103 protein-coding genes (1 of these 103 cut by a window edge) are annotated in these 112388 nt (G+C 67.3%); 50 read left to right on the top strand and 53 right to left on the bottom strand.

Annotated features, from left to right (window positions below; translation table 11 throughout):
• Positions 1–174, top strand: partial view of a peptide chain release factor H gene (gene prfH / locus VQ065_RS31275; protein WP_003096923.1) — the end only. The gene continues 441 nt to the left of window position 1, outside the view; 174 of the gene's 615 nt are visible here — the last part of the coding sequence; the start codon falls outside the window, past its left edge; the stop codon is at positions 172–174.
• Positions 175–179: 5 nt separating this feature from the next.
• Here the strand turns inward: prfH and VQ065_RS31270 are convergent, their stop codons facing one another.
• From VQ065_RS31270 to VQ065_RS31255, 4 genes are all read right to left on the bottom strand, one after another.
• Positions 180–944: a TerC family protein gene (locus VQ065_RS31270; RefSeq protein WP_003096920.1), complete on the bottom strand. Its 765-nt coding sequence runs from the start codon at positions 942–944 to the stop codon at positions 180–182.
• A gap of 20 nt (positions 945–964) precedes the next feature.
• Positions 965–2269, bottom strand: a complete 1305-nt coding sequence (locus tag VQ065_RS31265) for a CitMHS family transporter (RefSeq protein ID WP_003096918.1) — start codon at positions 2267–2269, stop codon at positions 965–967.
• Positions 2270–2548: 279 nt separating this feature from the next.
• Positions 2549–2911 carry a DUF2388 domain-containing protein gene (locus tag VQ065_RS31260; RefSeq protein WP_003096916.1) on the bottom strand — a complete coding sequence of 121 codons (363 nt, stop codon included), beginning with the start codon at positions 2909–2911 and terminating at the stop codon, positions 2549–2551.
• Positions 2908–3852, bottom strand: coding sequence for an AEC family transporter (locus VQ065_RS31255; RefSeq protein ID WP_003096914.1), 945 nt, complete (start codon positions 3850–3852; stop codon positions 2908–2910). Before VQ065_RS31255 ends, VQ065_RS31260 begins: the two co-directional genes overlap by 4 nt.
• A gap of 67 nt (positions 3853–3919) precedes the next feature.
• Here VQ065_RS31255 and VQ065_RS31250 point away from each other — a divergent pair, with 67 nt between their 5' ends.
• Positions 3920–4339 carry a GFA family protein gene (locus VQ065_RS31250; RefSeq protein ID WP_003096913.1) on the top strand — a complete coding sequence of 140 codons (420 nt, stop codon included), beginning with the start codon at positions 3920–3922 and terminating at the stop codon, positions 4337–4339.
• Positions 4340–4446: 107 nt separating this feature from the next.
• Here the strand turns inward: VQ065_RS31250 and VQ065_RS31245 are convergent, their stop codons facing one another.
• The 10 genes from VQ065_RS31245 to VQ065_RS31200 all read right to left on the bottom strand — a co-directional run bounded on the left by VQ065_RS31245 (position 4447) and on the right by VQ065_RS31200 (position 13724).
• Positions 4447–6405 carry a DUF7844 domain-containing protein gene (locus tag VQ065_RS31245; protein WP_003096912.1) on the bottom strand — a complete coding sequence of 653 codons (1959 nt, stop codon included), beginning with the start codon at positions 6403–6405 and terminating at the stop codon, positions 4447–4449.
• Positions 6402–6722 carry a DUF2388 domain-containing protein gene (locus tag VQ065_RS31240; RefSeq protein WP_003114112.1) on the bottom strand — a complete coding sequence of 107 codons (321 nt, stop codon included), beginning with the start codon at positions 6720–6722 and terminating at the stop codon, positions 6402–6404. The genes VQ065_RS31245 and VQ065_RS31240 overlap by 4 nt, the downstream gene beginning before the upstream one ends.
• A 43-nt stretch (positions 6723–6765) precedes the next feature.
• Positions 6766–7059, bottom strand: a complete 294-nt coding sequence (locus VQ065_RS31235) for a DUF2388 domain-containing protein (protein ID WP_003096909.1) — start codon at positions 7057–7059, stop codon at positions 6766–6768.
• 124 nt (positions 7060–7183) lie between these two features.
• Positions 7184–7501 carry a DUF2388 domain-containing protein gene (locus VQ065_RS31230; protein WP_003096907.1) on the bottom strand — a complete coding sequence of 106 codons (318 nt, stop codon included), beginning with the start codon at positions 7499–7501 and terminating at the stop codon, positions 7184–7186.
• Between the two features lie 95 nt (positions 7502–7596).
• Positions 7597–7809, bottom strand: a complete 213-nt coding sequence (locus tag VQ065_RS31225; RefSeq protein ID WP_003096905.1) for a DUF1127 domain-containing protein — start codon at positions 7807–7809, stop codon at positions 7597–7599.
• A 162-nt stretch (positions 7810–7971) separates the two neighbouring features.
• Positions 7972–8808: a class I SAM-dependent methyltransferase gene (locus tag VQ065_RS31220; RefSeq protein WP_003096902.1), complete on the bottom strand. Its 837-nt coding sequence runs from the start codon at positions 8806–8808 to the stop codon at positions 7972–7974.
• Positions 8802–9944, bottom strand: a complete 1143-nt coding sequence (locus VQ065_RS31215) for an acyltransferase family protein (protein ID WP_003096901.1) — start codon at positions 9942–9944, stop codon at positions 8802–8804. The genes VQ065_RS31220 and VQ065_RS31215 overlap by 7 nt, the downstream gene beginning before the upstream one ends.
• Entirely contained in the window at positions 9941–10804 is an 864-nt protein-coding gene (locus tag VQ065_RS31210; RefSeq protein ID WP_003114110.1) for a class I SAM-dependent methyltransferase, read from the bottom strand. The genes VQ065_RS31215 and VQ065_RS31210 overlap by 4 nt, the downstream gene beginning before the upstream one ends.
• Entirely contained in the window at positions 10801–12102 is a 1302-nt protein-coding gene (locus tag VQ065_RS31205; protein ID WP_023098915.1) for a glycosyltransferase, read from the bottom strand. The genes VQ065_RS31210 and VQ065_RS31205 overlap by 4 nt, the downstream gene beginning before the upstream one ends.
• Entirely contained in the window at positions 12096–13724 is a 1629-nt protein-coding gene (locus VQ065_RS31200; protein WP_014604133.1) for a glycosyltransferase, read from the bottom strand. Before VQ065_RS31200 ends, VQ065_RS31205 begins: the two co-directional genes overlap by 7 nt.
• 11 nt (positions 13725–13735) lie before the next feature.
• Between VQ065_RS31200 and VQ065_RS31195 the strand changes: the two genes are divergently transcribed.
• The 9 genes from VQ065_RS31195 (at position 13736) to wbpZ (ending at position 23155) form a co-directional block, all read left to right on the top strand.
• Positions 13736–13972, top strand: a complete 237-nt coding sequence (locus VQ065_RS31195; RefSeq protein ID WP_003096896.1) for a hypothetical protein — start codon at positions 13736–13738, stop codon at positions 13970–13972.
• A gap of 159 nt (positions 13973–14131) precedes the next feature.
• Positions 14132–15046, top strand: coding sequence for a GDP-6-deoxy-D-mannose reductase (gene rmd, locus VQ065_RS31190; RefSeq protein WP_003096892.1), 915 nt, complete (start codon positions 14132–14134; stop codon positions 15044–15046).
• Positions 15043–16014, top strand: a complete 972-nt coding sequence (gmd, locus tag VQ065_RS31185; protein ID WP_003096890.1) for a GDP-mannose 4,6-dehydratase — start codon at positions 15043–15045, stop codon at positions 16012–16014. The genes rmd and gmd overlap by 4 nt, the downstream gene beginning before the upstream one ends.
• A 3-nt stretch (positions 16015–16017) precedes the next feature.
• A complete protein-coding gene (locus tag VQ065_RS31180; RefSeq protein ID WP_003096889.1) occupies positions 16018–17457 on the top strand; it encodes a mannose-1-phosphate guanylyltransferase/mannose-6-phosphate isomerase in 1440 nt (479 codons plus the stop codon).
• Positions 17457–18254: an ABC transporter permease gene (locus VQ065_RS31175; protein ID WP_003096887.1), complete on the top strand. Its 798-nt coding sequence runs from the start codon at positions 17457–17459 to the stop codon at positions 18252–18254. Before VQ065_RS31180 ends, VQ065_RS31175 begins: the two co-directional genes overlap by 1 nt.
• The gene (locus VQ065_RS31170) at positions 18254–19519 is read left to right on the top strand and encodes an ABC transporter ATP-binding protein (RefSeq protein WP_003096884.1); all 1266 of its coding nucleotides are present in this window, start codon (positions 18254–18256) and stop codon (positions 19517–19519) included. Before VQ065_RS31175 ends, VQ065_RS31170 begins: the two co-directional genes overlap by 1 nt.
• Positions 19516–20898: a glycosyltransferase family 4 protein gene (locus VQ065_RS31165; protein WP_003096882.1), complete on the top strand. Its 1383-nt coding sequence runs from the start codon at positions 19516–19518 to the stop codon at positions 20896–20898. Before VQ065_RS31170 ends, VQ065_RS31165 begins: the two co-directional genes overlap by 4 nt.
• Positions 20882–22009: a glycosyltransferase family 4 protein gene (locus tag VQ065_RS31160; protein ID WP_003096880.1), complete on the top strand. Its 1128-nt coding sequence runs from the start codon at positions 20882–20884 to the stop codon at positions 22007–22009. The genes VQ065_RS31165 and VQ065_RS31160 overlap by 17 nt, the downstream gene beginning before the upstream one ends.
• The gene (gene wbpZ, locus VQ065_RS31155) at positions 22010–23155 is read left to right on the top strand and encodes a D-rhamnosyltransferase WbpZ (RefSeq protein ID WP_003096879.1); all 1146 of its coding nucleotides are present in this window, start codon (positions 22010–22012) and stop codon (positions 23153–23155) included.
• A gap of 55 nt (positions 23156–23210) precedes the next feature.
• Here the strand turns inward: wbpZ and VQ065_RS31150 are convergent, their stop codons facing one another.
• From VQ065_RS31150 to uvrD, 4 genes are all read right to left on the bottom strand, one after another.
• Positions 23211–23414: a DUF1127 domain-containing protein gene (locus VQ065_RS31150; protein WP_003096877.1), complete on the bottom strand. Its 204-nt coding sequence runs from the start codon at positions 23412–23414 to the stop codon at positions 23211–23213.
• Between the two features lie 377 nt (positions 23415–23791).
• Positions 23792–25285 carry an acetyl-CoA hydrolase/transferase family protein gene (locus VQ065_RS31145; RefSeq protein ID WP_003096875.1) on the bottom strand — a complete coding sequence of 498 codons (1494 nt, stop codon included), beginning with the start codon at positions 25283–25285 and terminating at the stop codon, positions 23792–23794.
• A 97-nt stretch (positions 25286–25382) separates the two neighbouring features.
• Positions 25383–25811: an EamA family transporter gene (locus VQ065_RS31140; protein WP_003096873.1), complete on the bottom strand. Its 429-nt coding sequence runs from the start codon at positions 25809–25811 to the stop codon at positions 25383–25385.
• Between the two features lie 37 nt (positions 25812–25848).
• Positions 25849–28035: a DNA helicase II gene (gene uvrD / locus VQ065_RS31135; RefSeq protein ID WP_003096872.1), complete on the bottom strand. Its 2187-nt coding sequence runs from the start codon at positions 28033–28035 to the stop codon at positions 25849–25851.
• Between the two features lie 176 nt (positions 28036–28211).
• Here uvrD and VQ065_RS31130 point away from each other — a divergent pair, with 176 nt between their 5' ends.
• From VQ065_RS31130 to VQ065_RS31120, 3 genes are read left to right on the top strand one after another with little or no spacing between them, the layout of a single operon-like run.
• Positions 28212–31067 carry a putative bifunctional diguanylate cyclase/phosphodiesterase gene (locus VQ065_RS31130; protein WP_003096868.1) on the top strand — a complete coding sequence of 952 codons (2856 nt, stop codon included), beginning with the start codon at positions 28212–28214 and terminating at the stop codon, positions 31065–31067.
• 58 nt (positions 31068–31125) lie between these two features.
• Entirely contained in the window at positions 31126–33327 is a 2202-nt protein-coding gene (locus VQ065_RS31125) for a hypothetical protein (protein WP_003162695.1), read from the top strand.
• Positions 33324–34049, top strand: coding sequence for a DUF3142 domain-containing protein (locus tag VQ065_RS31120; protein ID WP_003096864.1), 726 nt, complete (start codon positions 33324–33326; stop codon positions 34047–34049). Before VQ065_RS31125 ends, VQ065_RS31120 begins: the two co-directional genes overlap by 4 nt.
• Here the strand turns inward: VQ065_RS31120 and trhP are convergent.
• Both trhP and zwf read right to left on the bottom strand, forming a co-directional pair.
• Entirely contained in the window at positions 34043–35437 is a 1395-nt protein-coding gene (gene trhP / locus VQ065_RS31115; protein WP_003096862.1) for a prephenate-dependent tRNA uridine(34) hydroxylase TrhP, read from the bottom strand. The genes VQ065_RS31120 and trhP overlap by 7 nt on opposite strands.
• 80 nt (positions 35438–35517) lie before the next feature.
• Positions 35518–36984 (bottom strand): glucose-6-phosphate dehydrogenase, encoded by a 1467-nt coding sequence (gene zwf, locus VQ065_RS31110; protein WP_003096859.1) that lies wholly within the window; start codon positions 36982–36984, stop codon positions 35518–35520.
• A gap of 85 nt (positions 36985–37069) precedes the next feature.
• Here zwf and hexR point away from each other — a divergent pair, with 85 nt between their 5' ends.
• A complete protein-coding gene (gene hexR / locus VQ065_RS31105; RefSeq protein ID WP_003096857.1) occupies positions 37070–37951 on the top strand; it encodes a transcriptional regulator HexR in 882 nt (293 codons plus the stop codon).
• Between the two features lie 106 nt (positions 37952–38057).
• Positions 38058–38273: a PA3496 family putative envelope integrity protein gene (locus VQ065_RS31100; protein WP_003096854.1), complete on the top strand. Its 216-nt coding sequence runs from the start codon at positions 38058–38060 to the stop codon at positions 38271–38273.
• Here the strand turns inward: VQ065_RS31100 and pycR are convergent.
• A complete protein-coding gene (pycR, locus tag VQ065_RS31095; RefSeq protein WP_031632771.1) occupies positions 38227–39162 on the bottom strand; it encodes a LysR family transcriptional regulator PycR in 936 nt (311 codons plus the stop codon). The two genes, VQ065_RS31100 and pycR, sit on opposite strands and share 47 nt — an antisense overlap.
• 213 nt (positions 39163–39375) lie before the next feature.
• On the opposite strand from pycR, the gene VQ065_RS31090 reads away from it, so the two are divergent.
• The 3 genes from VQ065_RS31090 to mtr all read left to right on the top strand — a co-directional run bounded on the left by VQ065_RS31090 (position 39376) and on the right by mtr (position 44064).
• Positions 39376–40791: an acetyl-CoA carboxylase biotin carboxylase subunit gene (locus tag VQ065_RS31090; protein WP_003096848.1), complete on the top strand. Its 1416-nt coding sequence runs from the start codon at positions 39376–39378 to the stop codon at positions 40789–40791.
• A gap of 15 nt (positions 40792–40806) precedes the next feature.
• Positions 40807–42630: a sodium-extruding oxaloacetate decarboxylase subunit alpha gene (oadA, locus tag VQ065_RS31085; protein ID WP_003096843.1), complete on the top strand. Its 1824-nt coding sequence runs from the start codon at positions 40807–40809 to the stop codon at positions 42628–42630.
• A gap of 180 nt (positions 42631–42810) precedes the next feature.
• Positions 42811–44064: a tryptophan permease gene (gene mtr, locus VQ065_RS31080; protein WP_003096841.1), complete on the top strand. Its 1254-nt coding sequence runs from the start codon at positions 42811–42813 to the stop codon at positions 44062–44064.
• 24 nt (positions 44065–44088) lie between these two features.
• Here the strand turns inward: mtr and VQ065_RS31075 are convergent, their stop codons facing one another.
• Together VQ065_RS31075 and VQ065_RS31070 are read right to left on the bottom strand one after the other, a co-directional pair.
• The gene (locus VQ065_RS31075; protein WP_003096837.1) at positions 44089–44763 is read right to left on the bottom strand and encodes a GNAT family N-acetyltransferase; all 675 of its coding nucleotides are present in this window, start codon (positions 44761–44763) and stop codon (positions 44089–44091) included.
• Between the two features lie 8 nt (positions 44764–44771).
• On the bottom strand, positions 44772–45221 hold the full coding sequence (locus VQ065_RS31070) for a GNAT family N-acetyltransferase (protein WP_003096834.1): 450 nt from the start codon (positions 45219–45221) through the stop codon (positions 44772–44774).
• A 127-nt stretch (positions 45222–45348) separates the two neighbouring features.
• Between VQ065_RS31070 and pdxR the strand changes: the two genes are divergently transcribed.
• Positions 45349–46824: a MocR-like pyridoxine biosynthesis transcription factor PdxR gene (gene pdxR / locus VQ065_RS31065; RefSeq protein WP_003121353.1), complete on the top strand. Its 1476-nt coding sequence runs from the start codon at positions 45349–45351 to the stop codon at positions 46822–46824.
• 36 nt (positions 46825–46860) lie between these two features.
• Positions 46861–48075 carry a YeeE/YedE family protein gene (locus VQ065_RS31060; RefSeq protein WP_003096826.1) on the top strand — a complete coding sequence of 405 codons (1215 nt, stop codon included), beginning with the start codon at positions 46861–46863 and terminating at the stop codon, positions 48073–48075.
• Between the two features lie 363 nt (positions 48076–48438).
• On the opposite strand, the gene aspA is transcribed toward VQ065_RS31060, so the two are convergent.
• Positions 48439–49863, bottom strand: a complete 1425-nt coding sequence (aspA, locus tag VQ065_RS31055) for an aspartate ammonia-lyase (RefSeq protein ID WP_003096822.1) — start codon at positions 49861–49863, stop codon at positions 48439–48441.
• A 175-nt stretch (positions 49864–50038) separates the two neighbouring features.
• Here aspA and VQ065_RS31050 point away from each other — a divergent pair, with 175 nt between their 5' ends.
• Positions 50039–50947 (top strand): LysR substrate-binding domain-containing protein, encoded by a 909-nt coding sequence (locus VQ065_RS31050; protein ID WP_003096819.1) that lies wholly within the window; start codon positions 50039–50041, stop codon positions 50945–50947.
• A gap of 36 nt (positions 50948–50983) precedes the next feature.
• Here VQ065_RS31050 and adhP read toward each other — a convergent pair whose 3' ends face one another.
• On the bottom strand, positions 50984–52012 hold the full coding sequence (gene adhP / locus VQ065_RS31045) for an alcohol dehydrogenase AdhP (RefSeq protein ID WP_003096816.1): 1029 nt from the start codon (positions 52010–52012) through the stop codon (positions 50984–50986).
• Between the two features lie 347 nt (positions 52013–52359).
• Here adhP and purE point away from each other — a divergent pair, with 347 nt between their 5' ends.
• The 4 genes from purE to VQ065_RS31025 all read left to right on the top strand — a co-directional run bounded on the left by purE (position 52360) and on the right by VQ065_RS31025 (position 54933).
• Entirely contained in the window at positions 52360–52851 is a 492-nt protein-coding gene (purE, locus tag VQ065_RS31040; protein WP_003106314.1) for a 5-(carboxyamino)imidazole ribonucleotide mutase, read from the top strand.
• Between the two features lie 30 nt (positions 52852–52881).
• Positions 52882–53964 carry a 5-(carboxyamino)imidazole ribonucleotide synthase gene (locus VQ065_RS31035; RefSeq protein WP_003096798.1) on the top strand — a complete coding sequence of 361 codons (1083 nt, stop codon included), beginning with the start codon at positions 52882–52884 and terminating at the stop codon, positions 53962–53964.
• Positions 53965–54078: 114 nt separating this feature from the next.
• A complete protein-coding gene (locus tag VQ065_RS31030; RefSeq protein WP_003096795.1) occupies positions 54079–54324 on the top strand; it encodes a GlsB/YeaQ/YmgE family stress response membrane protein in 246 nt (81 codons plus the stop codon).
• A gap of 60 nt (positions 54325–54384) precedes the next feature.
• Positions 54385–54933 carry a DUF3299 domain-containing protein gene (locus tag VQ065_RS31025; RefSeq protein WP_003096792.1) on the top strand — a complete coding sequence of 183 codons (549 nt, stop codon included), beginning with the start codon at positions 54385–54387 and terminating at the stop codon, positions 54931–54933.
• A gap of 65 nt (positions 54934–54998) precedes the next feature.
• Here VQ065_RS31025 and VQ065_RS31020 read toward each other — a convergent pair whose 3' ends face one another.
• From VQ065_RS31020 to glyA, 8 genes are all read right to left on the bottom strand, one after another.
• Complete coding sequence (locus tag VQ065_RS31020) at positions 54999–55955, bottom strand: D-hexose-6-phosphate mutarotase (protein ID WP_073660162.1); 957 nt, start codon at positions 55953–55955, stop codon at positions 54999–55001.
• 83 nt (positions 55956–56038) lie between these two features.
• Positions 56039–57238: a formaldehyde dehydrogenase, glutathione-independent gene (gene fdhA / locus VQ065_RS31015; RefSeq protein WP_003096788.1), complete on the bottom strand. Its 1200-nt coding sequence runs from the start codon at positions 57236–57238 to the stop codon at positions 56039–56041.
• A 206-nt stretch (positions 57239–57444) separates the two neighbouring features.
• Positions 57445–58302 (bottom strand): formyltetrahydrofolate deformylase, encoded by an 858-nt coding sequence (locus VQ065_RS31010; RefSeq protein ID WP_003096786.1) that lies wholly within the window; start codon positions 58300–58302, stop codon positions 57445–57447.
• Between the two features lie 49 nt (positions 58303–58351).
• Positions 58352–58987, bottom strand: a complete 636-nt coding sequence (gene soxG, locus VQ065_RS31005; RefSeq protein ID WP_003096784.1) for a sarcosine oxidase subunit gamma — start codon at positions 58985–58987, stop codon at positions 58352–58354.
• Between the two features lie 93 nt (positions 58988–59080).
• Entirely contained in the window at positions 59081–62098 is a 3018-nt protein-coding gene (locus VQ065_RS31000) for a sarcosine oxidase subunit alpha (protein ID WP_003162069.1), read from the bottom strand.
• Entirely contained in the window at positions 62095–62415 is a 321-nt protein-coding gene (locus VQ065_RS30995; protein ID WP_003096781.1) for a sarcosine oxidase subunit delta, read from the bottom strand. The genes VQ065_RS31000 and VQ065_RS30995 overlap by 4 nt, the downstream gene beginning before the upstream one ends.
• A 93-nt stretch (positions 62416–62508) precedes the next feature.
• Complete coding sequence (locus tag VQ065_RS30990; RefSeq protein ID WP_003096779.1) at positions 62509–63759, bottom strand: sarcosine oxidase subunit beta; 1251 nt, start codon at positions 63757–63759, stop codon at positions 62509–62511.
• 85 nt (positions 63760–63844) lie between these two features.
• Complete coding sequence (glyA, locus tag VQ065_RS30985; RefSeq protein ID WP_003117183.1) at positions 63845–65098, bottom strand: serine hydroxymethyltransferase; 1254 nt, start codon at positions 65096–65098, stop codon at positions 63845–63847.
• Between the two features lie 215 nt (positions 65099–65313).
• On the opposite strand from glyA, the gene VQ065_RS30980 reads away from it, so the two are divergent.
• From VQ065_RS30980 to VQ065_RS30970, 3 genes are all read left to right on the top strand, one after another.
• A complete protein-coding gene (locus VQ065_RS30980) occupies positions 65314–65955 on the top strand; it encodes a hypothetical protein (RefSeq protein WP_003096775.1) in 642 nt (213 codons plus the stop codon).
• 83 nt (positions 65956–66038) lie between these two features.
• On the top strand, positions 66039–67079 hold the full coding sequence (locus VQ065_RS30975; RefSeq protein WP_003096773.1) for a threonine aldolase family protein: 1041 nt from the start codon (positions 66039–66041) through the stop codon (positions 67077–67079).
• A gap of 1414 nt (positions 67080–68493) precedes the next feature.
• Positions 68494–70923: a hypothetical protein gene (locus VQ065_RS30970; RefSeq protein ID WP_003096771.1), complete on the top strand. Its 2430-nt coding sequence runs from the start codon at positions 68494–68496 to the stop codon at positions 70921–70923.
• Here the strand turns inward: VQ065_RS30970 and gbcB are convergent.
• On the bottom strand, positions 70917–72017 hold the full coding sequence (gbcB, locus tag VQ065_RS30965) for a glycine-betaine demethylase subunit GbcB (protein ID WP_003096769.1): 1101 nt from the start codon (positions 72015–72017) through the stop codon (positions 70917–70919). The genes VQ065_RS30970 and gbcB overlap by 7 nt on opposite strands.
• 424 nt (positions 72018–72441) lie before the next feature.
• On the opposite strand from gbcB, the gene gbcA reads away from it, so the two are divergent.
• The 3 genes from gbcA (at position 72442) to VQ065_RS30950 (ending at position 74747) form a co-directional block, all read left to right on the top strand.
• Positions 72442–73731, top strand: a complete 1290-nt coding sequence (gene gbcA / locus VQ065_RS30960) for a glycine-betaine demethylase subunit GbcA (RefSeq protein ID WP_003096766.1) — start codon at positions 72442–72444, stop codon at positions 73729–73731.
• A 274-nt stretch (positions 73732–74005) separates the two neighbouring features.
• Positions 74006–74566 carry an HdeD family acid-resistance protein gene (locus VQ065_RS30955; RefSeq protein ID WP_003096765.1) on the top strand — a complete coding sequence of 187 codons (561 nt, stop codon included), beginning with the start codon at positions 74006–74008 and terminating at the stop codon, positions 74564–74566.
• A 4-nt stretch (positions 74567–74570) separates the two neighbouring features.
• Positions 74571–74747 (top strand): hypothetical protein, encoded by a 177-nt coding sequence (locus VQ065_RS30950; RefSeq protein WP_003096763.1) that lies wholly within the window; start codon positions 74571–74573, stop codon positions 74745–74747.
• Here the strand turns inward: VQ065_RS30950 and VQ065_RS30945 are convergent.
• From VQ065_RS30945 to VQ065_RS30885, 13 genes are all read right to left on the bottom strand, one after another.
• Complete coding sequence (locus VQ065_RS30945; RefSeq protein ID WP_003096761.1) at positions 74744–75034, bottom strand: cell division protein ZapA; 291 nt, start codon at positions 75032–75034, stop codon at positions 74744–74746. The genes VQ065_RS30950 and VQ065_RS30945 overlap by 4 nt on opposite strands.
• Positions 75031–75264 (bottom strand): hypothetical protein, encoded by a 234-nt coding sequence (locus VQ065_RS30940; protein ID WP_003105710.1) that lies wholly within the window; start codon positions 75262–75264, stop codon positions 75031–75033. Before VQ065_RS30940 ends, VQ065_RS30945 begins: the two co-directional genes overlap by 4 nt.
• Positions 75265–75359: 95 nt before the next feature.
• Positions 75360–75593 (bottom strand): hypothetical protein, encoded by a 234-nt coding sequence (locus VQ065_RS30935; protein WP_003096756.1) that lies wholly within the window; start codon positions 75591–75593, stop codon positions 75360–75362.
• A 23-nt stretch (positions 75594–75616) separates the two neighbouring features.
• On the bottom strand, positions 75617–76021 hold the full coding sequence (locus VQ065_RS30930) for a hypothetical protein (protein WP_003117179.1): 405 nt from the start codon (positions 76019–76021) through the stop codon (positions 75617–75619).
• Between the two features lie 31 nt (positions 76022–76052).
• The gene (locus tag VQ065_RS30925; RefSeq protein ID WP_003096753.1) at positions 76053–76259 is read right to left on the bottom strand and encodes a helix-turn-helix domain-containing protein; all 207 of its coding nucleotides are present in this window, start codon (positions 76257–76259) and stop codon (positions 76053–76055) included.
• A 7-nt stretch (positions 76260–76266) separates the two neighbouring features.
• Positions 76267–76836: a hypothetical protein gene (locus tag VQ065_RS30920; RefSeq protein WP_003096751.1), complete on the bottom strand. Its 570-nt coding sequence runs from the start codon at positions 76834–76836 to the stop codon at positions 76267–76269.
• 124 nt (positions 76837–76960) lie between these two features.
• Complete coding sequence (gene etfB, locus VQ065_RS30915) at positions 76961–77734, bottom strand: electron transfer flavoprotein subunit beta (protein ID WP_014604129.1); 774 nt, start codon at positions 77732–77734, stop codon at positions 76961–76963.
• A gap of 35 nt (positions 77735–77769) precedes the next feature.
• On the bottom strand, positions 77770–79002 hold the full coding sequence (gene etfA / locus VQ065_RS30910; RefSeq protein ID WP_014604128.1) for an electron transfer flavoprotein subunit alpha: 1233 nt from the start codon (positions 79000–79002) through the stop codon (positions 77770–77772).
• 118 nt (positions 79003–79120) lie between these two features.
• Positions 79121–81082, bottom strand: a complete 1962-nt coding sequence (gene dgcB, locus VQ065_RS30905; RefSeq protein ID WP_003096746.1) for a dimethylglycine demethylation protein DgcB — start codon at positions 81080–81082, stop codon at positions 79121–79123.
• 103 nt (positions 81083–81185) lie between these two features.
• A complete protein-coding gene (dgcA, locus tag VQ065_RS30900) occupies positions 81186–83246 on the bottom strand; it encodes a dimethylglycine demethylation protein DgcA (protein WP_003096745.1) in 2061 nt (686 codons plus the stop codon).
• 15 nt (positions 83247–83261) lie between these two features.
• Positions 83262–83792: a DUF5943 domain-containing protein gene (locus VQ065_RS30895; protein WP_003096743.1), complete on the bottom strand. Its 531-nt coding sequence runs from the start codon at positions 83790–83792 to the stop codon at positions 83262–83264.
• A gap of 126 nt (positions 83793–83918) precedes the next feature.
• The gene (locus VQ065_RS30890; RefSeq protein ID WP_003106042.1) at positions 83919–84896 is read right to left on the bottom strand and encodes a dipeptidase; all 978 of its coding nucleotides are present in this window, start codon (positions 84894–84896) and stop codon (positions 83919–83921) included.
• A gap of 221 nt (positions 84897–85117) precedes the next feature.
• A complete protein-coding gene (locus VQ065_RS30885) occupies positions 85118–85588 on the bottom strand; it encodes a nuclear transport factor 2 family protein (protein WP_003096740.1) in 471 nt (156 codons plus the stop codon).
• Positions 85589–85741: 153 nt separating this feature from the next.
• On the opposite strand from VQ065_RS30885, the gene cls reads away from it, so the two are divergent.
• From cls to argE, 5 genes are all read left to right on the top strand, one after another.
• Complete coding sequence (gene cls, locus VQ065_RS30880; RefSeq protein WP_073660167.1) at positions 85742–87214, top strand: cardiolipin synthase; 1473 nt, start codon at positions 85742–85744, stop codon at positions 87212–87214.
• A gap of 293 nt (positions 87215–87507) precedes the next feature.
• Positions 87508–88860, top strand: coding sequence for a flavin-containing monooxygenase (locus VQ065_RS30875; protein ID WP_003096737.1), 1353 nt, complete (start codon positions 87508–87510; stop codon positions 88858–88860).
• On the top strand, positions 88860–89282 hold the full coding sequence (locus VQ065_RS30870) for a RidA family protein (RefSeq protein WP_003096732.1): 423 nt from the start codon (positions 88860–88862) through the stop codon (positions 89280–89282). Before VQ065_RS30875 ends, VQ065_RS30870 begins: the two co-directional genes overlap by 1 nt.
• Positions 89283–89295: 13 nt before the next feature.
• Positions 89296–89970: a DUF1028 domain-containing protein gene (locus tag VQ065_RS30865; protein ID WP_003096726.1), complete on the top strand. Its 675-nt coding sequence runs from the start codon at positions 89296–89298 to the stop codon at positions 89968–89970.
• A gap of 56 nt (positions 89971–90026) precedes the next feature.
• A complete protein-coding gene (gene argE, locus VQ065_RS30860; RefSeq protein ID WP_003096724.1) occupies positions 90027–91181 on the top strand; it encodes an acetylornithine deacetylase in 1155 nt (384 codons plus the stop codon).
• On the opposite strand, the gene cdhR is transcribed toward argE, so the two are convergent.
• Positions 91111–92121 carry an HTH-type transcriptional regulator CdhR gene (gene cdhR / locus VQ065_RS30855; protein ID WP_003096721.1) on the bottom strand — a complete coding sequence of 337 codons (1011 nt, stop codon included), beginning with the start codon at positions 92119–92121 and terminating at the stop codon, positions 91111–91113. The two genes, argE and cdhR, sit on opposite strands and share 71 nt — an antisense overlap.
• Positions 92122–92331: 210 nt before the next feature.
• On the opposite strand from cdhR, the gene VQ065_RS30850 reads away from it, so the two are divergent.
• From VQ065_RS30850 to VQ065_RS30830, 5 genes are all read left to right on the top strand, one after another.
• Positions 92332–93270, top strand: a complete 939-nt coding sequence (locus tag VQ065_RS30850) for a choline ABC transporter substrate-binding protein (RefSeq protein ID WP_003096718.1) — start codon at positions 92332–92334, stop codon at positions 93268–93270.
• A 72-nt stretch (positions 93271–93342) separates the two neighbouring features.
• On the top strand, positions 93343–94227 hold the full coding sequence (locus VQ065_RS30845; protein ID WP_003096716.1) for a 3-keto-5-aminohexanoate cleavage protein: 885 nt from the start codon (positions 93343–93345) through the stop codon (positions 94225–94227).
• A 50-nt stretch (positions 94228–94277) separates the two neighbouring features.
• The gene (locus VQ065_RS30840; protein ID WP_003096713.1) at positions 94278–95243 is read left to right on the top strand and encodes an L-carnitine dehydrogenase; all 966 of its coding nucleotides are present in this window, start codon (positions 94278–94280) and stop codon (positions 95241–95243) included.
• Positions 95244–95293: 50 nt separating this feature from the next.
• Positions 95294–95773: a thioesterase family protein gene (locus tag VQ065_RS30835; RefSeq protein WP_003096710.1), complete on the top strand. Its 480-nt coding sequence runs from the start codon at positions 95294–95296 to the stop codon at positions 95771–95773.
• A 5-nt stretch (positions 95774–95778) separates the two neighbouring features.
• A complete protein-coding gene (locus VQ065_RS30830; protein WP_003096707.1) occupies positions 95779–96744 on the top strand; it encodes an acylcarnitine hydrolase in 966 nt (321 codons plus the stop codon).
• Here VQ065_RS30830 and VQ065_RS30825 read toward each other — a convergent pair.
• A complete protein-coding gene (locus VQ065_RS30825) occupies positions 96718–97785 on the bottom strand; it encodes a YeiH family protein (protein ID WP_003096705.1) in 1068 nt (355 codons plus the stop codon). The genes VQ065_RS30830 and VQ065_RS30825 overlap by 27 nt on opposite strands.
• 107 nt (positions 97786–97892) lie before the next feature.
• Between VQ065_RS30825 and VQ065_RS30820 the strand changes: the two genes are divergently transcribed.
• Both VQ065_RS30820 and VQ065_RS30815 read left to right on the top strand, forming a co-directional pair.
• Positions 97893–98786 carry a LysR family transcriptional regulator gene (locus tag VQ065_RS30820; RefSeq protein WP_003096704.1) on the top strand — a complete coding sequence of 298 codons (894 nt, stop codon included), beginning with the start codon at positions 97893–97895 and terminating at the stop codon, positions 98784–98786.
• 268 nt (positions 98787–99054) lie between these two features.
• The gene (locus VQ065_RS30815) at positions 99055–99303 is read left to right on the top strand and encodes a hypothetical protein (protein WP_003096701.1); all 249 of its coding nucleotides are present in this window, start codon (positions 99055–99057) and stop codon (positions 99301–99303) included.
• A 45-nt stretch (positions 99304–99348) separates the two neighbouring features.
• Here VQ065_RS30815 and VQ065_RS30810 read toward each other — a convergent pair whose 3' ends face one another.
• Positions 99349–100452: a GlxA family transcriptional regulator gene (locus VQ065_RS30810; RefSeq protein WP_003096699.1), complete on the bottom strand. Its 1104-nt coding sequence runs from the start codon at positions 100450–100452 to the stop codon at positions 99349–99351.
• Between the two features lie 419 nt (positions 100453–100871).
• Positions 100872–102248 carry an L-serine ammonia-lyase gene (locus VQ065_RS30805; RefSeq protein WP_003096698.1) on the bottom strand — a complete coding sequence of 459 codons (1377 nt, stop codon included), beginning with the start codon at positions 102246–102248 and terminating at the stop codon, positions 100872–100874.
• 463 nt (positions 102249–102711) lie between these two features.
• On the opposite strand from VQ065_RS30805, the gene VQ065_RS30800 reads away from it, so the two are divergent.
• Genes VQ065_RS30800 through choV form a run of 3 tightly spaced genes read left to right on the top strand, consistent with a single transcriptional unit; the run spans position 102712 to position 105713 of the window.
• Positions 102712–103650, top strand: a complete 939-nt coding sequence (locus VQ065_RS30800; protein ID WP_003096694.1) for a choline ABC transporter substrate-binding protein — start codon at positions 102712–102714, stop codon at positions 103648–103650.
• Between the two features lie 41 nt (positions 103651–103691).
• The gene (gene choW, locus VQ065_RS30795; RefSeq protein WP_003096692.1) at positions 103692–104531 is read left to right on the top strand and encodes a choline ABC transporter permease subunit; all 840 of its coding nucleotides are present in this window, start codon (positions 103692–103694) and stop codon (positions 104529–104531) included.
• 3 nt (positions 104532–104534) lie between these two features.
• Complete coding sequence (choV, locus tag VQ065_RS30790; RefSeq protein ID WP_003096690.1) at positions 104535–105713, top strand: choline ABC transporter ATP-binding protein; 1179 nt, start codon at positions 104535–104537, stop codon at positions 105711–105713.
• A 218-nt stretch (positions 105714–105931) separates the two neighbouring features.
• On the opposite strand, the gene VQ065_RS30785 is transcribed toward choV, so the two are convergent.
• The gene (locus VQ065_RS30785; RefSeq protein ID WP_025271450.1) at positions 105932–107482 is read right to left on the bottom strand and encodes a BCCT family transporter; all 1551 of its coding nucleotides are present in this window, start codon (positions 107480–107482) and stop codon (positions 105932–105934) included.
• Positions 107483–107814: 332 nt separating this feature from the next.
• Here VQ065_RS30785 and betI point away from each other — a divergent pair, with 332 nt between their 5' ends.
• From betI to betA, 3 genes are all read left to right on the top strand, one after another.
• Positions 107815–108408, top strand: coding sequence for a transcriptional regulator BetI (gene betI, locus VQ065_RS30780; RefSeq protein WP_003096684.1), 594 nt, complete (start codon positions 107815–107817; stop codon positions 108406–108408).
• A 60-nt stretch (positions 108409–108468) separates the two neighbouring features.
• Complete coding sequence (gene betB, locus VQ065_RS30775) at positions 108469–109941, top strand: betaine-aldehyde dehydrogenase (protein ID WP_003096681.1); 1473 nt, start codon at positions 108469–108471, stop codon at positions 109939–109941.
• A gap of 135 nt (positions 109942–110076) precedes the next feature.
• Positions 110077–111762, top strand: a complete 1686-nt coding sequence (gene betA, locus VQ065_RS30770; protein ID WP_003096679.1) for a choline dehydrogenase — start codon at positions 110077–110079, stop codon at positions 111760–111762.
• A gap of 45 nt (positions 111763–111807) precedes the next feature.
• On the opposite strand, the gene VQ065_RS30765 is transcribed toward betA, so the two are convergent.
• The gene (locus tag VQ065_RS30765) at positions 111808–112212 is read right to left on the bottom strand and encodes an acyl-CoA thioesterase (RefSeq protein WP_003096677.1); all 405 of its coding nucleotides are present in this window, start codon (positions 112210–112212) and stop codon (positions 111808–111810) included.
• Positions 112213–112388 lie beyond the last annotated feature (176 nt).

The following is a 112388-nucleotide window of genomic DNA, read 5'->3' as shown; positions in this document are numbered from 1 at the left end:
CGTAGCCAGCACGCCAACAAACGCCTGGCGATCCTGCTGATCGCCCGGCGCCTCGCGGACCAGGCGAGCAGCGCGGCCGACGCGCTGCGCGCGGAGCGCCGCCGGGCCCACGGTCGGATCAGTCGCGGCGCGGCTCGCCGGGTATTCCGCGGCGAGCGTTTCGAGCCGGCCTGAGCGGCTCAGTCGCCGAGCACTTCCTTGCGCAGCTTCACTGGCTCTTCGCCCCGCTTGCGCGCGGCGGCGCCGCGCATGCGGATGTTCAGCGCCTCCACGGCCAGGGAGAAGGCCATGGCGAAGTAGACGTAGCCCTTCGGCACATGGACTTCGAAGGCTTCGGCGATCAGCACCGTGCCGACCACGATGAGGAACGACAGGGCGAGCATCTTCAGCGACGGGTGCTTGTCGATGAAGTCGCTGATGGCGCCGGCGCAGAGCATCATCACCAGTACCGCGACGATGATCGCCGCGACCATCACCGGCACGTGGGAGACCATGCCGACGGCGGTGATCACCGAGTCCAGGGAAAAGACGATGTCGATGATCGCGATCTGGATGATGGTGCCGATGAAGCCGCCCGCCGACCCCTTCGGTTCATCGCCGCTTTCTTCCTCGCCTTCCAGGCCCTGGTAGATCTCCGAGCTGCTTTTCCAGAGCAGGAACAGGCCGCCGAAGAACAGGATCAGGTCGCGTCCGGAGATGCCCTGGCCGAACAGGTGGAAGAGGTCGGCGGTCAGGCGCATGACCCAGGTGATCGACAGCAACAGCAGGATCCGCGTCACCATCGCCAGGGCCAGGCCGAAGAAGCGGGTGCGTGGCTGCAGGTGCTTCGGCATGCGCCCGACCAGGATCGAGATCATGATGATGTTGTCGATGCCGAGGACGATCTCCAGGGCGGTCAGGGTGAAGAACGCAATCCAGATTTCCGGGCTGGTCAGCCATTCCATGAAGCGGTCACTCGTCTCGGTCAGTTACTGAACAGGGGGAACAGGCCCAGCAGCAGGGCCATGGCGAGGATTGCCAGGCACACCAGCACGGCCCATTTCAGGGTGAAGCGCTGGTGGTCGCCGAAGTCGATCTTGGCCAGCCCCACCAGCAGGTAGGTGGAGGGCACCAGCGGGCTGAGCAGGTGCACCGGCTGGCCGACGATCGAGGCGCGGGCCATTTCCACCGGGGTGATGCCGTATTCGGCGGCGGCCTGGGTGAGGATCGGCAGGACGCCGTAGTAGAAGGCGTCGTTGGACATGAAGAAGGTGAACGGCATGCTCACCAGCGCGGTGATGGTCGCCAGGTATGGGCCCAGCGCCGGCGGGATCACCGCCAGCAGGCTCTTGGACATGGCGTCGACCATCCCGGTGCCGGAGAGGATGCCGGTGAACACCCCGGCGGCGAAGATCAGCGAGACCACTGCGAGAATGTTCTCGGCGTGTGCGCCGATGCGCTTCTTCTGCTCCTGGATGCACGGGTAGTTGACGATCATGGCGATGCCGAAGGCGATCATGAACAGCACCGGCATCGGCAGCAGGCCGGCGATCAGGGTCGCCATCAGGACCACGGTGAGAATAGCGTTGAACCACAGCAGCTTGGGCCGGCGCGCCTCCGGATACTGCGACACGCTGATCTCCGCCAGGTCCTCATGGTCGGTGGGCAGGTGCAGCTCGCCGAGGCGGGCGCGCTCGCGCTTGCCGTAGATCCAGGCGATGGCGAAGATCGCCAGCAGCCCGGCGATCATCGCCGGGATCATCGGCACGAAGATATCCGCCGGGTCGACGTGCAGGGCACTCGCCGCGCGGGCGGTGGGGCCACCCCAGGGGGTCATGTTGAGCACGCCGCTGGAGAGCATGATCAGGCAGGCCATCACCAGCGGGCTCATGCCCAGGCGGCTGTACAACGGCAGTACGGCGGCCACGCAGATCATGTAGGTGGTCGAGCCGTCGCCGTCGAGGGAGACGATCATCGCCAGCGCCGCGGTGCCCAGCGAGACCTTCAGCGGGTCGCCCTTGACCAGCCGGAGGATCTTGCGCACCGCCGGGTCGAACAGCCCGGAGTCGATCATGATGGCGAAGTAGAGGATCGCGAACATCAGCATCACGCCGGTCGGCGCCAGGGTGCGGATGCCGTCGAGCATCATCGGGCCGAGGCCGGCGGCGAAACCGCCGATCAGGGCGAAGGCGATCGGGACCAGGATCAGCGCGATCAGCGCGGACAGGCGCTTGGTCATGATCAGGAACATGAAGGTCGCCACCATGGCGAAGGCGAGCAGGGTCAGCATGGGTTCACTCCGGGGAAGACGGCGGACGGGCGTGCGGCGTGCGGTCAGCAGGCGGCGGGCGGGTGGCGTCGCGCGGACGGAGTGCGGCTGTAGGCGTGTGCGGAACGGGGCATGGCAATCACCATTGTTGTTTTTGTACGGGTAAGCGGGCGTCTCGTGGGCGCGCCGTCGTGTCCGGTCTTCTGCCGGTGGTGGGCGGATGCTACGGCGGGAAGCTTTCAGGCAGCTTTCGCTGGATAACGGCGGGAAACGTGCGGGTAATTTCGGATATATGGTCGATCAGGGCTGCCGCGCGAGGAGCGCCGCGGCCAGTTGCAGGTCGCTGTACCCGGCGTATTCCGGGGCCTGGCGCAGGACCTGCAAGGCTGCCTGGAGGTACGCGCCACGGATCGCACCTTCGCTAGCGACGAAGCTGGCGGCGTCGTCCCGCGCCTGGACGAGCTTTTCGCCCTCGTCAGCGCTGGACTCCTGTGCGCTGACGGTGCTGCCGATGAACGGGCCGACGGTGGTGACGGCCGCCCAGAAGAAGGTGGCGGCGCCGGGTTCGTCGTCGAATTCGGGAAACACCTTGATGAAACCGAAGGCCGGTTGGCAGAGCAGGCAGAGCGCCGTGAGGGCGGCGGCGACGCGTCCTGTCGTCATGGGCTTCCTTGCAGCACGAGGAGTACGCCGACCAGAGTGGCGCCGGAAAGCAGCGTTTGCAAGGTGATGATGCCCGCCATCAGGTGGCCGTCGCCGCCCAGTTGGCGGGTCAGCACATAGGCGGTGGGCGCCGTCGGCAGGGCGAAGAACAGCACCAGCACGGCGCTTTCCATGCTCGGCAGGCCCAGCCCGCGAGCGATGGCGAAGGCCAGCAGGGGCATCGCCAGCAGCCGCGCCGCGCAGTTCCAGCCAAGGGCCGCGACTTCGCCGCCGAGTTCCTGGGGTTTCAGCGCCGCGCCGACGCATAGCAGGCCCAGCGGCAGGCTGGCCACCGCCAGCAGGTTGAGCAGGCGATCGCTGCCGCCGGGCAGGCCGACGCCGGCCAGGTTGACCAGTGCGCCGGCGAGGCAGGCGAGGATCAGCGGGTTCTTCAGGATCGGCAGCAGCAGCGCGCGCAGGCTGATGCCGCGCTCGGCGGTCAGCGCCCAGACCGACATCACGTTCACCGTCGGCACCATCAGCGCCAGCATCAGCGCGGCCAGGGTCAGGCCCGGCTTGCCGTACAGGCTGCCGACCGCGGCCAGGCCGAGATAGGTGTTGAAGCGCAATACGCCCTGGGCGATGGCGCCGAAGCGCCCGGCGTCCCAGCCGCGCCAGCGCTTGCAGAGCAGCAGGGCGAGCCAGGCGACGCCGAGCCCGAGCAGTACGGCCAGGGCCTGGCGGGCCAGGCCGGGGTCGTCCAGCGGCGCGGTCGCCAGGTTGCTGAACAGCAGCGCGGGAAACAGGATGAAGTAGTTCAGGCGTTCTGCGGCAGGCCAGAAGGCTTCGCCGGGAAAGTCCCAGCGGCGCAGGGCGTAACCGCCGACGATGAGGGCGAACAGCGGCCAGAGGGAGTAGAGCAGAGCGGTCACGGGCACCCCCGGATAGTGGAATCCGCTCATCTTGCGAGGTGGCTGCGGCACAGGGCAAGTCCGGCTTATGCTGGCACTCCCGCGAGGAGGATTCGCCATGCCCGAGACCCATACCGGCGGTTGCCATTGCGGCTATCTGCGCTACGCCGTCGCCGCGCCGCTGGACGATGTCGCTCACTGCCACTGCTCGATCTGCCGGCGCACCACAGGCGGCATCGTCACCACCTGGGCCACGGTGCCGCGCGCGGCGTTCCGCTGGCTGGCGGGCGAACCGGCGGAATATGCCTCGTCGGCCAACTGCACGCGCTACTTCTGCCCGCGTTGCGGGGCCAACCTGGCGTTGTTCACCCGGCTCAGCGCCGATACCCTGGACTTCACCGTGGCCAGCCTCGACCATCCCGAGCGCGCCCCCGCCAACCGGCACATCTGGGTCGGCAGCCGCCTGCCATGGCTACACCTCGACCCGCAGTTGCCCGAAGAGGACGAGGAGTTCATCGCCGGAGCGGACGACCCGTGAGCGAAGACCGGAGGTGGCACCTGTAGGGCGAATAACGCAGAGCGTTATCCGCCGTCTGCGAGGCGCTGAAAGAGCGCTCGGGACCATGCGTCCTGCAGGCGCCTCCCTCAGGGCAGCATCAGCCCGCCGGCCGCCTTGTGCAGCTCGCGCAGGTGCGCGCCGACCTCCTTGATGTTGGCCTCGTTGGCTTCCAGCTCGGCGCGGCGCTCGGGATCGAGCAGGGCGCGGACCTCGCGGTCGAGGTCGTCGCTGAGCCGGCGCAGGCGCGCCTGGCGTTCGCGGGTCTGCTCTTCCAGGTGCTTCCACTCGGCGGCCTGCGGCAGGCCGTAGCCGCCCTCCAGGAGTTCCGCCGGACGACTGAGGAAGCCGCTGTCGTCGAGGATCTGCTGGAAGGTCTTGCCGGCCACTTCCAGGCGCTGGTCGCCGGCCGGCTTGTCCAGATGGCCGAGGTACAGGCGCTTCAACTCGTCCTGGGCGAGCAGCAGCTGGCGCCGCAGCGAGGCCTGCTCGAGCAGCAGCAGCGCCGCGCTGGCGCGCAGGTCGGCCTTGGCGAACCAGGGCTGGCGCTCCCTGGCCGGCAGCGCCAGCCAGTCCTCGACCTTGTCCTGGGGAATGTGCAGGCGCTGCTTGAGCACGTCGAACATCGCCTGGTAGCGGTCGCGGAAGGAGTCGAAGCGGTAGCCCAGGCGCAGGGCTTCCTTGGGGTCGTCGAGCACACTGGGATCGGCCAGCTTGCGGTTCTCCAGCATCTCGAGCACGCCGTAGGGGGTGATGCTGTCCAGGCTTTGCAGCGGTCGCCGGGGGATGCCGCTGCGCAGCAGCTTGAGGGTTTCCACCGCGCAATTGTTGGAGATGAAGTAGTACTGGCCGTCGTAGCTCCAGTGACTCTGCGCGGCGCGCTCGACCAGGCTGGCGACCTCCTCGCGGTCCAGCTTCAGCGGCACCGAGGCGAGGCTGCGCAGCTCGACCTTGGTGTATTCCTCGATCACCTGCGACAGCGGCAGGACGAATAGGCGCGACGGATAGGCGCCGGTCAGGCCGTCCCAGCTGGACAATTGCAGGTCGCCGACGAAGGCGCGGTAGGACAGCACCAGATGCTGGTCGAGGTCCAGCCGGCAGTCCGGCCCACGCGGCCGGCCGGGGGCGCAGATCACCAGGCGGAGCATGGTGTGGCCCCAGCGGCTGACCAGGTTGTCGTTGGCCTCGGCCAGCAGGTAGTCGACCTCGTAGACCCGCTCGGGGTCGAGCTGGCCCAGCGGCTGCTGGCCGAAGTCGCGGCCGGCGTTGAGGTAGGCGAAGCTCTGCGCACAGGCGCTGTGTTCCGGCGCCCAGCCGAAGCGTTGCTGGTAGTAGCGGTAGAGCGCCGGGCGGCGGCAGGCGTAGCTGGGATCGAGGAGGAAGTACTCCATGTTCACCGCGACGAACTCGCGCGGATTGCTCAGCTCGTAGACGTCCGGGCTGCGCAGTACGAAGCCATTGTGCGCCTCGCGCCGCCCGCGCTGGCCGGCGCGCTGCGGCCAGCCGGCGAGATCGAGCAGGCGCGGGTCGTCGGAGAGCGTGAAGCGGCGACCGCTCTGCCCGCGGCAATCGGTGGGCTGGGCGATCCGGCCGAGGGTTTCTTCCTGGCGCGTGCAGCGGCGGATCTCGCGTTTTTCCTCCGCCGACCACAGGCGCGCGCGATCGTAGACGTGGGTCAGCTCGTGCAGCAGGGTCGCCAGCAGCTCGCGCCGCTCGGTGCCGTGCACGCGCCCGGTCTGGCGGCTGGCGGCGCTGCCGTCGGTGAGATCGGCCAGGTACTTGCGGTTCAGCGCGATGCGCTGCGGGCCACGGGCCTGGCCCATGCCGTTGGCGGGCAGGTCGTCGCGCCACTCGACCTCGATCTCGCGGTCCAGGCGTTCGCGGAAGGCCGGCGGCAACTTGTCCGCGGCTTCGTCCAAGAGTTGCTGGCTGGCCTCGCGCTGCGCAGGGGCCAGCCCAGGCGCGTCGAGTTTCAGGCGCAGGGCCGCCGTCGCGTTGCCGGCTCCGCAGAGGGCCAGCGCCAGCAGCCAGGCGCAGGCCTTCCTCACAGGGCGAGAATGGCTTCGGCAAGTACCTGGTCGGAGGCTTCACGGGCTTCCGGCAGACGGCTGCGCAGGGTCCGCATCGCGGCTTCCAGCTGGGCGCCGCGAATGGCGCCGTCGCTGGCGACGAAACTGGCGGCGTCGTCGCGCGCCTCGGTGACCACTTTCATGTCGCGCACGGAAGTGGTGGTGTCGGAAGTGAAGTCGATGCTGCGGTCGAGGGCGCGGACGATGATATTGCTGGTCGCGACCACCGAGCGTGCTTCCGCGGCCGTGGCGCAGAGCGCCAGCAGCAGGGCGGCGAACAGGGGGCTATGACGCATGGAGCTACGGCGCATGGAGGTTCTCCGGAACGGTGGTGATCGCCTATTGGGCAAGAATTGCTTCGGCCAGTTCCTGATCGCTGGCCGCCAGCTCGGGGTGCGCGACACGCAACCAGCGCAGCGCCGCTTCCAGGCGCGCACCACGGATGCTGCCATCGCTGGCGACGAAGCTGGCCGCATCGCCCCGGGCATCGCGTAACAATTTGTTCTCGAACGGCGTGCTGGTCAGCTTGCTGGTGACGTAAAGGGACTTCGCGGTAAACGCCGTCGTGGTATCGAAGGCGTGCGCAGCGGGCGCCAGCAGGCAACAGAAGAGCAACGAGAACCGGTAACGCATGGGGTTGGGCGGAATAGGACTGGAACAGCCGCCAAGGCTAACGGAATGTGCGGCGCGGAGCCAGTGTGGCCGGTCGGCCAGGTCATCGCCGCAGCCGGGTGGCTGCGGCGGCGGGGCGGGCGACTCAGATGGTCAGGATCGCCTGGGCCAGTTGCATGTCGTTGGCGGCCAGGCTCGGCAGCTTGCCACGGATGTGGCGCAGTGCGGCTTCCAGGTGCGAACCGCGGATGTCGCCCTGGCTGGCGACGAAGCTGGCGGCGTCGTCGCGCGCTTCGAGGACGATCTTGTCGTCGCGGAAGGAATTGGTGATGTCCGAAGTGGCATTGGAGGTCATGCCGGTGGCGCGGACCAGGGTATCCGTGGTGACCACGAAGCTGCTGGCGAACGCGCTGGAGGCGCAGGCGAGCAGGGCAGCGGCACCGATCAGGCGCAGACGTTTCATGTGAGTTGCTCCGAACGAAGTCAGCGTAGACGGCCGCATCCGCGCGGCCGTGTCAACGCTGAGACTAACCAACTGTGCGCCACGTCACCAGCGGCTCAGCGCCAGAAAGGTTTCGAAATCTCTACGTAGCGTTCGCTCGGGCTGATTGCCAGGTCGGCGAGGTCGTGTTCGGACATTTGCGCAAGATGCTTGCGCGATCGAGCGTTTTGTCGCCAGGAATTCAATTTTTCCAACAGGGCGGCGAGATGTGGATGGGCGGCCGGGAGACCGCTGGAACTCCCGGCGTGCGGGTGCGGGGATGTCCTCATCGTGCGTTCCTTCCCATCCCGGGGATGGGGGCGGGGTGTGGAACCTCATGATGCGCCGGGACCGCTGGCTTGCTCAGGGGCAACCACGCGGGAGTTGGACGGAACAGTTCGGTGGCCCCGGCAACTGTTCCGCCCGGCTGTAGCGGAACTGTTCCGGTGGTTCTACGCCTGGGCGGGCTTGCGCGCGATGATCACCTGGCTCTTGGCGACCACGGCGTCCAGGGCCTGCTTGATGGCCGGGCCGCGCGGCGAGTCGAGCAGCGCCTGCCAGGTTCTGGCCCAGTGTTCGAGGAGGGGATGGTCGGGATTGCCGAAATCGACCTTGGCCTCCCAGAACAGCAGCATCCACAGCGACCAGTAGAAGCCGTAGCGGCTGTGGCTGAGGATTTCCAGCCCGGCTTCGCGCACCAGTGCGGCGAACTGCTCCTCGCCGAGCACGCGGATGTGGTTGGGTTTGCGGAAGTATTCGTCGGCGGCGAAGTCTTTCTGCAGGTCTTCCGACGTGGGATGCGGCACGCTGAGCAGATAGAGTGCGCCGGGCTGGCCGACCCGCACCAGCTCGGCGAGGAACTGCCGCGGATCGTCGACGTGCTCGATGACCTCGGTGGAGACCACCCGGGTGGCCGTGGCGTCAGCCAGGGGCAACGGGTCGCAGTCGCTGACCAGGCATTCCAGTTCGCGGGCCGGGGTATCGGCCAGGCGCTCGCGGGTCCTGGCGATCTTTTCCGCGTCGATGTCGGCGATGATGATGCGAGCGCCGCGCATGGCGCAGAAATGAACGTTGCCGCCGTCGCCGCACCCCACGTCGAGCACGGTGTCCTCGGCGGAAATCGGAAAGCCGCTGAACAGCTCGTCGGTCTCCTGGTTGAACCAGCCGCTGAGCACCGCGTCGCGCAACCCGAGCATGTACGGGTCGACCGGCGCGGGTGCGGGTGGCGCGGCGACGGGCTCGGTGGCGGGGCTGGGCGGCGAGACGATCTTCTTGAGGAAGTTCAGCATGAGGTGGCTCCGGAAGTGGTGGCGACGCGGCGGGCGGCGCTCAGGCGCTTGACCAGGCGGGAGCCCAGGTCGCGGCAGGGGCTCTCGACGAAGCGGTAGTTGAGCTCGCTGAGTACGACGATCAGGACCAGGCTGATGGCGAGCAGCGACAGGGGCCGCTCGCCGGCGTCCCAGCCCAGGCGGAAGCAGAGTTCGCGACTGAGATAGAACGCCGGGATGTGGATCAGGTAGATCGCATAGGAGCGCGCGCCGACCCAGACCAGCAAGCGCTTCAGCGGCCCGTTGGAGAGCAGGTAGTCGCGGTCGTAGGAGGCTATCCACACCAGCAGTCCGCACAATAGCGCGATGGCGCCGATCCGCACGGTGACCAGGCTGTACGCTTCGCTGGCCAGCACGCCCAGGGCCGCGGCCACGGCGGCCAGCAGCAACGGCCCGCTCCAGGCGCGGCCCAGCAGGGTGGGGTTCCAGCGGGCATAGCCAGGCTGCAGGGAGGCGAGGGCGAGCAGTACGCCGATGGCCAGGGCGTCGGTGCGCAATACCATCAGCAGCGGCGTGCGCAGGCTGAAGAACTGGACCAGCACCAGCGCCAGGAGGGCCCAGCCCAGGTAGCGACGCAGGCAGAGGATCAGCAGCGGCAGCAGGAGGTAGAACTGTTCCTCCAGGGAAAGGCTCCAGTAGACGAAGCTGGCACCGTATTCGTAGCGGTAGAAACTGTCGGCGAAGCGGAAGTTGGCGATCTGGAGGAAACCGGCGAGGCTCGCCGCGAGGTTGGCCGACAGGCTGCCGAAGGCTCCGGAGCGGTTCAGCAGCAGGCAACAGGCCAGGATCAGCGCCAGCCACAGCCAGGCCGAGGGCAGCAGGCGGAAGGCGCGGCGGATCCAGAAGTACCGCGCCTGTTCCCAGAATGCCTGGCGTGTGGGCGCCTCGCGCAGTTGCGGGATGAGGGTGCGGGCGATGACGAAGCCGGAGATGGCGAAGAACAGGTCCACGCCCCACCAGAACTGGACGCGCTGGTTGATGCCGTCCAGCAGTGCCGGGGAGCCGCTGAACAGGTTGCCGTGCAGATGGTGGAATACCACGCCGAGCGCGGCCAGCCCGCGCAACAGTTCGATGTCGAGGATGCGTTTGCCGCTCATGTCCGCGACGATCCGGGGTCGAGCGGCTTGCGCGCGATGATCACCTGGCTCTTGGGCATGAAATGGTCGAGCAGGTGCTTGATCTCCAGACCGTCGGGACGGGCCAGGAGGTTTTCCCAGAGCCGTGCCCAGTCTTCCATCAGCGCCGGGTAGGGCGGCTGGATACGGTCGCGGACGGCGCCGCCGAGCTCACGGCCGGCGGCCCGTTCGCTGGCCCAGAAGAAGATCATGCCCATCACCCAGAAGAAGCCGCTGGCCTGGCGGTGCTCGATGACCAGCCCGGCGTCCTGCACCAGGCGCGCGAAGTCGTCGCGGGAGAAGATGTGGATGTGGTTGGGCGCCCGGAAGTAGTCGGCCGGGGCGATGCCCTGCTGCAGGTGTTCGCCGACCGGGTCCGGCACGCTCAGCAGGTACTGCGCGCCAGGGCGCCCGAGACGCACGAGTTCGGCCATCACCCGCGCTGGGTTGGCCACGTGTTCGAGCACTTCCATGCACACCAGCTTGTCGGCGCAGGCGTCGCGCAGCGGCAGCGGGTCGCTGTCGCTGACCAGGCCGGTGAAGGGCCGCCGGGCCACTGCCTCGACCTGCTGCGCCAGGCTCCGCACCTTGTCTTCCTCGCTGTCGGTGAAGATCACCGAAGCGCCCTGGCGGGCGGCGAAGAGGGTGGCGACGCCTTCGCCGCAGCCGAGATCGAGCAGGGTGTCCTGGGCGCCGATGGCGAAGCCGGCGAGCAGTTCGCCGGTTTCGCTGCGGAACCAGCCATCCAGCACCGCATCGCGCAGACCGCACATGCGTGGCGACACCGGTTCGCTCGCCGCAGCGGGACGGGAACGCCAGCGTTGGAGCAGGGCGCGGATCATGCCGGGATGCTTTGCAAGGCGGCGGGGTCGCCTTGTGCCGCTTCGTCGAGGAAGCGACGCAGGCGCTCCACGGCCAGCTTGCGGCTGCAGAAGCGTTCGAGGCTGGCGCTGGCATGCGCGGACATGCGTGCGTAGCGCTCCGGCTCCTGGCGAGCGACCTCGAAACTGGCCCGGTAGGCCCGGCACAGCGACTCCCAGTCGGTGATGTAGCGCAGCGTGCGGTAGGCCGCACGCGGGTCGTGGGGCCAGGCGGTGGCTTCTTCCGAGGAGTCGACGATGAAGGCGTTGTCAGCGTCGATGTAGTCGATCATCGCGGTATTGCGCGGAGCCACGGCCGGCTTGCCGCTGGACATGAATTCCATCAGCGGCAGGCATTGGCCTTCGCCGTAGGAGGTGTTCACCACGTAGCTGGTGGCCTCGACCAGCCGCTCGTAGTCCGGGTCGGCGAGGTAGCCGTGGATCAGCACGATGCGGCAGCGGTAGGACTGGTTCTTGTACAGATGGTGAAGCATGTCGGCCAGCGCTTCGCCGACGTTGTGATGGGTCAGTTTCAGCACCAGGGTGGCGTCGGGCTCGTCGCGGAAGGTGGCGCAGAACGCGCTGATCATGTCCTGCCAGTTCTTGCGCCCGTCGTAGGGGTTGAACACCGAGGTGTAGATGACCCCGTCGAGGCTCAGCTCGACCTGTTTCGCCGCGCGGTCCGGCAGGGCCAGGACCTCCGCCGAGGGCTTGGGGTCGGCATGGACGGCCAGGTCCAGCTGGCGGCTGTCCATCAGCAGGCCGTCCAGGCGCAGGCGCACATCCCGGGCTTCGGGACGGCCCGCCTGCTGCGAGGCGCGGTTGGCGAAGCGATCCCAGACCGGCGCCGGCACGCTCAGTACCGGGTAGTCGCGACCCATGGCGGCGCGCACCACGTCGACCGTGAAGCTGGAGTGGGTGATGGCCCGTCCGCTGTGGCGCAGCACGTGTCGCCAGTCGTGGCGCGGTTCGCCGTGCCAGGTTTCGCTGGGCAGGGTGCTGAACTCCCAGGCGAACACCGGGATGGTTGGGCAGGCATGGTGGATCGGCGTGCGATGGGGCGGCGAGAAGGAGAGGAAGACGCAGGGTTCGCCGCGCTTGCGGCAGTCGTGGTAGAGGCGGTCCACCAGTTCGTCGGGATCGCTGACTTCGACCACCTGGCCGATCTCTTCCAGCAGCGGACGGAATTCCTTGAGGACGAAGTAATAGCTGTACTCCGGGCGCCCGAGGTTCTGCCGGATGGTGGTCTTGTTGGTCTCGGAGTGGATGATGATCAGCATGGAACGTTGCCTGTGGCGGTGGCCGCCAGTTCGACGCCGGGCGCAGGGGTTGCCTTGCGAGCGGAAAGGAAGGGTTCCAGGCGCTGGCGGACCACGTCGCCGGCGCAGTAGCCGCGCATGCGTTGGTTGGCCGCGGCGGACAGCTGCCGATAGCGCTCCGGCTGTTCCCGGGCCACCCGGTAGCTCTCCAGGTAGGCCTCCTTCAGGGACTCCCAGCTCGGCCGGTAGCGCCGGGTGCTGTACAACCGGCGCGAATCCTGCGGCCAGGCCGCGGGCTCCTGGCTGGAGCGGACCACGAAGCCCACCTGGGCGTCCATGTAGTCGGCCATCGCCGAATGGTCCGGAGCGATCGCCGGGGTGCCGCAGGACATGAATTCCATCAGCGGCAGGCACAGGCCCTCGCAGCGCGAGGTGTTCACGTAGTAGCTGGCGGCTCCGTACAGACGGGCGTACTCCGCGGCGTCGAGATAGCCGTGCAGGGCGATGACCCGGCAGGCGAACGGCGACAGTTGGGAAAGCAGGGTGAGCAGTTCGACGTGGTAGGTCGTCAGGTCGCTCTGGGTCATCTTCAGCACCAGCGTGGCATCGCTGGTGTCGCGGAATGCCCAGCAGAAGGCGGTGATCAGGTGATGCCAGTTCTTGCGCCCGTCCAGCGGATTGAACACCGAGACGTAGACCACCCCGTCCACGACGACCTGCTGGTGCTGGTCGACGTCCGGCAGCAGCGCCGGCGGATGCTCGGGCTCGGCGGGCGGCATCGGCTCGGTGGCCTGGGGCAATGGCTCCGGCAGCGTTTCCAGCGCCGTTGGCGGGGGCGGCAGCGGCCGGCGCAGGTGACGGAACAGCCAGCGGCGTACCGGTATGGGTACCAGGTCGCTGACGGCTTCCCGGTACCACAGCAGCAGGTAGTGCTTGCTGATGACCAGTCGGCGCCTCCAGTCGAGAGGAACCGGCTCTGGCTCTGGTTCTGGCTCAGGGACCGGTTCGGGCTCGGGCTCGGCGGGCGTCTCGGGGAGGACCTCGAAGATCTCATCCTCGGTCTCTTCCCTGATCGGTGCGATGAGGCCGTCGGCGGAAAGGCCCAGCAGGCGGCTGTCGATGACGCAGCCCTTGAGTTGCAGGGTCTCGCCGGACTTGACCGGATTCCGTTCGCCTTGCTGGCGGATCGCGGCGAACTCCTCCCAGATCGGCGTCGGCAGCGCCAGCACCGGAAAATCTTCGCCCAGCACCCGGCGAACCGCGCGGGCAGTCTGCTCGGAGAGGGTGATGGCTGCGCCATGGCCGGCCAGGACCTGGCTCCAGTCCTGCGCCGGATCGCCGTCCCACGCCACGTCGGGAATCGACTCGAACTCCCAGGCGACCACGCACAGCATCGGGCATTGCAGGTCCCGCGCCGCCTTGTGCGGCGGGGTGAAGGAGAGGAACAGGCAGTCTTCGCCCTGTTCATGCAGTTGCCGATAGAGCGGGTCGACTTCGTCCGTGCTCTGTACCAGGTGGACCTGTCCCAGCGATTCGAGGATTGGCCGGTAGGCTTTGAGGACGAAGTAGTAGCTGTATTCGGGGCGACCGAGGTTGTGGCCGATCGAGCGCTCGTTGATATCCGAGTAAAGGATGAAATTCATGGCATCTCGTGATGAAACTGCCCGTTCGACAGCTTGGTGGTGATGAGCGAGGCCAGGCGCTGCTTCGTTGTCCGGAAGCCTTCCCGGCGGACTGGTCGACCCATCGTGTTCTTGTTCTGTTATCGCAGCCGCGACCTGTTCGATCAACAGAACAGGAGGCAGTCAAGCACGAAATCGAGAGGCATTCTAAACATACCTTTCGCAAAAACGTGAAGGCTGACGGAGAAAACGTCATGCCGTTCGAGTGAGAACCTACCGGTCACGAATAAGCGGTTGAAATTGGCGCATTCTTGGCACAGATTGGAGCGCGATAATCAGAACAACACGCTATCCGGCATGACATCTGGAACGTCGTATTCCTAGGAAGAGCGTCGCCGAGCGTAGCATCAGATAAAAGGCCCGCTTCCTTGACTCAGCGTCTGTTCGTCACCGGGCTCTCCGGTTTCGTAGGCAAGCATCTTCAAGCTTATCTGGCAGCGGCCCACACGCCGTGGGCGCTCCTTCCCGTACCGCATCGTTACGACCTGCTGGAGCCGGATTCGCTGGGCGACCTCTGGCCGGAGCTGCCGGATGCGGTCATCCACCTGGCCGGGCAGACCTATGTGCCGGAGGCCTTCCGCGATCCTGCGCGGACCCTGCAGATCAACCTCCTTGGCACCCTGAACCTGCTCCAGGCGCTTAAGGCGCGGGGCTTCTCCGGTACCTTCCTGTACATCAGCTCCGGCGACGTCTACGGCCAGGTGGCCGAGGCGGCGTTGCCGATCCACGAGGAACTCATCCCCCACCCGCGCAATCCCTATGCGGTCAGCAAGCTGGCGGCCGAGTCGCTGTGCCTGCAGTGGGGTATCACCGAAGGCTGGCGGGTGCTGGTGGCGCGGCCGTTCAACCATATCGGGCCGGGGCAGAAGGACAGCTTCGTGATCGCCAGCGCCGCGCGGCAGATCGCCCGGATGAAGCAGGGCTTGCAGGCCAATCGGCTGGAAGTGGGGGACATCGACGTCAGCCGTGATTTCCTCGATGTCCAGGACGTGCTGTCAGCCTATCTGCGCCTGCTCTCCCACGGCGAGGCGGGCGCCGTCTATAACGTCTGTTCCGGGCAGGAGCAGAAGATTCGCGAGCTGATCGAACTGCTGGCGGACATCGCCCAGGTCGAACTGGAAATCGTTCAGGACCCTGCCCGGATGCGCCGGGCGGAACAGCGTCGGGTTCGCGGCAGCCATGCGCGACTGCACGACGCCACGGGCTGGAAGCCTGAAATAACCATAAAACAGTCCCTGCGGGCGATCCTGTCCGACTGGGAGTCACGGGTACGAGAAGAATGACAAGAAGTGCACTGGTAACTGGGATCACCGGTCAGGATGGAGCGTACCTGGCCAAGCTGCTGCTGGAGAAGGGCTACCGGGTCCACGGCCTGGTGGCGCGGCGCAGCAGCGACACGCGCTGGCGCCTGCGCGAACTGGGGATCGAAGGCGATATCCAGTACGAGGACGGCGACATGGCCGATGCCTGTTCGGTGCAGCGCGCGGTGATCAAGGCGCAGCCGCAGGAGGTCTACAACCTGGCGGCACAGAGCTTCGTCGGGGCTTCCTGGAACCAGCCGGTGACCACCGGCGTCGTCGACGGCCTGGGCGTGACCCACCTGCTCGAGGCGATCCGCCAGTTCAGCCCGGAAACGCGCTTCTACCAGGCTTCCACCAGCGAGATGTTCGGCCTGATCCAGGCCGAGCGCCAGGACGAGAACACGCCGTTCTACCCGCGCAGCCCCTACGGCGTGGCCAAGCTCTATGGCCACTGGATCACCGTCAACTATCGCGAGAGCTTCGGCCTGCATGCCTCCAGCGGCATCCTGTTCAACCACGAGTCGCCGCTGCGCGGCATCGAGTTCGTCACGCGCAAGGTTACCGACGCGGTGGCCCGCATCAAGCTCGGCAAGCAGCAGGAATTGCGCCTGGGCAACGTCGACGCCAAGCGCGACTGGGGCTTTGCCGGGGACTACGTCGAAGCCATGTGGCTGATGTTGCAGCAGGACAAGGCCGACGACTACGTGGTGGCCACCGGTGTCACTACCACCGTGCGCGACATGTGCCAGATCGCTTTCGAGCATGTGGGTCTGGACTACCGCGACTTCCTCAAGATCGACCCGGCGTTCTTCCGGCCCGCCGAGGTCGACGTGCTGCTGGGTAATCCGGCCAAGGCCCAGCGTGTGCTCGGCTGGAAGCCCAGGACCAGCCTGGACGAGCTGATCCGGATGATGGTCGAGGCGGACCTGCGACGCGTTTCCCGGGAGTAAGCCATGCTGATTCCCGTGGTGCTTTCCGGCGGCGCCGGTACCCGCCTTTGGCCGGTGTCGCGTGAAGGACAGCCGAAGCCGTTCATGCGCCTGCCCGATGGCCAGACCCTGCTGGGCAAGACCTACCGACGTGCCGCCGGGCTCCTGGCCGGGCATGGCGAAATCGTCACGGTGACCAACCGCGAGCATTACTTCCAGAGCAAGGACCAGTTCCAGGCGGCCCGCCTGGGGCGGCACCGGGGACATTTCATCCTCGAACCGACCGGGCGCAACACCGCTCCGGCGATTGCCGTCGCCGCCCTGGCGCTGCAAGCCGAACATGGCGACGCGGCGGTACTGGTGGTGATGCCGGCGGATCACCTGATCCGCAACGAGGAGGCCTTCCGCGAGGCGGTGGGGCATGCCGCGCGTCTAGCCGTCGCCGGGCACCTGGTTACCTTCGGCGTGGTGCCGGACGCAGCGGAAACCGGTTTCGGCTATATCGAGCTGGGCGACCGGCTGGACGAGCAGGGGGCGGCCAAGGTGCGCCGCTTCGTCGAGAAACCCGATGAGGAAACCGCCCGTCGCTACGTGGAAAGTGGCGGTTTCCTGTGGAACTCCGGGATGTTCTGTTTCACGGCCTCGACCCTGGTCGACGAGCTGGCGCAGCATGCCCCGGCCCTGCTGGAGCAGGCCAGGGCCTGCCTGGCCGCCAGTGCGGCGGTGAAGATGGCCGATGGCATCCAGCATGAGCTGGCGGGCGAAGCCTTCGCCGCGCTGCCGGACATTTCCATCGACTATGCGCTGATGGAGCGCTCCGCGCGGGTCGCCGTGGTGCCGGCGGCCTTCGACTGGAGCGATATCGGTTCCTGGGGCGCGATGAGCGCGCTGCTCGACGCGGACGCAGAGGGCAATCGCGGCAGCGGCGACACCCTGTTCGTCGACACCCGTAACACCTTCGTGCAGAGCGACGGGCGCCTGGTCGCCACGGTCGGGGTCGACGACCTGGTCGTGGTGGATACTTCCGATGCGCTGCTGATCGCCCGCGCCGACCGGGTCCAGGAGGTGCGCAGGGTGGTGCAGCGGCTGAAGGACGAGCGGCACGAGGCCTATCGGCTGCATCGGACCGTCAACCGTCCCTGGGGCAGCTATACCGTCCTCGAGGAGGGGCCGCGCTTCAAGATCAAGCGAATCGTGGTCAGGCCGGGAGAGCGCTTGTCGCTGCAGATGCACCATCACCGCAGCGAGCACTGGATCGTGGTGCAAGGCATGGCCAGGGTCACCAATGGCGATGGCGCGCGGCTGGTCAACAGCAACGAGTCGACCTACATTCCCGCGGGCCACCGGCATCGCCTGGAAAACCCGGGGGTCATCGACCTGGTGATGATCGAGGTGCAGAGCGGCGAATACCTGGGAGAGGACGACATCGTCCGCTTCGAGGACCAGTACGGCAGGGTGGTCTGATGCTTCTTGGCTTGTCTCGTTCCTTGTGGGGCTATCGTGGCTTCGTTCTCGGCAGCGTCAAGCGCGAGTTCCAGTCGCGCTACCGCGGGTCGCTGTTCGGCGCGTTGTGGACGGTGCTCAATCCGCTGTCGATGATCGTCGTCTACACGGTGATCTTCTCCCAGGTGATGCGCGCGCGCCTGCCGGGGGTCGACGACGGCCTGGCCTACAGCGTCTATCTCTGCGCCGGCCTGCTGACCTGGGGCCTGTTCGCGGAAATCACCTCGCGCAGCCAGAGCATGTTCATCGAGAACGCCAACCTGCTGAAGAAGATCAGCTTTCCGCGCATCTGCCTGCCGGTCATCGTACTGCTCAACGCCGGGGTCAATTTCGCCATCATCCTCGCCTTGTTCCTCGGCTTTCTCGCCCTCAGCGGGCGCCTGCCGGGCGCGGCATTGCTCGCGCTGGTGCCGCTGCTGGCGATCCAGGTGCTGTTCGCGGCGGGACTGGGGATGATCCTCGGGGTGCTCAACGTGTTCTTCCGCGACGTCGGCCAGTTGTTCGGCATCTGCCTGCAGTTCTGGTTCTGGCTGACGCCGATCGTCTATCCGATCGGCATCCTGCCCGAGGGTATCCGCTCGCTGATCGAACTCAACCCGATGACCGCGCTGATGCGCAGCTACCAGCAGCTGTTCCTCCACGGGCAATGGCCGGACTGGCCTTCATTGCTGCCGATCACCCTGCTGGCGCTGCTGCTGTGCGCGCTCGGCCTGCGTCTGTTCCGCCAGCGGGTCGGCGAAATGGTGGATGAACTCTGATGGGACAGATACGCGTATCCGGCCTCGGCAAGGCCTACAAGCAGTATCCCAATCGCTGGAGCCGGTTGTTCGAATGGCTGGTGCCTTTCAGCCCTCCGCGCCACCACCTGCACTGGATCCTGCGCGAGGTCGAGTTCACCATCGAGCCGGGCGAAGCGGTCGGCATCGTCGGGGTCAACGGCGCCGGCAAGAGCACCCTGCTGAAGATGATCGCCGGCACCACCCAGCCGACCTGCGGCGAGATCCGCGTGGCCGGCCGGGTCGCCGCGCTGCTCGAGCTGGGCATGGGCTTCCACCCGGACTTCACCGGCCGGCAGAACGTCTTCATGGCCGGGCAACTGCTGGGCATGCAGGTCGAGGAAATCCAGGCGCTGATGCCGGATATCGAGGCCTTCGCCGAAATCGGCGAGGCCATCGAGCAACCGGTGCGCACCTACTCCAGCGGCATGCAGATGCGCCTGGCGTTCAGCGTGGCGACTGCCCGGCGGCCGGACATCCTGATCGTCGACGAGGCCCTGTCGGTCGGCGATGCCTATTTCCAGCACAAGAGCTTCGAGCGCATCCGCAGTTTCCGCAAGGCCGGCACCACCCTGCTGATCGTTTCCCACGACCGCTCGGCGATCCAGTCCATCTGCGACTCCGCGATCCTCCTGGAGCAGGGACGGATGGCCATGCGCGGGCGGCCGGAAGAAGTGATGGACTACTACAACGCCCTGCTCGCCGAGCGCGAGGGGCAGACCGTGCGCCAGGAAATGCTCGCCGACGGCCAGGTGCGGACGATTTCCGGCACCGGCGAGGCAGCGATCCTCGACGTACGGATGGTCGACCAGCGGCAGCGCGCGCTGGAGGTGGTCGAGGTAGGCCAGGCGGTGACGCTGGAAGTCGAGGTCGAGGTTCGCCAGGACATCGAGCGGCTGATCCTCGGCTTCATGATCAAGGACCGCCTCGGCCAGCCGATGTACGGGATCAATACCCACCGCCTGGACAAGGCGCTCACCGACCTGAAGGCCGGCGAGCGCATCACCTACCGCTTCGCCTTCGACATGCGCCTGGGCAAGGGGCACTACTCGGTGGCGCTGAGCCTGTCGCGGCTGGACTCGCACCTGGACCGCAACTTCGAATGGCGCGACTACGGCCTGGTCTTCCATGTCATCAACAACCGCCAGGAAGACTTCGTCGGTTGCTCCTGGCTGGGCGCCGAAACCCATATCAGCCGCTCCGGCGAGGCGGCTCTGGACCCCACTTCCGCGGAGAGCACTCCATGACGCGTCTGTTGGTCGAATGCACCTATGTGTTCGAGCATCCCAAGGTCAATTCCGGTATTCAGCGGGTGGTGCGCAACGTCATCCGCGAGTTGCCGGAAGCCGACGAGACGGTGGAGTGCATCCCGGTGGCAATGCTCGACGGCACCCTGTATCAGGTCCACAGCCTGGCGCCGCTGGACCCGCGGCCGCATTCGCCGCTGGTACGCCTGCGCATCCTGGTGGAGCGAGCCGCCAACTACTTCTGGCTGGGCCAGCGCACCCTGGAAAAGCGCCGCCCGTTCCGTTCCTCGCCGTGGGCCCGGCGCCTTCTCTATGTAGCCTGCCGCCTGTTCGCCTTCGCCTTCCTCAGCATTCCGCTGCGCCTGCTCGACCGCATCCTCGGCAAGCAGCAGCCTGCACCCGTGCGCGCGACCCCGCTCGAACATCGGGCCGGCGACCAACTGGTCTTGCTGGACTCCTCCTGGCACGCCGATTTCTTCCCGCTGGCGGAACGCCTCAAGAGCGAGGGCGTGGGCATCGTCTCGGTGATCTACGACCTGATTCCCCTGACCCATCCGCAATTCTGCGATGCCGGACTGGTCAAGGTGTTCAACCACTGGTTCGACTGGATCGCGGCCACCGCCGACGGCTACGTCGCGATTTCCGAGACCATCCGCGACGAAGTGCGCGCGGAGATGCTGCGGCGCATCGGCCCGGAGAAGGTCGCGCAACGCTGGTTCGATTATTTCCACCTGGGTTCGGAGCTGGACCTGGTGGAGGACGGCGCCTCCGTCGAGCCCGATCTGCTGCGCATGTTCAAGGCCAAGGCGCCGGTATTCCTGATGGTCAGCACCATCGAGCCGCGGAAGAACCACGGTTACCTGCTGGATGCCTTCGAGCGTGCCTGGGCCCAGGGTTCGCAGGCGCGGTTGTGCATCGCCGGACGCATCGGCTGGAAGTGCGAGGCGCTGGTGGAACGGGTGCGGCAGCATCCGGAGCTGAACAAGCGCCTGTTCATGTTCAACGACCTCTCCGACAAGAGCCTGGAGTACGCATACTCCCATGCCGCATCGCTGGTCTTCCCGTCCTATGTGGAAGGTTTCGGCCTGCCGCTGGTGGAGGCCATGCAGCGCGGCCTGCCGGCGATGGGCAGCGACATCCCGGTGTTCCGCGAGATCGGCGGCGAATTCATGGCCTACTTCGACCTCGCCGATCCGCAGACCCTGGCGAACCTGGTCACCCGCTTCGAAGCCACGGGCGAGTTCCCGGCCGAGCGACCGGTCGGCGAATGGCGCTGGATCGGCTGGCACGAGGCGAGTCGGCAACTGATCGCGCGGATCCTGCTCGCCCTCGGCAAGGCCCCGGCGCATGGCGAGGCAGTACATGCGGATTGCGGTTAACGCGCGGATTCTCCAGGCGCCGCGGACCGGCATCGGGCATTACCTGGTCGAGTTGCTGGGCGCGTTGCAGGCGCACGCGGACTTCGAGTTTTCCCTGTTCCATGGCTGGGGCTGGAGCGGCGACCTGCCGGCGGCGGCGCTGCCCGGCTATTCGCGTCTGTCGCCCTGGCTGCGCAACCTGCCCGGAGCCTACCGGGCACGACGCTGGCTGGAGCAGCGGCGTTTCGATAGCGGTCGGCCGCCGGTCGATCTCTACCATGAGCCCAGTCTCTGGCCGCTGGACTTCGACGGGCCGATGCTGATGACCCTGCACGACCTGACCCACCTGCATTATCCGGCGACGCAACCCGCCGCCCGCTTGCGCGAAATAGAACGCCGGCTGGCGCGCGGGATGGAAAAGGCGCGGTTGATCCTGACCGACTCGCAGGCGATCGCCGACGAGGCGCAGGCGTATTTCGGCCTGCCGCGCGAGCGCTTCGTGGTGGCGCCCCTCGGCCATGCCGCGCGGTTCCGTCCGCGGGACCGGGAGTCCCTGCGCGAGCCCTTGCGCGCGCATGGCCTGGTGCCGCGCGGGTATTTCCTCTGCGTAGGAACCCTCGAACCGCGCAAGAACCTGTCGCTGGCCCTGCGCGCCCATGGGCAACTGCCGGCGGCGGTCCGCCAGCGTTTTCCGCTGATGATCGTCGGCATGCCGGGATGGGAAAGTCGCTCGCTCGACGACGAACTGCGCCAGGCGCTGGCTTCGGGAACGGTGCGGCTGCTCGGCTACCTGCCGGACGAGCGGGTCGCCGAGTTGATGTCGGGCGCTCGGGCGCTGGTCTTCTCCTCGATCTACGAAGGCTTCGGCCTGCCTGTGCTGGAAGCCATGGCCAGCGGCACGCCGGTATTGCTCACGCGACTCTCCGCAATGCCGGAGGTGGCCGGCGAGGCGGGCAGCTATATTGACCCGGATGATGCCAATGGGCTATCTGACATGCTGGTCCGCATGACCGAGGATACCGTCTACTGGGAGTGCTGCCGGGAAGCCGGCCTGCGACGGGCGGAGCAGTTTTCCTGGAAGCGTTGCGCGAATCTCACCGCTGCAGCCTATCGTCGTGCCGTGGAGGGCTGAATGCGGGTACTGCACTTCTACAAGACCTACCTGAGCGAAACGGTAGGCGGGATCGAACAGGTGATCTTCCAGCTTTGCGAGAGCAGCGGGCCGTGGGGGATCGACAACCACGTCCTGACCCTGAGCAGCGACCCGCATCCGCCTGTCGTGCCCTTCGGCGGACATGTGGTGCATCGCGCCAGGCTCGACCTGCAGCTCGCCTCCACCGGTTTTTCCCTGAGCGTGTTCAAGCAGTTCCGCGAGCTGGCGGCAGAGGCGGACGTGGTCAACTACCACTTCCCCTGGCCGTTCATGGACCTGGTGCATTTCCTCACCGGTATGAACAAGCCGAGCGTGGTCACCTACCATTCGGACATCATCCGCCAGCGCGTCCTGTTGAAACTGTACCGGCCGCTGATGAGTCGTTTCCTCCACAGCGTGGATCGCATCGTCGCAGCCTCGCCCAACTACTTCAGTACCAGCGACGTGCTCCGCCAGTACCGGGAAAAGACCCGGGTGATCACCTACGGCCTGGACAAGGACGGCTACCCGAAGCCTGCGGCACAGCGTCTGGAGCACTGGCGAGAGAAACTCGGGCCGCGGTTCTTCCTGTTCGTCGGGGTGATGCGCTACTACAAGGGCCTGCATATCCTGCTGGATGCGTTGCAGGGCACCGATTACCCGGTGGTGATCGTCGGTGCCGGGCCGTTGCAGGCCGAGCTGTATGCCCAGGCCGCGGCGCTGGGGTTGCGCAACGTGCACTTCCTCGGGCGGGTGGACGACGAGGACAAGGTCGCCCTGCTGCAACTCAGCTACGCCATGGTCTTTCCGTCGCACCTGCGTTCCGAGGCGTTCGGCATCTCCCTGCTGGAGGGCGCGATGTACGGCAAGCCGATGATCTCCAGCGAGATCGGCACCGGCACCAGCTACATCAATATCCATGGCGAGACCGGCCTGGTCGTGCCGCCCAGCCAGCCGGCCGCGTTTTGCCAAGCGATGCGCTGGCTCTGGGAGCATCCGCAGCAGGCGGAGGAAATGGGCAGGAACGCGGAGGCCCGCTATCGGCAACTGTTCACCGCCGAAGAGATGGGGCGTCGCTGGAGCGAGCTGTACCGTGAACTGCTGGAGGAAAAGGCTTCTTCCAGATACGTGAAGGCCGCTCGGTAAGGAGCGGCCTACGGTACAGTTCAGGCTGGGCCGAACCGGGGCGTTACAGTATCGCTTAGCGCCAGAACGGCTTGTTCAGCTCGGCGTAGCGCTGGGCTTCGCTGATGCCGGCGTCGGCGAGCAGGCGGGAGTCCAGGCGGGCCAGCTGGCGACGGCTCTGGATGCGGCGCTGCCACAGTTTCATGGTGCCCAGCAGGCTGCTGCTGCGGCGGTTGGAGCGAGCGATGTCGAAAGTGTTGGAACCGAGGGTACGTTCCATGATGTGTCGATCCTTCCCACTTGTGGTGGGTAGTCAGGTTGCTAGTGATTAACTGAGCAATATGATCTGACTAACAGGTCAACAAGAATAGGAACAGTTGCGGAGAATTGCGTTGGATCACCGGGGTGTGTTTCCGAACTGTATGGGTTGTTTCGGTGCGTAACTGTACCGCTCTGCACCGTCATGGTGCGTTACCGAAAGAAACAACGAAGTGTTACAGCAGGAAAAGCGGAAGGGCCGAGTCGGCGTGTTGCGATGGCGGCAAGAGAAAAGGCCGCCGAAATATGTTTTTACGTGGTTTTTTCTGCCCTGTCCAGACGCCCGGAAGAATTAATCGTCCGGGCGCTGGAAATAGTTGCGGATGAAACGGTTCAGCCTCAGCCGGCCAGCATGTGTCCGCGTTCTTCCAGGTTCAGGTGCCAGGCCAGCGCCTCGCGCAACAGATGCGGCGTGTGGCCGCCTTTCGCGCAAGCCGCCTCGAAGTAGTCCAGCAGCGGTGCCTGGTAGGACGGGTGGACACAGTTCTCGATGATCACCCGGGCCCGTTCGCGAGGCGCCAGGCCGCGCAGGTCGGCGAGGCCCTGCTCGGTGACGAGGATGTCGACGTCGTGCTCGGTGTGGTCGACGTGGCTGACCATCGGCACCACGCTGGAAATGTTGCCGCCCTTGGCGATCGACTTGGTGACGAAGATCGCCAGGTGCGCGTTGCGGGCGAAGTCGCCGGAGCCGCCGATGCCGTTCATCATCTTGGTGCCGCCGACGTGGGTCGAGTTGACGTTGCCGTAGATGTCGAACTCCAGCGCCGTATTGATGCCGATGATGCCCAGGCGACGGACCACCTCGGGGTGGTTGGAGATTTCCTGCGGGCGCAGCACCAGCTTGTCCTTGTAGCGCTCCAGGTTACCGAACACGTCGGCGTTGCGCCGCGGCGACAGGGTGATCGAGCTGCCCGAGGCGAAGCGCAGCTTGCCGGCGTCGATCAGGTCGAAGGTCGAGTCCTGCAGCACTTCGGAGTACATGGTCAGGTTCTCGAACGGCGACTCGATCAGGCCGCACATCACCGCGTTGGCGATGCTGCCGATACCGGCCTGCAGCGGGCCGAGGCTGTTGCTCATGCGCCCGGCGTCGACCTCGCGCTTGAAGAAATCGATCAGGTGGTTGGCGATGGCCTGGGTCTCGCCGTCCGGCGGCAGCACGGTGGATGGCGAGTCCGGCTGGTCGTTGATGACGATGGCGACGATCTTCTCCGGCGGGATCGGGATCGCCGTGCTGCCGATGCGGTCGTCGACGCGGGTCAGCGGGATCGGCGTGCGGGTCGGCCGGTAGGTCGGGATATAGATGTCGTGCAGGCCTTCCAGGTTGGTGCTGTGGGCCAGGTTGATCTCGACGATGACCTGCTTGGCGAAGATCGCGAAGCTCGCCGAGTTGCCCACCGAGGTGGTCGGCACGATGTGGCCCTGCTCGGTGATCGCGGCGGCTTCGATGACGGCGATGTCCGGCAGCTTCAGCTGGTGGTTGCGCAACTGCTCGACGGTTTCCGAGAGGTGCTGGTCGATGAACATCACTTCGCCGGCGTTGATCGCCTTGCGCAGGGTGCTGTCGACCTGGAACGGCATGCGCCGGGCGAGCACGCCGGCCTCGGTGAGCTGCTTGTCGAGGTCGTTGCCGAGGCTGGCGCCGGTCATCAGGCTGATACGCAGCGGACGTTCCTTGGCGCGCATGGCCAGCGCCTGGGGTACGGCCTTGGCCTCGCCGGCGCGGGTGAAACCGCTCATGCCGACGGTCATGCCGTCCTGGATCAGGTCGGCGGCTTCGGCCGCACTCATCACCTTGTCGAGCAGGGAGGGCAGGCGCACGCGATCACGGTACATGGAACGAACCTCAGACGACGAATTATTAGAGGCCGCCAGTCTAGGGTTTCCGCGATTTTTCGCCTTTATACCAAGGTCGAAGCGCCATTCAGCGGGCTTATGGGCGGATTGCCAGGACCACCACGCCCGCTGTCACCAGGGCTACGCCGAGCCATTGGCGCAGGTCCAGGCGTTCGCCGAGGAAGGCCACGCCGAGCAGTGCCACCAGCACCACGCTGAACTTGTCCAGCGGCGCCACTAGCGACGCCGGGCCGAGCTTGAGGGCGCGGAAATAGCAGATCCAGGAGGCACCGGTGGCCAGCCCGGAGAGCACCAGGAACAGCCAGCTGCGCGGCGGGATGCTGCCCGGGGCCTGGAACTTGCCCAGGACCGCGAGGATGCCGCCGAGGGTGACGAGGATCACCAGGGTGCGGATGAAGGTGGCGAAGTCCGAATCGACCCGGTCGAGGCCGATCTTGGCGAAGATCGCGGTCAGCGCGGCGAACAGCGCCGAAAGCAGTGCCCAGAAGGCCCAGGATGCCAGCATGTCGTCCTCCTCCGGGCCTTCTCCACCGGCTGCGCCGCTACAGGGCTTCCAGCTTGGCGTAGCCGAGCATCAGCCACTTGCTGCCTTCGCTCTCGAAGTTCACCTGCACCCGGGCCTGGGCGCCGGCGCCTTCGAAGTTGAGGATAGTCCCTTCGCCGAACAGCGCGTGGCGCACCCGCTGGCCGAGGGAGAAGGGCGTCTCCGGCACCCCGGCGCCGCTGAAGAGGTTGCCGCCGGCACTGCGCGAGGTGCCGCCGTAGGGGCGGCTGACGGTATTGGACAGGCGCACTTCCTGGATCAGCGCCGGCGGGATCTCGCGGATGAAGCGCGAAACCTTGTTGTAGGTCTCGCTACCGTAGAGCCGGCGGGTCTCCGCGTAGGTCAGGACCAGTCGCTGCATGGCGCGGGTGACGCCGACGTAGGCCAGGCGGCGTTCCTCTTCCAGGCGGCCGGATTCCTCCAGGCTCATCTTGTGCGGGAACAGCCCTTCCTCCATGCCGACCAGGAACACCAGCGGGAACTCCAGGCCCTTGGCGCTGTGCAGGGTCATCAGCTGGACACTGTCCTCGTGGGCGTCGGCCTGGGTTTCCCCGGCCTCCAGGGAGGCGTGGCTGAGGAAGGCCTGCAGCGGGGTGAGGTCTTCCTCTTCCTCGCTGTTCTCGAAGGCGCGGGCGGCGCTGACCAGTTCCTCGAGGTTCTCCACCCGGGCCTGGCCTTTCTCGCCTTTTTCTTCCTTGTGGTAGCTGATCAGTCCGGACTGCTCGATCACCGTCTGGGTCATCAGGTGCAGCGGCATGTCCATGACCTTCGCCGAAAGATTCTCGATCAGCTCGACGAAGCCGGTCAGGGCGCTGGCGGCGCGGCCGGGCAGGACCTTGTTGGCGATCATCAGGCGGATCGCCTCCCACATCGACACATCGTTGCCGCGGGCGAATTCGCGGATGCTCTCCACGGTCTTCTCGCCGATGCCGCGTGCCGGCACGTTGACCACCCGTTCCAGCGCCGCGTCGTTGCCGCGGCCGTCGAGCAGGCGCAGGTAGGCCATGGCGTTCTTGATCTCGGCACGCTCGAAGAAGCGCTGGCCGCCGTAGATGCGGTAGGGAATCTTCTCCCGCAGCAGGGCTTCCTCCAGCACCCGCGACTGGGCGTTGGAGCGGTAGAGGATGGCGATCTCGCTGCGCGCCAGGCCGCCCTTGAGCGCGCTCTCGATCGACTCGACCACGTAGCGCGCCTCGTCGTGCTCGTTGAACGCGGCGTACAGGCTCAGCGACTCGCCGTCCTCGCCGTCGGTCCACAACTCCTTGCCCAGGCGTCCCTGATTGTTGGCGATCAGGGCGTTGGCGGCCTTGAGGATCGACGCGGTGGAACGGTAGTTCTGCTCCAGGCGGATCACCTCGGCGTCGGCGAAGTCGTCGCTGAACTGCTGGATGTTCTCGATCCGTGCGCCACGCCAGCCGTAGATCGACTGGTCGTCGTCGCCGACCACCATCAGGCTGTCGCCGCCCTTGGCGAGAATCCGTAGCCAGGCGTACTGCACGGCGTTGGTGTCCTGGAACTCGTCCACCAGGATATGGCGGAAGCGCCGCTGGTAGTGCTCGAGCACGCCGGGATGGTCGCGCCAGAGGTCCAGGGCGCGCAGCAGCAGCTCGGAGAAGTCGATCACCCCGGCGCGGGCGCAGGCCGCCTCGTAGGCTTCGTAGATCTTCAGCATGGTGGCGAGGAACAGGTCGCCGCCGGGCTGGATGTGTTGCGGCCGCAGGCCCTCGTCCTTCTGCCCGTTGATGAACCACTGGGCCTGGCGCGCCGGCCAGCGCTGCTCGTCGAGGCCGAGTTCGCGGATCACCCGCTTGACCAGGCGTTGCTGGTCGTCGCTGTCGAGGATCTGGAAGTTCTCGCTCAGCCCGGCCTCGCGCCAGTGCGCGCGCAGCAGGCGATGGGCGAGGCCGTGGAAGGTGCCGACCCACATGCCCGCCGGATTGATCCCGAGCAACTGCTCGATGCGGTGGCGCATCTCCGCCGCCGCCTTGTTGGTGAAGGTCACCGACAGGATGCTGTAGGGCGAGGCGTGCTCGACCTGGATCAGCCAGGCGATCCGGTGCACCAGCACGCGGGTCTTGCCCGAGCCGGCGCCGGCGAGGACCAGTTGGCGGCCCAGCGGCGCGGCCACGGCCTGGCGCTGCGGGTCGTTGAGGGAGTTCAGCAGGAGGGAGAGGTCGTCGTTCATCGCGGCATTCTACCGGGGCGGGGAAAAGCCGGGCAAACCGGGCCGCCATGCGGCGCAGGCCGGCGCAGCGTCGGGCCTGGCTGCGGAAAAATGCTCTATCCCGGCCTTGGGCAGCCTGCCCCTGCTCGGTTATGCTCCGGCCACTTCAAGGCAAACCACTACAAGAACAAGCGCCTATGACCGTCCATGTCGAGCCCTTGGCGCTGCCGGGCGGCAGCACCGATGTACTGCGGCTCTACGCCCGCGAAATCGCCATCGAGCGTACCCGGCTCCTTTATCTCGGCTCGCGCACGCCGACCCTGCTCATGCTGCTCGGCGGCGTGACCAGCGCCTGCCTGGTGTGGGGCAAGGTCAGCAGCTGGCTGCTCGGCGGCTGGCTGGTCTGGCTGGTGTTGCTCGCCGTCCTGCGCCTGCTGCAGGTCGCCGCCTTCCAGCAGGCCGACAGCCGTCGCCAGGCCAGCCGCCACTGGCGGCGGACCTTCCTGTGCGGCGCCGGCGCCTCGGGCCTGACCCTGGCGTTCGCGGTGATCATGCTGGTCCCGGCCGATGCCTTCCTCCAGCAGGTGCTGGTGTTCGGCCTGGTGGCGGCGGCGATCCTCTCCGCCAGCGTCGCCTATGCGGTGAGCCTGCCGGCCTTCCTCACCTTCGCCTTGCCGGGCCTGCTGCCATCCATCGTTTTCCTGCTGTTGCAGCCGCATAGCCTGTTGCAGGGCTGGGGCGTGCTCGGCCTGATCCTGCTGGTGGCGCTGCTGGTGGTCGCCGGGCAGATTCACCGGCTGGTGCAGGGCGCGCTGCTGCGACGCTTCCAGACCCAGGCGCTGAACCTGCACCTGGAACGCGTCAACGCCGAGGCCGAAGCGCTCAATCGCAAGCTCGCCCAGGAGGTCGGCCAGCGGCGCCTGGTCGAACGCGAGCTGCGCGCCGCCCGCGACGCCTTGCAGCGCCGGGTGGAGGCGCGCACCGAGGAGCTTGGCGCGACCAGCCAGGCGCTCAGCCAGAGCGAGGCGCGCCTGGCCATGGCCCTGGAGGCCAGCGAACTGGGGTTGTGGGACTGGGACCTGGAGAGCGGCCGGGTCCAGCATTCCTATCTCGAGGCGGTCTTCAGCGACGCCGGGGACGGTCCCGAGGACTATCGCAGGCTGATCGAAAGCATCCACCCCGGCGACCTGCCGCGCATCCGTCGCGCCCTCGCCGAACATCTCAAGGGGCGCAGCGAGCTGTACCGGGTGGAGTACCGCGTGCGCGACCGGGAGGGCGGCTGGCGCTGGCTGGAGGATCGTGGCCGGGCCATGGCTCGCGACCCGCGGGGACGGGTGACGCGGATGCTCGGCACGCGCAGCGACATCAGCGCGCGCAAGCGCCTGGAAGAGCAGCAGCAACTGGCCGCGACAGTGTTCGAGGCGGCCAGCGAGAGCATCGTGATCCTCGATCCGGCCTACAACCTGCTGGCGGTCAACCAGGCCTTCAGTCGCATCACCGGCTATCGCCGCGAGGACGTGGTCGGGCGCAACGCCAGCCTGCTGGTGAATACCCCCGAGGCCCAGCGCCACTACCGGCAGATCCGCGCCGAGCTGCGCCAGCACGGGCAGTGGCAGGGCGAACTGGTGGATACGCGGAAGAATGGCGATCCCTATCCCCAATGGCTGCAGCTCAACCTGCTGCGCGACGGCAATGGCGAGGCGACCCACATCGTCGGTTTCTTCACCGATCTCAGTGCCCGCCGCGACGTCGAGGAGCGCCTGCGTCACCTGCTGCACTACGACGAACTGACCGGCCTGGCCAACCGCCGGTTGTTCCGCGAGCGGCTGCACGAGGCGGCCCAGCGGGCGCGCCAGGAGGAGGGCGGGCTGGCCCTGCTGCTGATCGACCTGGACCGCTTCAAGCTGCTCAACGACAGCCTCGGCCACGAGGTCGCCGACCAGTTGCTCAGGGAGATGGCCCAGCGCCTGCGGCGCACCGCGCCGGAAGCCAACACCCTGGCGCGTCTGGCCGGCGACGAGTTCGCCATTCTCCTCGATGGCGGCACCGGCACCGCGGCCCTGTCGCGCCTGGCCGAACGCCTGCTGGTCCAGTTGCGCCAGCCGGTGAGCGTGCTCGGCCACGAGTTGATCCTCGGCGCCTCGCTGGGGATCAGCCTGTTTTCCGAGCAGGCACGGGAAATCTCCGTGCTGATGAGCCAGGCGAACCTGGCGATGCAACATGCCAAGCAACTCGGCGGCAATACCTTCCAGTTCTTCCGCGACAACCTGCAGGACAGCACCCTCGAACGCCTGCGCCTGGAAACCCGGTTGCGCAAGGCGGTCGAGGAGGGCCAGCTGGACGTGCATTACCAGCCCAAGCTGTGCCTGGCCAGCGCCCGCCCGGACTCGGTCGAGGCGCTGGTGCGCTGGCACCATCCGGAGGAGGGCATGATCCCGCCGTCGACCTTCATCGGCCTCGCCGAGGAGTGCGGGTTGATCGGCGAGATCGGTGAATTCGTCCTGCGCCGGGCCTGCCTGCAGGCCGCCGAGTGGAGCCAGCGGGGCCTGAACCTGCGGGTCTCGGTGAACCTCTCGGTCCACCAGTTGCGCCAGGGCGACCTGCTCGACGTAGTGCGCTCGGCGCTTGCCGACAGCGGCCTGCCGGCGGCGCAACTGGAGCTGGAGTTGACCGAAAGCCAGTGGCTGGACGCCCTCGATAGTGTCCTGGCGACCTTCCGCCAGTTGCGCGAGATGGGGGTGAAGCTATCGGTCGACGACTTCGGCACCGGCTATTCCTCGCTCAGCTACCTGAAGCGCCTGCCGCTGGACTACCTGAAGATCGACCAGTCGTTCGTCCGCGACCTGACCCAGAACAGCGAGGATGCGGCGATCATCCGGGCGATCATCGCCATGGCCCACAGCCTCGACCTGAAGGTGGTCGCCGAAGGCGTGGAAACCATCGAACAGCGGGACTTCCTGGTGGCCCAGCGTTGCGACGAGCTGCAGGGCTACCTGATCGGCCGGCCGTTGCCGGCCCATGCCCTGGAGGAAGGTTTGCGCCAGGCTCGTTGAACGCGATCCGGCGGAGTATGCTGTAGCACTTTCGACTCCCACGAATTAAGGACGATTCATGCGCTCGAAGCCGCTTCTTCCCGCCCTCCTGCTGGTGGGCGCCGGTCTCTCCCCGCTGGCCCAGGCCAGCAGCGACGACTCCTGCTATCCCGATTGGTCGCTGGTCGGCGGCGGTGTCTGCGATACCCTGCCGTTCCTCGCCCCGGGCAACGACACCCGCGCCAACCTGCGCCTGCTGCTGGCCGACGCCGGCCACTGGCGGCTGGTGGAGGCGCCGCCGTCGGAGGAAGAGAAGCTCGAAGGCTACGGCCTGGTACCGTTCGGCCTGTTCCGCCTGCTGCCCGGCGACGGCAGCCAGCCGCCCGCGCTGCCGGCGGCGAGCGAGGCCGAGACACCGCCGCCTGCGCCAGCGCCCTCGCCGCTCGCCGAACTGGCCCGGCAGATGGGCGCCGAAGCGCTACCGGAAAAGATCGCCGGCGCCGAATTCTTCGAGGGCGAGGGCAGCCGCTGCCGCAGCAACGACCAGGACAGCGCGCTGGCGTTTCTTCGCCAGGTGCGTGACGCCGGGCTGGGCGAGGCGGAGACCAAGGCCCTGGCCAACAGCCGCCTGGACCTGCTCGGTGCCTGCGGCTGGGAACAAGAGGAACTGGGCGGTGTGCTCGCGCAAGGCGTCGAGTCGGCCGCAGGCAAGGCCTTCGCCACGTACCTGGAGGCTGCGGCCAACTTCTACAGCGGTCGCTTCGACGAAGCCGAACAGGGCTTCAAGGCGTTGCAGGACGTGTCGCAGCCCTGGCTGAAGGAAACCGCCCTGTACCTGCAGGCGCGCACCCTGCTCAACGCCGCCCAGCAGAACGCCTTCGACGACATGGGCTTCCCCGAGCTGCAGAATGTCGACAAGGCTCGCCTGGAACAGACCCGCAGCGCCCTCGAGGCCTACCTGCAGGCGTATCCGAAGGGGCTCTACGCCGCCTCGGCCAAGGGCTTGCAACGGCGCGTGCACTGGCTGGCCGGCGACCAGAAGCTGCTGGCCCAGGACTATGCCGCGCAATTCGCCGAAGCCGAGCAAGGGCAGCGCAACATGGCCCTGGAAGACCTGGTCCAGGAGGTCGACAACAAGCTCCTGACCGGTATCCAGCTCGGCGACATCCAGACTCCGCTGCTGCTGGCGGTGGCCGACCTGGTGCAGATGCGCGCCCACGATCCGTCGACCCCGCGCAGCTTCACCTGGGAAACGCTGCAGGCCCAACAGGCCAGCTTCGCCGCGCATCCCGAACTGTTCGCCTACCTGCAGGCGGCCTATCGCTTCTATGTCGACCAGGACCCGGCGAAGACCCTCGAAGCGCTGCCGCAAAAGGTCGGCAGCCTCGACTACGTCGGCTTCAGCCAGCAGACCCTGCGCGGGCTGGCGCTGGAGCAGCAGAAGGACTGGAAAGCCGCCGAGGCGCTCTGGCTGGAACTGTTGCCGCAGGCCGCGCAGCCGTACCAGAAGGGCCAGTTGCAGCTGGCCCTGGCGCTCAACTACGAGCGCAGCGGCCAGTTGGAAAAGGTCTTCGCCGAAGGTTCGCCGGTCCAGGAGCCGCTGCTGCGCAGCATCCTCCTGCGCAACGTCGCCGACGCCGCGCTGTTGCGCCGCCAGGCCAAGCAGGGCGCGACGGCGGAAGAGCGCGATACCGCGCTGTTCACTCTCCTTTACAAGGACCTGCGCCGCAGCCGCTTCGCCGACTTCGGCAAGGACTTCGCGCTGCTCGGCGAAACCCCCTCGCAGACCAAGCTGGGCACCAGCCTCGGCTATGTCTACGGCGCCGGTAACAGCCTGGAGCTGTTCCGCTGGAAGGGCGACAAGGCCGAGTCCGGCTACGTTTGCCCGGCCATCGCCGAGTCGGCCGCGGCGCTGGCCGCCGATGACAAGGACCCGAAGGGCCTGAACTGCCTGGGCGAATTCATCCTGCGCAACGGTCTCGACGGCATGCCGCTGGACAGCCAGCCCGAGGCCAACGAGCTGGGCGGCACCCCGAGCGGCTTCAAGGGCGAGGTGTACTCCCGGCTGGATGGCTATCGCCTGGTCATGGACAACCCCAAGGCTCCGCGCGAAGACAAGGCCTACGCGCTGTTCCGCGCGATCAACTGCTTCGCCCCGGCCGGCTACAACACCTGCGGCCAGCAGGACATCCCGCAGGCCGAGCGCAAGCAATGGTTCCGTACGCTCAAGTCGACCTACGCCGACAGCTCCTGGGCCAAGGAACTGAAGTACTACTGGTGAGGCGCTGGCGAGCCTGGCTGGCGGGCCTGTTGCTGGGCCTGCCGCTGTTGCCGTCCGTCGAGGCCGCGGTGCGCGCCGAGGACTACGGCGCCTTCTGGCTGTGGAGCGGCGTCGCGCCGCAGCCGGTGCTGGCGCGGGCCGAGACGCTGTACATCCTGCAGGGACAGATCAGCCAGTCGCGCCGGCGCCCCGGCGAGGGCGTGCGGCTGATCGCCCAGGGCATCTCGGTGCCACGCCTGGCGCGGGGCGAGGTCTGGGTGGTGTACCGCGCCCATACCCTGCGCTGGACGCCGCAGATCTACCAGGCCGTGCTGAACCAGGTGCAGCGCTGGAAGCGTGCCGGCAACCCGGTGGTCGGCATCCAGATCGACTTCGATGCGCGTACCCGCTACCTCGACGAGTACGTCGATTTCCTCCGCGACCTGCGCCGGCGCCTGCCCCGCGAATACCGCTTGAGCATCACCGGGTTGCTCGACTGGGGCAGCAACGCCGAGCCGGCGGCGATCAACCGGCTCAAGGGCGTGGTCGACGAAGTGGTGGTGCAGACCTACCAGGGGCGTCACAGCATTCCCAACCACGCCGCCTACCTCCCGCGGGTCAGCCGCCTGCAGCTGCCGTACCGGATCGGCCTGGTCCAGGGCGGCGACTGGCAAGCCCCCGACTACCTGGAAAAGAGCCCCTGGTTCAGGGGCTACGTGGTGTTCCTGCTCAACCCTCAGTGAGCGCAGCCGCAAGCGCCCTTGCCGGCACACCCGCCGCTGCGTTCGGCCTGCGGCTGGCGGGTATCCTGGCCGGGCTGGAGATCGCGCATCAGTAGCGCGTAGCGCAGGTCCAGGCCTTCCGGCAGCGCCAGGTAGACCACGTGGCCATTGCCCGGCGCCACCTCGATGGCCTCGCCGGCGGCGTTGCGCAGGTCCTCCACGCGCAGGCTCAGGTTGCCTCGCGGAGTCATCAGTTCGACGCTGTCGCCGCGTTGGAAGCGGTTCTTCACCTCCACCTCGGCCAGTCCGTCGCGGCGTTCGCCGGTGAGTTCGCCGACGAACTGCTGGCGCTCGGACAACGAATGGCCGTGCTGGTAGTTCTGGTACTCGTCGTGCACGTGGCGGCGCAGGAAGCCCTCGGTGTAGCCGCGGTGGGCGAGGGACTCCAGGGTGTCCATCAGGCCGCGGTCGAACGGCTTGCCGGCCGCCGCGTCGTCGATCGCCTGGCGGTAGACCTGGGCGGTGCGCGCCACGTAGTAGTGGGATTTGGTGCGGCCCTCGATCTTCAGCGAGTGCACGCCGATCCGCGCCAGCCGCTCGACGTGCTGCACGGCGCGGAGGTCCTTGGAATTCATGATGTAGGTGCCGTGTTCGTCCTCGAAGGCGGCCATCGGTTCGCCGGGACGGTTGCCTTCCTCGAGGAGGAACACCTGCTCGGTCGGCGCGCCGCGTCCCAGGGTCGGCTCCCGCGCCACCACGTTGCCCAGCTCGTCCTCGCGGCCCTCCACCGCCTTGTATTCCCAGCGGCAGGCATTGGTGCAGGTGCCCTGGTTGGGGTCGCGGCGGTTGATGTAGCCGGACAGCAGGCAGCGCCCGGAATAGGCCATGCACAAGGCGCCGTGGACGAACACTTCCAGCTCCATGTCCGGCACCTGCTGGCGGATTTCCTCGATCTCCTCCAGCGACAGCTCGCGGGAAAGGATCACCCGGGTCAGGCCCTGCTGCCGCCAGAATTGCACCGCGGCCCAGTTCACCGCGTTGGCCTGCACCGACAGGTGGATGGGCATCTGCGGGAAATGCTGGCGAACCAGCATGATCAGGCCGGGATCGGACATGATCAGCGCATCCGGACCCATGGCGACCACCGGCTCCAGGTCGCGCAGGAAGGTTTTCAGCTTGGCGTTGTGCGGGGCGATGTTGACCACCACGTAGAAGCGCTTGCCAAGTGCGTGGGCCTCGGCGATGCCTTCGGCCAGTTGGGCGTGGTCGAAATCGTTGTTGCGCACCCGCAGGCTGTAGCGCGGCTGCCCGGCGTAGACGGCATCGGCGCCGTAGGCGAAGGCATAGCGCATGCTTTTCAGGGTGCCGGCGGGGCACAGCAGTTCGGGGCGGAGGGTGGTGGCGGTCATGGTTCGGGCTCGCAACGACGTGGGCGCGCGACTCTAGCCGAGCGCGCGCCGGGCGATCCTGAGCCGGATCAATGTCCGCGTCATTCCAGCCAGCGTCGACCCTGCAGTTCCAGCAGCAGTTGCGCCTGTTCCGGGCCGTTGCTGCCGGCCGGGTAGGGCCGCGGGCTCTGGTAGTGCTCGCGCCAGCCGGCGAGGATCGGGTCGACCCAGCCCCAGGCGGCCTCTACCTCGTCGCGGCGCATGAACAGCGTCGAGTCGCCCTCGATCACGTCCAGCAGCAGGCGCTCGTAGGCGTCCCAGCGCCGCTTGTTGCGGCTGAGGGCCTCGGCCAGGTTGAGGTCCAGCTCCACCGGTTCCAGTTGCATGCCCTTGCCCGGGGTCTTGGCCATCAGTTGCACGCTGATCCGCTCCTCCGGCTGCAACCTTATCCACAGGCGGTTGGCCGGCCCGCCGCCGCCGTCGATCAGGCTGTGCGGCACCGGCTTGAACTGGATGACGATTTCCGAGCACTTGCGCGCCATGCGCTTGCCGGTGCGCAGGTAGAACGGCACCCCGGCCCAGCGCCAGTTCTCGACCTCGGCCTGGAGCGCGACGAAGGTCTCGGTATCGCTGTCGTTGTCGACGTTCTTCTCGAAGTAGTACGCCGGCACCTCCTGGCCGCCGATCCTGCCGGCGGCGTACTGGCCGCGTACCGTCTTGTCCTGCACGTCGAGCCCGGAGATCGGCTTCAGCGCCTGCAGCACCTTGAGCTTCTCGTTGCGCACAGCCTCGGCGTCGAAACGCACCGGCGCCTCCATCGCCACCAGGCAGAGCAACTGGAGCAGATGGTTCTGCACCATGTCGCGCATCGCCCCGGCGTGGTCGTAGTAGCCGCCGCGGTTCTCCACGCCAAGGGTCTCGTTGACGCTGATCTGCACATGGTCGATGTGCGCCGCGCGCCAGACCGGCTCGAACAACGCATTGGCGAAGCGCAGGGCCATCAGGTTCTGCACGGTTTCCTTGCCCAGGTAGTGGTCGATGCGGAACACCCGCGACTCGTCGAACACCCGGCCGATGGACTGGTTGATCGCCCTCGCCGAGTCCAGCGAATGGCCCAGCGGTTTTTCCAGCACGATGCGCGCTTGCGGCCCGGCGAGGCCGGCGATGGAGAGGTTCTGCGCGATCGGCGCGAACAGGCTCGGCGAGGTCGCCAGGTAGTGCACCAGCACCCGGCCCTCGCTGCTCTTCAGGTGCCGCGCGAGACGGCCGAAGTCGGCGCTCTGCGAGGCGTCCATGGCCAGGTAGTCGAGGCGCGCGGCGAAGCCTTTCCATTGTTCGGCGGCGAACTCGCTGCGCGCCACCACCGCGCGGACGTTGCGCTCGGCGAGGGCGAGGAAGGCGGCGTTGTCCAGCGCGCTGCGGGCGAGGGCGAAGATCCGTGTATCGGCCGGCAGGCGGTCCTCCCGGTGCAGGCGATAGAGCGCCGGCAGCAGCTTGTGCAGGGCCAGGTCGCCGGTACCGCCGAAGACCAGGATGTCGCAGGACGTTGGAGTGGCTGGTGTACTCAAGGCAAGCTCCCGACGGCGTTGGCTGGGCGTGGCTGACTGTTTGTAGTATAACTACAAGGTTACTACAGAGAATCGAGCCCAGCCTGTGAACCTGCTGCAGCACATAGCCCAGTCCCGCCAACAGCTCCGCAAGTCGGAACTCAAGGTCGCCGATCACGTTCTCAACGATCCGGCGTCGGTCATGCACAGCTCCATGGCCGAACTGGCCCATGGGGTCGGGGTCAGCGAGCCGACCATCGTGCGCTTCTGCCGCGCCATCGGCTGCAGCGGCTTCCAGGACCTCAAGCTGAAGCTGGCGCAGAGCCTGGCGGCCGGCGCCAGCTTCGGCCAGTTCTCGATCCATGAGAGCGACTCGGTGGCCGACTTCAGCCTGAAGATCTTCGACACCACGCTGCACAGCCTGATGGAAGTCCGCGAGCACCTGGACACCCACGCCCTGGAGCGCGCCATCGCCGCCATCGCCCACGCCCAGCGCGTGGAGTTCTACGGCTTCGGCGCTTCCGGCGCGGTGGCCTCGGATGCCCAGCACAAGTTCTTCCGCCTGCTGCTGTCGGCGGCGGCCTACTCCGACCCGCACATGCAGGCGATGTCGGCGGTGACCCTCAAGCCCAGCGACGTGGCCATCTGCATTTCCCAGTCGGGTCGCTCGAAGGACCTGCTGATCACCGCCAACCTGGTGCGCGAGGCCGGCGCCACGCTGATCACCCTGTGCCCGAGCCAGACCCCGCTGGCCGACCTGGCCACGGTCAACCTGGCGATCGACGTGCACGAGGACACCGACATCTACACCCCGCTGACCTCGCGCATCGCCCACCTGGTGGTGATCGACGTGCTGGCGATGGGCGTGGCCATGGCCCGCGGCCCGGACCTGGTCAACCACCTCAAGAGCGTCAAGCGCAGCCTGCGCAGCCTGCGCCTGTCGCCGAAGGTGATGAAGAACCAGGAAGAGCGCGGCGAGCCGTCCTGAGGCGCCGCCGGGAAGGCATAACGCAGTCTTCACCGGCTTGCCGCCAAACCGTCACATTGCTGCGCGATGCTCGCGACTCCAGCCAGTCGGCCATGGGAGACGCGAGATGCCCCGTCATAGCGATGCCAATGCCCAGCACGTGGATTCGAAAACCCGCCGCAAGCTCGAAGACCAGCGGCGCATGCAATTCCGCCGGGCGATCGAGGACCACTGCGAAGAACTGCGCCTGCGCCAGGAACTGGCCGACTACCCCGAGCTGGTAGCCGCCGCCTACCTCAGCTCGAACCGCCAGGGCCGGCGAAGCGCCCAGCGAGATGGCTGATCAGCGCCCGCTCCTCGCGGACGAAGGCGACGAACGCCTGGGCCACCGGGCTCAGGCGCTTGCCCTTGGCGTGCACCAGGCACCAGCTGCGATAGAGCGGCAATTCCTCCACCGGTAGTTCGCGCAGCAGGCCGTTGGCCAGTTCCTGGTGCGCCGCATGGCGCGGCAGCAGGGCCAGGCCGAGGCCGGCGATCACCCCTTCGCGCAGGGACTCCAGCGAGGCGATCTCCTGGATCTGCGAGAAGTGCGCGCGGCGTTGCTGGAAGAACTCCTCGCAAGCCTTGCGGGTGCCGGAGCCCGGTTCGCGGACCAGTAGCGGGAAGGGCTCCAGGTCCTTCAGGGCCAGCTTCGCGGCGTTGCACAGCGGATGGTCCGGCGGCGCCACGGCGATGATCGGGTTGTTCAGGAAGGGCAGGAACTCCAGGGCCATGTCCTGCGGTACCAGGGACATGATCACCAGGTCGTCGCGGTTGTCGGCCAGGCGCTTGATCACCTGGGTGCGGTTGACCACCGTCAGGCTCAGGCTGACTTCCGGATGCAGGTTCTGGAACGCCTTGAACAGGTGCGGGGTGATGTACTTGGCGCTGGACTCCACCGCCAGGCGCAACTGGCCCTGCAGCGAGCCCTTCAGGTCCGAGAGCTGCATGTCCAGGCTTTCCAGGCGCTGGAACAGGTCGGTGCTGGTCTTCAGCAGGGCTTCGGCGGCATCGGTCAGGTAGAGCTTCTTGCCGACGTACTCGAACAGCGGCTGGCCGACCAGCTCTTCCAGTTGGCGGATCTGCAGGCTGACCGCCGGCTGGGTCAGGGCCATTTCCTCCGCCGCCCGGCTGTAGGAGCGGCTCTCGCATACGGCACGAAAAACCTGAAGCTGCCGTAATGTCATACGCATCAACGACTTACGCATTCCAGTCACACTCTGACCGAGATCGGTCGGGCGACTATAAAGCTTTTCTAATGGCTATCCCAATAATTATTGATTTTTGTTAATCACCCTCACGGGGGTAGGGTAAAAGCGCGACCGGGAGCTGCCTGCCGGTCATGCAGCGACCGGAATATCCGGATCGACCGTACCAGGTTCCCAACCCCGAAGAGGGAGACCTCCGTGATCAAGAAGATCCTGATCGCCAACCGCGGCGAGATTGCCGTCCGCATCGTGCGCGCCTGCGCCGAGATGGGCATCCGCTCGGTGGCCGTCTACTCCGAGGCCGATCGCCACGCGCTGCACGTCAAGCGCGCCGACGAAGCCCACAGCATCGGCGCGGACCCGCTGGCCGGCTACCTCAACCCGCGCGCCCTGGTGAACCTGGCGGTGGAAAGTGGCTGCGACGCCCTGCACCCCGGCTATGGCTTCCTCTCGGAAAATGCCGAGCTGGCGGAAATCTGCGCCGAGCGCGGTATCAAGTTCATCGGCCCGTCGGCGCAAGTGATCCGCCGCATGGGCGACAAGACCGAAGCCCGCCGCAGCATGATCGCCGCCGGCGTGCCCTGCACCCCCGGCACCGAAGGCAACGTCGCCGATCTCGCTGAGGCCCTGCGCGAAGCCGAGCGGATCGGCTACCCGGTGATGCTCAAGGCCACCTCCGGCGGCGGCGGTCGCGGCATCCGTCGCTGCAACAGCCGCGAGGAGCTGGAACAGGCGTTCCCGCGGGTGATCTCCGAGGCGACCAAGGCCTTCGGCAGCGCCGAGGTATTCCTCGAGAAGTGCATCGTCAATCCCAAGCACATCGAGGCGCAGATCCTCGCCGATTCCTTCGGCAACACCGTGCACCTGTTCGAGCGCGACTGCTCGATCCAGCGCCGCAACCAGAAGCTCATCGAGATCGCCCCGAGCCCGCAGCTCACCCCCGAGCAGCGCGCCTATATCGGCGACCTGGCGGTGCGCGCGGCCAAGGCGGTGGGCTACGAGAACGCCGGCACCGTGGAGTTCCTGCTCGCCGACGGCGAGGTGTACTTCATGGAGATGAACACCCGGGTCCAGGTGGAGCACACCATCACCGAGGAGATCACCGGCATCGACGTGGTCCGCGAGCAGATCCGCATCGCTTCCGGGCTGGAGCTGTCGGTCAAGCAGGACGACATCGTCCATCGCGGCTACGCCCTGCAGTTCCGCATCAACGCCGAGGACCCGAAGAACAACTTCCTGCCCTCGTTCGGCAAGATCACCCGCTACTACGCCCCCGGCGGCCCCGGCGTGCGTACCGACACGGCGATCTACACCGGCTACACCATCCCGCCGTACTACGACTCGATGTGCCTGAAGCTGATCGTCTGGGCGCTGACCTGGGAAGAGGCCCTCGATCGCGGCCTGCGCGCCCTCGATGACATGCGCGTGCAAGGGGTCAAGACCACCGCGCCGTACTACCAGGAAATCCTCCGCAACCCGGAATTCCGCAGCGGCCAGTTCAACACCAGCTTCGTCGAAAGCCACCCGGAACTGACCCAGTACTCGATCAAGCGCAACCCGTCGCACCTGGCCATCGCCATCGCCACCGCCATCGCGGCCCACGCCGGCCTGTAAGGGAAGGAGCAGAACATGAGCAACACCATCCAAGCGAAGAAGACCGGCGTCACCGATACCATCCTGCGCGATGCCCACCAGTCGCTGCTGGCGACCCGCATGCGCACCGAGGACATGCTGCCGATCTGCGACAAGCTCGACCGCGTCGGCTACTGGTCGCTGGAAGTCTGGGGCGGCGCCACCTTCGACGCCTGCGTGCGCTTCCTCAAGGAAGACCCGTGGGAACGCCTGCGCAAGCTCAAGGCGGCGCTGCCCAACACCCGCCTGCAGATGCTCCTGCGCGGGCAGAACCTGCTCGGCTACCGCCACTACAGCGACGATGTGGTGCGCGCCTTCGTCGCCAAGGCGGCGGTCAACGGCATCGACGTGTTCCGCATCTTCGACGCGATGAACGACGTGCGTAACCTGCGCGTCTCCATCGAGGCGGTGAAGGCCGCCGGCAAGCACGCCCAGGGCACCATCTGCTACACCACCAGCCCGGTGCACACCATCGAGGCCTTCGTCGCCCAGGGCAAGGCGATGGCCGACATGGGCGTCGACTCCATCGCCATCAAGGACATGGCCGGCCTGCTCACCCCCTATGCCACCGGCGACCTGGTCAAGGCCCTGAAGGACGCCCTGCCGCTGGACGTGGTGGTGCATTCCCATGACACCGCCGGTGTCGCCAGCATGTGCCAGCTCAAGGCCGTGGAAAACGGCGCCGACCGTATCGACACGGCGATCTCCAGCATGGCCTGGGGCACCAGCCACCCGGGCACCGAGTCGATGGTCGCGGCGCTGCGCGGTACCCCCTACGACACCGGCCTGGACCTGGAGCTGATCCAGGAGATCGGCATGTACTTCCACGCGGTGCGCAAGAAGTACCACCAGTTCGAGAGCGAATTCACCGGCGTGGATACCCGCGTGCAGGTCAACCAGGTGCCGGGCGGGATGATTTCCAACCTGGCCAACCAGCTCAAGGAGCAGGGCGCGCTGAACCGTATGGGCGAGGTGCTCGAGGAAATCCCGCGGGTCCGCGCCGACCTCGGTTTCCCGCCGCTGGTGACGCCGACTTCGCAGATCGTCGGCACCCAGGCGTTCTTCAACGTGCTCGCCGGCGAGCGCTACAAGACCATCACCAACGAAGTGAAGCTGTACCTGCAGGGCCGTTATGGCAAGGCCCCCGGCGAGGTCAACGAGCAACTGCGGCGCCAGGCCATCGGCAGCGAGGAAGTCATCGACGTGCGCCCGGCCGACCTGATCAAGCCGGAGCTGAACAAGCTGCGCAGCGAGATCGGCAACCTGGCCAGGTCCGAGGAAGACGTACTCACCTACGCGATGTTCCCGGACATCGGGCGCAAGTTCCTCGAAGAGCGTGAGGCCGGCACCCTGAAGCCCGAGGAACTGCTGCCGATTCCCACCGGCAAGGGCGTCGCCGCCGCCGGCGCGGAAGGCACCCCGACCGAGTTCGTCATCGACGTGCACGGCGAGACCTACCGCGTCGACATCACCGGGGTCGGCGTGAAGAGCGACAACAAGCGGCACTTCTACCTGTCCATCGACGGCATGCCGGAAGAAGTGGTGTTCGAGCCGCTCAACGAATATGTCGCCGGCTCCGCCAGCGGCCGCAAGCATGCCAGCGAGCCGGGCCACGTCAGCACCACCATGCCGGGCAACATCGTCGACGTGCTGGTGAAGGAAGGCGATAGCGTCAAGGCCGGCCAGGCGGTGTTGATCACCGAGGCGATGAAGATGGAAACCGAGGTCCAGGCCGGCATCGCCGGTACGGTCAAGGCGATCCACGTGGCCAAGGGCGACCGGGTCAACCCGGGCGAGATCCTGATCGAGATTGCGGGCTGACCGCGACAGACGGTTAAAGTCCCTGGGGGAGCATGATGCTCCCCTTTTTTTATCGGCATCGGTTGCCGCGTCGGCCGGCTGTTTGCCCTGCCAGGGTGCGCCCGGCGCGCGCGCCGCCTAGAATGCCGCCTCTGCCCAACGGCGCGTCGCGCCGCAGGCGCTGACTATCGGGAAGTCCAGGTGTCGTCCTCTCCAGCTCAAACGCCCAGCCGCCGGCCCTCGCTGCTCGGCGGTTCGATGATCATCGCCGGCACCGCCGTCGGCGCCGGAATGTTCTCCCTGCCCATCGCCATGTCCGGCATCTGGTTCGGCTGGTCGGTGGCGGTGTTCCTGCTCACCTGGTTCTGCATGCTGCTGTCGGGGATGATGATCCTCGAGGCCAACCTCAACTACCCGGTGGGCTCGAGCTTCTCGACCATCACCCGCGACCTGCTCGGCCAGGGCTGGAATGTGGTCAACGGGCTGAGCATCGCCTTCGTCCTCTATATCCTCACCTATGCCTATATCTCCGGCGGCGGCTCGATCATCGGCTACACCCTGTCCAGCGGCCTCGGCGTGACCCTGCCGGAAAAGCTCGCTGGGCTGCTGTTCGCCCTGGCGGTGGCGCTGGTGGTGTGGTGGAGTACCCGCGCGGTGGACCGCATCACCACGCTGATGCTCGGCGGCATGATCATTACCTTCGGCCTCTCCATCAGCGGCCTGCTCGGGCGCATCCAGCCGGCGATCCTGTTCAACAGCGGCGAGCCGGACGCGGTCTACTGGCCCTACCTGCTGGCGACCCTGCCGTTCTGCCTGACTTCCTTCGGTTACCACGGCAACGTGCCGAGCCTGATGAAGTACTACGGCAAGGACCCGCAGCGGATCAGCCGTTCGCTGTGGATCGGCACCCTGATCGCCCTGGCCATCTACCTGCTGTGGCAGGCCAGCACCCTGGGCACCATCCCGCGCGAGCAGTTCAAGGGCATCATCGCCGGCGGCAGCAACGTCGGCACCCTGGTGGAATACCTGCACCGGATCACCGCGTCGGATTCGCTGAACGCGTTGCTCACCACCTTCTCCAACCTGGCGGTGGCCAGCTCCTTCCTCGGCGTGACCCTCGGCCTGTTCGACTACCTGGCCGACCTGTGCAGGTTCGACGACAGCCACTTCGGGCGCTTCAAGACCGCGTTGCTGACCTTCGTCCCACCGACCATCGGCGGGCTGCTGTTCCCCAACGGCTTCATCTACGCCATCGGTTTCGCCGGGCTGGCCGCGGCGTTCTGGGCGGTGATCGTTCCGGCGCTGATGGCGCGGGCCTCGCGCAAGCGCTTCGGCAGCCCGCTGTTCCGCGCCTGGGGCGGCACGCCGGCGATCGTGCTGGTGCTGCTGTTCGGCGTGGCCAACGCGGTCGCGCACATCCTGGCCAGCCTGCACTGGCTGCCGGAGTACCGTTGAGCGACCGGCAGTCCCTGCCAGGGGCTAGTCGCGCAGCGCCTCCAGCGTCTGCCGCTGGCGGCCTTCGGCGTCGAAGTTGGAAGGATCGAGCCAGCGCTCGAACGCCGCCTGTCGCGCCGGCCATTCGCTGTCGAGCAGGGAGAACCAGGCGGTGTCGCGGTTGCGCTGCTTGACCACCATGTGCTGGCGGAAGGTGCCTTCGTAGGTGAAGCCCAGGCGCTCGGCGGCGCGCATCGAACGGGCGTTGCCGGCATTGCACTTCCACTCCAGGCGGCGGTAGCCGAGGCGGCCGAGGGCGAGTTCGGCGAGCAGGTAGACCGCCTCGGTAGACCCCGGTGTGCGCTGCATAGGCGCGCCGAAGGCGATATGGCCGATTTCGATGACGCCATCCTTCGGCGTGATCCGCAGGTAGCTGAGCAGGCCGACGGCGCGCTGCGTGCGCCGCTCGCGCACGGCGAAGAACAGCGGGTCGCGGCTGGCCGCCTGGCCGGCCAGCCAGGCGTCGAACGCCGGGCGCTCGGCGAACGGGCCGTAGGCCAGGTATTCCCACAGCAACGGGTCGGCGCCAGGCCCTTGCAGGGCGTCCCACAGGTCGTCGCCGTGGCGTTGCGGATCGAGCGGTTCGAGCTTGACGAAGCGGCCGTCGAGCGGGGCGTGGGGTGGAGTGGCGACGGGGCGCCAGTTCAAGGGTTCGCGCATGGTGGGCCTCAGAGAATCCTGCGGTACTGAAGGAAACCGGACTTGTCGGCGATGCGCTCGTACAGCTTCATCGCGTCGCTGTTGCTCTCGTGGGTCAGCCAGTGCACCCGCGAACAGCCAGCGGCGCCGGCCTCGGCGTAGACATGCTCGATCAGCCGGCGCCCTATGCCTTCGCCGCGCAGGCCCTCGGCGACGAACAGGTCCTGCAGGTAGCAGTAGTCGCCAACGGTCCAGCAGGAGCGGTGGTAGATCCAGTGCACCAGGCCTACGGCGCGCTCGTCGAGCCAGGCGAGGGCGGCGTTCATCGGTTCGTCGGCGTCGAGGAAGCGCTGCCAGGTGGCGTCGCTGGTAGCGGCGGCGATCTCGGTCTTGTAGAAGCGCTGGTAGCCCTCCCACAGCGGCAGCCAGGCGGCGTGGTCGCCGGCGCCGACGGGACGAATCTGCAGGGACGTGCTCATGGCTCGGTTCCATGTCCGGGTAAAGGTGCCTCCAGACTAGGCCGGGAAATGGTCCGCTAGAAGATCCATTGCTGGTCAATTCCACAGGTCCAATCCACACTGGCGCTTTCTTCCCTCCGAGACCGCCATGGCCACCGTACTGCCCTTCGACGCCGCCGGCATCCACCTCGACCCCGCCCAGGGCCTGGCCCGCCAGCTCTACGCCGCGCTGCGCGAACGGATCCTCGACGGCCGCCTCGGCAGCCGCACGCGGATGCCCGCCAGCCGCGAACTGGCCCAGGCCCTGAAGGTCTCGCGCAACACCGTGGTGCGGGCCTATGAACAGTTGCACGCCGAGGGCTATATCGACGGGCGCACAGGCGACGGCACCTACGTTGCCGAGTTGCAGGAAATCCCAGGCAGGGCCCCCGCCGTCGCCCCGAGCGCTCCCGCGCCGCGCGGCCCGGCGGCCCTGGCGCCGCCACCGGAAGGCGCGCCGCGAGCGTTCCGCGTCGGCGTGCCGGCCTTCGACCTGTTCCCCTTCGACACCTGGGCGCGGCTACAGGCGCGCTTCTGGCGCAACCCACCGGCGGACTGCCTGGGCTACGGCGACCCGGCCGGCGAGGCGCGCCTGCGCGAGCTGATCGCCGCCTACCTGCGCAGCGCGCGCGGCCTGCGCTGCGAGGCGGAACAGGTGATCGTCACCCATGGCGCGCAGCAGGCCATCCGCCTGTGCGCCCAGGTGTTGCTCGAGAACGGCGATCCGGTGGCTGTGGAAAACCCTGGCTACCGCGCGGCGCGCCTGGCCTTCGCCGCGACCGGCGCGGTACCGCACGGGATCGACCTCGACGCCGAGGGGCTGCGCAGCGACCGGCTCGCGGGCATTGCCGGCTGCCGCCTGGCCTATGTCACGCCGTCACACCAGTACCCCACCGGCGTCACCCTGTCGCTGGCGCGGCGCCTGGAGCTGCTGGAGTGGGCCGAGCGCGCCGACGGTTGGATCGTCGAGGACGACTACGACGGCGAGTATCGCTACAGCGGTACGCCGCTGGCGCCGCTGGCCGCGCTGGACCGACAAGGCCGGGTGCTCTACGTCGGGACCTTCTGCAAGATCGCCTTCCCGGCGTTGCGCCTGGGCTACCTGGTGGTCCCGCCGGCGCTGGTCGAGCGCTTCCGCCAGCGGCGGGCCATCGAGGTACGCCATTCGGAGGTGGGCACCCAGCGGGTCATGGCCGACTTCATCGCCGAGGGGCATTTCCAGCGCCACGTCCGCCGCATGCGCCGCGCCGCCCGCGCCCGCCGCGACGCCTTGCTGCGGGGCTGGCCAGAGGCGCCGGGTTGCCAGCCGTTGCCGGCGGTGGAGGCGGGGCTGCACCTGTGCGTGCGGGTCGACAGCCTGGCGCGGGAGCGGGCCCTGATCGCCGCGGCGGCAGCCGCCGGGGTGGAAGTCAGCGCCTTGAGCGACTACTGGATGGACGACTCCAGCGTTGCGCCAGACGACCGCGCGGGCCTGGTGCTGGGCTTCGCGGCAGTACCCGAGGTGCGTATCGACGAGGCGCTGCGGGCGTTGCGCAAGGCCTGGCGGCGGGAGGCCCTGGTTGGACCCGTCGTCGCGACTGACTAGAATGCCCCCGGATCACCCTCGCGCCCAGGAGTAGCCATGAGTGTCGCCCTTTCCGCCGCGCCCGAGCGCAAGCTCGCCGCCCCCCTGATCGCCTTCGCCCTGCTGGTGCTCGGCGGGCTGTTCCTGTTCAACGCGGTCAGCGCGCGCCAGGCCATCCTCTTCATCGTCGGCGGCGCCCTGGGCCTGACCCTCTACCACGCCGCCTTCGGCTTCACCTCCGCCTGGCGGGTATTCATCCGCGAACGGCGCGGCGCCGGGCTGCGCGCGCAGATGGTGATGCTGGCCGTGGCGGTGCTGCTGTTCTTCCCGGCGCTGGCGGCGGGCAGCCTGTTCGGCCAGCCGGTGAGCGGTTTCGTCTCGCCGGTTGGCACTTCGGTGATCGTCGGCGCCTTCATTTTCGGCATCGGCATGCAACTGGGCGGCGGCTGCGCCTCCGGCACCCTGTTCACCGTCGGCGGCGGCAACGCGCGGATGCTGGTGACCCTGCTGTTCTTCATCCTCGGCTCGCTGATCGCCACCCAGCATGTCGGCTGGTGGTTCGCCCTGCCGTCGCTGCCGCCGATCTCGCTGGTCGCCGAACTGGGCCTGGCACCGGCGCTGGTGTTGAGCCTGGCGGTGTTCATCGGCATCGCCGGGGTCACGGTACGCATGGAGAAGGCCCGCCACGGCACCCTGGAAACCCCGCCGAGCGCCGAATGGCGGGGTTGGCGGCGCTTCCTCCGCGGCCCCTGGCCGCTGGTCTGGGGCGCGTTGGCGCTGGCGCTGCTCAACTTCCTCACCCTGTACCTCGCCGGACGCCCCTGGGGCATCACGTCGGCCTTCGCCCTGTGGGGCGCGAAGATCGCCCAGGGCGTGGGCCTGGACGTCGGCGCCTGGGCCTTCTGGCAGACGCCGGCGAACGCCAAGGCGCTGGCCGCGCCGCTGTGGGAAGACATCACCAGCGTGATGGACATCGGCATCGTCCTCGGCGCGCTGCTCGCCGCCGGCCTGGCCGGACGCTTCGCGCCGAACCTGGACATCCCGCGCCGTTCGCTGGCGGCGGCGGTGATCGGCGGGCTGCTGCTCGGCTACGGCGCGCGCCTGGCCTATGGCTGCAACATCGGCGCGTATTTCAGCGGGATCGCGTCCGGCAGCCTGCATGGCTGGTTGTGGTTGGTGGCGGCGTTTGCCGGCAACAGCGTCGGGGTACGGGTATTGAGGCCCTATTTCTTCCCGGAGGAGCGGCGGGAGCAAGGGTTGACGGGGTGTTGAGAGGGGATATGCCTTCGTAGGACGTATGACGCGGACGTTATCCACAGGTGAGCGCAGCCACACAACACCTCGGCAACGGGGAAGATCTGCGGGCCGTCTTGAGCGGTGAAAAAAAGAAGGGACACCGCAGGTCGCCGTGTCCCTCAGAGTGTAGAGAGGGAAAGTTGGTATCCCTCTCGACCGGTGAGCGTGGCGCCGCGGCTGGGCCGGGGCGCCGGGTATAAAAGAAGGGATGAAGGGTATCCATCCCTAAAGGTCGAGGGGGTAGTACTCCCCCTCTACCGGTGAGCCTTCTTCGATCGGCTGCGCTGCGGCCCGGCTGCGTCGATAGCCGGACCTGGGCGCGCTCGATCTCGTATCGGATCAGGCGCGCAGTGGAATCAGGCGCGGCGCGATCATGTTTTCCGGCAGCAGGATGTCGGCCAGGGTGGCTTCGTCCAGCAGCTTTTCCTCGCGTACCAGTTCCAGTACGCCGCGGCCGCTCTCCAGGGCGGTCTTGGCGATCCGCGTGGAGTTCTCGTAGCCGATGTACGGGTTCAGCGCGGTGACCAGGCCGATGCTGTGCTCGACCAGTTCGTGGCAGCGCTCGACGTTGGCGGTGATGCCGGTGATGCAGTGTTCGCGGAGCATGTCCATGGCGCGTTGCAGCAGGCGGATCGAGTCGAAGATCTTGTAGGCGATCAGCGGCTCCATCACGTTCAGTTGCAACTGGCCGCCTTCGGCCGCCAGGGTCAGGGCGAGGTCGTTGCCGATCACTTCGAAGGCGACCTGGTTGACCGCTTCCGGGATCACCGGGTTGACCTTGCCCGGCATGATCGAACTGCCCGGCTGGCGCGGCGGCAGGTTGATCTCGTTGATGCCGGTGCGCGGGCCGCTGGAGAGCAGGCGCAGGTCGTTGCAGATCTTCGACAGCTTGACCGCGGTGCGCTTGAGCATGCCGGAGAACAGCACGAAGGCGCCCATGTCGGAGGTGGCTTCGATCAGGTCGGCGGCCGGCTTCAGCGGCTGCCCGCTGATGGCGGCCAGGCGCTCGACGGCGAGCTTCTGGTAGCCGGGGTCGGCGTTGATGCCGGTGCCGATGGCGGTGCCACCGAGGTTCACTTCGGTGAGCAGCTCCGGCGCCAGGCGACGCAGGCGGTCGAGGTCTTCGCCGAGGGTGGTGGCGAAAGCGTGGAATTCCTGGCCGAGGGTCATCGGCACGGCGTCCTGCAACTGGGTGCGGCCCATCTTCAGTACGCCGGCGAATTCGACGCCCTTGGCGGCGAAGGCCTGGATCAGGCTGTCGAGGCTGGCCAGCAGGGTGTCGTGGCCGAGCAGCAGGCCCAGGCGGATGGCGGTCGGGTAGGCGTCGTTGGTCGACTGCGCCATGTTCACATCGTTGTTCGGGTGCAGGTACTTGTACTCACCCTTGGTGTGGCCCATGGCTTCCAGCGCGATGTTCGCGATCACTTCGTTCGCGTTCATGTTGGTGGAGGTGCCGGCGCCGCCCTGGATCATGTCCACCACGAACTGCTCGTGGAAATCGCCGCGGATCAGGCGGGCGCAGGCCTCGCTGATGGCGGCGTGCTTGTCTTCCGGGAGATGGCCGAGCTGACGGTTGGCGTCGGCGGCGGCCTGCTTGACCATGGCCAGGGCAACGACCAGCTTCGGGTAGTGCGACAGCGGCACCCCGGAGAGGCGGAAGTTGTTCACGGCGCGCAGGGTCTGGATGCCGTAGTAGGCGTCAGCGGGCACTTCGAGGGTGCCGAGCAGGTCTTTCTCGATACGGGAAGATGCAACGGGGGACATGACGGGATTTGTCTCAGAGGGACACGGCCAGTGCCGCGATGCCCACTAGACTAAGGATGTGACGATTTCGTGGCCAATGCTGTTAAACGCTGCCTCATGCACAAACGGCATAATGTTGGATGTGACGCTGGTATGATGGCGGACGTGTCATCGCATTACCGGAGCCTTTCCCGTCGTGAACCTCGAACTGAAGTGGCTGGAGGATTTCATCGCCCTGGCCGGCACCCGCAGCTTTTCCCAGGCGGCGGAGAAACGCTTCGTCACCCAGCCGGCCTTCAGCCGGCGCATTCGCAGCCTGGAGGACGCCCTCGGCCTGACCCTGGTGAATCGCCAGCGCACGCCGGTGGAACTGACCGAGGCCGGGCAGCTGTTCCTGGTCACCGCGCGCAGCGTGGTCGAGCAGCTCGGCCAAGTGGTGCGCCACCTGCACCACCTGGAAGGCGGGCAGGGCGAGGTGCTGCAGTTCGCCGCCGCCCACTCGCTGGCGCTGGGCTTCTTCCCGCAGTGGATCGCGCGGCTGCGCAACGAGGGGCTGAACATCGCCAGCCGGCTGATCGCCACCAACGTCGGCGAGGCGGTGCATTCCCTGCGCGAGGGTAGCTGCGACCTGATGCTGGCGTTCTACGACCCTGACGCCGCGTTGCAGATGGACCCGGAGATCTTCCCCTCGCTGCACCTGGGGCGCACCGAGATGCTGCCGGTTTGCGCGGTGAACGCCGAGGGCCAGCCGCTGTTCGACCTGGAGAACGGCCAGAGCGTGCCGCTGCTCGCCTACAGCGCCAGCGCCTTCCTCGGCCGCGGGGTCAACCTGCTGCTGCGCCAGCGCAACCTGCGCTACACCACGGTCTACGAGACGGCGATGGCCGACAGCCTGAAGAGCATGGCGCTGCAAGGCATGGGCGTGGCCTGGGTGCCACGGCTGAGCGTGGTCAACGAACTGGAGCGCGGTGAGCTGGCGATCTGTGGCGGGCCGCAATGGTTCGTCCCGCAGGAAATCCGCCTGTACCGCTGCGCGCTGGTACGCAAGGCGGCGATCCGCCTGCTCTGGCGCAAGCTGGAAGGCGGGCTGGGCAGCGTCGAGTAGACAGGCAAGGGCGGCGCCGGGACGCCGCCCCGCAGGTCACATCTCAAGGACGATGCGCCCCTCGATCTGCCCGGCGCGCATCTGGTCGAGGATCTGGTTGATGTCGTCCAGCTTGCCCGGATGGATGGTCGCCTTGACCAGGCCTTCGCCGGCAAAGTCGAGGGCTTCCTGAAGGTCCGCGCGGGTGCCGACGATTGAGCCGGCGATGTGCAGGCCCTTGAGCACCACGTCGAAGATCGGCGTCGGGAAGTCACCCGGCGGCAGGCCGACCAGGGCGATGGTGCCGCCGCGGCGCGCCATGCCGATGGCCTGGCCGAAGGCGCTATTGGATACCGCGGTGACCAGCACCCCGTGGGCGCCGCCGATGTCGCGCTGGAGCACCTCCACCGGGTCTTCCTGCCGGGCGTTGACCGTCAGGCTGGCACCGAGCTTGCGCGCCAGTTCCAGCTTGGCGTCGTCGATGTCGATGGCGGCGACGTGCAGGCCCATGGCCCTGGCGTACTGCACGGCGACGTGGCCGAGGCCGCCGATGCCGGAGATCGCCACCCACTGGCCGGGGCGCGCGTTAGTCTGCTTGAGCCCCTTGTAGACGGTGACGCCGGCGCAGAGGATCGGCGCGATTTCAGCGAATTCGACGTTTTTCGGCAGAATTCCGACGTAGTTCGGGTCGGCCAATACGTATTCGGCATAGCCGCCGTTCACCGAGTAGCCGGTGTTCTGCTGGCTCTCGCAGAGGGTCTCCCAGCCGGTCAGGCAGTGCTCGCAGCAGCCGCAGGCGGTGTACAGCCAGGGGATGCCGACCCGGTCGCCTTCCTTCACTCGGGTCACTCCGCTGCCCACCGCGGCGACGTAGCCGACGCCTTCGTGACCGGGAATGAACGGCAACGGCGGCTTCACCGGCCAGTCGCCCTCGGCGGCATGCAGGTCGGTGTGGCAGACGCCGGAGGCTTCGATCTTCACCAGTACCTGCCCGGGGCCGGGCAGCGGAACCTTGACTTCCTCGATCCGCAGCGGCGCGCCGTAGGCGTGCACGACCGCGGCTTTCATGGTCTGTGGCAGGGTCATGGTCATCTCCTTGGACGGGGCTGAGCGCCTGTCGCGGCGCCTTTGACGGGCACCGCGACAGGCTGCGGAACCGGCGCGGCCGCCGCTCCCTCGGAGCGCGCCGCGACAACCAGTCTGGCCGCTCGTGGTAGGCGCGCATTGAGTTGCGGCAAGTTTCCCGCCATGGCGCGAAAAAACGGGACGGACGGTAGCCCCCGGCGCGCGCCCGGCCTGCCTTTGCGGTATACTGCGCCGCCTTCGAACCGGCACTGCCCGCCGGCTCGGCCCAGTACAAGCCACGCCCCTCGACGAAGCGTGGCTTGTTGGTTTCTGACGCGCCGGACGGCGCATTTGAGAGAGGCACGACGATGAGCGCACTGGTTGGCGTGATCATGGGTTCCAAATCGGACTGGAGCACCCTCAGTCACACCGCGGACATGCTGGACAAGCTGGGCATCCCCTACGAAGTGAAGGTGGTTTCCGCCCACCGCACCCCGGACCTGCTCTTCCAGTACGCCGAGGAAGCCGAAGGCCGCGGCCTCGAAGTGATCATCGCCGGCGCTGGCGGCGCCGCCCACCTGCCGGGCATGTGCGCGGCCAAGACCCACCTGCCGGTACTCGGCGTGCCGGTACAGTCGTCGATGCTGTCGGGTGTCGACTCGCTGCTCTCCATCGTGCAGATGCCCGCCGGCGTACCGGTCGCCACCCTGGCCATCGGCAAGGCCGGCGCGGTCAACGCGGCGCTGCTCTCGGCGAGCATCCTCGGCGCCAAGCACCCGCAGTACCACGAGGCGCTGAAGCAGTTCCGCGCCAACCAGACCGAAACCGTGCTGGACAATCCCGACCCGCGCGATGCGTGAGACAGGCTCTGAGAAGGTAAGGCTCGAACCATGAAAATCGGTGTCATCGGTGGCGGCCAGCTGGGCCGCATGCTGGCCCTGGCGGGAACCCCGCTGGGCATGAACTTCGCTTTCCTCGACCCGGCGCCGGACGCCTGCGCGGCCTCCCTGGGCGAGCACATCCGCGCCGACTACGGCGACCAGGAGCACCTGCGGCAACTGGCCGACGAGGTCGACCTGGTGACCTTCGAGTTCGAGAGCGTGCCGGCGGAAACCGTGGCCTTCCTCTCCCAGTTCGTGCCGGTCTACCCGAACGCCGAGTCGCTGCGCATCGCCCGCGACCGCTGGTTCGAGAAGTCGATGTTCAAGGACCTCGGCATTCCCACTCCTGACTTCGCCGACGTCCAGTCCCAGGCCGACCTCGATGCCGCCGCAGCCGCCATCGGCCTGCCGGCGGTGCTCAAGACCCGCACCCTGGGCTACGACGGCAAGGGCCAGAAGGTCCTGCGCCAGCCGGCCGACGTGCAGGGCGCGTTCGCCGAACTGGGCAGCGTGCCGTGCATCCTCGAGGGCTTCGTGCCGTTCACCGGGGAAGTCTCGCTGGTGGCGGTGCGCGCTCGCGATGGCGAGACGCGTTTCTACCCGCTGGTGCACAACACCCACGACAGCGGCATCCTCAAGCTCTCCGTGGCCAGCAGCGGGCATCCGTTGCAGGCGCTGGCCGAGGACTACGTGGGCCGCGTGCTGGCCCGGCTAGACTACGTCGGCGTGCTGGCCTTCGAGTTCTTCGAGGTGGACGGCGGCCTGAAGGCCAACGAGATCGCCCCGCGCGTGCACAACTCCGGGCACTGGACCATCGAAGGCGCCGAGTGCAGCCAGTTCGAGAACCACTTGCGCGCCGTCGCCGGCCTGCCGCTGGGCTCGACCGCCAAGGTCGGCGAGAGCGCGATGCTCAATTTCATCGGCGCGGTCCCCCCGGTGGCTCAGGTGGTCGCCGTCGCCGACTGCCACCTGCATCACTACGGCAAGGCCTTCAAGAACGGCCGCAAGGTCGGCCACGCCACCCTGCGTTGTGCCGACCGGGCGACGCTGCAGGCGCGCATCGCCGAGGTCGAGGCGCTGATCGAGGCGTGAGCGATTGCCGCCCGCCCATCCTTGGGTTGGCGGGCGGCACTGAACCCAAGGCTTTTCTACACTGTCCCATGGCAGGCGCAATACATGCGCATACACCCGTAAGGAGGGACTGTCATGGGATTAATCGGAACCATCATCGTCGGACTGATCGTTGGTCTCGTTGCACGCTTTCTGAAGCCAGGTGACGACAGCATGGGCTGGATCATGACCATCCTGCTCGGCATCGGCGGTTCGCTGCTGGCCACCTACGGCGGCCAGGCGATCGGCTTCTACCAGGCTGGCCAGGCGGCCGGTTTCATCGGCGCGGTGGTCGGCGCCGTCGTACTGCTGGTCATTTACGGCCTGATCAAGAAGAATTGATGGCTCTGGCCGGCCCCCGCGGGGCCGGCGTTTCCTCACTTCGCCGGTATTCCCGCCATCATGCGCCGCTTCCCGTTCGCCCGCCTGTTGCTGCTCGCCCTGTTGTCCTCACCCCTGGTCCACGCCGAACTGCCCGAGACCGACTGGCTGGAACTGATGCCGCCGGCCGACCGCAAGGCGCTGGAAGAAATGCCCGACATCGTCCACGACACCCCGGAGGCCGCCGGCACCTTCACCAGCAAGGGGGGCCTGAAGCAGTCGGACCGGAAGATGCCGGCGGTGATGTATTCGGCCAAGACCGTCGCCAGCCTGGATGGCAAGGCGGTCCGCCTCGGCGGCTACCCGGTGCCGCTGGAGAACGACGCCAAGGGCCGCGTCACCGAATTCTTCCTGGTGCCCTATCCGGGCGCCTGCATCCACGTGCCGCCGCCGCCGCCGAACCAGATCGTCCTGGTGCGTTATCCACAGGGGCTGAAGCTGACCGATATCTACACCCCGCTGTGGGTCAGCGGCACGCTGAAGATCGAGCAGGTGAGCAATGACCTGGCCGATGCCGCCTACGCCATCGACAAGGCGCGGGTGAAGGTGGTGGAGGAAGCGGACCTGTAGGGCAGGCACCTGCGCAACGGTCCATGGCGGACGATGCGAGCCGCGCCGTCCGCTCGCCGACCCGCTCAGGGTCGTTTCAGCGGCTCGCTCCAGATCTGCACGCCAAAGCTTTCGCTGCGCCCGGGGGCGACCACCATGAGGTCGTCCCAGACCCGCCCGGTCTCGATGCAGAGCATCTGCTGCCAGGCGTCGTCGGCGAACTGCGAGAGACGCCGGGACTTGTCCACCCAGGGGTTCCAGACCACCGCCGAGCGCGAGTCGAGGGCGTGCAGGTGGATGCTGCGTTCCCAGCGCGGGTCCTTGATCAGCAGGTCGCGTTCGAGACCGAGGTAGATGCGATCCAGTTCGCCCTTGACCCGTACCGCGCCGTGCTGAGTGCGTTCTTCCCAGTTCTCCAGGGTCTCGATGTAGCGCGCGCCTTCCAGGCCCTCGATGGCGATCTCGCGGCTGTCGCTGACCGCGAAGTAGGTGTGCAGTGCCTGGCTGAGCACCAGCGGCTTGCTGCCGAGGTTCTCGCTGGTGAGTCGCAGGGTCAGGCGCTCGCCGAAGCGGAACAGCATGCGCAGCGCCGCCGGGTGCGGCCAGCCGGGGAGGCCATCGGGGGCGTCGAGGCGGAAGCTGACGCAGAGGTCGCCGTCCTCCTCGGCGATGTCGTCGATTTCCCAGTCGACCGCCCGGACCAGCCCGTGGGCGGGCGCCTTCAGGCCATCTTCCACCTGGCCGCGGACTTCCTGCGGGTTGCGCTCCAGCGGACCGAACCACGGCCAGCACACCGGCACCCCGCCGCGTACCGACTGCCCGCGCCGGTAGCCGGCCTCGTCGCTGAGCCAGACCAGCGGCGGCTGTTCGTGGGGCTGGTAGCTGAGCAGTTGCGCGCCCTGCTGGGCGATCAGCGCCTCGCCATGGGTGGTGTGGATGCGCCAGCAGGCCAGGTCGTCGACCTGTACCTGTTCGACGCGGTTGATCGGGCTATCGGTGTTCATGGCGGTCTCCGGGAGGCGAATGGATGGCAGCAGTATCACCGATCCATTTTATCGCCGGCAGTTCCCCCGGATGGCGCCAACGACGACGCGGCCCGTGGGCCGCGTCGGTTGTTGCCGGAGGTTCAGGCCGCGCGGAACAGGTTGTGTGGGTCGATGACGAATTTCTTCGGCACCCCGGCGTCGAACTCGCCATAGCCTTTCGGCGCATCGTCGAGGGTGATGACTTCCACCCCGACGATGTCGGCGATCTTGATCCGGTCCCACATGATCGCCTGCATCAGCTGGCGGTTGTACTTCATCACCGGGGTCTGGCCGGTATGGAAGCTGTGCGACTTGGCCCAGCCCAGGCCGAAGCGGATGCTCAGGGCGCCGTGCTTGGCGGCCGCGTCCACTGCGCCCGGGTCTTCGGTGACGTACAGGCCGGGAATGCCGATCTTGCCGGCGACCCGGGTGATGCCCATCAGCGAGTTGAGCACGGTGGCCGGGGCTTCCTGCTGCGAGCCCGAATGGCCGTGGCCGCGCGCCTCGAAACCGACCGCATCGACCGCGCAGTCGACCTCCGGCTCGCCCAGCAGAGCGGCGATCTGTTCGTGCAGCGGGGTGTCCTTGGACAGGTCGGCGATCTCGAAGCCCTGTTTCTTGGCGTGGGCCAGGCGGGTCGGGTTGACGTCGCCGACGATCACCACCGCCGCGCCGAGCAGGCGTGCCGAGGCCGCCGCGGCCAGGCCGACCGGACCGGCGCCGGCGATGTAGACCGTGCTGCCCGGGCCGACGCCGGCGGTGACCGCGCCGTGGTAGCCGGTGGGGAGGATGTCCGAAAGGCAGGTCAGGTCGCGGATCTTCTCCATCGCCGCTTCGCGGTTGGGCAGTTTCAGCAGGTTGAAGTCGGCGTAGGGCACCAGCACGTATTCGGCCTGGCCGCCGACCCAGCCACCCATGTCGACGTAGCCGTAGGCGCCGCCGGCACGCGCCGGATTGACCGTCAGGCAGACGCCGGTGTGCTGTTCCTTGCAGGTACGGCAGTGGCCGCAGGCGACGTTGAACGGTACCGAGACCAGGTCGCCGATCTTCATGGTTTCCACGCCACGCCCGATCTCCACCACCTCGCCGGTGATCTCGTGGCCCAGCACCAGGCCTTCCGGCGCGGTGGTGCGGCCGCGCACCATGTGCTGGTCGGAGCCGCAGATGTTGGTGGAGACCACCCGCAGGATCACCCCGTGGTCGATCTGCCGGCCCTGCGGGTCCTGCATCTTCGGATAGGGAATGTTCTGCACCTCGACCTTGCCCGGGCCGAGATAGACCACACCACGATTGCCAGACATACGCGTTTCCTCTTTGTCGTTGTGGGTACAAATGCGCGGCGTCCACGGCCGCGTGGCTTTGCACTGGAAAGTCGTCTGTTGCGCGACAGGGCCGGAGAATGCTGGCAGCCGGCGGGCTGTCGGTGTTGCTCGGGACGCGAGGCCGTGGGAAGCGCCCCTCTCCCTGGCCCTCTTCCTTCAGCGAGGGTTGGGAAGAGAGGGCGCGCTTACAGCACCACGGTCCGATTGGCGTTGAGGAATACCCTCCGCTCGATGTGGTAGCCCACCGCCCGTGCCAGGGTCAGGCACTCGATGTCGCGGCCCTTGGCGATCAGGTCCTCGGGGTAGTGGGCGTGGTCGACCGTCTCGACGCCCTGGGCGATGATCGGCCCTTCGTCGAGGTCGTTGTTGATGTAGTGGGCGGTGGCGCCGACCAGCTTCACGCCCTTCTGGTAGGCCTGGTGGTACGGCTTGGCGCCCTTGAAGCCGGGCAGCAGGGAGTGATGGATGTTGATCGCCCAGCCGTCCAGGCGCCGGCACAGTTCCGGCGACAGCACCTGCATGTAGCGAGCGAGGATCACCAGCTCGGCGCCACTCTCTTCGAGCACCTGCCAGACCCTGGCTTCCTGGGCCGGCTTGTCGTTCGGGTCGAGCGGGAAGTGGTGGTAGGGAATGCCGTGCCAGCGCGCCAGCGGCTCCAGGTCCGGGTGATTGGAAATCACCGCCACCACGTCCATCGGCAACTGGCCGATGCGCTGGCGGTAGAGCAGGTCGTTCAGGCAGTGGTCGGCCTTGGAAACCATGATCGCCACCTGGCTGCGGTAGCCCGGCGCGGTCAGCTCGGTACGCATGCCGAACGGTGCCACCCGTTCGGCCAGTCCGGCGCGGAAGGAGGCTTCGTCGAAGCCGTCGCCGGCGCGGAACTCCACGCGGATGAAGAAGCGTTGCGCCAGGCGGTCGTCGAACGAGTGGTGCTCGGTGACGTAGCAGCGCTGCTCGAAGAGGTAGCGCGTCACCACGTCGACGGTGCCCAGCAGGCTGGGACTGTCGGCGGTGAGGATCCAGGTGTCGGGGGTACGGCTCATCGCGAGGCTCCGGGTCCGGTATCCCCTCTCGGGGAGAGGGGAAGGCTGCTCATGCCGCTACCTGCAGGCCGTATTCGGCGCTGGCGTCCTGCAACCAGAGCCAGAAGTAGTCGGCGAAGCTGCGGCGCACGACCAGCTCCCAGGTGTCCTCGCCGGTATGGCGGATCACGCATTGCGACTTGGCGAAGATGCTGCCGACCGCCTTGCCCACCGGGAAGTTGCTCGGATGCACGTCGTAGCTGGTGGATTTCATCAGCAGTTCGCGGACGTTCGCTCCGCTCAGTTCGAGCAGTGTCTGCCCGCCGCTGACGTTGACCACCGCGTAGTGCAGCTCCTCGCCCAGGGCCTGGCGCAGGCGCTGTTCGACGGCATATTCCTCGCCGCCGGGGACGATCAGCAACCATTCGTCCGGGGCCAGCCATTGCAGCGAGGTCTCGCCGCTGGCGACCAGGGTCAGGGCCACCGGCAGTTCCAGGCCGAGGGCCTGGTGCACGGCGGCGGCGAAGGCCGGGTCGGCGGCATCGCCGCGCAGCACCAGGTGGCCGAGCAGCTTCTTCTCGCGCAGGACGATACCGGCCTTCGCGGCGGTCTTGCCGGCGAGCTTGTGCAGCTCGGCATGGTGCAGCGGCGATTCGGCGTGGACGCCGGGTTCGGGGCGTTGCTGGTAGACGTTTGCCTTGCTCATTCGTTTTCACCTTGGGGCGCCGCGCGCCCTGGTAGCCTGTCTGCCTTCTCCCTTCGGGGAGAGGGCCGGGGAGAGGGGCGAGCCCCTCTCCGGTCAATCCACGTTCTGCCGTTCCCCTTTCGGGTCGTAGAACACCGAGGAACAGATCTCCGCCTCGATGAAGCGGCCGTCCGCCAGCGGCGCGTAGACCTTCTGGCCCATGCGCTTGAGGCCGCCTTTCACCACCGCCAGGGCGAAGCCGTGGCCGAGGCTGGCGCTCATGTAGCTGGAGGTGACGTGGCCGACCATCTTCATCGGGATCGCCTGCTGGGTGTCGAACACCAGTTGCGCGCCTTCGGGCAGTACCTCCTGCGGGTTGCTCGGCCTGAGTCCGACCAGTTGCTTGCGATCCTCGCGCAGGCAGTCGGCGCGGTTCATGCCGCGCCAGCCGATCCAGGAGAACGGCTTGCTGCGGCCCACCGCCCAGCCCATGTTGAGATCGTCCGGGGTGACCGAGGCATCGGTGTCCTGGCCGACGATGATGAAGCCCTTCTCGGCGCGCAGGACGTGCATGGTCTCGGTGCCGTAGGGCGTCAGGCCGTACTTCGCGCCGTGCTCGGCGAGCGCTTCGAGCACGCCCATGGCGTAGTCGGCCTGGACGTTCACCTCGTAGCTCAGCTCGCCGGTGAAGGAGATGCGGAACACCCGCGCCGGCACCCCGGCGACCTTGCCTTCCTTCCAGGTCATGAAGGGGAAGGCATCCTTGTCCAGGTCGATGTCGGTGACTTCGGCGAGCAGCTTGCGGCTGTTCGGGCCAGACAGGGTGAGGGTCGCGTAGTGGTCGGTGACCGAGGTGAAGTACACCTTCAGCTCCGGCCATTCGGTCTGGTGGTACAGCTCCAGCCACTCCAGTACGCGGGCGGCGCCGCCGGTGGTGGTGGTCATGACGAAGTGGTTGTCGGCCAGGCAGGCGGTCACGCCGTCGTCGAAGACCATCCCGTCTTCCTTGCACATCAGGCCGTAGCGCGCCTTGCCGACGTCGAGCTTGGTCCAGGCGTTGGTGTAGACCCGGTTGAGGAACTCCCGCGCGTCCGGGCCCTGGATGTCGATCTTGCCCAGGGTCGAGGCGTCGAGCAGGCCGACCGCCTCGCGCACCGCGCGGCATTCGCGGGCCACGGCGGCGTGCATGTCCTCGCCCCGGCGCGGGAAGTACCACGGCCGCTTCCACTGGCCGACGTCTTCGAACTCGGCGCCGTTCTTCACGTGCCAGGCGTGCAGGGCGGTGAAGCGCACCGGTTCGAACAGGTGCCCGCAGTGGCGGCCGGCGACGGCGCCGAAGGTCACCGGGGTGTAGTTCGGACGGAACATGGTGGTGCCGGTGTCGGCGATGCTCTTGCCCTGGGCCCGCGCGGCGATCGCCAGGCCGTTGATGTTGCCCAGCTTGCCCTGGTCGGTGCCGAAGCCCAGCGCGGTGTAGCGCTTGACGTGCTCGATGGACTCGAAGCCCTCGCGGCAGGCCAGTTCGATGGCGGCGGCGGTGACGTCGTTCTGCGGATCGACGAACTGCTTCGGTGCGCGTGCCGTGGGCTTCTCGTGGGGCACCTGGAACAGCGCGACGGACGCTTCCTCGCGGCGCGGCTGGACCTTCGGCAGGCTGCCGGCGGCGGTCTTGTAGCCGGCGTCGAGGGCGGCGCGACTCCCGGCCTGGTAGCCGTCGGCGAGCACCTCGGCGAGCCCGAACACGCCGTTCACGGCGCCGGCGCAGATGCGCTTCTGCAGGCCTTCGCCGGGGACGAAGGCGAGGATTTCCTCGCGCCATTCCGGCTTGCCGCCCAGGTGCGAGGCCAGGTGCACGACCGGGCTGTAGCCGCCGGAGCTGGCGATCAGGTCGCAGTCCAGCCATTCGCCGCCGCTGGCGCGCATGGCCTGCAGGTCGATCCGGGCGACCTTGGCGCCGCTGACCCGCTTGCCGCCGCGAGCCTCGATCACCGAACTGCCAGTGATCACCCGCATACCGCGTTGGCGTGCTTCCTCGACCCACTCGCCGCGCGGATTGGCCCGGGCGTCGGCGATGGCCACCACTTGCAGGCCGGCTTCCTGCCAGTCGAGGGCGACGCGGTAGGCGTAGTCGTTGTTGGTGGCCAGCACCAGTTTCTTGCCCGGTGCCACGCCGTAGCGCCGTACATAGGTGGAAACCGCGCCGGCGAGCATGTTGCCGGGCAGGTCGTTGTTGCCGTAGACCAGCGGCCGCTCATGGGCGCCGGCGGCCAGTACCACGCGCTTGGCGCGTACGCGGTGCACGCGCTGGCGGACCTGGCCGAGCGGGGCGACCTCGCCGAGGTGGTCGGTGCGCCGCTCGTGGATGGTGAGGAAGTTGTGGTCGTGGTAGCCGTTGACCGTGGAGCGCGGTAGCAGGATGACTTCCGGCAGGCCTTGCAGCTCGGCCACGGCGTCCGCGACCCACTCGGCGGCGGGCTTGCCGTCGAGGGTCTCGCGGGTGTCCAGCAGGCTGCCGCCGAACTCTTCCTGCTCGTCGGCGAGAATCACCCGCGCGCCGCTGCGAGCGGCGGCGAGGGCGGCGGCCAGGCCGGCCGGGCCGCCGCCGACCACCAGCACGTCGCAGTGGTGGTTCATCCAGTCGTAGCTGTCCGGATCGACCTCGGTCGGCGCGCGGCCAAGGCCGGCGGCCTTGCGGATGTACTTCTCGTAGGTCATCCACATCGACTGCGGGTACATGAAGGTCTTGTAGTAGAAACCGGGCGGCATCAGCTTGCCGCCGACCTTGCCGAAGATTCCCATCAGGTCGTTCTGCACATTCGGCCAGCCGTTGGTGCTGGTGGCCACCAGGCCGCCGTAGAGCGCCTGCTGGGTGGCGCGTACGTTGGGGATCTGGGTGGCTTCGCGGGAGCCGATCTGCAGGATCGCGTTGGGCTCCTCGGCGCCGGCGGCGACGATGCCGCGCGCCCGCGAGTACTTGAAGCTGCGGCCGACGATGTCGACGCCGTTGGCCAGCAGCGCGGCGGCCAGGGTGTCGCCGGCATAGCCCTGGTAGTGCTGGCCGTTGAAGCTGAAGGTCAGCGGGCGGTTGCGGTCGATGCGGCCGCCGCTGGACAGGCGATTGATCTGGCTCATGCCGGTTCCCCTTGTACGGCGGGTTTCTTCTCACCGTCGGCGACGACGCTGGGCTGCTCGCCGATCAGGTAGGTCTCGAGGATCTCGTAGGTCACCGTATGGCGGGTGACGTTGAAGTACTTGCGGCAGCCGGCGGCGTGCACCCACAGCTCGTGATGGAGGCCGCGCGGGTTGTCGCGGAAGAACATGTAGTCGCCCCATTCCTCGTCGCTGCAGGCGTTCGGGTCGAGCGGGCGCGGGATGTGGGCCTGACCCTTGGCGTGGAATTCCTCTTCGGAACGCAGTTCGCCGCAGTGGGGGCAGAAGATATTCAGCATTTTGTAGCCTCCGGAAACTGTTCTTGCCGGTTGACCGGCACCCTCTCCCTGAAGGGCGAGGGGCAGCGGATTTCGCCCTTCGGGCGGCTTTTGTCAGTGCGCCACTGCCGCCGCGCCGTGCTCGTCGATCAGCGCACCGCTGTGGAAGCGTTCGATGGAGAAGGGCGCGGCCAGCGGATGCGGTTCGCCCTTGGCCAGGGTGGCGGCGAAGACGTTTCCGGAGCCGGGAGTGGCCTTGAAGCCGCCGGTGCCCCAGCCGCAGTTGAAGAACAGGTTCTGCACCGGAGTCTTGCCGATGATCGGGCAGGCGTCCGGGGTGGTGTCGACGATGCCGCCCCACTGGCGGTTCATGCGTACCCGCGAGAGCACCGGGAACATCTCGACGATGGCTTGCAGGGTGTGCTCGATCACCGGGTACGAGCCGCGCTGGCCGTAGCCGTTGTAGCCGTCGATGCCGGCGCCGATGACCAGGTCGCCTTTGTCCGACTGGCTGATGTAGCCATGCACGGCGTTGGACATGATCACGCTGTCGATGATCGGCTTCAGCGGCTCGGAGACCAGCGCCTGCAACGGGTGCGACTCCAGCGGCAGGCGGAAGCCGGCGAGCCTGGCCATGTGCCCGGAGTTGCCGGCGGTGACCACCCCGACACGACGCGCGCCGATGAAGCCGCGGTTGGTCTCGACGCCGATCACCGCGCCGTCCTGCTTGCGGAAGCCGGTGACTTCGGTCTGCTGGATCAGGTCCACGCCGAGGGCATCGGCGGCGCGGGCGAAGCCCCAGGCCACCGCATCATGGCGGGCGACGCCGCCGCGACGCTGGATGGTCGCGCCCATGATCGGGTAGCGGGTGTTCTTGCTGCAGTCCAGGTAGGGAATCTCCTCCGCCACCTGCTGCGCGTTCAACAATTCGCCGTCGACGCCGTTGAGGCGGTTGGCGCTGACCCGGCGCTCGCCGTCGCGCATGTCCTGGAGGGTGTGGCAGAGGTTGTAGACCCCGCGCTGGGAGAACATCACGTTGTAGTTGAGGTCCTGGGACAGGCCCTCCCACAGCTTCATCGCGTGTTCGTAGAGCAGCGCGGACTCGTCCCACAGGTAGTTGGAGCGCACGATGGTGGTGTTGCGCGCGGTGTTGCCGCCGCCCAGCCAACCTTTCTCGACTACCGCCACGTTGCTGATGCCGTGTTCCTTGGCCAGGTAGTAGGCGGTGGCCAGGCCGTGCCCGCCGCCGCCGACGATGACCACGTCGTAGACCGGCTTCGGCGTGGGCGTGCGCCACATGCGTTGCCAGTTCTCGTGATGGCTCAGTGAATGCTTTAACAGGCCGAAGCCGGAGTAGCGTTGCATGTGGATGCTCCTGAACTGTTGCTCCCTCTCCCGCGGAGAGGGTTGGGCCGGGGCGCGTCGGGCTCCCCGACCGTCTTCGGGGGGCTCAGCGATAGACCGGGAAGTCCGCGCAGAGACCGGCGACCTGGGTGGCGACCTTGGCTTCCACGTCGGCATCGCCGAGGTGGTCGAGGATGTCGCAGATCCAGCCGGCCAGTTCGCGGCTCTGCGCTTCCTGCAGCCCGCGGGTGGTGATGGCCGGGGTGCCGATGCGGATGCCGGAGGTGACGAACGGGCTCTGCGGATCGTTCGGCACGGCGTTCTTGTTCACCGTGATGCCGACCCGGCCGAGGGCGGCGTCGGCTTCCTTGCCGGTCAGGCCCTGGCGCACCAGGCTGATCAGCATCAGGTGGTTGTCGGTGCCGCCGGAAACCACGTCGTAGCCGCGCCCGATGAACACCTCGGCCATCGCCTTGGCGTTGCGGATCACCTGCGCCTGGTAGTCCTTGAAGCCCGGCTCCAGCGCTTCCTTGAAGCACACCGCCTTGGCCGCGATCACGTGCATCAGCGGGCCGCCCTGGGCGCCGGGAAATACCGCGGAGTTGAGCTTCTTCTCGATCTCCTCGTTGGCGCGCGCCAGGATCAGGCCGCCGCGCGGGCCGCGCAGGGTCTTGTGGGTGGTGGTGGTGACCACGTCGGCGAAGGGGATCGGGTTCGGGTAGAGGCCGGCAGCGACCAGCCCGGCAACGTGGGCCATGTCGACGAACAGCAGCGCGCCGACCTTGTCGGCGATGGCGCGGAAGCGCGGGAAGTCGAGGGTCTTGGAGTAGGCGGAGAAGCCGGCGACGATCATCTTCGGCTTATGCTCCACGGCCAGGCGCTCGACTTCGTCGTAGTCGATCAGCCCGGTAGCGGTGTCCAGGCCGTACTGCACGGCGTTGTACAGCTTGCCGGAGGAGGACACCTTGGCGCCATGGGTGAGATGGCCGCCATGGGCCAGGCTCATGCCGAGGATGGTGTCGCCGGCGTTGAGCAGCGCCAGGTACACCGCGGCGTTGGCCGAGGAACCGGAATGCGGCTGGACGTTGGCGTAGTCGGCGCCGAACAGCTGCCTGGCGCGGTCGATGGCCAACTGCTCGACCTTGTCGACGTGTTCGCAGCCGCCGTAGTAGCGCTTGCCCGGATAGCCCTCGGCATATTTGTTGGTCAGGCCGCTGCCCTGCGCCTGCATGACCCGCTTGCTGGTGTAGTTCTCCGAGGCAATCAGTTCGAGATGGTCTTCCTGGCGGGCCTCTTCGGCGTCCATCGCGGCGAGCAGTTCGTCGTCGTAGCCGCGGATCTGGTCATGCTTGCTGAACATCGCTGGGTCTCCCTGCGGCGCCGGAACCGCGCCGGAATGGCTGCAACGGGACACGCAGTCCCTTTGCCAGCGATGGTATGACCGGCCCTGCCGGCCCAGATGCCTATGCACGCCACGGGGAGGTGCGTTTGCGACATGGCGGTGGGATTCGGCAACCGATGCGGAACGCCCCGGGCTGGCGCTAAACTGCGTGCTCTTCGTCTTGCGAGAACACCATGAAACGCCCGCTGATCTTCCTTTCCGCCGTGCTGCTCGGCGCATCCCTGCAAGGGTGCGGGGGCGGCGATGAAAAGCAGGCCGCCGCGCCTGCGCTGCCGGCCGATTCCTGCACCGGCCATGAACTCGAAGTGGCCTTGCCGCCGGCCGGCAAGCCACTGTTCGGCTACGACTTCCTCTCCCGCCAGTGCGGCTACAACGATGCCACCGTGGTCTTCGGCGCCGCCGACGGCAGCAAGCGCCTGGAGATCGTCCTCACCGACACCGGCCTGCCGGCGCCGCCGACCGAGGGCGACGCGGTGGCCTATCGGGCGGCGCAGGACAAGCTGCGCGAGATGACCCAGACCAACCTGACCCTGCTCCACAAGACCCGCGAGACCGCCCTGAAGAACGGCACCGCCGAGCGCTTCGGCGGCGAGGACTACCTGCCGCTGATCGATACCACGCGAATGGGCGACCCGTTGGGGGTGATGGTCCCGGCCAAGGGCGAGGAGGGCGTCTCGACCCTCAGCGGAGTGATCAAGAACCGCTACGTACTGACCCTCAGCACCCGCGACATGCCCAATGGCGGCAGCGCCACGGCGATGCGCCAGGTGCTGGTGCCGTTCGTCGAGCAGATGAAGCTGACCAAGCTACCCTGACAGACTGTGCCGGCACCTACCCGTACCGGCGCGACCGCACGGAGCCCCACGAGGGCTCGGCAACCGTTCCATCCGAGGCCCACATGACCGATAACACCCAACAGTTCGCCAGCGACAACTATTCCGGTATCTGCCCCGAAGCCTGGGCGGCGATGGCCGAAGCCAACCGCGGCCACGAGCGCGCCTATGGCGACGACCAGTGGACCGCGCGCGCTTCGGACTACTTCCGCCAGTTGTTCGAGACCGATTGCGAAGTGTTCTTCGCCTTCAACGGCACCGCCGCCAACTCCCTGGCCTTGGCCGCGCTGTGCCAGAGCTACCACAGCGTGATCTGCTCGGAGACCGCCCACGTCGAGACCGACGAGTGCGGCGCGCCGGAGTTCTTCTCCAACGGCTCCAAGCTGCTGCTGGCGCAGACCGAGGTCGGCAAGCTGACCCCGGCGTCGATCCGCGACATCGCTCTCAAGCGCCAGGATATCCACTATCCGAAGCCGCGCGTGGTGACTCTCACCCAGGCCACCGAGGTCGGCACGGTGTACCGCCCGGACGAGTTGAAGGCGATCAGCGCCACCTGCAAGGAACTCGGCCTGCACCTGCACATGGACGGCGCGCGCTTCTCCAACGCCTGCGCCTTCCTCGGCTGCTCGCCGGCGGAGCTGAGCTGGAAGGCCGGGGTCGACGTGCTCTGCTTCGGCGGCACCAAGAACGGCATGGCGGTGGGCGAGGCGATCCTGTTCTTCAACCGCGACCTGGCGGAGGACTTCGACTACCGCTGCAAGCAGGCCGGCCAACTGGCCTCGAAGATGCGCTTCCTCGCCGCGCCCTGGGTCGGCGTACTGCAGGACGATGCCTGGCTGCGCTACGCCGATCACGCCAACCGCTGCGCGCGGCTGTTGGCCGAACTGGTGGCCGACGTTCCCGGCGTCAGCCTGATGTTCCCGGTAGAAGCCAACGGCGTGTTCCTGCAGCTTTCCGAGCCGGCGATCGAAGCCTTGCGCGCGCGCGGCTGGCGCTTCTACACCTTCATCGGTGAAGGTGGCGCGCGTTTCATGTGTTCCTGGGATACCGATATCGAGCGGGTCCGCGAACTGGCGCGGGACATCCGCCTGGTGATGGGCGCCTGAGTCCGCTCTCGGCCGCCTCTATGAACCGGGGCGGCCGCTCTTTCCTCATCTCCTGTGGATAACTCTGTGGGCTAACTGTTCGGGAGCTATGCAAAAGTGCCCCCGGCAACACCCTCCCTATCTCCGCCGGGGGTGTTGAAAGCCTTTATCCACGCGGTTCCACTCCCATGCCAGGAGAACCTGGCCAATCCACAAACACTGTGGAGTCGAATGTGAATAACGTGTTCGCAGTCGCTTCCGCGCGGCGCCCTGCCGGGCTCTTCGGAGGTTGGTCGGTTTTTGAGCGAAAACAGCCGTTTGTGAAAGGACGATGAAGGTTCAGGTGAAAAGCGCTGACGAAACGGTGACGGGCATTGTCCCTGCGGGACCCAGACAGGCCTGTGGATAGAAAAGCAAGGAGCGAAGTGGGGGCAAATGCCGCAAACCCCCTGCGCGGACGTAACGGCTTGAGGAAAAAGACAAAATTCTCCCGCTCCGATGGCGCTGGAACAGCGGTTGCGGCCGCCGCCGGGAATTTCCCCCAATTCCTGTTGAGGTCAGTGTGCAGAGCCTGTTTATAGAATGCTGGGAGCCAGAGGGCCCGCGCCTTCCAGGCTATTGGTCAAGAATTGAGCGGATTTTCTGTCAACAGGCTGCCGGCTTGCTTTAGGGGGCATGTGCACAAACGCAGGGTTGCTCACAAAAGGCCTGGAAAGCCTTGTGGACAACCTGTATGGATAGTTCTGTAAGCCTTATAAGGTAAGGCCTGCATGGAGTTGGTCAATAAATGGTCAGGCCGGGCGGGAAGGGATGAAGAGCCAGAATAGGCCAGGTTTTTTCTTCATCCTGTGAATATTTTTCTGGTTTTCCCCAAGGGGAGTGTAAAGCCCTGTGGAAAAATTGTTCGCTCACGCTTGGGCGGCCGGACGGCGGGGTCTCTGGCGGATTGATCGTTAAATGAGCAGGAGACTGCGCCTAGCGCGAGCGGAGGAGAAGCGCGATTCACCCGGAGGGTAGCCGGATGTGCTGGCGGAGCCCATGCGCCAGGGCGAGTGGACATCGTCGGTATAGCGATCGTTGACCCGCGGGGTATCAGGGGGTCTCATGGACCACACGGTCTGTGGATAAGTCTGTGATCAACCTACCCTCGAAAGGCCTCTCCAGAGATCGGCAAGGGCTTTGTTCCTGGAGCCTGAAACCAACTTGAAGTTGTCGTTTTTACCTTTAACTTCAAATGCTTACAATCGATCGTCGAGAACGCCAAGGTGGCGAGAAGACACCTGTATGGAATTCCAGTCCGAATGTGGACAACCTTGGCGCCCTGGTGTTTTCAAGTATGAGAAGGACAGAGCTGCGCGATGGCTCTGGTGGTTGGCCGGAGCCTTGATTACCCTTGGCTTTTGCCAGGAAAGTGGGATGGATCATGGATGATCGGATGTCAGACAAGCCGCTCGGCCGCTTGTTGCTCGAAGGCCTCGGCGAGATCGCCTGGATCGCCGTGCTGGTGGCCCTTGGCGTCCTCCTGCCGTTGCCGCTGGTAGCGCTGGGTTGGGCGCTGCTGCTGGGCGCCGAGTGGGCCATGGATCGTTGGCGCGGCAAGGTGCCGTATCGCCTGCAACAGGCGCTGTTCTTCTGGGTTCTGGGTGGCGGCATCGCCCTGGGCCAGGCACTGCCGGGCTTCTGGCTGGGACTGGGCGGTGGCTTGCTGGCGGTGATCGGCGGCGTGCTGCTGCAGATCCGTTTCGAGCGTGGCCTGCGCCTGGAGCGCCAGGCTCCGCAGGCGCTGGACGTACCGCTGCCGGCGGGAGGTAGCGCCTGGGGCGGCGAAGCGCCCGAGCGAACCCCCGAGGGCGAGCCGATCCGCCTGTTCGACGGCGGCGAGATCGCCATGGGCGGCCCGCTGGTATGCCACTACCTGATGCCCGACGGTTGCTTCATCCCCGACTGCAATCCTTCGGCACGCTTTTCCAGCGATGGCCGCCACTTCGTTTCGCCGATACCGAGCCGAGGCGCGTGGGGCCTGGCGATCTTCGACCGGCAGGAGCGGTTGCTTTACCGCTGTGCCGTGGACAACTTCTGGGAGCTGGACAGCGTCACCGAGCGCGAGGTGATCGGCCGGCACAGCCCGCTGACGTCCAACGCACCGCAGCGCCTCGAGCTGCAGGCGCTCAAGGCCGGCAGCGAGGCCGAGGCCTTCGTTGCCATCGGTGACCTCTGGCTGCCCGAAAGCGAATGGCAGCGCTGGAGCGGGGATCTGCGCGCGCAACCGCTACCGTCCCCGCTTGGCGGGCCCGCGCTGGAAATCCGCCCCTGGCTGCCGGCCAGCCTGCTGGCCCTGGACGATCCTTTCGCGCCGCTGCGCGCCAACCGCGGCGAGCTGTGGATAAACGGCGAGGCCAGCGGCCTCTACCTGTCGCGGGAAGCGCCGCCATTGGCTTGGAACGATGACGGCCGGGCGCTGGCGCTGCAGGCAGCAGGCGAGCCCCTGGGGCAGGATACCTACTGGCTTTGGCGAGAGGGTGGCGGCCTGCGTGCGCTGGGCGCGCCGTGGTCGGCGTTGCCCGCCGAGCCCCATGCCGGCGGGCCCGAACTGCTCGGGCTGGAGGATGGCTGGCTGCGTTTCGGCCTGGACCTGGCGCAACCCTGCCTGACCTACGAACGCTACGGCACGCTGGGTTCGTACAGCCATTCCAGCCTCTACCTTCTGCACGCTCGCGATGCGGACGACCGGCCGCGCTGGCGCGAGGCCGACATGCCGCGCCTGGACCTGTTGCTGCCCCTGGATGGCGCGGCCGGCAGGCCGGGATGCCTGTTGCAGAGCGCACCGCTGGCCGATGGCAGCCGGGCCGTCTGGGAGTGGTTGCGCGACGATCAGGAGGCGGAGCGCGGCGCCTATGCCTTGCGCCTGGGCGACTGGCGCCTGGATGGCGAGTGGACGCTCGACCACCGCGTGTCCGATTGCGGTCGCTACCTGGCCCTGGTGGCCTTCGCCGAGGCGCCGACCCTGCCGCAGCGCCTGGCCATACTCGATAGCCGGGAGCGGCGTCTGGAGTGGCTCGCTGAGCCGCTGGCCGATCTACACCTGCAAGGTTTCATCGATGGCCAGGTGCATCTGCTCCACCTGCTCGGCCGCAACGCCTACCAGCCGCCGGGCGGGCCGGGCGAAGGCGACCCCGGCCTGTTGCGCCGCTTCGACGAAGGCTTGCCCGAGCCCGGCGCCTGGCACGCATTCGGCCGCTTCCACGACGACTGGCGGCATTACTACGAGCAGGCGCGGGTGGCGTTCGATGGCACGGCCTGGCGGCTGTGCCCCGCGTCGCGCTGGCTGGACGCACCGCCGCGGCCCTGGAGCGACGGCAACTTCGTCTTGCCGTCGGTGGGCGCGAAGGACGCCGCCTGGGGCTTCGGTTTCCACTACGAGGGCATGCACCGAGACGAGGACGTGCGCGCCGGGTTCAGCCGCGATGGCTACCTGCTGACCGCGTCGGGCATCGGCTTGGGCAACCTGGCGGCGCCAATGATCTGGTCGGCGGACGGTCGCTACCTGGCGCTGACCCGGCACGTCCAGCGCTACGAGGAAAGCGAGCTGGAGCGGGACCAGTGGCGCCTGCTGCTGCTCGACGTGCAAGAGCGGACGTTGCGTCGCTACCGCGACGACCTCGGCGAGTACCCGTGCTTCGACAGCTTCGACGACGACCTGTGCTTCCGCTGCGCGGGGACGGGGCGCTACGTGCTGGCCCTGGACTCGCTGCTGAAGGCTCCCGCCGAGCCGCTGCAGGCCTGCGCCGGACGCTGGCTGCCGGCCGAGGAACTGCCGCGGCGGCGCTACTGGGAGCGCCTGGCGTTTCCCTCGCGCCCTCAGTAGTCGATGACCACGTCGCCCTTGGGCACGCTGCAGCAGGAGAGGATGTAGCCTTCGGCGACATCCTCGTCGGTGATCCCGCCGTTGTGCTCCATCTCCACCTCGCCGGCGGTCTTCATTACCTTGCAGGTGCCGCAGATGCCCATCCCGCAGGCCTTCGGAATGTGCAGGCCGAGCTTGGCGGCGGCGGCGTGCACGGTTTCCCCGGGGCTGACGCGGATGCTCTTGCCGGTGGCGGTGAATTCCACCTGGTGCTGGTCGGCGACCGGTACCTCCGGCGCCTCGGCGGCTTCCGCGGCCAGTTCCCTGACGTCGGCGCGGACCTCCGGCGGAGTCGGCCCGAAGGCTTCCTCGTGGTAGCGGCTCATGTCGTAGCCGTGGCCCTGCAGCAGGTGCTTCACCGCGCTCATATAGGGCGTCGGGCCGCAGCAGAAGATTTCCCGCTCGAGGAAGTCCGGGGCGATCAGTTCCAGCATGCGCAGGTTCAGGTAGCCACGGTAGCCGGCCCAGGCTTCGCCGAGGCCGTGGCGCTCGCAGATGATGTGCAGGCTGAAGTTGTCGATCCGCGAGGCCATGTGCTCCAGCTCGCGGTGGTAGATGATGTCCTTCGGCGAACGGGCGCTGTGGACGAAGACCATGTCGACGTTGGCGTTGGTGTCGAAGAACCAGCGCGCCATGGACATTACCGGGGTGATGCCGACCCCGCCGGAGAGGAACAGCACCTTGTCGGCCGGGAAGTCGATGGCGTTGAACAGGCCGACCGGACCGTGCACCGGTAGCTCCTGGCCTTCCTTGAGGTTGTCGTGCAGCCAGTTGGAAACCCGCCCGCCCGGCACCCGCTTGATGGTGATGGAGAAGCTGTAGGGCACCGAGGGCGAGCTGGAGATGGTGTAGGAGCGCATCACCGGCTCGCCGTCGATCTCCAGCTCCAGGGTGACGAACTGGCCCGGCTTGAAGAAGAACAGGATCGGCTGGTCGGCCATGAAGCAGAAGGTGCGCACGTCCCAGGTTTCCTGGATGACCTTGACGCAGCGCACGAGGTGCCGGCCGTTGGCCCAGGTCTGGGTGGTGACCGGATTGAGGAAGTTGCTCGACATGATGATCTCTCCGCGCGCACGGGGCCGAACGATGGCCTGATGGGGCGGATTGTGCGCATCGCCGTGGCCGCTCATTTACCTGCCAGCGACATTTACATGCTTATCGCGACCTGCCTGCTGGGGCGCGGCCCGGAGCGTCGGAAACGGATGCGGTCATGTCGCCCATGGATAAGGTCGGCGGCGGGCGCGGGCCCACACTCCAGACCAGCCGAGACGAGGGTTTGCATGAACCCCGGGAGGGTAGAGCCCGGACGTGTAGAGCGACTGACCTTCATTCCCGCCACGGCGGGGCCCGTCCATCGGCAGGGCGGGATTCTGGACGCCGCGCCGGGATGAGGAAGGCTGTGAACGCCACCTTGCGTAGCAACCGTATCAGCCACTTTTTCCGCCGCCACCCGCGCGGGGGCGGCATGAGGAGTTACCGATGGACGTCACTTCCACCCTGAGTCTCGGCGATCCCCTGGAACCGGCCCGCAAGGCCACCGCCGACATGCTGCGCAGCCGCGACCACAGCTTCTCGCTGCCGCAGCCCTTCTACTGCGACCAGCGCCTGTTCGAGATCGACATGCAGGAGATCTTCCACAAGGAATGGCTGATCGCCGGCATGACCTGCGAGATTCCCGCCAAGGGCAATTTCCTCACCCTGCAGATCGGCAAGAACCCGGTCCTGGTGATTCGTGGCGCCGAAGGCCAGGTGCATGCCTTCCACAATGTCTGCCGGCACCGCGGCTCGCGCCTGTGCGTGAGCGAGAAGGGCAAGGTGGCCAAGCTGGTCTGCCCCTACCACCAGTGGACCTACGAGCTGGATGGCCGCCTGCTGTTCGCCGGCACCGAGATGGGCGCCGACTTCGACATGAAGGAGTACGGCCTGAAGCCGATCCAGGTGAAGACCGCCGGCGGCTACATCTTCATCAGCCTGGCGGAGAACCCGCCGGCCATCGACGACTTCCTGGCGACGCTCGAGCACTACATGGAGCCGTACGACATGGAGAACGCCAAGGTGGCGGTGCAGACCACCATCCGCGAAGCCGCCAACTGGAAGCTGGTGATCGAGAACAACCGCGAGTGCTACCACTGCAACGGCTCCCACCCGGAACTGCTGAAGACCCTGCTGGAGTGGGACGACGTCACCGACCCGCGCGCCAGCCAGGCGTTCAAGGACCAGGTGGCGGCCTGCACCAGCGCCTGGGACGCCGAGAAGATCCCGTACGCCCACGCCAGCTTCGGCCTGCGCAATCGCATCGTGCGCATGCCGCTGCTGGACGGCACCGTGTCGATGACCATGGACGGCAAGCAGGGCAGCAAGAAGCTCATGGGCCGGATCAAGAACCCCGACCTCGGCTCGATGCGCATCCTGCACCTGCCGCACTCCTGGAACCACTGCATGGGCGACCACCTGATCGTCTTCACCGTGTGGCCGATCAGCGCCCAGGAAACCCTGGTCACCACCAAATGGCTGGTGCACAAGGACGCGGTGGAAGGCGTCGACTACGACGTGGCGCGCCTGCGCGAGGTATGGGACGCGACCAACGACCAGGATCGCCGGCTGGCCGAGGAGAACCAGCGCGGGATCAACTCCGACGCCTACCAGCCTGGTCCATACTCGAAGACCTACGAGTTCGGCGTGATCAATTTCCTCGACTGGTACAGCGAGCGCATGCTGAACAACCTTGGCGAGGAGTCCGCCCACGTGCGCAAGGTGGCCGGCAGCTGAGCCGGACGAGGCGCCCCCTGGCGGGGCGCCGCTGCGGAGGAAAGGTCATGGACAACCTGCTGTTCTACGTCAGTTCCGCTTTCGTCAGCCTGCTGCTGGCCTGGAACCTGTTCGCCTGCTGGCGCCGCCAGCGGCCGCCGGAGAAGTCCCGGCCCTGAGCCCGCGCGCTCGCCTTGCCTCCCGCCTCCGCCCCCTGACAGCCTCCCGGCAAAAGGACTAAGGTGGGAGGACTCAACCTGAACGGGCCGCTCAAGGGCGCCCTCTGGAGGCAAGCGTGGAAAACAATCCCCTGTGGGCCGAACTGGGCAAGCACTGGAAACTGGTGGCCCTGCGCGGCGTGGCGGCGCTGGTGTTCGGCGTCCTGACCCTGCTCTCGCCGGCCCTGGCGCTGACCGTGCTGGTGCTGTTCTGGGGCGCCTACGCGCTGGTGGACGGGGCGTTCGCCCTGATCGCCGCGTTCAACATGCGCAGCGACGGGCAGTTCAACTGGCCGCTGGCGCTGGTCGGGGTGATCGGCGTGGCGGCCGGCCTGGTTGCGTTCTTCTGGCCGCAACTGACCGCCATCGGCCTGCTCCTGATCATCGCCGGCTGGGCGCTGGCGATGGGCATCTTCCAGATCGTCGCGGCGATCCGCCTGCGCAAGTCGATCCAGAACGAATGGTGGATGATCCTCTCTGGCGCCATCTCGGTGCTGTTCGGCGTGCTGATGATCGCCAACCCCGGCGCCGGGGCGCTGGCGGTGGTCTGGGTGATCGGCGCCTACGCGGTGTTCTTCGGCGTGCTGCTGGTCATGCTCGCGCTGCGCCTGCGCAAGACTTCGACCCTGAAGGCCTGACGCGGTGGCGGCGAAGCCGGCGGAGGAAACGCGCTGGTGCCTGTGGCGCCAGGACGACAACGGCAATGCCTTCGTCATGCGCCGCGACCTGACGCGCGACGAGGCCTGCGCGCTGGTCAAGGACTACCAGGCGCGCGGGCATCGGCAGCTGTATTGGGCGAGTCCGCAGGCGCGCGACTAGCTCGATGCCCCGGCGATCCGCTCGACCAGCGCCTCCAGGCGCTGCTCCACCGCCCGCAGGCGCGGCGACTCGCCGTCGTTCGCGCCGAGCTGGCGGGCGCAGAGGTTGAGCGCGGAAAGCACCACCAGCTCGTTGCTGGTGACGTAGGGAAACTTGCGCTTGTTGGCGTCCACTTCCGCCTGCAGCAACGCGGCGGCGTCCGCGAGGGCCCGCTCCTCGCCGGCCGGCACGCGGATCGAATAGTCCCGGCCGAGGATCGACAGGACCTGGACGCCGTCGCGGCTCATGCGCTAACCGGTTGCTGCGCGCTGAGGCGCTCGACCAGGGCTTCCAGGCGGGCCTGGGTGCCGCTCTGCTTTTCTTCCTGCTCGAGCATGGAGAGTTGCAGGGTTTCGTTTTCCTCGGTGGCCTGGCGCAGCTGCTGCTGAAGCTGGTCGTGGCTGTCGCGCAGGGCCTGGTTCTGTTGCAGTAGCTCGGCTACCAGGGTTTCCAGGCGTTCCAGGGTGTTCTCCAGCATGATCTCGTCCCAGTCGTTCAAAGGGCGCGCAGGATAAAGAAAAGCGCCTGCCGAAGCCAGGTCCGTGGTCGGTTGCCAGGCTTCGGCACCCGGCTTCACCAGTGAAAGCTGCCGCCCAGCGAGTAGTGCCCGGGGTCGGCGACGAAGGGATCGCGATCGGTGGCCGGCGGGCAGTTGCGCCGCTTCAGGCAGTCATCGGCGCGCTCGGCGTAGCTGCGTTCGTCGCCGCTGACGCGGAAGTCCGGAAGGCTGCCGGAGAAGGAGGGGTAGCCCTGGGCGCAGCCGACCAGGAACAGGCACGGCAGGAAAGGGAAGAGGCGTCGGCTCATGGGGATACTCCGGTGGGCGGGGATCATTGGGGTTGCTCGACGATGCGGCGGATGGTGCCGCCGCAGATGTCGGTGAAGCAGCGGTCGTAGTCGGAACCGCAGTTGAAGTTGCCGGAGCCGCCGAAGCCGTTGTAGCCGAACGAGGAGGAATAGCCTGGTGCCAGGCATTCCTTGCGCGCCTGCTTCTTGCTCTTGCCCTGGCTGCAATAGTGGTAGCTGCGCCGTTCCGCTTCGCGCAGGCGGTTTTCGTTCTGCCATTCCAGGCGCGCGAGGCTTTCGCACTGGCTCTGTTGCGTGCGGCACTGGGCGACGCAGGTGCGTCCCGCCTCGCTTGGCGGCATCACGTACTGGTAGCGGACGGAGGGGCCGCAGCCCGAGATCAGGGCGAGCGCGAGCGCAACGCCCGAGAGGTTCAGGTGTCTGTTCATGGTTTCTGGTTGGGAAAGGGTGGAGCGGGGATCAGTCGTCCGCGACGTATTCCAGGATGTCGCCCGGCTGGCAGTCCAGGAAGGCGCAGATCTTCTCCAGGGTGTCGAGGCGGATGCCCTTGACCTTGCCGTTCTTCAGCAGGGACAGGTTCTGTTCGGTGATACCGATGGCTTCCGCCAGCTCCTTGGAGCGGACCTTGTTCTTCGCCAGGATGACGTCTAGTCGGATGATGATCATGGGGTCGTCATATGAAGGCTCTTACTTCTTCGTCCAGTTTCCTGGCTTCGCTCATCATCAGGCCGAACGAGCAGAGAAAGATCGCCTTGAGGAACTCGTAGGCCGCTTCGGAAGTGAGTCCTATCGAAACGCTCAGGACACGCTCGCCGTCGGGCAGGTCGAGAGATAGTACAAGACCTTGCAGCGTATTGATAAATGGCTGGAGCAAGAGTGCCAGGAAGGACAGCAGGCCGATGTGCACCAGGGTCCTGGCGTTGCGCTGCGACCAGCGTTCGCCCTTGGCCAGGCGGCGGAAGAACAGGCCGGTGAGCGCCAGGCCGAACGCGGAAAGCAGGGTCGGCAGGTAGTCCAGCAGCATCAGCAGCGCCCGGCTGCTCCAGGACAGGACGAAGCCGTCGCTGGCCAGGCGCGGCATTTCATCGCTCCAGGCCTGCAGGTAGCCCTGCTCGCTGAGGCCGGAGAACCAGAGGTGGGTGTTCGCTCCGAGTTCGATGCAGGCCATGCCCCAGGCCAGGATGGCGCAGAGCATGCCGAGCAGATAGAGCTTGTGGTTGCTGAGATGCGTGGACAGCGCCATGCCGGGTTCCCCTGTGTGTTTCGCGTCTGGATGGCGAAACTAGGGAATAAATTATCGTAATACAATAATTTATCGTCACCACGTCATAACTTGTGATCTGGCGCACAGTGCGTTCTGACCCGCTTCAGCGGATCACGCCTTCCTCGCGCAGGAGCTTGAAGATGGCTTCGGCGCCGGCTTCCGCCGAAAGATCCTTGAGTACCTGCCCGGTACCGCCGGAGGCCTTGGCGGTGGCGGCTTTCATTCGCTCGGCGCCGGTCTTCGCCTTGATTACCTTGAGCCGCTTCGGTCGCGGCCGGGCCGGTTGCAGGCTGTCTTCGGCGAGCAGTGGGTCGTCGACCACCTCCACCTCATGGGCCTCGATCTCGCCACGCCTAGCCGGGCCGAAGGCGCTCTGCCGGGCCGCCGGTGCGGCGTTGTCGACGCTGGCGACGAACGGCAGGCGTACCCGCAGCCGGCGTCGCTGCCCGCGAGGCAGAGCCTGGAGGACCTGGGCGCTGCCGTCTTCGACCTTCTCGACCTCGGCCAGGCCGACCACCAGTGGCCAGCCCAGGCGCTCGGCGAGGAGGAAGGGCAGCATCCCGGAGCCTTCCCCGGTTTCCGCCTGGCTGCCGGTGAGCACCAGTTGCGCGCGGGAGTCGCGCAGGTGCTCGGCCAGTGCGGGCAGGGCGTCGGCGCCGGCCGGCTGTTCCAGCACGGACAAGCGTTCCAGGCCCATGCCGAGATAGCCGCGCAGCGCCTCGGCGTGCGGGTCGCCGGCGTGCAGCACTTGCAGGCGCGGGCCGCTCAGGCGCAGGCCGAGTTCCACCGCGCGGGCGTCCTGTTCGGCGCGGCGCGGGCGTCCGGAGGCGGGGTGGGCGCCGATGGAGACCAGCGCGACGATGTTCAGCTCAGTCATGGTTCGATACCGATGAAAGGTACGTGGAAGCGGGTTCAGGCCGCATCGCGGGCGGCGCCGTTGCGGTGTGCCTCGGCCAGGCGGATCAGCGCGCGGAGGATTTCCGTCGAGTCGCCGATCACCGAGAGATCGGCGCGCTTGATCATGTCGCAGCCGGCGTCGCGGTTCACCGCCACCACCTTGTCGCAGGCGCCGATGCCCTGCAGGTGCTGGATCGCCCCGGAGATGCCCACCGCCAGGTAGACCCGCGCGGTGACCCAGGTACCGGTGGCGCCGACCTGACGGTTGCGCGGCATGTGCCCGTCGTCCACCGCCACCCGCGAGGCGCCCTCGGTGGCGCCGAGGGCGGCGGCGGCCTGGTGGAACAGCGCCCAGTCCTGCACGCCGTTGCCGCCGGAGAGAATGAACTCGGCCTCGGCCATGGGGATCCGCGCCGGGTCCACGGCCACCGGGCCGAGGTCCTCGATGCGTGGCAGGTTGCGCGCCACCTGCGCGGCCATGTGCAGTTCGCGAGCCTCATGGCGGGTTTCGCTGACCGGCTCGGCGCATTCCGCCGCGGCCAGCAGCAGGCGCGGCAGGGCGCGCTGGATGTCCTCGCGGCCGGCGCCGGCGCGGCCGATGCAGCGGCCGTCCTCGACCTGCCAGACGCGTCCGGCCGGCCGTTCGCCGAGTGCGGCGGCCAGGCGCCGGCCCAGTTCGCCACCGCCGTTGCGACTGTCCGGGAACAGCCAGTGGCGCGGGGCGAGCTGGTTCTCCAGGTTGCGCAGGGCGAGTATTCGCTGCTCGGGCGCGTAGCCGTCGTACTCGCCGCCGGCGAGGTGCAGCAGGCGGTCGACGCCGGCGCTGTCGAAGGCGCTTTCCTTGTGTTCGCCGAACACCACGGCGAGCACCGCGCCGTCGTTGCCGGCGAGCTTGCGGGCCAGTCCGAGGAGGTCCTTGTCGTGGCTGGAGAGACGGCCGCCGACCATGTCCGGGACCACCGCGACGAGGAATGCCGGTTGCTCGACCACATGCAGCGGCAACTGCGCTTCCTGCACTGCGCTGGCGCGGCGCGCGCCGCTGCCCTGCTGGCCGCCGGAGCGATCGATGCGGCGGATGCCGTTGGGGCCGACGAAGCCGACGGCGTGCGGGTTCTTGCGGACCACGCCGTGGGGGCCCATCCAGCGCACCTCGCCGCCTTGGGCGGAGTGCATGGCCGCATGCAGCGGATGCAGGCGGTTGCGGGCGATCCATTCGGCGCGTGGATCGCGACGGACGATGTCGTTCATGCGGAATGCTTCCTGTGGCTGCGGCTACCCGATCCCGCGGCCCCCTCCCTGGAGGGAGAGGCCGCTATCCGTGCTGCCCCGGTCAGCAGCAGATTCGATGTGAAGCTCGACACTCTCATCAATGCACCTCCGCCACGGCTTCACGCCGCACCGGCTTTTTTGCCGGCGCTTCCGCCTGCTCTATCAGCGCTTCCGCCACCAGCTCGGCGATGTCCTTGATCTCCGGCCGCGGTGCCACCACGCCTTCGAGCATCGCGGTGCACTGCGGGCAGCCGACGGCCACCAGCTCGGCGCCGGTCTCGCGGATGTCGGCCATGCGCATGTCGGGAATCCGTTGCTTGCCGGGGATGTCGGTGATCGGCGCGCCGCCGCCGCCGCCGCAACAGCGCGAGCGGAAGCCGGAGCGTTGCATTTCCTTGACCTCGATGCCGAGTGCGCGCAGCACGTTGCGCGGCGCCTCGTACTCGCCGTTGTAGCGGCCCAGGTAGCAGGGGTCGTGGTAGGTGACGCTGCCGGCCTTGCTGCGGCCCGGTTGCAGCGTGCCGGCGCGCAGCAGTTCGTCGATGAAGGTGCTGTGGTGCAGTACCTGGTAGTCGCCGCCGAGGGCGCCGTATTCGTTCTTCAGCACATGGAAGCTGTGCGGGTCGCAGCTGACGATGCGGGTGAAGCGGTATTTCGCCAGGGTCGCGATATTGCGCCTGGCCAGGTTCTGGAAGGTCGCCTCGTCGCCCAGCCGGCGCGCCACGTCGCCGCTGTCGCGCTCCTCCAGGCCGAGCACGGCGAAGTCCACCGCGGCCGCCTTGAGGATCTTCACGAAGGCGCGCAGGGTGCGCTGGTTGCGCATGTCGAAGGCGCCGTCGCCGACCCAGAACAGCACGTCGGCGCTCTTCTTCTCGCTCATCAGCGGCAGGTTCAGGTCGGCCGCCCAGTTCAACCGGCCGCCGGGGGCGAAGCCGCCGGGGTTGTCGGTGGCGATCAGGTTGTCCAGCACCTCGGCGCCCTTGTTCGGCGTGGCGCCTTTCTCCAGGGTCAGGTGGCGGCGCATGTCGACGATGGCGTCGACGTGCTCGATCATCATCGGGCACTCCTCGACGCAGGCCCGGCAGGTGGTGCAGGACCACAGGGTGTCGGCGTCGACCAGGGCCTTGCCATCCAGCGCGACGATCGGCTGGTGCGGGCCGCCGCCGTGCTCGCCCAGCGGTTTGCCTGGATAGGGGCTGCCGGCGAACTTCGCGTCGTTGCCTCCGGCCAGGCCGATGACCATGTCCTGGATCAGCTTCTTCGGGTTCAGCGGCTGGCCGGCGGCGAACGCCGGGCACATCGCCTCGCACTTGCCGCACTGCACGCAGGCGTCGAACCCGAGCAACTGGTTCCAGGTGAAGTCGCTGGGTTTTTCCACGCCCAGCGGCGCCTGCGGATCGGCCAGGTCGAGCGCCTTGAGGCCGGTGGAGCGGCCGCCGCCGAAGCGTTCGGCGCGGCGGTGCCAGGCCAGGTGCAGGGCACCGGCGAAGGCATGCTTCATCGGCCCGCCCCAGGTCATGCCGAGGAACAGCTCGGACACGCCCCAGGCCACGCCAATGGCGAGGAGGCCGGCGAGGAACCAGCCGCCGAAGCCTTCCGGCAGGATGCCGGCCACCGGCAGGGTGGCGAGGAAGAAGCTCGCGGCGAACGCCAGCAGGCTCTTCGGCAGGCGCATCCAGGGGCCCTTCGACAGCCGCGACGGTGGGTCGAGGCGGCGGCGGGCGACGAACAGCGCGCCGACGAACATCAGCGCCGTGGCCGCCAGCAGGGCGAAGCCGAGGATCCGGCCGTGCAGCCCGAAACCGTGCACCAGGATCGCCAGCAGCGCCGCCAGGACGAAGCCGCCGGCGGTGGCGACGTGGGTCCTGGACATGTACCTGTCGCGCTCTACCACATGGTGCAGGTCCACCAGGTAGCGACGCGGCATCTGCATGAGGCCGCCGATCCAGTCGACCTTGGCGGGTCGGCCGCGGCGCCACATGAGGAAGCGCTTCGCGGCGCCGAGCACGGCAAGTGCCAGGGCGGCGAAGAGCAGGACGGGGAGGAGGGTGTCGAGCATTTCTGGTCTCCCTGCGGGACGTCAGGCGGCGCTGGATCGGCCCCCTCTCCCGCTTGCGGGAGAGGGGGAGCGGCCGTGCCGGTCGGATGCCACGAGGCGTGTCTTAGAAATCCTTGCACAAGCGCAGCGCGTCATAGATCGCCGCATGGGTGTTGCGCTGGGCCACGCAGTCGCCGATGCGGAACAGCAGGTAGCCTTCTCCGGGCTGGCTGAGGCAGGGCTGCGGCTGGATCGCGAACAGCGCCTCGACGTCGATCTGGCCCTTGTTCCGCGAGCCCTGCTTGAGCGCGTAGTAGAGGCTCTCGTCGGGGCGCACGCCGTTTTCCACCACCACCTGGTCGACCACCCGCTCTTCCCGCGCGCCGGTGTATTCGTTCTCCAGCACCGCCACCAGCTTGTCGCCCTCGCGGTAGACCTTCTCCAGCATGAGGTCGCCGGTCATGATCACTTCCTTGGGATACATGCTGCGGTAGTAGGTGGGGAAGGTGGTGCCGCCGATGGCCACGCCCGGCTTGATGTCGTCGGTGACGATCTCCACCTGGGCGCCCTTGTCGGCGAGGAAGTCCGCCACCGACATGCCGCTGAACTCGCAGATGGTGTCGTAGACCAGCACGTTCTTGCCTGGCTCGACCGTGCCGTCGAGCACGTCCCAGCTGCTCACCACGAGGCCGTCGGCGGCGCCCCAGTGTTCGTTCTGCTCGAGGAACGGATGTCCGCCGTTGGCCAGCACCACCACGTCCGGGCGCAGGTCGAGGATGGTCTCGGGGTCGGCCGCGGTGCCCAGGCGCAGGTCGATGCCCAGGCGCGCCAGCTCCAGCTGGTACCAACGGGTGATGCCGGCGATCTGGTCGCGTTGCGGCGCCTTGGCGGCGGTGGTGATCTGGCCGCCGAGCTGCTCCTTCTTCTCGAACAGGGTCACGTCGTGGCCGCGCTCGGCCGCCACGCGGGCCGCTTCCATCCCGGCCGGCCCGCCGCCGACCACCACCACCTTGCGCTTCGGTCCGGCGGACTTCTCGATGATGTGCGGCACGCCCATGTATTCGCGGGAGGTCGCGGCGTTCTGGATGCACAGCACGTCCAGGCCCTGGTACTGGCGGTCGATGCAGTAGTTGGCGCCGACGCACTGCTTGATCTGGTCGACCTGGCCCATCTTGATCTTGGCGATCAGGTGCGGGTCGGCGATGTGCGCGCGAGTCATGCCGACCATGTCCACGTAGCCGCCTTCGAGGATGCGCGTAGCCTGGTTCGGGTCCTTGATGTTCTGCGCGTGCAGCACCGGCACGTCGACCACTTCCTTGATGCCGGCCGCCAGGTGCAGGAACGGCTCCGGCGGGAAGGTCATGTTGGGGATGACGTTGGCCAGGGTGTTGTGGGTATCGCAGCCGGAGCCGACCACGCCGATGAAGTCGAGCATGCCGGTATCGCTGTAGTACTTGGCGATCTGCTTCATGTCCTCGTGGGACAGGCCGTCCGGGTGGAACTCGTCGCCGCAGATGCGCATGCCGACGCAGAAGTCCTCGCCGACCTCGGCGCGCACCGCCTTGAGCACCTCGAGGCCGAACTTCATGCGCCCCTCGAAGCTGCCACCCCATTCGTCGGTGCGCTTGTTGACCCGCGGGCTCCAGAACTGGTCGATCATGTGCTGGTGCACGGCGGACAGCTCGACGCCGTCCAGGCCGCCTTCCTTGGCGCGGCGGGCGGCCTGCGCGTAGTTGCCGATGACCCGCCAGATCTCCTCCACCTCGATGGTCTTGCAGGTGGCGCGGTGCACCGGCTCGCGGATACCCGACGGCGACATCAGGGTCGGCCAGTGGTAGCCGTCCCAGCGCGAACGGCGCCCCATGTGGGTAATCTGGATCATGATCTTGGCGCCGTGCTTGTGCATGGCGTCCGCCAGGTTCTGGAAGTGCGGGATGATCCGGTCGGTGGACAGGTTCACCGAACTCCACCACTGCTGCGGGCTGTCGATGGCGACCACCGAGGAGCCGCCACAGATGGCCAGGCCGATGCCGCCCTTGGCCTTTTCCTCGTAGTACTTCACGTAGCGCTCGGTGGTCATCCCGCCGTCGGTGGCGTAGACCTCGGCGTGGGCGGTGGAGAGCACGCGGTTGCGGATGGTCAGCTTGCCGATCTGGATCGGCTGGAACATTGCTTCGAAGGCCATGACCCTTTCCTCGGCTTACAGGGGTTTGACGACGAACAGGCCGTCTTCGTGACCGTCCTCGGCGCCGCTGTAGACCTGTTCGGCCACGGTGCGCAGGCTGCTGCCGCGGGCGGCGAGGATCTGGTCCATGGCGCCGGCGAACCAGCCGGTGAACATGTAATCGACCTTGCGATTGACCTTGCCGTAGACGTAGACGAAGGCGGAGTGCCGCAGGCGGACCTCGGCGGTGCCTTCCTCGAGGTTGATCCGCTCGATCTCGAACAGGCCCCAGCCGCGCTGGGACAGGCGCTTCATGTAGTGCTCGAACACCGCCACGCCCTCCAGGCCGTGACATTCGGCTTCCTTCTCGCACCAGTGCCAGGCGGACTTGTAGCCGGTCTTGTAGAGGATCTCGGCGTAGGCGTCGGCGCCCAGCACTTCCTCGATGCCCATGTGGTTGTTGACGAAGAAATGTCGCGGTACGTAGAGCATCGGCAGGGCGTCGGTGGTCCAGACGCCGGTCTCGCTGTCGACCTCGATGGGCAGTTGGGGGGCATGTTTGGCCATGGTGTAAGCTCCGATTCTTTTGACTCCCTCTCTCCCTTCGGGGAGAGAGGCGGGGAGAGGGAAGATGGGTGCGATGCAATGCCCCTCCCTGGAGGGAGAGGCGACGAGTCGGGAATGGGCCGGGAGTTACTCGCCCCAGACGTCGCGCAGGACCCTTACCCAGTTCTCGCCCATCACCTTGCGCACCACGCGCTCGGGCATGCCGCGCTCGAGCAGGGTCTCGGTGAGGTTGGGGAATTCGCCGACGGTGCGGATGCCCAGCGGGTTGACGATCTTGCCGAAGTTGGTCAGGCGCCGGGCGTAGCCCTTGTCGTGGGTCAGCCACTCGAAGAAGTCGTGGCCGTGGCCCTGGGTGAAATCGGTGCCGATGCCGATGGCGTCCTCGCCGACGATGTTCATCACGTACTCGATGGCCTCGGCGTAGTCGTCGATGGTCGAGTCGATGCCTTTCTTGAGGAACGGCGCGAACATGGTCACGCCGACGAAGCCGCCATGATCGGCGATGAACTTCAGCTCCTCGTCGGACTTGTTGCGCGGGTGTTCCTTGAGGCCGGACGGCAGGCAGTGGGAGTAGCAGACCGGTTTCTTCGATTCGAGGATTACCTCTTCGGAGGTCTTGCTGCCGACGTGGGAGAGGTCGCACATGATGCCGACCCGGTTCATCTCCGCGACGATCTCCCGACCGAAGCCGGAGAGCCCGCCGTCACGCTCGTAGCAGCCGGTGCCGACCAGGTTCTGGGTGTTGTAGCACATCTGCACGATGCCCACGCCGAGCTGCTTGAACACCTCGACGTAGCCGATCTGGTCCTCGAATGCGTGGGCATTCTGGAAGCCGTAGAGGATGCCGGTCTTGCCCTGCTCCTTGGCCTTGCGGATGTCCGCGGTGCTGCGCACCGGGATCACCAGGTCGCTGTTGTCGCGGATCAGCTTGTTGCTGGCGACGATATTGTTCACCGTCGCCTGGAAGCCTTCCCATACCGATACGGTGCAATTGGCGGCGGTCAGGCCGCCCTTGCGCATGTCCTCGAACAGTTCGCGGTTCCACTTGGCGATGATCAGACCGTCGATGACGATGCTGTCGGCGTGCAATTCGGCTGGGCTCATCTGGCATACCCCTTTCAGGCTGGGCGCGCCGGGACTTGTGCCGACGCTTTGGGGGCAGCATATCGTCGGGGCCCGGCGCGACCCGGCCCGAAAACGACCAGGGTCGTGCCGAAAGCGTCAAGCGTGCGACCGCAACGACGGAGGGCAATGTCGCGGATGGAACAGGCGCTGGCCGCCCGGGGCCGCCAACGGGGAGTGCGCGCGCCCCTGCCGGCGCGGGTTCAGAGGCCGAGTTCGCCGAGCGACGGATGGTCGTCCGGCCGGCGCCCCAGGGGCCAGCGGAACAGCCGTTGGTCCTCGCGGATCGGCAGGTCGTTGATGCTGGCGTGACGTTCGTACATCAAGCCCTGCTCGTCGAACGCCCAGTTCTCGTTGCCGTAGGAGCGGAACCAGTTGCCCGAGTCGTCGTGCCATTCATAGGCGAAGCGCACGGCGATGCGGTTGCCGGTAAACGCCCAGAGTTCCTTGATCAGCCGGTACTCCTGCTCGCGCTGCCACTTGCCGCTGAGGAATTCGACGATCCGCTCGCGGCCGCGGACGAAGGTCGAGCGATTGCGCCAGACGCTGTCGGGACTGTAGGCCAGCGAGACGCGCTGCGGGTCGCGGCTGTTCCAGCCGTCCTCGGCGGCGCGGACCTTCTGCGCGGCGGTTTCGGCGGTGAAGGGGGGAAGCGGGGGACGGACGTCGCTCATGGCGGGCTCCTCGGTCTGCGGTGGTTTTCGATGGGAACAGCGTAGGGCAGGGCGAGCGCGGCCGAATGACGTCGATCCCACGGATCCTGCCAATCCCGCCTCGCCCCCTGGCTGTTTGCCAGGCTGGCCAGACCTACCCCGGAGAGGGCTATGATGGCCGCCACCGGAGTGGACAAGGATCGACCTCGCGCAATGACCTCCACCACCTACCTCGGCCTGCTGCTGGTCGGCATCCAGATACTCGGCTTCGTCGCCGCCATCCATGCCGTGCTCACCGTGCGCACCGCACAGGGCGCGATCGCCTGGGCCACCTCGCTGGTATTCATGCCGTACCTGACCCTGCTGCCGTACCTGGTGTTCGGTCGCAGCCGTTTCGACGCCTACATCGAGGCGCGGCGTCAGGCCAACCGCGAGATGCACCTGGCGGCCGCCGAGCTGGACTGGCGTCCCTGGGTCGAGGAGGCCCTGGCGGCCCGCCAGGTCAGCGGCTACAAGGGGCTCAAGGCGCTGGTGCGGATGACCCGCACGCCGACCCTGGCGAACAACCGGGTGCGCCTGCTGGTCAACGGCGAGGCCAGCTTCGAAGCGATGTTCAAGGCGATTTCCGCCGCCCGCCAGGTGATCCTGGTGCAGTTCTTCATCGTCCGCGACGACGCCCTCGGCCAGCGCCTCCAGCAACTGCTGCTGGAACGCGCGGCCAACGGCGTCGAGGTGTTCTTCCTCTATGACGCCATCGGCAGCCACGCGCTGCCGCACCGCTTTGTCGAGCGGCTGCGCCAGGGCGGCGTGCAGGTGCACGGCTTCAGCACCGGCAGCGGCATGCTCAACCGCTTCCAGGTGAATTTCCGCAACCACCGCAAGGTCGTGGTGGTGGATGGCGAGTGCGGTTTCGTCGGCGGGCATAACGTCGGCGTCGAGTACCTCGGCGAGAAGCCGCCGCTGGCGCCCTGGCGCGACACCCACATGGAACTGCGCGGGCCGGCGGTGGCGTGCCTGCAGGAAAGCTTCGCCGAGGACTGGTACTGGGCGACCCACAGCCTGCCGCCGCTGATCCTGCCGCCGCAGTACGACAGCGAGGGCGCGCTCTGCCAGGTGGTCGCCAGCGGCCCGGCGGATGCCCAGGAAACCTGCTCGCTGTTCTTCGTCGAGATGATCAACGCCGCCCACGAGCGGGTCTGGATCACCTCGCCGTATTTCGTTCCCGACGAAGCGGTGATGGCCGCCCTGCGCCTGGCGGTGCTGCGCGGCGTCGACGTGCGCCTGCTGATCCCCTCGCGCCCGGACCACCGCACGGTGTATGCCGCGTCCAGCCTCTACGCGCTGGAAGCGATCCGTGCCGGGGTCAAGGTGTTCCGCTACCAGCCCGGCTTCCTCCACCAGAAGGTGGTGCTGGTGGACCGCGACACCGCCGCCGTCGGCAGCGCCAACCTGGACAACCGTTCGTTCCGGCTGAATTTCGAGGTGATGGTGGTGACCGTCGACGAGGGCTTCGCCGGCGAGGTGGAGGCGATGCTCGAGGCGGACTTCGCCGAGTCGCTCGAATTCACTCCGGAAGACCGCCGCAGCGTGCGCCGCCTGCAGCAACTGGGGATGCGCGTGGCGCGGCTGGTCTCGCCGATCCTCTGAAAACCTTCGCGGACTCTGTACGTCGGCAAAACCGCGTTGGAAACGGCTTCGGAAAACTCGGTTGCCGTTCGGAGACTCCGCTTCCCCGGCTGTTTTCGCCCGGTTTCTCCAGCTCGCCAGATCGTCGGCAGGTCCTGAGCGACGCCTCTGCCGCCCGCCGACCGCGCGGGCGTGCAGCTTTTCCCTAGCCAGCGACTACAAAAATCATAATTTCGCTATTCCCCGGCTCTGAACAGAATGCGGCCATCACGCAACCGCAGAACAAGAACGACCAGAGTCCGAGGAACCGAGCCATGACCGACCTGAATCGCACCGCCTTGCCCTCGCGCACGGACGGGACCGTGGAAAAGACCGACACCCTCGTCGTCGGCGCCGGCCAGGCCGGCGTGGCGATGAGCGAGCACCTGAGCCGGCTCGGCGTGCCGCACCTGGTCCTGGAGCGCAACCGCATCGCCGAGGCCTGGCGCAGCGGACGCTGGGACTCGCTGGTGGCCAACGGCCCGGCCTGGCACGACCGCTTCCCGGGAATGGAATTCGACATCGATCCCGACGGTTTCCCCGGCAAGGACCAGGTGGCGGCCTATTTCGAGGCCTACGCGAAGAAATTCGACGCGCCGATCCGTACCGGCGTCGAGGTGAGGAAGGTGGTGCGCAATGTCGGCCGCCCCGGCTTCACCGTGGAAACCTCCGCCGGGACCATCGAGGCCAACCGCGTGGTCGCCGCCACTGGCCCGTTCCAGCGTCCGGTGATCCCGCCGATCGCGCCGCGCGACGAGCGTATCCGGCAGATCCACTCGGCCCACTACTACAACCCGCAGCAGCTGCCCGAAGGTGCGGTACTGGTGGTCGGCGCCGGTTCGTCGGGGGTACAGATCGCCGACGAGCTGCAACGTGCCGGGCGCCAGGTCTACCTCTCGGTGGGCGCTCATGACCGTCCGCCGCGTTCCTACCGCAACCGCGACTTCTGCTGGTGGCTGGGCGTGCTCGGCGAATGGGATGCGGAAGTCGCCAAGCCCGGGCGCGAGCATGTGACCATCGCCGTGAGCGGTGCCCGCGGCGGACATACCGTGGACTTCCGCGCCCTGGCGCATCAGGGCGTGACCCTGGTCGGACTGACCGAATCCTTCGTCGACGGCGTCGCGACCTTCCGGCCGGACCTGGCGGAGAACCTGGCGCGCGGCGACGAGAACTACCTGGCGTTGCTCGACGCCGCCGACGCCTATATCGCCCGCAACGGCCTTGACCTGCCGGAAGAGCCCGAGGCGCGCCGCCGGCTGCCGGACCCGCAGTGCGTGACCGATCCGATCCTCGAACTGGACCTGGCCGAGGCCGGGGTGGGCAGCATCATCTGGGCCACCGGCTATGCCGTCGACTTCGGCTGGCTGCAGGTCGATGCCTTCGACCGCGACGGCAAGCCGCGCCACCAGCGTGGTGTGTCCAGCGAACCCGGCGTGTATTTCATCGGCCTGCCCTGGCTGTCGCGGCGCGGCTCCTCGTTCATCTGGGGCGTCTGGCACGACGCGCGCCATGTCGCCGACCACATCGCCATCCAGCGCAAGTACCTCGCATACCGCGACGCCGCCCAGCGCCAGGAACAGGACCGCGCCTCGCAAGCTCCGCAAACCAGCCTCCAGGAAGTCAGCTGATGCCTACCCATACCCGCATTCGCATGTTCAACACCAAGGACACCTACCCCAACCAGTCCCTGGACAACGATCTCTGCCAGGCCGTGCGCGCCGGCAACACGGTGTACGTGCGCGGCCAGGTCGGCACCGACTTCGACGGCAACCTGGTCGGCCTCGGCGATCCGCGCGCCCAGGCCGAGCAGGCGATGAAGAACGTCAAGCAACTGCTTGAGGAAGCCGGCAGCGACCTCTCGCACATCGTCAAGACCACCACCTACCTGATCGATCCGCGCTACCGCGAGCCGGTCTATCGCGAAGTCGGCAAGTGGCTCAAAGGGGTGTTCCCGATCTCCACCGGACTGGTGGTCTCGGCCCTCGGCCAGCCGCAGTGGCTGATGGAGATCGACGTGATCGCGGTGATTCCCGACGACTGGCAGCAATGAGGAGGCGCGCGCCATGACCTTTTCCATCGTCGGCCGCTGCGCCGAAACCGGCCAGTTGGGCATCGCCATCAGCTCGTCGAGCATCGCCGTCGGCGCCCGTTGTCCCTGGCTGCGCGCCGGCACCGGCGCGGTGGCTACGCAGAACATCACCCTGCCGGCGCTCGGCCCGCAGATCCTCGACCGCCTCGACCAGGGCCTGGCCCCTGGCGAAGCGCTGGACCAGGCGCTGAGCAGCAACGGCTATGGCCAGTATCGCCAGGTCACGGTGATCGACCAGCACGGCCGCACCGCGTTGTTCACCGGCCGCGAGGCGCTCGGCGTCCACCATGCGCGGGCCGGCGAACAATGCGTGGCGGCCGGCAACCTGCTGGCCGCGCCGGAAGTGATCGAGGCGATGGTGGATGCCTTCGAGAACGCCGAAGGCCTGCTCGCCGAGCGCCTGCTGGCGGCGATGGGTGCCGCGCTGGCCGCTGGTGGCGAAGCCGGGCCGGTGCATTCGGCGGCGCTGTCGGTGGTCGGCGACCTGCTCTGGCCGGTGGTCGACCTGCGCGTCGACTGGGCCGAGCACGACCCCATCGGCCAGCTCGAGCGACTGTGGCTCGCCTACAAGCCGCAGATGCAGGACTATGTGACCCGCGCCCTCGACCCGACCCGTGCGCCGAGCTACGGCGTGCCCGGCGACGAGTGAGCGGGTCGTTCCCTTCCTCGACGGCGCAGCGCGAGACCTGCGCCCTGGAGCCCGACATGCCCGGCAGCCGCGACATCCTCGTCGACCTGGTGGCCTTCGACACCGTCAGCCGCGAGTCCAACCTGGCGCTGATCGACTACGTCCGCGACTACCTGGCGGGTTTCGGCGTCGACAGCGAACTGTTCTTCGACGCCGACGGCCGCAAGGCCAATCTCTATGCCACCATCGGCCCCAGCGACCGTGGCGGCGTCTGCCTTTCCGGGCATACCGACGTGGTGCCGGCGGACGGCCAGGCCTGGAGCGTGCCGCCGTTCCGGCTCAGCGAGCGCGATGGTCGCCTCTACGGGCGTGGCACGGCGGACATGAAGGGCTACCTGGCCTGCGTGCTGGCGGCCGTCCCGGCGTTCCTCGCCGCGCCGTTGCGCCTGCCGGTGCACCTGGCGTTCTCCTACGACGAGGAAGTCGGCTGCCTGGGCGTCCGTTCGCTGCTCGCGGCGCTGGAGCGGCGTCCGCACAAGCCGTTGCTGTGCATCATCGGCGAGCCCACCGAGCTGAAGCCGGTGCTCGGCCACAAGGGCAAGCTGGCCATGCGCTGCGAGGTGCACGGCGCGGCCTGCCATTCGGCCTACGCGCCGCAGGGGGTGAATGCCATCGAATACGCCGCGCGGCTGATCGGCCGCCTCGGCGAGATCGGCGCGCGCCTGGCGGCGCCGGAGCGCCACGACCGGCGTTTCGACCCGCCCTACTCGACGGTGCAGACCGGACTGATCCAGGGCGGCCGGGCGCTGAACATCGTGCCCGCCGAGTGCCGCTTCGACTTCGAGGTCCGCGCGCTGCCGGCGGACGACCCGCGGCAGGTCGCCGAGGAACTCCGTGACTATGCCGAAAGCGAACTGCTGCCGCGGATGCATGCGGTAGAGCGAAGTACCGATATCCGCTTCACGCCGCTATCGGCCTATCCCGGCCTGCTCACCGCAGACGACAGCCAGGCGGCGGAGCTGATCGGCCTGCTCAGCGGTTCGACGGATTTCTCCACCGTGGCCTTCGGCACCGAGGGCGGGCTGTTCCACCAGGCCGGTATCCCGGCGGTGATCTGCGGTCCCGGCAGCATGGACCAGGGCCACAAGCCGGACGAGTTCGTCAGCCTCGCTCAGCTCGAGGCGTGCGACGCCCTGCTGGCGCGCCTGGCGGCGTGGCTGCGGGAGCCTTGAGCGGCAGCACCGCGCGGTCCTGGCTGGGACTGGCGGCGAAGCGCGCGCGGTAGCTGCGGGAGAAGTACGACGGCGACTCGAAGCCGCAGGCCAGGCTCACCTGTAGCACGCTGAGGTCGGTCTGGCGCAGCAACTGGCGGGCCTTGTCCAGGCGCAGGCCGAGGTAGAAGTTCGAGGGCGTGTCGTCCAGGTGCACGCGGAACAGCCGTTCCAGCTGGCGGCGGGTGACCTGGATGCGCTCGGCCAGCTCCAGGGTGGTCAGTGGCGGCTCGGTATGCCGCTCCATCTCGCCGATCACCTGCACCAGCTTGCGGTTGCTCACGCCATAGCGGGTCGCCACCTGCAGGCGCTGGTGGTCCTGGCGCGGGCGGATGCGGCCGAGCACGAACTGCTCGGAAACCTGCACCGCCAGTTGCGGACCGTGGGCCTGGGCGATCAGGTCGAGCATCAGGTCGATGGAGGCGGTGCCGCCGGCCGAGGTGATGCGCGGACCGTCGATCTCGAACAGCTCCTGGGTCACGCTCAGTTGCGGGTAGGACTCCTGGAAGGCGTCGATGGCTTCCCAGTGCAGGGTCGCGCGGCGCCCGTCGAGCAGACCGGCCTCGGCCAGCACCACGCTGCCGGTATCGATGCCACCGAGGGTCACGCCGTTGCGATCGAGCTTGCGCAGCCACTGCACCAGTGCCGGGGTGACCGCCCGCAGCGGCTCGAAACCGGCCACCACGAACAGCAGGTCGCCTTTCTTCAGCGGCTCCAGCGCGCCGTCGCTGTTCACCGACATGCCATTGCTGGCCAGCACCGGACCGCCGTCGGCGCTGAGCACGTGCCAGCGATAGAGGTCGGCGTGGAAGCGGTTGGCCACGCGCAGTGGCTCCACGGCGGAAACGAAGCCCATTACCGAGAAGCCGGGCAGCAGGAGAAACCAGAAGTCCTGGGACATGGGGCGCTCCGGGGTTGAGGTTGCGCAGCCTGTGTGTAGCGCAGGCCCGCCGCGCTTGGCAATGGCCAGGTCGCTGCAGTGCAAGAGCTGGTCGCCGCAGTGCGCTTCGCCGCCGTCCCGGCTGCGTACCTTGGTCGCCAGGGTCGGTCTCGCAAGGGGCCGGCGCCCACCTCGCAGAAAAACAATCAATAGCCGCACGAGGGGAGACCGATGAAGACGACGATTCGCCAGCTGGGCTGCGCCCTGCTGATCCTGGCCAGTGGCGCCGCCCTGGCCGCCGAACCCGAGCAGTGCCGCACGGTGCGCCTGGGCACGGTGAACTGGACCGACGTGGTCGCCAGCAGCGCCGTGGCCGAAGCCTTGCTCGACGGCCTGGGCTACCAGGTGAAGCAGACCAGCGCCTCGCAACAGATCGTCCTGGCCGGCCTGGCAGACAAGCAGCTGGACCTGTTCCTCGGCTACTGGCAACCGACCATGCAGCCGGTCGCCAGGCCTTACCTGGACAAAGGCCGGATCGAAGTGATCGAGCCGCCGACCCTGGCCGACGCGCAGTCCACCTATGCGGTGCCGAGCTACGTCGCCGAGGGCGGGCTGAAGACCTTCGCCGACATCGCCCGCTTCAAGGACAAGCTTGGCGGCCGCATCTACGCCATCGAGCCGGGCAGCGGCTCGAACCGCATCACCCGGAAGATGATCGACGACAACCGTTTCGGCCTGAAGGGCTTCCAGCTGGTGGAGTCCAGCGAGGCCGGGATGCTCACGGCGGTGAAGCGGGCGATCAAGCGCAAGCAGTGGGTGGTGTTCTTCGGCTGGAAGCCGCATCCGATGAACCTGCAGATCGACATGACCTACCTCACCGGCAGCGAGGATGTGTTCGGTCCCGACGAAGGCGCGGCCACCGTCTCCACCATGACCGCCGCCGGCTACCAGGCGCAGTGCGGCAACGTCGCCCGGCTGCTGCACAACCTGCGCTTCAGCAGCGCCCAGGTCAGCCAGGTGATGGCGCCGATCCTCGATCGCACCCAGCCCCTCGACGCCGCGCGCCAGTGGCTGAAGGCCAACCCCGAGCCGCTGAAGGCCTGGCTGGATGGCGTGAGCACCTTCGACGGCAAGGACGGCCTGGCCGCGCTCCAGGCCTCGCTGAAGTAACCCGCACCTATCCGTTCCGCCCGGCGCGGCCGGGCGGGGCTTCGTACACCCCGAATACAGGAAGCTACCACCGTGAACCATGAAGTCATCGTCACCTGCGCGGTGACCGGCGCCGGCGATACCGTCGGCCGGCATCCGGCGATCCCGGTCACTCCGAAACAGATTGCCGAGGCCGCCATCGAGGCGGCCAGGGCCGGCGCCACCGTCGCCCACTGCCACGTCCGCGACCCCGCCACCGGCAAGCCCAGTCGCGACGTGGCGCTGTACCGCGAAGTGGTCGAGCGTATCCGCGAAAGCGACACCGACGTGATCATCAACCTCACCGCCGGCATGGGCGGCGACCTGGAGATCGGCAAGGGCGAGCAGCCTCTGGAGTTCGGTGCCGGCACCGACCTGGTCGGTCCGCTGGAGCGGCTCAGGCATGTCGAGGAGCTGCTGCCGGAAATCTGCACCCTGGACTGCGGCACCCTCAATTTCGGCGACGGCGACTACATCTACGTCTCCACCCCTGCGCAGCTGCGCGCCGGCGCCCGGCGCATCACCGAGCTGGGGGTCAAGGCCGAGCTGGAAATCTTCGATACCGGCCACCTCTGGTTCGCCAAGCAGATGCTCAAGGAAGGGCTGCTGGAGGACCCGCTGTTCCAGATCTGCCTGGGCATTCCCTGGGGTGCGCCGGCCGATACCACGACCATGAAGGCGATGGCCGACAACCTGCCGCCGGGGGCGACCTGGGCCGGCTTCGGCATCGGCCGCACGCAGATGCCGATGGTCGCTCAGGCCATGTTGCTGGGCGGCAACGTGCGGGTCGGCCTGGAGGACAACATCTGGCTGGACAAGGGCGTGCCGGCGAGCAACGGCAGCCTGGTGGAGCGCGCCATCGAGATCATCGAGCGCCTCGGCGGGCGCGCCCTGAGCCCGGCGGAAGGGCGCCGCAGGATGAACCTGAAGCCGCGCTGATTTCTTCCTCCCCGCCCCGTCGGGGGCGGGAACAACCTCTGGAGATGTCCATGTCCTTCGTCACCGAGATCAAGACCTTCGCCGCCCTCGGTAGCGGCGTCATCGGCAGCGGCTGGATCGCCCGCGCCCTGGCCCACGGCCTCGACGTCGTCGCCTGGGATCCGGCGCCGGGCGCCGAAGCGGCGTTGCGCGCGCGCGTCGCCAATGCCTGGCCGGCCTTGCGGAAACAGGGCCTAGCGCCCGGCGCGGCGCAGGAGCGCCTGCGCTTCGTCGCGAGCATCGAGGAATGCGTGGGCGACGCCGATTTCATCCAGGAGAGCGCCCCCGAGCGGCTCGACCTGAAGCTCGACCTGCACGCCAGGATCAGCGCCGCGGCGCGGCCCGACGTGCTGATCGGTTCGTCCACCTCGGGCCTGCTGCCCAGCGAGTTCTACGCCGAGGCGAGCCACCCCGAGCGCTGCCTGGTCGGCCACCCGTTCAACCCGGTCTACCTGCTGCCGCTGGTGGAGGTGGTCGGCGGCGAACGCACCGCTGCCGAGGCCGTGCGGGCGGCGATGCGGGTCTACGAGTCGCTGGGCATGCGTCCGCTGCACGTACGCAAGGAAGTGCCCGGCTTCATCGCCGACCGCTTGCTCGAGGCGCTCTGGCGCGAGGCGCTGCACCTGGTCAACGACGGCGTGGCCACGACCGGCGAGATCGACGATGCGATCCGCTTCGGCGCCGGCCTGCGCTGGTCGTTCATGGGCACCTTCCTGACCTACACCCTGGCCGGTGGCAACGCCGGCATGCGCCACTTCATGGCGCAGTTCGGCCCGGCGCTGCAATTGCCCTGGACCTACCTGCCGGCGCCGGAACTCACCGAGGCCCTGATCGACCGGGTGGTGGAGGGCACCGCCGAGCAGCAGGGCGCGCGCAGCATCGCCGAGCTCGAGCGCTACCGCGACGACTGCCTGCTGGCGGTGCTCGGGGCGATCAGGGAAACCAAGGCCCGGCACGGCTTCGCCTTCGCCGAGTGACATGACGCGCCTTCCGCCCCGCCGGGCGTAGCGCAACCACGGAGCCTGCCATGAGCCAAGCCCTGACGACCTACGAGACGCCGGTCCTGCCCGAGTGGGTGGACTACAACGGCCACTTGCGCGATGCCTTCTACCTACTGGTGTTCAGCTACGCCACCGATGCGCTGATGGCGCATATCGGCCTGGACAGCCAGAACCGCGACGCCAGCGGACACTCGCTGTTCACCCTGGAATGCCACCTGAACTTCCTCCACGAGGTGAAGGAGGGCGCCAGGGTCGAGGTGCGCACGCAACTGCTCGGTCACGATCGCAAGCGCCTGCATATCCACCATGCCCTGTACCTGCCTGGCAGCGGGCAGGCGCTGGCGCTGAGCGAGCAGATGCTGCTCCACGTCAGCCTCGACGGCCCGCGCTCGGTGCCGTTCGCAGGCGAGGTGCTGGCGCGGGTCGAGGCGCTCGCCGAGGCACATCGCGCGCTCCCCGTGCCGGAAGGTGTCGGTCGGGTGATCGGCCTGCCGCCGCTGCGCTGAGCGCGATGGCTGCGAAGTATCCGCTGTCTCCGGCGATGTGGCGCTTCGTCGAGCACAGCCGGGCGTTCGCCAGCGACAGTCCGCGCCTGGATGCGCAACGTGCGGCCTACGCGCGGATGTGCCAGGCGTTCGCGCCGCCGCGCCCGGCCGGTTTGCGGGTGCTCGACTCCTGCTTGCCGGCCGCGCCGCCGGTGCGCGTGCGCCGCTATCGCCCCGACCGCCCGGCACCGCCCGGCGGTTGGCCGGCGCTGCTCTACCTGCACGGTGGTGGCTGGATGCTCGGCGGCCTCGATTCACACGATTTCATCTGCGCCGACCTGGCGGCGCGCCTGGGCCTGCTGGTGCTGGCGGTGGATTACCGACTGGCGCCGGAGCATCCGTTCCCGGCGGCATTGCAGGATTGCCTGCGTGCCTGGCAGGCGCTGAGCCTGGGCGAGCTGGACGAAGCGCTGGATGGGCGACGCCTGCTGGTGGCCGGCGACAGCGCCGGCGGCAACCTGGCGGCGGCGCTGTGCCTGGCCCTGCGCGATGGCGGCGCGCCGTCGCCGGCCGCGCAGATATTGCTCTATCCCTTGCTGTCCGCTGCGCCATCGCCCTCGCGGATCGACTGCGCCGACGCGCCGTTGCTCGGCCTCGGCGATGTGCAGGCGTGCCTGGACGCCTACCTGCCGCTGGCGGCGCTGCAACGACAGCCGCTGGCGCTACCTCTGGAGGCCGCTGATTTCACTGGCCTGCCGCCGGCCTTCGTGGCGGTCGCCGAATTCGATCCGCTGCGCGACGACGGCGAGCGCTATGGCGCAGCGCTACGCGCGGCGGGTGGCGAGGCAGGGTTCTATCCGGGAAGCGGGCTGGTCCATGGCTGCCTGCGCGGCCACGGCATCGACGAGGTGGAAGCCCTGCACGAGGCCTTGCGGCGGGCCGTGCAGGGCTTCCTGGCGGAGGACTCAGGCGAGCGCCAGGCGGGTGAGTAATCCACCGCCGAGCACCAGCCAGGCGAATAGCAGGGCGGCCAGCAGCAGCGGTTTGAGGCCGGCGCGGCGGATCGCCGAGATGTGCGTGCCAAGGCCGAGGCCGGCCATCGCCATGGCCAGGAGGAAGGTGTCGAGGTCGTTGACGTGGCTGACCAGCGCCGGCGGCAGGCTGACCAGCGAGTTGAGCCCGGCGACCAGTGCGAAGCCGACGGCGAACCAGGGAATGGTGATCTTGGTCGCGCCGCTGTGCTGCCGGCGGTGCGCCTTGTCGCGTGCCAGCCAGGCCGAGAGCAGGATCAGGAAGGGCGCCAACATCATTACCCGGACCATCTTGGCGATCACCGCGGTATCCGCTGCCTCGATGCCGATCGAACGACCCGCGGCGACCACCTGGGCCACCTCATGCACCGTGGCACCGATGTACACGCCCCAGGTGCCAGGGTCGCGCGGTAGCAGCCCCCAGTCCTGGTCGAGCTGGAACAGCGCCGGATAGAGGAAGATGCCCAGGGTGCCGAACACCACCACGGTGGAAACCGCCACCGCGACCTGTTCGGCGCGGCCACGCACCACCGGCTCGGTGGCCATCACCGCGGCGGCGCCGCAGATCGAACTGCCGGCGCCGATCAGCAGGGTGGTGGTGCGGTCCAGGCCGAACAGCCGGGTGCCGAGCAGGCACGCCAGGCCGAAGGTGCTGGCGAGCATCAGGGCGTCCAGCAGCACGCCGTGCAATCCGACGCCGGCGATGTCCTGGAAGGTCAGGCGCAGGCCGTAGAGGATGATCCCGGCGCGCAGCAGGATCTGCTTGGAGAAGCCGACGCCGGCGGCGCTGCCGGCGGCGATCCGAGGGTACAGGGTGTTGCCGACGACGATGCCGAGCACGATGGCCAGGGTCAGCGCGCTGATGCCGTTGTGCTGCAACCATTGCGAACGACCCAGGAGGATCGCCACGCCGGCCAGGGCGGCGCTGAGCAGCAGGCCGGGGATGAGTTTCTGGACCTGGGCCAGGGGTCTGGTACCGGTCTTGACGGGGAGGGTGTGCATCCTTCGCTCCTCAGGTGAGGTCACGGGACGCAGGTTAGGTAGCGGGCATGAATTTGTGAAACAAATAGTTTCTGTATTAAATACCTGAAAAACAGGTAGGTGAGTCCATGGCCCTCAGTTTCCGTCAGCTCCAGATCTTCTGTGCGGTGGCTCGCTGCGGCAGTACCACGGCGGCGGCGGAATCCATCTCGCTGTCGCAGTCGGCCACCAGCGCCGCGCTCAACGAGCTGGAATCGCAGCTTTCCACGCGCCTGTTCGACCGGGTCGGCAAGCGCCTGCAACTGAACGAGGTCGGCCGCCGCTTCCTGCCCCAGGCATTGCGCCTGCTCGACGGGGTGGCGCAACTGGAGCAGCAGTTCGCGGTTTCCGCCGCGCCCCAGGCGAGCCTGACGGTGGCGGCCAGCAGCACCATCGGCAACTACGTGCTGCCGCGCCTGCTGGCCTCCTTCGAGCGGGAGCAGCCGGGCGTGAGGGTCAACGCCAGCATCGGCAACACCGGTTCGGCGGTGCAGGACGTGGTGACCTTCGCGGCGGACATCGGCCTCATCGAAGGCCCCTGCCACGAGCCGGGCCTGCGGGTGGAGCCCTGGCTCGAGGACAGCCTGATCGTGGTGGCGGCGCCCGGCCACCCGCTGGCCTTGCGCACCCAGGTCTCCCGCGAGGCCCTGCGCCGTGCGCGCTGGCTGCTGCGCGAGCCCGGCTCGGGCACGCGCGAAGAGGTCAGCCACGCCCTGCTGGGCCACCTGCATTACCTGGAAGACAGCCTGGACCTGGGCAGCTCCGAGGCGATCAAGCACAGCGTCGCCGCCGGGCTGGGCATCAGTTGCCTGTCGCGCTGGGTGGTCGAGGAACAGTTGGCCTCCGGCGCGCTGGTCGAACTGCGCAGCAGCCTGCCGCCGTTGCGCCGGCGCTTCTACATGCTGCGCCAGCGCGACAAGTTCCTCTCGCCGGGCTTCGAGCGCTTCTGGGAACACTGTCGGGCGGGACTCGACGCCGGTTAGCCGGCTCCCGGCAAAAAGATCCCCCTGCCGCGCCCGACGCGCGGAGGGGGATGAAAAAGGAGCCAGGAACGGCCCTCAGTGTGAGTCTGGCGTTTTCCGGAAGCCGTCCGCTGCATTCCGCAAGCCGCTGGAGGTGATTGTGGCGGTGTCGCTGATGGTCGAATTAGCCGAAAACGACCTGCCCATGTCCAGGCGGGACAGCCCCCTTGCCGGGAGCGACGTGGGCTCAGCAGAATCGATGGCAATCCCCATCGAAGGAGCTGCCGCGATGATGCACGCCGATCTGATCGACCAGGACGATTTCCGCGAACGCCTGCAGGCGCTGGGCTTCAGCGTGCCGCCGGACTCGACTCCGGAGCAGGCCTGCGAATACGCCGTGCGCGGCCTCAGCCCGGAGCGCGCCCAGGCGCTGCGGCGGCTGGTGGAGGACATGCTCGGCGGGCACGCCACGCTGCTGCCGGCGGTGCGCGAGGCGATTTCCCGGCAACTGCTGCCGGCGCTGGTGCCGCGGGGCTGACAAGGCCCTGCCCGCCCCGTGGACGGGGCGGGCAGGGACGCGCGGTCAGATCCGCACGCTGGCGAAGGTAGACTCGCCCTGCGCCTGGCTCAGGGCCGACAGCGCCGAGGAGTTGGGCATCAGCGCCAGGTCCTGCGGGATCGGCATCAGCACCACCGGCTGGCCCAGCGGCTGACCCTGGCGCTCGTCGCGCGGCGGGATGCCGAAGTACTCGCGGTAGCACTTGGAGAAGTGCGGGGTGGAGACGAAGCCGCAGACCGAGGCCACCTCGATGATCGACATGGACGTCTGCTTGAGCAACTGGCGGGCGCGGATCAGGCGCAGCTTCAGGTAGTAGCGCGACGGCGAGCAGTGCAGGTACTTCTGGAACAGCCGCTCGAGCTGGCGACGCGAGACGTTGACGTAGACCGCCAGTTCGTCGAGGTCGATCGGTTCCTCCAGGTTGGCCTCCATCAGCGCGACGATCTCCTGCAACTTCGGCTGGTTGGTGCCGAGCATGTGCTTGAGCGGCACGCGCTGGTGGTCCTGCTCGTTGCGGATGCGCTCGTAGATGAACATCTCGGAGATCGCCGCCGACAGCTCGCGGCCATGCTCGCGGCCGATCAGGTGCAGCATCATGTCCATCGGCGCGGTGCCGCCGGAAGAGGTGAAGCGGTTGCGGTCGATGGAGAACAGGCGGGTGCTCATGGCCACCCGGGGGAAGGCTTCCTGCATCGCCGCCAGGCATTCCCAGTGCACGCTGCAATCGTAGCCGTCGAGCAGGCCGGCGCGGGCCAGCGCCCAACTGCCGGTGCACACCGCGCCGAGGCGCCGACCCTGGCGGGCCTGGGCCTGGAGGAACGTGACGTGCTCGCGGGTGACGCTGCGCTGGATGCCGACGCCGCCGCAGACGATCACGCAATCCACCGCCGGGGCGTTGTCGGTACCGGCGTCGGGGGTGATCTGCAGGCCGTCGCTGGCCCAGACCTGGCGGCCGTCCAGGCTCAGCGTATGCCAGCGGTAGAGTTCGCGTCCCGAGAGCTGGTTGGCCATGCGCAACGGTTCCACCGCCGAGGCCAGGGAGATCAGGGTGAAGTTATCCAGCAGCAGGAAGCCGATGGACTGCGGATTTCGGTTCTGTGGCGGAACTCCGGGCGCGTACGTGGTCATGGGTGTATCTCCTCACGCTGAGCAAGCAGGCCTCTCACGAGGCTTTTTTTATGATTGTTGGAATTTCCGGGTGGCTGCTTGGGCCACGCCGTCGGCGTTGCTTGTAACCAGAGCAAGGCAAATGCCATGCCTATATTGATTGGTCGTTCAATCAAAAAAGCCGGAAGGCTTTAGCCCGGCATTTCCACTCGGGCCTGGCACAACGACAGCATGGGCGACGACTGGCGGCGCGCCGCGCGCTTGAGCATTTCGGTAGCACCAGGGCGGCCCCCGGCGAGAAGGCGGGGCAGCGGCCGTGGCGACAAAGGTAACGATGGGCGGCGAGCCGTTACTCCGCAGTGTGACGGATGACGACCGCCCGGTCACGCGTCATATGCGCCAAAAAGTGGCGTCTCGATCGTTTCGTGAGCAATTCCGGTTCAGCACTCGATGGCGTTCACCGCCAGGCCCCCGCGCGAGGTTTCCTTGTACTTGTCGTGCATGTCGGCACCGGTGTCGCGCATGGTGCGGATCACCTTGTCCAGCGAGATGAAATGCTGGCCGTCGCCGCGCAAGGCCATTTGCGCCGCGTTGATGGCCTTCACCGCGGCGATCGCGTTGCGCTCGATACAGGGTACCTGGACCAGCCCGCCAACCGGGTCGCAGGTCAGCCCGAGGTTGTGTTCCAGACCGATCTCGGCAGCGTTCTCGACCTGCGCCGGGGTGGCGCCGAGGACTTCCGCCAGGCCGGCGGCGGCCATCGCGCAGGCCGAGCCGACCTCGCCCTGGCAGCCGACCTCGGCGCCGGAAATCGAGGCGTTCTTCTTGCACAGGATGCCCACCGCGGCGGCGGCCAGCAGGTAGTCGACGACGTCGCGGTCCTGGGCGTCGGGATTGAACTTCATATAGTAGTGCAGCACCGCCGGGATGATCCCCGCCGCGCCGTTGGTGGGCGCGGTGACCATGCGTCCGCCGGCGGCGTTCTCCTCGTTCACCGCCAGGGCGAACAGGTTGACCCATTCCATGGCGCTGAGGGTCGAGCCGATCACGTTGGGCTTGCCGATCTCCTGCAGGTTGCGGTGCAGGCGCGCGGCGCGGCGTTGCACGTTGAGCCCGCCGGGAAGGATGCCTTCGTTGCGCAACCCGTTGTCGACGCAATCGCGCATCGCCTGCCAGATGCGCCGCAGGCCTTCGCGGATATCGGTCTCGCTGCGCCAGATGCGTTCGTTGGCCAGCATCAGCTCGGATACCCGCAGGTTGTGGCGCTTGCACAGCAGCAACAGTTCCTCGGCGCTGGAGAAGCCGTAGGGCAGCACCGTGTGGTCCTGGTCGAGCTGTCCCGAGGCGGCCTGTGCCGCATCGACCACGAAGCCCCCGCCCACCGAGTAGTAGGTCTCCTGGTGCAGTTCGCCTTGCTCGCCGTAGGCGACCAGGGTCATGGCGTTGGGGTGGTAGGGCAGGTTCTCGTCGAGCAGGCGCATGTCGCGCACCCAGTCGAACGGTACCGCCACGCGGCCGTCCAGTTGCAGCAGGCCGCTATCGAGCAGCGCGGCCATGCGCGGGGCGATCTGGGTCGGGTCGATACGATCCGGCCATTCGCCCATCAGGCCCATGATCACCGCGCGATCGGTGCCGTGGCCGACGCCGGTGGCGGACAGCGAGCCGTACAGGCGCACTTCGAGACGCCGCACCGCCGACAGCGCCTGGCGTTGGCGCAGGGCAGCGGTGAACAGCGCGGCGGCGCGCATGGGGCCAACGGTATGCGAACTGGACGGGCCGATACCGATCTTGAAAAGGTCGAACACACTGATAGCCATGCCGGCCTCCGGGATTGCCGCGGCATCCGTGCCTGCGTAGTGGGGGTGGCGGCTCCTCCGCCCGCGATTCCTGCGCATCATCGGGCTTTCCCCGAGGCGGGCCGCATCCGCCACCGACCCGGCCATGTCCAAAAGCGCCGCGTCCGCGCCCGGATCGGGGAACCTCTGCGGCCGGGGGGCGTCTGCACCTGCACGGCGTCGGAATGAGAACGGGCTCGCGCCGCTCCGAAAACGGCATCCGCTGGTCGCCGGCAAAGACCACTATGATTGAATGCGACACAGCGGGTACTGAATGCGACCCCGCCTGCACTGGTTGCGACTCACCCTGTAGGCGACGGATGCGTCCTGTTTCATGATCGTTCACGAATTGCCCGCTGAGGGCCGCTACCGGTCGGCCCGATACAGACAGACCGCCGCGCCCTTCGGGGTAGCGCCGGCGCCTTACCCTGCAGAGGAGTTCGCTATGAAAGGTTGCAAGTCTTGGCTGCTGGCCGTGTCTCTGTGCGCACCGCTGGCAGCCCAGGCCGCGGAGCCCGAATCCTGTGCGTCGGTGCGTTTCGCCGACGTCGGCTGGACCGACATCACAGTGACCACCGCGGTCACCCGCCAGGTCCTCGAGTCCCTCGGCTACAAGACCAAGGTCAATCTGCTCTCGGTGCCGGTGACCTACCGCTCCCTGGCCAACAACGACCTCGACGTATTCCTGGGCAACTGGATGCCCACCATGACCAACGACATCAAGCAGTACGCCGAGAAAGGCACGGTCGAGACGCTGCGCGCCAACCTGGAGGGCGCCAAGTACACCCTGGCGGTTCCCCAGTACGTCTACGACGGCGGCCTGCGCAGCTTCGCCGATATCGCGAAGTTCTCCGACAAGCTGGGCAACAAGATCTATGGCATCGAGCCGGGCAACGACGGCAACCGCGTCGCCCAGAGCATGATCGACAAGAACGCCTTCGAACTGGGCAAGTTCAAGTTGGTGGAATCCAGCGAGGCGGGCATGCTCTCGCAGGTGCAGCGGGCCATCCGGCGCAACCAGTGGGTGGTGTTCCTCGGCTGGGAGCCGCACCCCATGAATACCCGCTTCCAGATGAAGTACCTGGAAGGCGGCGACGACTTCTTCGGCCCCAACTATGGCGGCGCGACCATCTACACCAACGTGCGCAAGGGCTACACCCAGGAGTGCGCCAACGTCGGCCAACTGCTGAAGAACCTCAGCTTCACCCTCGAGATGGAGAACAAGCTGATGGACGCGGTACTCAACGAAAACAAGAAACCCGAGGAAGCCGCTAAGGCCTGGTTGAAGGATCACCCGGAACAGCTGGATGCCTGGCTGGCCGGTGTCACCACCCGCGACGGGCAGCCTGCCGCAGCCGCGGCCAAGCTGGCGTTCGCCAAGTAGGCGACCGGTCGTTCATTTCCCGCTCTTGATGGACCCTGATTATGTTCCTGACTGATCACAAGCTCCCGCTGGGAGAGCAGATCGCCGGTTTCGTCGACTGGCTGACCCTGCATGGCGCATCGTTCTTCGACAAGATCTCCGACACCCTGGAGTTCCTCATCCATGGCGTCACCAACGGCTTGCTCTGGTTCAACCCGCTGGTGCTGATCGCCTTGCTGGTAGGGCTGGTGCATTTCATCCAGCGCAGCTGGGGGCTGACCGTGTTCGCCCTGGCCTCGTTGCTGCTGATCCTCAACCTGGGCTACTGGCAGGAGACCATGGAAACCCTCGCCCAGGTGATATTCGCCACCCTGGTGTGCATCGCCGTGGGCGTGCCGCTGGGCATCGTCGCCGCGCACAAGCCGTGGTTCTACACCGCGCTGCGGCCGTTGCTGGACCTGATGCAGACGGTACCGACCTTCGTCTACCTGATCCCGACCCTGACCCTGTTCGGTCTCGGCGTGGTGCCGGGCCTGATCTCCACGGTGATCTTCGCCGTCGCCGCGCCGATCCGCCTGACCTGCCTGGGTATCCAGGACGTGCCGGCGGAGCTGCTCGACGCCGGCAAGGCCTTCGGCTGCTCGCGCTGGCAACTGCTGACGCGCATCGAGCTGCCGCACGCGATGCCGAGCATCGCCGCCGGCATCACCCAATGCATCATGCTCTCCCTGTCGATGGTGGTGATCGCCGCGCTGGTCGGCGCCGATGGCCTCGGCAAGCCGGTGGTGAACGCGCTGAACACCGCCGACATCTCCCTCGGCTTCGAAGCCGGCCTGGCCATCGTCCTGCTCGCCATCCTGCTCGACCGGGTGTGCAAGCAGCGCGCCGTGAAGGGGAAATAAGCCATGACTGCGATCCGATTCGACCATGTGGACGTCATCTTCGGCACCCACACCAAGGAAGCCCTGAAGCTCCTCGACCAGGGCCTCGGCCGCGCCGAGATCCTCAAGCGCACCGGCCAGGTGCTCGGCGTCGAGGACGCCTGCCTGGACGTCAACCGCGGCGAGATCTGCGTGCTGATGGGACTTTCCGGCTCCGGCAAGTCGAGCCTGCTGCGCTGCATCAACGGCCTGAACAAGGTCAGCCGCGGCAAGCTGCTGATCGAGCACGAAGGTTCGCAGGTGGACATCGCCAACTGCTCGCCGGCGACCCTCAAGGCCATGCGCACCAAGCGCATCGCCATGGTGTTCCAGAAGTTCGCCCTGATGCCCTGGCTGACGGTGGCCGAGAACGTCGGCTTCGGCCTGGAGATGCAGGGCCGTCCGGCCGCCGAGCGGAAGAAGCTGATCGACGAGAAGCTCGAGCTGGTCGGTCTCTCGCAGTGGCGCGACAAGCGTCCCGACTCGCTCTCCGGCGGCATGCAGCAGCGCGTCGGCCTGGCTCGCGCGCTGGCGATGGATGGCGACATCCTGCTGATGGACGAACCGTTCTCCGCCCTCGACCCGCTGATCCGCCAGCAATTGCAGGACGAACTGCTGGTGCTGCAACGGCAACTGCACAAGACCATCGTGTTCGTCAGCCACGACCTCGACGAGGCGCTGAAGATCGGCACCCGCATCGCGATCATGAAGGACGGCCGGATCATCCAGCACGGCAAACCGGAAGAGATCGTGCTGAGCCCGGCGGACGACTACGTGCGTACCTTCGTCGCCCATACCAACCCGCTCAACGTGCTGTGCGGCCAGAGTCTGATGCGTGGCCTCGACCAGTGCATCCGGCAGAACGACGAGATCTGCTTCGACCAGGGTCGCGACTGCTGGATCGGTCTCAGCGAAGGAGACGTGCTCAAGGGCGCGCGCCAGGGCAGCAACGTCATCGACCTGCAACGCTGGCGCCAGGGCGACCCGGTGGAGAAGCTGCGCCGCGAACCGACCCTGGTGGATGTCAGCATCCGGATGCGCGATGCCCTGCAGATTCGCTACCAGACCGGCCACAAGCTGGTCCTGCAGGAGCAGGACAGGGTGGTCGGGGTGCTCGGCGACAGCGAGCTGTACCACGCGCTGCTGGGCAAGAACCTCGGCTGATCCCCCACGGCCCCGCTCGGGGCTGCTGCGAATGCCCGGCGCTGCCGGGCATTCGCGTTTATCCTCCGCGCTTTTTCCGTCTGTTCTTCCTTTCGCACGCTCCCGCGCGCCGGTTCCTGCGGCATGCGACGGGCGCTGGGCGGCAGAAAAGAAAGGCCCGGCGAAACGCCGGGCCAAGTACGCACCTGATTGGCGAGGGCGCCCTAGCGGCGCCGGATTCAGGTCTGGTGCTGGGTTGGCGCCGGCACTGGCTGGTAGGTGCGGCGGTCGCCGACCTGGGCCTCGTAGTCGGCGCGCATGGCCTTGTGCAGGCCGAACATGAACAGGATCAGCACCGCCGAGAACGGTAGCCCGGCGAGCACCACGACGGTTTGCATCGCCGTGAAGTTGCCGGCGAACAGCAGGCCGATGGTGACTAGCGTGACGACGGCCGACCAGAGGATGCGCAGCCAGTTCGGCGCGTCCTCGTCCAGCTCGCCGCCGCTGCGCGAGAGATTGGCCAGCATCACCGAGCCGGAATCCGCCGGGGTGAGGAACAGCACGAAGCCGACGAAGATCGACAGGCCGATGACGATCTTCGACAGCGGATAGTGTTCCAGCAGCAGGTAGATCGACATCGACGGCTGTTCCAGCGCGGCCTTGCCCAGGTCGGTCGCGCCGTGGTTCATCACCAGGTCCAGGGCGCTGTTGCCGAATACCGACAGCCAGGCCAGGGTGAAGCCCAGCGGGATCAGCAGCACCCCGCAGACCAGTTCGCGCACGCTGCGACCGCGGGAGATGCGGGCGATGAACATACCGACGAAGGGCGCCCAGGAAATCCACCAGGCCCAGTAGAACAGGGTCCACAGGCCCAGCCATTCCTCGCTCTTGCCGGCGCCGGCACCGGTGTAGACGTAGAGGTCGAAGGTCTTCAGCACCAGGCCGTCGAGATAATCGCCGAGGTTCTGTACGAAGCCGTTGAGCAGTTCCAGGGTCGAACCGCAGACCAGCACGAACAGCAGCAGCGAGCTGAACAGCACGATATTCAGGTTGGACAGCCGGCGGATGCCTTTCTCGACACCGGAGACCGCCGCCAGGGTGGCGACCAGGCTCATCGCCAGGATCACCGCCAGCAGGGTGCCTTTGCTGTGCGGCATGCCGGTCAGGTACTCGAGACCGGACGACACCTGCAAGGCGCCGATGCCCAGATTGGTCACCAGCCCGAGAAGGGTGACGAAGATGCCGAAGCAATCCACCGCGTGGCCCGCGGCGCCTTTCACCCAGCGCTCGCCGAGGATCGGATAGAGCGCCGAGCGCAACGCCAGCGGCTGGCGATGGCGGTAGGCGAAATAACCGACGGCGAGGCCGACCAGGGCATAGATCGCCCAACCGTGCAGGCCCCAGTGGAGGAAGGTCAGTTGCAGCGCCTGGCGCGCCGCCTGAGGGCTGCCGGGAACGCCTTCGGGCGGGTGGTAGAGGTGGTCGATCGGCTCGGATGCGGCGAAGTAGAGCAGCGAGATGCCGATCCCGGAGGAGAACAGCATGCCGGCCCAGGCGCCGTAGCTGAAGTCCGGCTTTTCATGCTCCTCGCCGAGCTTGAGGGTGCCGAAGCGCGAGAAGGCCACCCAGGCGACGAAGAACAGGTAGGCGCCGATGGCCAGCATGTAGTACCAGCCGAAGCTGTGCGACAGCCACGCCTGGATGCGGCCGAGCAAGGCTCCGGCGCTGTCGGGATAGAGGATGAGGGCGGCGGTCAGAACCAGGATCAGTGCGGTCGAGCCGAAGAACACGATCGGATTCAGACGTACCTGCTCGTTTGTTTTTATTGGCGAAGCAGTACTCATTGGAGGATGACCCCATGGCAGTGAAAGCATGGCGGCTTATGGCCGCGGACTACAGACACAGCATTGCCACCCCACTTGAAGCCCGGATTCTGCGATCCTTGGCGGACTTCGGCGACGAGGTGATGAACGGCGCGGGCCAGGTTGCACGCAGGCTGGGAGCCGCTCATGGACGCCGAGCTTATTCTTAGTTGATTGAACGTTCAATAAAAACAAAATAGACTGGCCACCAATGACGTCGGTCGGTGCCCGCACGCACCTATCGACGAGAGGAGATAGCAATGCCCAAGGTCGGTATGCAGCCCATCCGCCGCTCGCAACTGATTCACGCCACCCTGGAGGCGGTCGATCAGGTCGGCATGGGAGACGCCAGCATCGCCCTGATTGCCCGCCTGGCGGGTGTTTCCAACGGCATCATCAGCCACTACTTCCAGGACAAGAACGGCTTGCTGGAAGCGACCATGCGGCACCTGCTCAGCGCCTTGAGCAAGGCCGTACGCGAACGCCGCGCGGCGCTCTACGACGACAGTCCGAGGGCGCACCTGCGAGCGATCGTCGAAGGCAACTTCGACGACAGCCAGGTCAATGGTCCGGCGATGAAGACCTGGCTGGCGTTCTGGGCGACCAGCATGCACCAGCCGGCACTGCGTCGATTGCAGCGGGTCAACGACCATCGCCTGTATTCGAACCTGTGCTACCAGTTCCGCCGGCAGCTCTCGGCGGACGACGCCCGCGCCGCGGCACGCGGCCTGGCGGCCCTGATCGACGGCCTGTGGTTGCGTGGCGCGCTGACCGGCGACGCCTTCGATACCGACGAGGCCTTGAACATCGCTTACGACTACCTCGACCAGCAGTTGGCAAAACAGTCGGGGTAGGGACGAAAACCCCCGCGGCGCCGCCTTGCGCCTGCGATACCGATAAGAGAGGACTGCAACATGGCCCGATTCGAAGAACAGAAGCTCTACATTGGCGGTCGCTACGTGGAGGCCAGCAGTGGCGCCACCTTCGAGACCATCAACCCGGCCAACGGCGAAGTGCTCGCCAAGGTCCAGCGGGCTTCCAGGGAAGACGTCGAGCGGGCCGTGCAGAGCGCCGTCGAGGGGCAGAAGGTGTGGGCGGCGATGACCGCCATGCAGCGCTCGCGCATCCTCCGTCGCGCCGTCGACATCCTCCGCGAGCGCAACGACGAACTGGCCGCCCTGGAAACCCTGGATACCGGCAAGCCGCTGGCGGAAACCCGCTCGGTGGACATCGTCACCGGCGCCGACGTGCTCGAGTACTACGCCGGCCTGGTCCCGGCCATCGAAGGCGAGCAGATTCCCCTGCGCGAAACCAGTTTCGTCTACACCCGCCGCGAGCCGCTGGGCGTGGTCGCCGGCATTGGCGCCTGGAACTACCCGGTGCAGATCGCCCTGTGGAAATCCGCCCCGGCCCTCGCTGCCGGCAACGCGATGATCTTCAAGCCCAGCGAAGTCACCCCGCTGACTGCCCTCAAGCTGGCCGAGATCTACACCGAGGCCGGCGTGCCGGACGGCGTGTTCAACGTGCTCACCGGCAGCGGACGCGAAGTCGGCCAGTGGCTGACCGAGCACCCGCTGATCGAGAAGATCTCCTTCACCGGTGGCACCTCCACCGGCAAGAAAGTCATGGCCAGCGCTTCCAGCTCGTCGCTGAAGGAAGTGACCATGGAGCTGGGCGGCAAGTCCCCGCTGATCATCTTCCCCGACGCAGACCTCGACCGTGCCGCCGACATCGCCGTCATGGCCAACTTCTTCAGCTCCGGCCAGGTCTGCACCAACGGCACCCGGGTGTTCATCCACCGTTCCCAGCAGGCCCGCTTCGAAGCCAAGGTACTGGAGCGCGTGCAGCGCATCCGTCTCGGCGACCCGCAGGACGAGAACACCAACTTCGGCCCGCTGGTCAGCTTCCCGCACATGGAAAGCGTGCTCGGCTACATCGAGTCCGGCAAGGCGCAGAAGGCTCGCCTGCTGTGCGGCGGCGAGCGTGTGACCGATGGAGCGTTCGGCAATGGCGCCTACGTCGCGCCGACCGTGTTCACCGATTGCCGCGACGACATGACCATCGTCCGCGAGGAAATCTTCGGCCCGGTGATGAGCATCCTGGTCTATGACGACGAAGACGAGGCGATCCGCCGCTCCAACGATACCGAGTACGGCCTCGCCGCCGGCGTCGTGACCCAGGACCTGGCCCGCGCCCACCGCGCCATCCATCGCCTGGAAGCCGGCATCTGCTGGATCAATACCTGGGGCGAGTCGCCGGCGGAAATGCCGGTCGGCGGTTACAAGCAATCCGGTGTCGGTCGCGAGAACGGTCTCACCACCCTGGCTCATTACACTCGCATCAAGTCCGTGCAAGTGGAGCTGGGCGACTACGCCTCGGTGTTCTGAGCCTCGACGCAGCGCTCGAACCCCTAACCAGGCCGGTCCCAGGCAACGCTCCCTGACACCGGCCATTCCGAACTTCCAGACACCGGCGCGCCAGCGTCGCGGCCGGTGTCATGCCGAGAAAAGAGGAAGGCCTGCATGTCCCAGGAATTCGACTACATCATCATCGGAGCCGGCTCTGCCGGTAACGTACTCGCTACCCGCCTCACCGAAGATGCCGACGTCAGCGTCCTGCTGCTCGAAGCCGGCGGTCCCGACTACCGCTTCGACTTCCGCACCCAGATGCCGGCGGCCCTTGCCTTCCCGCTGCAGGGGCGGCGCTACAACTGGGCCTACGAGACCGACCCCGAGCCCTACATGAACAACCGCCGCATGGAGTGCGGTCGCGGCAAGGGCCTGGGCGGCTCCTCGCTGATCAACGGCATGTGCTATATCCGCGGCAACGCCCTGGACTTCGACGGCTGGGCCAAGGAGCCGGGCCTCGAGGACTGGAGCTACCTCGATTGCCTGCCGTACTTCCGCAAGGCGGAAACCCGGGACATCGGCCCCAACGACTACCATGGCGGCGACGGCCCGGTCAGCGTGACCACGCCGAAGGCCGGCAACAACCCACTGTTCCATGCGATGGTCGAGGCCGGCGTGCAGGCCGGCTACCCGCGAACCGATGACCTCAACGGCTACCAGCAGGAAGGCTTCGGCCCCATGGACCGGACCGTCACCCCGGAGGGCCGTCGCGCCGCCACCGGGCGCGGCTACCTGGACCAGGCCCGCGGCCGGCCCAACCTGACCATCGTCACCCACGCCCTGAGCGACCGCATCCTGTTCAGCGGCAAACGCGCTATCGGCGTCTCCTACCTGGTGGGCAACGGCGACAACCCGGCCACCGCCCACGCCCGCCGCGAAGTATTGGTGTGCAGCGGCGCGATCGCCTCGCCGCAATTGCTGCAACGCTCCGGCGTCGGCCCGGCGGCCCTGCTGCGCGACCTGGACATCCCGGTGGTGCATGACCTGCCGGGCGTCGGCGCCAACCTGCAGGATCACCTGGAACTCTACCTGCAGTACGCCTGCAAGCAGCCGGTGTCGATCTACCCGGCGACCAAATGGTGGAACCAGCCTGCCATCGGTGCCCAGTGGCTGTTCCTCGGCAAGGGCCTCGGCGCCAGCAACCAGTTCGAGGCTGGCGGCTTCATCCGAACCCGCGAAGCGTTCGAATGGCCGAACATCCAGTTCCATTTCCTCCCGGTGGCGATCAACTACAACGGCAGCAAGGGCGTGCAGGAGCACGGCTTCCAGGCGCACATGGGCTCGATGCGCTCGCCGAGCCGCGGGCGCATCCACCTGAAGTCCAGGGACCCGCGCCAGCATCCGAGCATCCTGTTCAACTACATGTCCCACGAGCAGGACTGGCAGGAGTTCCGCGACGGCATCCGGCTGACCCGCGAGATCATGAACCAGCCGGCGCTGGACCCCTATCGGGGCCGCGAGTTGAGCCCAGGGGTGAACGTGCAGTCGGACGCCGAACTCGACGAGTTCATCCGCAACCATGCGGAGACCGCTTTCCACCCATCCTGCTCGTGCAAGATGGGCAGCGACGACATGGCGGTGGTCGATGGCCAGGGACGGGTCCACGGCATGGAAGGACTGCGAGTGGTGGATGCGTCGATCATGCCGCTGATCATCACCGGCAACCTCAATGCCACCACCATCATGATGGCCGAGAAGATCGCCGACAGGATCCGCGGTCGCCAGCCGCTGCCGCGCAGCACGGCGAAGTACTACGTGGCCGGGGATGCGCCGGTACGCGGCAACCCCGTGCGGGCCTGAGGAGCGCGCAAACAAGAACGCCGGCGATAGCCGGCGTTCCTGCGTCTAGCCCCGGCGTGGCGGGACCGGGCGGGTGCGCCCGCTGCCATCGATGGCGACGAACACGAACACCGCCTCGGTGACTTTGCGCCATTCGCTGGACAACGGGTCGTCGCTCCACACCTCGACCAGCATGCGGATCGAGCTGCGACCGACTTCCAGGGTCTGGGTATAGAAGGAAAGCTGGGCACCTACCGCGACCGGCACCATGAAGGCCATGCGGTCGATGGCGACGGTGGCGATACGGCCGCCGGCGATCTTGCTGGCCATGGCGGTTCCCGCCAGGTCCATCTGGGATACCAGCCAACCGCCGTAGATATCGCCGAAACCGTTGGTTTCGCGCGGCAGCGCGGTAATCTGCAAGGCCAGGTCTCCCTGGGGAATGGGGTCTTCTTGTTCAAGCTCGATCATAGGTAAGGGCCTCGTGCCCCCCGGATTTCTTGTTCAAGCGCGGTTTAGGGGAAAACTCTCCCAAAACGCCTGCCGGTGCAAGGTCTTGGGACAGCTTTCAGAGGCGCCCGGGCATTATATAGAGGAGTAGGGCGGCCGACGACCGCCCGGTTCTCTCTTCGACCGACTGTGTGGAC

The organism is Pseudomonas sp. KBN10P06128 (genome assembly GCF_037574945.1).
Lineage (GTDB): Bacteria > Pseudomonadota > Gammaproteobacteria > Pseudomonadales > Pseudomonadaceae > Pseudomonas > Pseudomonas aeruginosa.
This window is presented reverse-complemented; position numbering and strand designations above follow the sequence as displayed.

What these genes read in the sequence shown, in the direction of transcription:
- VQ065_RS31270 (WP_003096920.1), bottom strand. Translation starts at nt 944, where the DNA reads ATGGAATGGCTGACCAGCCCGGAAATCTGGATTGCGTTCTTCACCCTG.
- VQ065_RS31265 (WP_003096918.1), bottom strand. Translation starts at nt 2,269, where the DNA reads ATGCTGACCCTGCTCGCCTTCGCCATGGTGGCGACCTTCATGTTCCTG.
- VQ065_RS31260 (WP_003096916.1), bottom strand. Translation starts at nt 2,911, where the DNA reads ATGACGACAGGACGCGTCGCCGCCGCCCTCACGGCGCTCTGCCTGCTC.
- VQ065_RS31255 (WP_003096914.1), bottom strand. Translation starts at nt 3,852, where the DNA reads ATGAGCGGATTCCACTATCCGGGGGTGCCCGTGACCGCTCTGCTCTAC.
- VQ065_RS31250 (WP_003096913.1), top strand. Translation starts at nt 3,920, where the DNA reads ATGCCCGAGACCCATACCGGCGGTTGCCATTGCGGCTATCTGCGCTAC.
- VQ065_RS31240 (WP_003114112.1), bottom strand. Translation starts at nt 6,722, where the DNA reads ATGCGTCATAGCCCCCTGTTCGCCGCCCTGCTGCTGGCGCTCTGCGCC.
- VQ065_RS31235 (WP_003096909.1), bottom strand. Translation starts at nt 7,059, where the DNA reads ATGCGTTACCGGTTCTCGTTGCTCTTCTGTTGCCTGCTGGCGCCCGCT.
- VQ065_RS31230 (WP_003096907.1), bottom strand. Translation starts at nt 7,501, where the DNA reads ATGAAACGTCTGCGCCTGATCGGTGCCGCTGCCCTGCTCGCCTGCGCC.
- VQ065_RS31225 (WP_003096905.1), bottom strand. Translation starts at nt 7,809, where the DNA reads ATGAGGACATCCCCGCACCCGCACGCCGGGAGTTCCAGCGGTCTCCCG.
- VQ065_RS31220 (WP_003096902.1), bottom strand. Translation starts at nt 8,808, where the DNA reads ATGCTGAACTTCCTCAAGAAGATCGTCTCGCCGCCCAGCCCCGCCACC.
- VQ065_RS31215 (WP_003096901.1), bottom strand. Translation starts at nt 9,944, where the DNA reads ATGAGCGGCAAACGCATCCTCGACATCGAACTGTTGCGCGGGCTGGCC.
- VQ065_RS31210 (WP_003114110.1), bottom strand. Translation starts at nt 10,804, where the DNA reads ATGATCCGCGCCCTGCTCCAACGCTGGCGTTCCCGTCCCGCTGCGGCG.
- VQ065_RS31205 (WP_023098915.1), bottom strand. Translation starts at nt 12,102, where the DNA reads ATGCTGATCATCATCCACTCCGAGACCAACAAGACCACCATCCGGCAG.
- VQ065_RS31200 (WP_014604133.1), bottom strand. Translation starts at nt 13,724, where the DNA reads ATGAATTTCATCCTTTACTCGGATATCAACGAGCGCTCGATCGGCCAC.
- VQ065_RS31195 (WP_003096896.1), top strand. Translation starts at nt 13,736, where the DNA reads ATGAAACTGCCCGTTCGACAGCTTGGTGGTGATGAGCGAGGCCAGGCG.
- gmd (WP_003096890.1), top strand. Translation starts at nt 15,043, where the DNA reads ATGACAAGAAGTGCACTGGTAACTGGGATCACCGGTCAGGATGGAGCG.
- VQ065_RS31180 (WP_003096889.1), top strand. Translation starts at nt 16,018, where the DNA reads ATGCTGATTCCCGTGGTGCTTTCCGGCGGCGCCGGTACCCGCCTTTGG.
- VQ065_RS31175 (WP_003096887.1), top strand. Translation starts at nt 17,457, where the DNA reads ATGCTTCTTGGCTTGTCTCGTTCCTTGTGGGGCTATCGTGGCTTCGTT.
- VQ065_RS31170 (WP_003096884.1), top strand. Translation starts at nt 18,254, where the DNA reads ATGGGACAGATACGCGTATCCGGCCTCGGCAAGGCCTACAAGCAGTAT.
- VQ065_RS31165 (WP_003096882.1), top strand. Translation starts at nt 19,516, where the DNA reads ATGACGCGTCTGTTGGTCGAATGCACCTATGTGTTCGAGCATCCCAAG.
- VQ065_RS31160 (WP_003096880.1), top strand. Translation starts at nt 20,882, where the DNA reads ATGCGGATTGCGGTTAACGCGCGGATTCTCCAGGCGCCGCGGACCGGC.
- wbpZ (WP_003096879.1), top strand. Translation starts at nt 22,010, where the DNA reads ATGCGGGTACTGCACTTCTACAAGACCTACCTGAGCGAAACGGTAGGC.
- VQ065_RS31150 (WP_003096877.1), bottom strand. Translation starts at nt 23,414, where the DNA reads ATGGAACGTACCCTCGGTTCCAACACTTTCGACATCGCTCGCTCCAAC.
- VQ065_RS31145 (WP_003096875.1), bottom strand. Translation starts at nt 25,285, where the DNA reads ATGTACCGTGATCGCGTGCGCCTGCCCTCCCTGCTCGACAAGGTGATG.
- VQ065_RS31140 (WP_003096873.1), bottom strand. Translation starts at nt 25,811, where the DNA reads ATGCTGGCATCCTGGGCCTTCTGGGCACTGCTTTCGGCGCTGTTCGCC.
- uvrD (WP_003096872.1), bottom strand. Translation starts at nt 28,035, where the DNA reads ATGAACGACGACCTCTCCCTCCTGCTGAACTCCCTCAACGACCCGCAG.
- VQ065_RS31130 (WP_003096868.1), top strand. Translation starts at nt 28,212, where the DNA reads ATGACCGTCCATGTCGAGCCCTTGGCGCTGCCGGGCGGCAGCACCGAT.
- VQ065_RS31125 (WP_003162695.1), top strand. Translation starts at nt 31,126, where the DNA reads ATGCGCTCGAAGCCGCTTCTTCCCGCCCTCCTGCTGGTGGGCGCCGGT.
- trhP (WP_003096862.1), bottom strand. Translation starts at nt 35,437, where the DNA reads ATGACCGCCACCACCCTCCGCCCCGAACTGCTGTGCCCCGCCGGCACC.
- VQ065_RS31100 (WP_003096854.1), top strand. Translation starts at nt 38,058, where the DNA reads ATGCCCCGTCATAGCGATGCCAATGCCCAGCACGTGGATTCGAAAACC.
- pycR (WP_031632771.1), bottom strand. Translation starts at nt 39,162, where the DNA reads ATGCGTATGACATTACGGCAGCTTCAGGTTTTTCGTGCCGTATGCGAG.
- oadA (WP_003096843.1), top strand. Translation starts at nt 40,807, where the DNA reads ATGAGCAACACCATCCAAGCGAAGAAGACCGGCGTCACCGATACCATC.
- VQ065_RS31075 (WP_003096837.1), bottom strand. Translation starts at nt 44,763, where the DNA reads ATGCGCGAACCCTTGAACTGGCGCCCCGTCGCCACTCCACCCCACGCC.
- VQ065_RS31070 (WP_003096834.1), bottom strand. Translation starts at nt 45,221, where the DNA reads ATGAGCACGTCCCTGCAGATTCGTCCCGTCGGCGCCGGCGACCACGCC.
- pdxR (WP_003121353.1), top strand. Translation starts at nt 45,349, where the DNA reads ATGGCCACCGTACTGCCCTTCGACGCCGCCGGCATCCACCTCGACCCC.
- VQ065_RS31060 (WP_003096826.1), top strand. Translation starts at nt 46,861, where the DNA reads ATGAGTGTCGCCCTTTCCGCCGCGCCCGAGCGCAAGCTCGCCGCCCCC.
- aspA (WP_003096822.1), bottom strand. Translation starts at nt 49,863, where the DNA reads ATGTCCCCCGTTGCATCTTCCCGTATCGAGAAAGACCTGCTCGGCACC.
- adhP (WP_003096816.1), bottom strand. Translation starts at nt 52,012, where the DNA reads ATGACCCTGCCACAGACCATGAAAGCCGCGGTCGTGCACGCCTACGGC.
- purE (WP_003106314.1), top strand. Translation starts at nt 52,360, where the DNA reads ATGAGCGCACTGGTTGGCGTGATCATGGGTTCCAAATCGGACTGGAGC.
- VQ065_RS31035 (WP_003096798.1), top strand. Translation starts at nt 52,882, where the DNA reads ATGAAAATCGGTGTCATCGGTGGCGGCCAGCTGGGCCGCATGCTGGCC.
- VQ065_RS31030 (WP_003096795.1), top strand. Translation starts at nt 54,079, where the DNA reads ATGGGATTAATCGGAACCATCATCGTCGGACTGATCGTTGGTCTCGTT.
- VQ065_RS31025 (WP_003096792.1), top strand. Translation starts at nt 54,385, where the DNA reads ATGCGCCGCTTCCCGTTCGCCCGCCTGTTGCTGCTCGCCCTGTTGTCC.
- fdhA (WP_003096788.1), bottom strand. Translation starts at nt 57,238, where the DNA reads ATGTCTGGCAATCGTGGTGTGGTCTATCTCGGCCCGGGCAAGGTCGAG.
- VQ065_RS31010 (WP_003096786.1), bottom strand. Translation starts at nt 58,302, where the DNA reads ATGAGCCGTACCCCCGACACCTGGATCCTCACCGCCGACAGTCCCAGC.
- soxG (WP_003096784.1), bottom strand. Translation starts at nt 58,987, where the DNA reads ATGAGCAAGGCAAACGTCTACCAGCAACGCCCCGAACCCGGCGTCCAC.
- VQ065_RS31000 (WP_003162069.1), bottom strand. Translation starts at nt 62,098, where the DNA reads ATGAGCCAGATCAATCGCCTGTCCAGCGGCGGCCGCATCGACCGCAAC.
- VQ065_RS30995 (WP_003096781.1), bottom strand. Translation starts at nt 62,415, where the DNA reads ATGCTGAATATCTTCTGCCCCCACTGCGGCGAACTGCGTTCCGAAGAG.
- VQ065_RS30990 (WP_003096779.1), bottom strand. Translation starts at nt 63,759, where the DNA reads ATGCAACGCTACTCCGGCTTCGGCCTGTTAAAGCATTCACTGAGCCAT.
- glyA (WP_003117183.1), bottom strand. Translation starts at nt 65,098, where the DNA reads ATGTTCAGCAAGCATGACCAGATCCGCGGCTACGACGACGAACTGCTC.
- VQ065_RS30980 (WP_003096775.1), top strand. Translation starts at nt 65,314, where the DNA reads ATGAAACGCCCGCTGATCTTCCTTTCCGCCGTGCTGCTCGGCGCATCC.
- VQ065_RS30975 (WP_003096773.1), top strand. Translation starts at nt 66,039, where the DNA reads ATGACCGATAACACCCAACAGTTCGCCAGCGACAACTATTCCGGTATC.
- VQ065_RS30970 (WP_003096771.1), top strand. Translation starts at nt 68,494, where the DNA reads ATGTCAGACAAGCCGCTCGGCCGCTTGTTGCTCGAAGGCCTCGGCGAG.
- gbcB (WP_003096769.1), bottom strand. Translation starts at nt 72,017, where the DNA reads ATGTCGAGCAACTTCCTCAATCCGGTCACCACCCAGACCTGGGCCAAC.
- gbcA (WP_003096766.1), top strand. Translation starts at nt 72,442, where the DNA reads ATGGACGTCACTTCCACCCTGAGTCTCGGCGATCCCCTGGAACCGGCC.
- VQ065_RS30945 (WP_003096761.1), bottom strand. Translation starts at nt 75,034, where the DNA reads ATGAGCCGCGACGGCGTCCAGGTCCTGTCGATCCTCGGCCGGGACTAT.
- VQ065_RS30940 (WP_003105710.1), bottom strand. Translation starts at nt 75,264, where the DNA reads ATGCTGGAGAACACCCTGGAACGCCTGGAAACCCTGGTAGCCGAGCTA.
- VQ065_RS30935 (WP_003096756.1), bottom strand. Translation starts at nt 75,593, where the DNA reads ATGAGCCGACGCCTCTTCCCTTTCCTGCCGTGCCTGTTCCTGGTCGGC.
- VQ065_RS30930 (WP_003117179.1), bottom strand. Translation starts at nt 76,021, where the DNA reads ATGAACAGACACCTGAACCTCTCGGGCGTTGCGCTCGCGCTCGCCCTG.
- VQ065_RS30925 (WP_003096753.1), bottom strand. Translation starts at nt 76,259, where the DNA reads ATGATCATCATCCGACTAGACGTCATCCTGGCGAAGAACAAGGTCCGC.
- VQ065_RS30920 (WP_003096751.1), bottom strand. Translation starts at nt 76,836, where the DNA reads ATGGCGCTGTCCACGCATCTCAGCAACCACAAGCTCTATCTGCTCGGC.
- etfB (WP_014604129.1), bottom strand. Translation starts at nt 77,734, where the DNA reads ATGACTGAGCTGAACATCGTCGCGCTGGTCTCCATCGGCGCCCACCCC.
- etfA (WP_014604128.1), bottom strand. Translation starts at nt 79,002, where the DNA reads ATGAACGACATCGTCCGTCGCGATCCACGCGCCGAATGGATCGCCCGC.
- dgcB (WP_003096746.1), bottom strand. Translation starts at nt 81,082, where the DNA reads ATGCTCGACACCCTCCTCCCCGTCCTGCTCTTCGCCGCCCTGGCACTT.
- dgcA (WP_003096745.1), bottom strand. Translation starts at nt 83,246, where the DNA reads ATGGCCTTCGAAGCAATGTTCCAGCCGATCCAGATCGGCAAGCTGACC.
- VQ065_RS30895 (WP_003096743.1), bottom strand. Translation starts at nt 83,792, where the DNA reads ATGGCCAAACATGCCCCCCAACTGCCCATCGAGGTCGACAGCGAGACC.
- VQ065_RS30890 (WP_003106042.1), bottom strand. Translation starts at nt 84,896, where the DNA reads ATGAGCCCAGCCGAATTGCACGCCGACAGCATCGTCATCGACGGTCTG.
- VQ065_RS30885 (WP_003096740.1), bottom strand. Translation starts at nt 85,588, where the DNA reads ATGAGCGACGTCCGTCCCCCGCTTCCCCCCTTCACCGCCGAAACCGCC.
- cls (WP_073660167.1), top strand. Translation starts at nt 85,742, where the DNA reads ATGGCCGCCACCGGAGTGGACAAGGATCGACCTCGCGCAATGACCTCC.
- VQ065_RS30875 (WP_003096737.1), top strand. Translation starts at nt 87,508, where the DNA reads ATGACCGACCTGAATCGCACCGCCTTGCCCTCGCGCACGGACGGGACC.
- VQ065_RS30870 (WP_003096732.1), top strand. Translation starts at nt 88,860, where the DNA reads ATGCCTACCCATACCCGCATTCGCATGTTCAACACCAAGGACACCTAC.
- VQ065_RS30865 (WP_003096726.1), top strand. Translation starts at nt 89,296, where the DNA reads ATGACCTTTTCCATCGTCGGCCGCTGCGCCGAAACCGGCCAGTTGGGC.
- argE (WP_003096724.1), top strand. Translation starts at nt 90,027, where the DNA reads ATGCCCGGCAGCCGCGACATCCTCGTCGACCTGGTGGCCTTCGACACC.
- cdhR (WP_003096721.1), bottom strand. Translation starts at nt 92,121, where the DNA reads ATGTCCCAGGACTTCTGGTTTCTCCTGCTGCCCGGCTTCTCGGTAATG.
- VQ065_RS30850 (WP_003096718.1), top strand. Translation starts at nt 92,332, where the DNA reads ATGAAGACGACGATTCGCCAGCTGGGCTGCGCCCTGCTGATCCTGGCC.
- VQ065_RS30840 (WP_003096713.1), top strand. Translation starts at nt 94,278, where the DNA reads ATGTCCTTCGTCACCGAGATCAAGACCTTCGCCGCCCTCGGTAGCGGC.
- VQ065_RS30835 (WP_003096710.1), top strand. Translation starts at nt 95,294, where the DNA reads ATGAGCCAAGCCCTGACGACCTACGAGACGCCGGTCCTGCCCGAGTGG.
- VQ065_RS30830 (WP_003096707.1), top strand. Translation starts at nt 95,779, where the DNA reads ATGGCTGCGAAGTATCCGCTGTCTCCGGCGATGTGGCGCTTCGTCGAG.
- VQ065_RS30825 (WP_003096705.1), bottom strand. Translation starts at nt 97,785, where the DNA reads ATGCACACCCTCCCCGTCAAGACCGGTACCAGACCCCTGGCCCAGGTC.
- VQ065_RS30820 (WP_003096704.1), top strand. Translation starts at nt 97,893, where the DNA reads ATGGCCCTCAGTTTCCGTCAGCTCCAGATCTTCTGTGCGGTGGCTCGC.
- VQ065_RS30815 (WP_003096701.1), top strand. Translation starts at nt 99,055, where the DNA reads ATGATGCACGCCGATCTGATCGACCAGGACGATTTCCGCGAACGCCTG.
- VQ065_RS30810 (WP_003096699.1), bottom strand. Translation starts at nt 100,452, where the DNA reads ATGACCACGTACGCGCCCGGAGTTCCGCCACAGAACCGAAATCCGCAG.
- VQ065_RS30805 (WP_003096698.1), bottom strand. Translation starts at nt 102,248, where the DNA reads ATGGCTATCAGTGTGTTCGACCTTTTCAAGATCGGTATCGGCCCGTCC.
- VQ065_RS30800 (WP_003096694.1), top strand. Translation starts at nt 102,712, where the DNA reads ATGAAAGGTTGCAAGTCTTGGCTGCTGGCCGTGTCTCTGTGCGCACCG.
- choW (WP_003096692.1), top strand. Translation starts at nt 103,692, where the DNA reads ATGTTCCTGACTGATCACAAGCTCCCGCTGGGAGAGCAGATCGCCGGT.
- choV (WP_003096690.1), top strand. Translation starts at nt 104,535, where the DNA reads ATGACTGCGATCCGATTCGACCATGTGGACGTCATCTTCGGCACCCAC.
- betI (WP_003096684.1), top strand. Translation starts at nt 107,815, where the DNA reads ATGCCCAAGGTCGGTATGCAGCCCATCCGCCGCTCGCAACTGATTCAC.
- betB (WP_003096681.1), top strand. Translation starts at nt 108,469, where the DNA reads ATGGCCCGATTCGAAGAACAGAAGCTCTACATTGGCGGTCGCTACGTG.
- betA (WP_003096679.1), top strand. Translation starts at nt 110,077, where the DNA reads ATGTCCCAGGAATTCGACTACATCATCATCGGAGCCGGCTCTGCCGGT.
- VQ065_RS30765 (WP_003096677.1), bottom strand. Translation starts at nt 112,212, where the DNA reads ATGATCGAGCTTGAACAAGAAGACCCCATTCCCCAGGGAGACCTGGCC.